Below are 115,343 nucleotides of genomic sequence, written 5' to 3'. Positions count from 1 at the left end.
ATGTCGAGCCGGGCGAATGGCGCCGATGCAGGTGATGCGAAATCGATGGGTCTTAGCAGCCTGTTCAGCCTGCGCCTGGTGACGCGGCGAGAGGGTAAAGAGCAACTCATAATCTTCGCCTCCGGTCAGTGCCAGCGCCACCGGGTCGAGTGTTCGAGCTGCCGCATAGGCGCGGCAGGCGGGCGAGACGGGAAGCGCGCCAAGATCGAGTTCCGCGCCGACATGGCTTTCTTCACAGATATGGCGGAGATCGCCGGACAGGCCGTCTGATATGTCGATGGCTGAGGTGGCGAGGCGATGGGAGCTGAGCCATTGGCCTTCTGCGATGCGGGCCGTCGGACGCAGGTGCCGTCCGATCAGGAACTGTCGGTGCCTGGGCGAGAGTGCTGCGGTACCAGGACGTTGTTTCTTGCGGGGCGGCAGTTCGTTCAGCAGCATGAGGCCGGCCAAAGAATCGCCGATCGTCCCGGTGACGTAGAGCAGATCTCCAATGCCTGCACCGTTCCGGAACAGTGCCTTGCGAGGAGGAACCATGCCGACCAGCGTCACGCTGATAAACCATCCGCCGTCGGAGGCCGAGGTGTCGCCACCGATGAGTTCTACGTGATGTAGGCGGCAGGCGGCCATCATGCCCCGGTAGAGCTGCTGAACCTGGTCGCTGGTGCCGGTGCGGGGAATGGCCAAGGCGACGAGTATATATTGGGGCGTGGCTCCCATCGCGGCGATGTCGCTGAGGTTGGCTGCTGCCGCGCGAAACCCAATATCAGCCATCGTGGCGGTTCGGAGATCGAAGTGGATGCCTTCTGCGAGCAGGTCGGTGGTCAGTACGCTCCACCGTCCGGCTCCTGAGGTCACCACGGCGGCATCGTCGCCGATCCCTCGAATGACCGAGAGACTCTTGCGACCATGCCGTTGTTGGAGCGTTCGAATGAGATCGAATTCGCGGATCGGGGAGCGGGCCTTCGTGCCGACCTTCGAGGCCATACTAGCCTGCATTATTTATGACAGTTCGTTGCGAAATCACGGAGTCGCGTTGCGAGACGGGCATGCGGAGCGGTTTAGCCACGAGGCGTACGTGAATAGTACGTTGAGTGGCTAAGCCGCGAGCCTGCCCGCCGAAGGCTTGTCGGAGCAGCGAATCCGCGATTGCAGCAGAAGTGCTCATGAATAATGCAGGCTAGTGCAATTGTCGTGGTCGCGTGGTCGTGGTGGCTGCATGCACCGGCAGCGAGCGAGCCGTTCGCCCGGTCTTTGCGCGGCCGGCTGATTTTTTCTGTTGTGGCTGCGGTGTCTGGGGTTTGCCCGTTGGGCGCGCGGGTTTCGGGCCCCGCCGGAGCGCGACTTTCATCACATCGTCCATCGTGTCGGCAAAGACGAGTTGGATGCCCTTCAAAATATGCTTGGGAATCTCGTCGAGATCCTTCTTATTGCGTTTTGGAAGAATCACGGTGGTCAGTTTGGCTCGTTTGGCCGCCAACAGCTTTTCCTTCAATCCGCCGATGGGGAGCACTCGCCCGCGGAGTGTGATTTCGCCGGTCATGGCCAGATCACGGCGTACCGGGATTTGCGACAAGGTCGAAGCAATGGCGATGGCCATGGTGATGCCCGCGGACGGTCCGTCCTTGGGGATCGCTCCAGCCGGCACATGGATATGGAGATCCTGCGTGGTGAAGACGTCCGGGTCGATGCCGAGCGTGCGCTCGCGCGATCGGACATAGCTCAAGGCGGCCTGTGCGGACTCTTTCATCACATCGCCCAGCTGGCCGGTAAGGGTCAGTTGCCCCTTGCCCTTCATGGCGGTGGCTTCGATGTAGAGCACATCGCCGCCGGACTCCGTCCAGGCTAACCCGGTGGCCACGCCGATCTCGTCTACCTTCAATTCTTCTTCGGGCACGAACTTGGGGACGCCGAGATACTTATGCAGGTTGGCGGGATTCACGGGGAACCCGACGCCTTTCCCTTCCGCTACTTTCTTGGCCACCTTGCGCATGACGTTGGCGATTTCCCGCTCAAGATTCCGGACGCCGGCTTCACGCGTATAGTTGGCGATGATCTGACGCACCGCCGGCTCGGCGATGCGGACATGTTTTTCGGTGATGCCATGTTCGTTGAGCTGCCGGGGGATCAGGTATTTCTGGGCGATGCCCAACTTTTCTTCTTCGGTATAGCCGGGGATGCCGATGACTTCCATCCGGTCGCGTAAGGCCGGCAAGATCGGATCGATCAGGTTGGCGGTCGCAATGAACAGCACGTCGGTCAGGTCGAAGGGCACACCCAGGTAATGGTCCGTGAACGAGTTGTTCTGTTCGGGGTCGAGCACTTCGAGTAAGGCGGCGGAAGGATCGCCGCGGAAATCCATGCCGACCTTGTCCACTTCGTCCAGCATAAAGACAGGATTATTGGTGCCGGCCTGTTTCATGCCTTGAATGATGCGGCCGGGGAGCGCGCCGACATAGGTGCGTCGATGGCCGCGGATTTCAGCTTCATCGCGGACTCCGCCGAGACTGATGCGGACAAACTCACGGCCGAGCGCGCGGGCGATCGACTTCCCGAGTGAGGTTTTTCCGACGCCTGGTGGCCCGACGAAGCAGAGGATCGGACCCTTCATTTTGTCTTTGAGCTTCCGTACGGCGAGATACTCAAGGATCCGCTCTTTGACTTTTTCCAGATCGTAGTGATCTTCGTTGAGCACTTTGGAGGCAGCTTTGAGGTCGAGGTTGTCTTTCGATCGCTTGGACCAGGGCAGTTCCACGATCCATTCGATGTAGGTCCTGACGGTCGCAGACTCGGCGGTATCCGGATGCATTTTCTCAAGGCGTTTGAGCTGTTTTTCGGTTTCTTTCAGCACCTTTTCAGGCATCTTGAGTTCTGCGATCCGCTTGCGAAACTCGGTGATTTCTTCCGCACGCTCGTCGAGCTCGCCGAGCTCTTTTTGAATGGCTTTGAGTTGCTCGCGCAAGAAGTATTCGCGTTGAGTCTTGTCCATCTCCCCCTTGGCCTGCGCTTGAATCTTTTGCTGCATGGAGAGGACTTCGATTTCCTTGCCGAGGATGTCGCTGACGTGCCGGAGGCGCTTGATCGGGTCGATGACCTCCAGGACGGCCTGAGTGACCTCGACCTTGAGTCCAAGATTCGACGCCACCATATCGGCGAGGCGGCCGGGGTCTTCGAGGTTTTCAATGACGACCATCACATCCGGGATCAGAATCTTCCCGAGGCTCACGATTCGTTCGATCTGCTCTTTCACCGTCCGCATGACGGCTTCGGTTTCAAGGGCCGCACCGGCCGATTTGTGTTCGGTGAGCTTGTCGATACGGACGGAGTAGTAGGGCTCGGTCTGAATATAGCCGGTAATCCTGGCTTTCGAGACCCCCTGCACGAGCACCTTGATGCGCTCATCGGGAAGTTTCAGCATCCGCATGATGATGCCGACCGTGCCGATGGTATGGATATCGTCCGCCGTCGGATTTTCGACGTCCAGGGCCTTTTGCGTGGCGAGGAAGATCATCCGATTGCCGGCTAAGGCGGCTTCAATCGCTTTGATCGACATGTCACGTCCGACGAACAAGGGGAGGACCATGTAGGGGAAGACGACGATGTCCCGGACCGGCAACAGCGGAAGGTGGTCGGGAATTTCGGTGTTTTGGGGTGGCTGCAAGTCTTGTTCGATGGAGTCGTTCATCGGTATGGTCCCAGTGTTATGCGCAGTCGTCAATGACAGGTGATGCGGTGCCTTGGTTGCGTGCCGCGGCTAGGCTTTTCGTGAGCGTGTCGTGCTGCGCCCTCCGGAGGACCGCATACGATTCTGCAGGTATTCCTCGAAGTCCGGTCCCAGGGAGGGGTTCTTGAGCGCGAACTCGACGGTCGCGATGAGAAACCCCAACTTGTCACCGGCGTCGTATCGCTGGCCTTGTATCTCCAGCGCAAACATCGGAGATTTCTTCGCCAGTTCCCGGAGGGCGTCGGTCAATTGGATCTCGCCATTTTTCCCCGGCTGGGTCTTTCGGAGAATGGAGAAAATCTCCGGCGGCAGGACGTAGCGACCGATGACCGCGAGATTGGAGGGCGCTTCGGACGGCGACGGTTTTTCGATCAGGCCTTCGACTCGATGCAAACCTGCTGAGACCCGTCGAGGCGTGACGATTCCATAGCGGTTGACCTCTTGGTGGGGGACTTCCTGCACCCCGAGGATTGCCCCGTGGCGTTTTTTGTAGGCATGAATGAGTTGTGCGAGGCCTGGCATCGGGGCATCGATGATTTCGTCGCCCAAAATGACGGCAAAGGGCTCGTCCCCGATCAGCCGTTGGGCGCAGAGGACGGCATGGCCCAGCCCCAGCGCTTCCGATTGACGGACGTAACAAAAGTTGGCGAGCGTGGAGATGTGCCGCATCTGGCTCAAGAGCTGCGCTTTGCCGCTGCCCTTGAGATTTTCTTCCAGTTCGACGGAGCGGTCGAAGTGATCTTCGATCGCGCGTTTGCCCCGTCCGGTGATGATGATAATGTCTTCGATCCCTGAGGCGACCGCTTCTTCCACCGCATATTGAATCAGCGGCTTGTCGACGAGCGGTAACATTTCTTTGGGAGAGGCTTTCGTCGCAGGCAGGAAGCGAGTGCCAAGGCCTGCGGCTGGAATCACGGCTTTGCGGACTTCGAAGCGTGACATGCGCCGATACTATGTGATGGGGTAGGCGATGTCAAGGAATGGAGCGCAGAGGCCATGCGCACGCGAGACGGGCGAGACCTGTGTGAATGGCTCGATAGGACGTTCAGCGTTCTGGGAACCTAGCAGCGTCATCCCTCTTGCCCGTCTCGTGAGTCGTGTTACTCCTGTGTGCGCTCGCCATTTGCGCGAATAATGTGGGCGGTTAGCTTTACATTCAAATACTTGCTCAATATAATCCGAGAGTTTTGCACGCATGTTGCCGTAGGTGACGCCTGTGCGCTCAGCGCGTCGGTCTCTCACGTCCGCAATCTCCTCTGCGCCCTCAGCATCTGCTCCCGATAGGTCCGGAGTATGGTGGGGTCATAGGTGTACGGTGCGCAGTCACAGCTCAACGTAGGATTGTCCAAGATGAGGTTGTCATTGTCGTTTTCTGCCTGTCGGATTCAGATTCAGTGAGTAGTGCTGGCTGCTCATATGGGCCTCGCTGGCTCCTTGTCATGATACTGATCGCCCTGGTCTGTGGTCTGTTACCGATGCCTGCGGTTGCAGTGGAGCCTGCCGGGGTCAAAGTGACGGCAATTGAGATTCGAGGCAACAAGCGGATCGAGTTGCCGGCGATTGCCGGTCGATTGACGCTGAAGCCCGGCGATCCCTACACCCCTGAGAATGTTCGTGGGCAAATTAAAATTCTGTACGAAACCGGGTTCTTCGAAGATGTGCAGATGGAGACGGAATCGGGGAAGGGCGGGGTAGCCCTGGCCTTTCTGGTTCGTGAGAAGCCCTTTATCACCGAGATCGTGTTCGATGGGAATCAAGAACTGAGCGACGATAAGTTGAAAGAGAAGATCACGATCAAGAGCCAGGCCTTTCTCGATCAGCTCCAGGCCAAAGAGAGTGCGGAGAAGATTCGTCTGACTTATCAAGAGGACGGCTACTTCAATGCTCGGGTGACCCCGATCGTGCAGACCTTGGACGAGGATCGGAAGCGCCTGACGTTTTTCGTGAAAGAAGGGGACAAGGCGCGCATCAAGACGGTGGTATTCGACGGCCTGCATGCTGCGACGAAAGACGAGATGTTCAAGGTGATGGCGACGCGGGAATGGATTCCCTGGCACGGTCTATTCTCGCAGCTGAAGTTGCCGTCGTTTCTCTCGGATGCCGGCGTCTTGAAGCGGGAAGAGATGAATAACGACGTCGAGCGGATCAAAGAGGTCTTGCTCAACAAGGGCTATTTGAACGCCCAGGCCGGGCTGCCGACGGTGGAACTGAGCGACGACAAGAAGTGGTTCGTCGTGACGTATGCGGTGATGGAGGGAGAGCCGTTCACCATTGGCGAAATCGGGTTCCGCGGGAATACGGTATTCGAAGATCCGGAGCTCCGACAGGGGCTCAAGATGAAGGACGGAGAGATCTTTCAGCGACAGAAAATCCGTGACGAGATTACGCGGCTCAACGATCTCTATGGAAGTAAAGGGTATGCTTTTGCCGACATCTCGCCCAGTGTGACGCCGAATGTAGAGGAGCGGACCGCAACCATCATCTTGACCATTAAGGAGGGGGAGATGATGCGGATTCGCCAAATCAACATCAATGGGAACGATAAAACGAAAGACAATGTCATTCGCCGTGAAATTCGCGTCGACGAACAGGACGTGATCGATACTCCCTCCTTGAAGCGGAGCTTTCAGCGGCTCAACAACTTGAACTTTTTCGAGACGGTGGAAATTCTTCCGGCGCAGGTGGCAGCGGATAAGGTCGATCTGAACGTCCGCGTGAAAGAAAAACCGACCGGCCAGTTCAGCGTCGGCGGCGGGTTCAGCACCTTGGACAAGTTGGTCGCAATTGCCGATATTACAGAAGGTAATCTCGGCGGGAATGGCTGGATGGGGCGAATCCGCGGCCAGTTGGGCCAGCAGCGCACCCTTGGGTTGATCACATTTCGGAATCCCTATTTAGAAGATTCCTTGACCTCGATGCAGTTGGACGTCTATCGCAGCATGACCAACTACATCACCTATTTTGAGAAGAAAGCCGGCGCCAGTATCACGTTCGGCCGCTGGCTTTCTGAATATGCGACAGGGAGTATCAGCCTTTTTGCGGAGCAGCTGAATTTCAGCGATCCACAGGAAGGAATTTGTCCAGATCTGTTTCCTCTTGTCTGCGGCCAGCTTGGAAATCAGACGACGACCGGGTTTCGGACCTCGCTGGCTCGTGACACGAGAGACTACTATTTAGATCCCCGTACCGGTTGGCGCGCCTCCGTGGGCTTCGATTTGGGGACGCCCTACCTGGGCGGAAGCAATAACTTCTATAAATATTCGTTGGACCTGATGAAATATACGCCGTTGCCGTTCGATACGCGGGTATCGGTCCATGCCCGCTATGGCGCTGCGGTCGGCATGGAGGGCAAGCCTATTCCGCTGACCGAACGATATTTTGTCGGCGGTATCAATACGATGCGCGGCTTCGTGTTCGGGCAGGCGGGACCGGTGACGCTCAACAATTCGCTGCTTGGCGCCACCAAAGAGTTGATCGTCAATACCGATTTTATCTTTACGATTTCTGCCGATGCCAAACTCAACGGGGTGATCTTCTTTGACTATGGGAAAGGCTTTGACGACAATGAACCGCTCTCGTTTAAGTTGCGGAAGTCCGCCGGTATTGAAGGGCGATGGATCTCACCGTTCGGGCCCCTCCGCGCCGCGTATGGGTTGAATCTTGAAGCCCGTGAGCGTGAACGTAAAGGAGTGTTCGAGTTTACGATCGGTTCGCTGTTCTAATGGGACAAGTCTATGACCATGAGCGAGGTAGCGGTGTGATGCAGGTTGACCATGTATGTCGGACTCTGTTCTCTGCGGTTTGTCTTGCCATGGGCCTTGCTGTCGCCGGCTGCGCTGCCGGCGTGGCGAAGGTTGAGGGGAAGGTGGGTCTCGTCGATCCAGCCCGTGTCCTCAGCGAGACAAATGCGGGAAAGAAGGCCAAGGATTCCTTGAGTGCCTTCTCTAAGAATCGTCAGGCCTTGATCGAGCTGGAAGAAAAAGAGCTTCGCCGTATGGAGGAGGATTTTGGGAGACAGGCCAGCGTATTGAGCCCGACAGCGAAACGGGAGCGTGAAGAGCAGTTTCGGCGCAGGATGGCGGAGTATCAGCAGAAAGCCGGAGACATGAACCGGGAGGTTCAAGAGAAGCAAAAAGACGTGCTCGAAGGGTTTCGTGAAAAGGTGGAGCATGTCGTGGGAAAAGTCTCCAAGCGCCTGGGGCTCCAGGTCGTCATGGACAAGGGAAAGGGAGGCCCCACGTTATATAGCGATGAAGGGCTCGATATTACAGGCCAGGTGATCGACGAATTTAACCGCGAGTATCCGTAGCCGGCGTGAGGAGCGAAACTTGGGAGAATAGCGGGACGGGTGAGTCAGCATTGAGGATAAAGAGGAGGACTCGATGGAACGAATGAGTGTGACTGGTCTAGTCGGTGCCGTGGGATTGTGGTTGATGATGGTGTCGCCGGGGTTGTCGGCTGATGTCCCGAAGGTTGGGGTGATGGATCAGCAAGCGGTCATCGAGCAGTCGAAGGCCGGCAAGCGGGCCTTAGAAGAGCTGAAGTCCTACTCTACGACCAGACAGAAAATCATCAATGCCGACGATCAAGAGTTGAAAGAGTTGGAACAGACGATTCAAGACGGGAAATTGACCGACAGTGCGAAGCAGGAGAAGCAGAATCAGTTCCAGGCCAAACTGGAGGCCTATCAACGTCGGTTGGGCGACTTCAATCGCGAGATTCAACAAAAGCAACGTGACATGGTGGCAGAGTACTCGAAGAAAGTGCAAGCGGCTGCCCAGGCCGTGGCAGAAAAGAATGGCTACGTTGCGATCATCGACAAGGGGAGCGAGATTGCGATCAAAGTCGTACTCTACCATCAGCCTGCCCTGGATGTGACCGATCAGATGGTGAAGGAGTTCGATCGGCAGAATAAGTAGCGGGGGAGAGGGCAGCCTGGTCGTCCTCTTGCTCGCGGAACGCGCACGATAAGAATGTGCTCGTTCGACGCGCGCAATCGAGGATCGACCAGGCCGCCCTTGAAAGTGAAGTGTGGGATGAGGGCTGACGCGCGCAGGGGAAGATCCATCAGCCTCCATCCCTGAAGAGAAGTATGAGCAAGCGTGGAAGGATCATTTGAAGCGTCGCCATTAAAATCTTTCTTGATGGTGTTGATGTCAACATAAGCATCAGAATGCTCAACAAGGCTGTCCAGCAAGGCCGCAGCGAGCGAAGAGGCGGAGGGGTACCCTTGCGGTACGTTGAGCCTCTGAGAGATGCGAGACCGAAGCTGGCAGACTTTTTCAGCATTCTGATAGAGGAGGTTCTGTCGATGTCCGTCATGGAGCAAGCCGAAATACAGGCGCTTTTGCCGCACCGGTACCCCTTTCTTCTGGTCGATCGGATTCAGGAACTGGATCCCGACAAACGAATCGTCGGGATCAAGAACGTGACGATCAACGAACCTTTCTTTCTGGGGCATTTCCCTGGACGCCCGGTCATGCCAGGGGTGTTGATTCTGGAAGCCATGTCTCAAGTTGGCGCTATTCTGGCGTTTAAGTCGCTGGGGAACGCCGCACGTCCGGTCGTCTATTTGACCGGTGTCGATGGCGCGAAGTTCAGAAAACCGGTCGTGCCCGGTGACCAGTTGCGATTCGAGATCGAGGTCGTGAGGAAACGGCCGCCGTTCTGGAAGATGGAAGGGAAGGCCTTCGTCGGAGAGGAACTCGTCTGCGAAGCCGAAGTGACCGCGATGGTCACGGAAGAAAAGGCCGTAAAAGGTGATGCGTGATGCGTGGCGAGTTTTGGTGGAATAGCAGTTATCCGAAGCCCAGCACTGATCACCGATCATTCATCACTGGAGGTTAAGCGTGCAGATTCATGCGAGTGCCATCGTCCACCCTAAGGCGCAGTTGGCCGCCGACGTCGTGGTGGGCCCATTTTGTGTGGTTGGCGAACATGTCACCATCGGGTCTGGGACGCGACTCGTGTCTCATGTCGCCGTCGATGGCTGGACGGAGATCGGTGCGCGGTGCGAGCTGCATCCCTTCGTCTCGATCGGCGCCCCACCCCAACATCTCGCCTATAAGGGCGAACCGACTAAGGTCGTGATCGGCGACGACAACATTTTCCGGGAATATGTCACGGTCAATCGCGCAACCGTACAAGGCGGCGGGACGACGACGATCGGCTCCAAGAATTTCCTCATGGCCTATGTGCACGTCGCCCACGACTGTCATCTCGGCAGCCATCTCATCCTGGCCAATGCCGCCAGTTTGGCCGGCCACATCACCATTGGTGACCATGCGATCATCGGGGGATTGACCGGGATTCATCAACATGTGCGGGTCGGGTCCTACTCCATGGTTGGCGGCTGTTGCGCCCTCGGGCAGGACCTTCCTCCCTTCATGCGGGCGGCGGGCGGCTATCGTGCGCGGATGTACGGCCTCAATTCGGTGGGGTTGCGCCGACAGGGGTTTTCCACCGATCGGATCTCGGTGTTGAAACGAGCCTACGACATGTTGTTCCGATCGGGGCATCGAACGGCTGAAGCGGCTAAATTGGCAAAGGTCGAGTTCGGCGATCAACCGGACGTGATGACGGTGTTGGGGTTTCTCGAAGGAACGAAACGCGGCATCTGTCGGTCGGTCGGTAAAGATCAGGAGAATGAGGAGTAAGCACCGTGGCCGTACTGCCTCATATGACCGATGGCGAGCGAATTGGGCTGATTGCCGGCAACGGCCGGTTTCCGATCATCTTTGCGGATAATGCCAGAAGGCTGGGTTATCACGTGTCGGCGGTGGCACATGAAGGCGAGACGGAACCGGAGTTGGCCGGCCATGTGGATCGGATCCATTGGATCAAGATCGGCCAGCTCAATAAACTGATCAAGGCCTTCAAGGAAGACGGCGTCCATCAGGCTGTGATGCTGGGCGGGATCAAGAAGACCCATATGTTTACCACGGTCCGGCCTGACTTTCGCGCCTTGGCATTGGCGACGAGGTTGGCGCTCTGGAAAGACGACGATCTCTTGCGTGAAATCGCAAAGGAACTCGAGCAAGAAGGGATCGCCATCTGTGAGTCGACCTTCGGGCTTGAGGGGATTCTCGTGGAAGAAGGGCCGTTGACCGAACGGACTCCATCGGAGAAAGAATGGGCGGACATCCGCTACGGCTGGGACGTGGCGCATGACATCGGCCGTCTCGATATCGGGCAATGTGTCGTGATTAAAGATCGCGTGGTTGTGGCCGTCGAAGCGGTCGAAGGCACCGATGGCGCCATCAAACGCGGCGGCGATCTGGCCAAGGAGGGCGCGGTGGTGGTCAAACGATCGAAGCCGCAGCAGGACTTGCGATTCGATCTCCCGGCCGTGGGGCCTCGAACGATTGAAGTGATGGCATCGGTCAAGGCTTCCGTGTTGGCGGTCGAAGCCGGACGGACCATTTTGTTGGATCGTGAGATTATGTTGGAGAAGGCTAAGTTTGCCCGCATTGCCATTGTCGGGATTAAGCAGGATGCGATGGGGGAGCCGTAATGCGTGATGAGCTCCTGACAAAGAAGAGGACAGGTGGGCCCGTTCTCTTCCCATCGCTGTATCACGCTCGGGGTATCCTATGAAGCTGCTAAGGGCAGGTGTGATCGGTGTCGGACATCTCGGGCAGCACCATGCGCGCCTCTATGCCTCCTTGCCCGGGGCGCAGCTCGTTGGCCTGACGGATCAATCGATTGAGCGTGCACAGACGGTCGCAGATCGGCATGGGTCGCCGGTCTTTCGTACGATCGATGAATTGCTCTCGCACGTCGATGTCGTGAGCGTGGCGGTTCCCACGTCTGGCCACTATGCTGTCGCCAAAGCCTGTCTGCAGGCAGGCAAACATGTCCTGGTTGAAAAACCCATTGCTGTCACACCAACAGAAGCAGAGGAGTTGGTCCAGCTCGCCAAACAACGAGGGTGTTGTCTACAAGTCGGCCACAGCGAGCGGTTCAATCCGGTGATGGCGCTGATGCGTCCCCATATTAGCCGGCCGGTATTTATCGAATGTCACCGCCTCAGTAGCTTCAGTGAACGGGGGACGGACGTGGATGTGGTCTTGGACCTGATGATTCACGATTTGGATCTCGTGTTGTCTTTGAATCCAGGTCCTATTGAAGAAGTGCGCGCTGCGGGGGTGGCGGTCTTGTCCTCCTCGATCGATATTGCCAATGCCCGTATTCAGTTCCAGAGCGGCTGCGTGGCCAACTTGACCTCCAGCCGTGTGTCGACGAATAAGATGCGGCGGTTGCGTCTCTTTCAGCGGGACAGTTACCTCTCGATCGATTTTCAGACTCGTCTCGGCATGGTCTCCCGCCGCAGCGCCAAGGCAGGAGAGAAGCCGACCGTCGAGGTTGAACAGTTGCAGGGTGGAGATGAAGAACCTTTGAAGCTCCAACTCGCATCGTTTCTGCACGCAGCCGGCACAGGCACGAGGCCGGTGGTGTCCGGTGAGGATGGCGCGGCGGCAGTGGCGGCCGCACATCAAGTGTTGCAGGCCATTGAGGCCTTTGCGGCTCGTCATGAAGCAGGGGCTCACGGGATAGACGGTGGCGGCGCGTCTTCTTTGTCTCGGCTGTGAAGCTATGCGAATGTTGATCGTGACAGGCGAAGCGTCGGGTGACCTCCATGGGGCTCATTTAGCGAAAGCGATCATGGCGCTCGACCCGACGGCCGAGCTGGTCGGCATTGGTGGGGCGGCGATGCGCGCAGCAGGGGTGAGCCTCGTGCCGGGCGTTCCGCAGCTAGATGTGATGGGATTGATCGGCCTGTCTGCCATTCGGGCCATGGTCCAGCGCGTGTTGGCGATCCGGCGAGTGCTGAAGTCAGAGGCCTGGGATTTGGTCGTGCTGATCGATAATCCAGGGCTGAATTTTCATTTCGCCCGGGTGGCCAAGGCCGCCGGCCGGCGTGTGATGTACTATATCGCGCCCCAGGTTTGGGCCTGGCGTCCCGGTCGTATGAAGTGGATTCAGCGCCGGGTCGATCATGTCGTCGTCATTCTCCCGTTCGAGCCGGAACTCTATCGCCGGGCGGGTGTGCGTTGTACGTTCGTCGGCCATCCGCTGCTTGATGCGGTGGCGCCGCAGTACGATCGTGCGGCGCTTCGCAGGAAGTTCGGCCTGGACGAGTCGGCCCGCGTCGTTGGATTGTTGCCGGGGAGTCGAGTGCGCGAAGTCGAGATGCTGCTGCCGGTGCTTCTCGACGCGGCGGCGCAACTGCATGCCGCAGAACCGGGGATACAATTTATCCTGGCGCAGGCCTCTTCAATTCACGATCATCTGATTCAGTCTCTGTTACAGCGGAGCCCTGTGCCGGTCCGAGTCGCATACGATCAGGCGAGTGAGGTGATGGCCCTATCCGATGTGTTGTTTATCGCATCGGGAACCGCCACGCTGCAGGCGGCGGTGGTGGGGACTCCCATGGTGTTGCTGTACAAGACTACGCCGGTGACCTATCGCCTGGCGCGTTGGCTGATCAATGTGAAGTGGATCGGGCTCGTCAATCTGGTGGCAGGCCGATCGGTCGTTCCGGAACTGATTCAGGATGAGGCGACGGCCGAGCGGTTGTGTCAGGAGGTGCTCCACCTCTTGCGCGATCCGTCGGCCTATCGTGAGATGAAAGAAGGGTTGCGGCAGGTTCGGCAATCATTAGGGGAGCCCGGCGCCTCCCGCCGAGCCGCAGAGGTGGCATTGTCTGAATGTCGACGCTAGATCGCTTGATACGACTGTTTCGTTATCTGAAGCCCTATCGGGTTCGCTTGGGTGCGGCCTTCGCCTGTTCAGGGCTGGTGGCGGCCTTCTCCGGCGCCTATGCCTGGCTCGTCAAGCCGGTCCTCGACGAGATCTTCATCAATAAGAACGAAAGCCTGCTGCTGGTCCTTCCTCTTGCGCTCTTCACCGTGTCGGTGTTGAAGAGCGCCTTCAACTACGGGCAAAACTATCTCATGAACTATGTCGGGAATCAGGTGATCACCGACATCCGGCAGGAGTTGTTCGGGAAGCTCATTCGGCTGCCCATTCCCTACCACGATGTGAATACGTCGGGGCGGCTGGTGTCCCGTGTGGTGAACGACGTGTCGTTGATGGCCAACGCGGTGGCCGGCGTTCTGAAGGATATTTTCCAGCAGGGCCTCACGTTTCTCGCCATGATGGGCGTCATCTTCTATCAGAATTGGCGGCTGGCCGGTCTCTCGGTGATCGTCATCCCCTTGGCCGTCTTCACGATGGTGCGGATGGGGAAACGGCTGCGGGCGCTGGCGGCCAGCGGGCAAGAGCGGATGGGGGATATGGCCTCGACGCTTCAGGAAACGTTGTCCGGTATTCGCATGGTGAAGGCCTATGGGCGGGAAGAGACCGAGGAGACGAGATTCCAACTGAGCAACCGCGCCTTCCTGAGTACGACGATGAAGGCGATCCAAGTCTCGTCCCTCGGGTCGTCGCATATGGAAGTGATCGGTGTGGTGGGGGTCGCGGCGATTATCTGGTATGGCGGCTTTCTCGTGATCAATGGCTCCATGACGCCGGGGGAATTTTTCTCGTTTCTCACGGCGATGTTCATGGCCTATACCCCGCTTCGCCGGTTGTCCGGTTCCAATAATTCCATTCAACAGGCCTTGGCCGCAGCCGAACGAGTATTTAGCGTGCTGGACCTCCAGACCGAGCAGGATGCGGAGCGGGGGCGGTTGGAGTTGCCGCGTGTGGCGCAGGCGGTGACGTTTGAGGACGTGACGTTTCTGTATGAGAGCCAGGCCGTGCCGGCGCTGAATGACATCAACCTGACGATTCGCGCCGGAGAGATGGTGGCGCTTGTCGGCAGCAGTGGGAGTGGAAAGACGACCCTGGTCAATCTGATTCCGCGCTTTTACGAACCGACTGCCGGTCGTGTGCTCATCGACGGAGTCGACATTCAGTCCTACAGCCTGCGCTCGCTGCGTTCGCAGATGGGGATGGTGTCCCAAGATGTGGTCTTGTTCGACGACAGCATTCGGAACAATATTGCGTTTGGGCGGCAGGATGCGACCGATGAAGAGATTGTGCAGGCGGCGCGGTTGGCCTATGCCCACGATTTCGTCGAACGTCTTCCTCAGGGATATCAGACGGTGGTAGGAGAAAAAGGGGTGAAGCTTTCAGGCGGCGAACGGCAGCGTTTGGCCATCGCCCGCGCAATTTTACGCGACCCTCCCTTGCTCATTCTCGATGAGGCCACGTCGGCCTTGGACACCGAGTCCGAGCGGGTCGTCCAGCTGGCGCTGACCAACTTGATGAAAAATCGGACGACCGTCGTGATCGCCCATCGGCTGTCCACGATTCAACGGGCCGATCGGATCATGGTCTTGGCCAAGGGCTCGATCGTCGAAGTCGGCACCCACGACGAACTGCTTCGCCACGGAGGCCAATACCAGCGGCTTCATGCCATGCAGTTCCAGGACGTGCCTGATGCGTAATCCCAGGATGAAGCGAATCGAGACGTGGGTGAAGCTCTCACTCCTCCCTCCCGTCGGAGCGTCAATCATTCGAGGACTGACCGGGTCGATGCGAATGGAGTCGCGGGGCCACGAACAGGTGGATGCCTTGTATCGTGAGGGGCGGCATATCATTCTGGCGTTTTGGCATGCGCAGCAGCTCATGGTCCCGATAGGTTATCGTGGAACAGGCGCCAACGTCTTGATCAGCCAGCATCAGGACGGTGAGATCATCGCACGCATTATCTCTCGATTCGGGCATCGGGCGGTGCGTGGATCGAGCACCAGGGGTGGGGCGCTGGCGTTGCGAGAATTGATTCGCCTCGGGCGATCCGGTGCGGATCTTGTCGTGACTCCCGATGGACCCAAGGGGCCTCGCCAGGTCGCCAAGCTCGGAGTGGTGCAGTTGGCGAAGGCCACCGGGCTTCCGATTGTGCCGTTAGCCTTTAGCTGCTCAAAAAAAAACTCTTCGCGAGCTGGGATCGGTTCATGGTCCCATTCCCATGGTCTCGGGGCCTCTACCTGTGGGGCGCCCCCATCTGGGTGCCGCGAGACTCCGATGAACAGGCGTTGGAAGCGGCACGCCTGGAGCTTGAAACGGTTCTGAATCGATTGACGGATCAGGCGGAAGAGGCGTTGAAGATCTAGCCGTCAGTTGTCAGTCTTCAACCTTCATCTCTGCATGAGACTGTGCTGACTGCTCATCATATGTGGCGTCTCTTCTATAACATTGTGCTCCTGCTCGTATCGCCGGTCATCTTGGCGATACTGCTGGCCAAACAGCGATGTCGGCGTGGATTGCTTCAGCGACTGGGGTTGAAAGATTGTCCGTCTGGTCTATCTCGTCGACCAGATAGACCAGATGAATCAGCCAGACCGGACAGACCAGTGATTTGGGTTCATGCCGTTTCTCTCGGTGAAGTGGTGGCCGTCACACCGCTGGTCAAGGAGTTGCAACACCGTCATCCTGAACATCGTATCGTGGTCTCGACGGTTACCGAGACGGGACGGGAGGCTGTCGAGCAACGGTTAGCCGCAGTAGCAGAGCATTGTTATGCGCCGCTCGATTTTTCCTGTGTGGTTTCCCGCTTCATCGAACGATTGCAACCCTGCCTCTATGTGTTCGTCGAGACCGAACTCTGGCCGAACCTCTTGTGGCACCTGCGTCGGCGCGGGGTGCCGACGGTTCTTGTGAACGGCCGGCTTTCGACCAGGTCTTTTACTCGGCAGCAATGGGCGCCTGTGCGATCGTTCTATCGGACGATGTTGCAGGGGCTCAGCCTCTGTCTGATGCAATCGGACCGTGACGTCGACCGTATCGTCGCGCTGGGAGCAGAGGCTTCTCGGGTCAGGCGAACAGGGAATATCAAGTTCGATCAGCCGATACCTGCCGTGTCAGAGGGTGGGGTGACGAGAGCTCGGCTTGGGCTTCAGGAGGGGGAACAGCTGTTGGTGGCGGGCAGTACCCATTCCGGTGAGGAAGAGATGCTCGCGGAATGTTATCAGGCGCTCGTGACGCGTCATCCCTCGGCCGTCTTGCTCCTGGCCCCTCGACATATCGAACGAGCGGAATCGGTGGAGGCCATGGTGCGGGCGCGCGGGCTCGCCGTGCAGAAAGGCAGTACCATCGGGCAGGCCGGCGGGCTGCGATCTACTGGTCCGCGTGTAGTGGTGCTCGATTCACGTGGGGAATTGGCGGCGATCTACCGGGAAGCTGTCGTCGCGTTTGTCGGAGGCACCCTCGTCCCGATCGGCGGGCATAATTTGCTGGAGCCTGCTCAGTGGGCGAAGCCCGTGTTGTTCGGTCCTTATACCGACCATTGTGCAGAAATTGCAGATTTCTTGATTCAGGCGGGAGGAGGTCGTCGAGTTCTCCAGGCGGCGGACCTCACCAAGCAGGTTCTGGCCCTGTTCTCCGATGACGAGGGACGGAAGCGGATGGGCCAGTCAGCGAGTCAGGTGGTTGAGCAGAATCAGGGAGCCTTGCAACGGACGCTGGAGGCCATCGATCAGCTGCTGATGCCGCAGCGAGGCACGAGCGGGTCTCCTCTCACAGACCGACCGCACACTCTCATGGCTGGGCGTTGAACAATTGTTGAATCCAGGCACAAGGGTCAGATGGTGGCTATTGTGGGCTGCAATTCCATACGGGGCCGTTGCGCGGTTGCGCGCGCTCCTGTACTACTGGGGCTGGTTTGCACAGCGAAGATTACCGGTTCCCGTAGTAAGTGTCGGAAATCTCACGTTGGGTGGGACGGGCAAAACGCCGGTAGTCATTCAGCTGGTCGAATGGCTCCTGGCGCAAGGGACCAGGGTGGCGATTCTCAGCCGGGGCTATCGTCGGACCAGTACGGATCCGTATCTGCTCGTGTCAAACGGCGAGCAGTTACTGGTCGGTCCGAATGAGGCAGGCGATGAACCATTTTTGATGGCGCAACGTTGCCCCAAGGCGATCGTGGCTGTCGGTGCGGATCGCTATGAGCTCGGGTGCTGGGTCTTGGATCGATTTTCGGTCGATTGTCTGATACTCGACGATGGATTTCAGCATCTGGGGCTCTATCGAGAGGTGAATTTCTTATTGGTCGATGCGACGGATGCAGAGGGGCTTGCGGCTCTGGTGCCGGCCGGTCGACTTCGGGAGCCGCTTCAGGCGGCCGGACGGGCGAGCGCGATTGTGGTCACCAGAGCGGATGTGCCGGCGCAGGTGACAGAGGTCTGCCAGCGGTTGCAGGCCGTGATCGGCACGATGCCAGATCCGATCCAGGTGGTATTTCGTCCGGAGAGTCTCTGGTCGGTGGTCAGCGGCGCATCGCAGCCGCTCTCCTGGTCCAAGGGAAAGACCGCGTTGCTCTGTAGCGCGGTGGGACATGCGGGATCCTTTCGTGCTCTCGTCGAGTCGATAGGGATCACGGTTCTCGATGAAGTGGTGTATGTCGATCACCATGCCTATACGAGACAGGATATCGAGCGACTTCGAGCGAGAGCGACAGAGCTTCAGGCTGAACTGGTGGTGACGACGGAGAAAGATGCCTGCAAGCTGGCTGCGCTGCTCCAACCCACCGATCCCTGGTGGGCCGTTCGACTGACCACGGACGTGACCGTCGGGGAAGATCGACTGCGGCAGTTAGTTCTTGGAAGGCTGAAGGCTGAAGGCTGAAGGCTGAAGTTTTTGGAGGCTTGTGGAGAAAGAACTCATTAAAAGAATTCTCGTGCGGGGACCCAATTGGCTTGGCGATGCCGTGATGTGTGAGCCGGCACTGCGCGGATTGCGGAGCCTGTTCCCGGACGCGCAAATCGCGCTGTTGGTCAAGCCGGGGGTGGCCGATTTGTTTGCCGGCCATCCGGCCTTGACGCGTGTGCTGACCTACGATACGAACGGGCGTCATGCGGGGCTCTCCGGTAAGTGGGCGCTGGCCGGGCAATTGAGACGGCAGGATTTCGATATGGCCCTGTTGTTTCAGAATGCGTTTGAGGCGGCACTCCTCGCTTTTCTGGCTGGTGTGCCTCGGCGCTATGGCTATGCGACGGATGCACGAAGCCTGCTGCTGACCGATCCAGTCGCGGCGCCGGATCGCCGTACGCTTCTCCATCAAGTCCGTTATTATTGGGATCTGCTGAAGCCGCTGGGCCTCACAGCCGATCCTTCTGCACCGGAACTCATCGTCTTTCCTGAAGAGGAACAGGCCATGGCGGGCCGATTTTCTCAGGGCGGCGTCGCCCCCTCCGATGCCGTGGTGGGGATCAATCCAGGTTCGACCTATGGCGGGGCCAAGCGCTGGTTGCCTGAACGATTTGCCGAGGTTACGGATCGGCTCTGTCATACGATTCGGATGTCTCGTGGACAAGAGGTCAGCGTGGTCATTTTTGGCGCCAAGGGAGAAGAGCGGTTGGGCCAGGAAATTGCTGCGAATCTGTCGTCGAAATCGTTGGTCTTGTCCGGGGCGACGACCATCCGTGAATTGATGGCGGCGGTGAAACGCTGTGAAGTGCTCGTCACGAACGATACCGGTCCAATGCATATTGCCTCTGCATTTCAAGTGCCGGTCGTGGCGATCTTCGGGCCGACCGATTGGCGGACTACGTCGCCGTTTGGGAGCGCCCATGCGATTGTGCGGCAACCGGTCGATTGCGCGCCTTGTCTGTTGCGTGAATGTCCCATCGACCATCGGTGCATGACCAGGGTGACGGTTGATCAGGTATATGATGAAGCGGTCAAACAGATTGGGGGGCAAGGGGCAAGGGGCGAGGGGCGAGAGAATTTACAGGACGACCTCTTGCCTCGTGCCGCTGGCCTCTTGCCTCCAGCGGGACATGCCCCGCTGGACGGTGTGACCGTCTTTCTGGATCGAGATGGAACGTTGAACTACGATCCTGGCTATCTGAGAGTTGCCGCTGAGTTGAAGTTGTTGGCAGGGGTCGGGCCAGCCCTGGCACGGTTGAAACGGGCTGGTGCGAAATTAGTGGTCGTGACGAACCAATCGGGTGTCGGTCGTGGGATCTTTACCCTCAAGGATTTAGAAGCCATCCATGCCAGATTGGAGGGTCTGTTGGAGCAGGAAGAGGTGGCGCTCGACGCGATCTATTTTTGCCCGCACCATCCTGACGATGGCTGCCGCTGCCGCAAACCGAATATCGGAATGGTGGAGCGGGCCCGGTCGGAGTTGCAACTCGATCTTCGACGCTCCTATTTAATTGGCGATCACGCACGCGACATCCAATTGGCGAAGCGAGTGGGCGCCAAGGGGATTCTTCTGACGACCGATCTCGTGGATGCCCAGGCGCTCGATGCGCTGCAAGCAGCAGAGGCGATGCCGGATGCCGTGGCAACGTCCATGGCTGAGGCAGTGGATTGGATTTTCACCGATGCGGTGAAGAGCGCGAAAGGGCGCGACGAGCGGGAAAGGCGAGAGCGGCAAGAGCCGTGAAACTTGTGGGTCTTGCGCGTCACGCCTGTCTCGCATTTCCCGCCAGTCTCGTGCGGCATATATGATGGAAGACTATCGCCACATTTTGTTGATCAAGCCAAGCTCGTTGGGTGACATCGTGCATGCGATGCCGACCTGTGCGGCCATCCGCAGGGCATACCCCAAGGCTCGTCTGACTTGGCTGGTGAAGCGACAATGGGCCGGTCTCGTCGAGCGGATCGACGGAGTGGATCGGGTCTGGTCTGTGGAATCCACGCTACAAGGGTGGCTCTCTCAGGTGGCCCCTCTTCGTGCCGAGCAGTTTGATCTCGTTGTGGATCTGCAGGGTCTCTTTCGGAGCGCCGCCATTGGGAGGCTCACAGGATCTCCTCTGCTTGTGGGATTTGCCAATGGGCGAGAGGGGAGTCCCTGGTTCTATACGAAGCGCGTGACAGTCCCGCAATCAGAGATGCATGCAGTCGATCGTTATATGCTTGTGGCCAAGGCCCTAGGGGCGGTGGACTCCGGTACGCCTGAGTTCCGGTTCCGTATCCCGCAAACCGATTATGATGAGGTCGATCGCCTGTTGAGCCGATCCGGTGTGATGCCTGGAATGAGCTGGGTGGCGATGAATGTCTCCGCCCGATGGCCGACTAAGCGGTGGCCAGCTTCCTCCTTCGCCGAAGTGGCCGATCAGTTGCAGCAAGAAGGGTGCGGAGCGGTGGTGATGATTGGCGGCCCTGACGAACGGGTGGATGTTGCAGCTGTGAAGGGTGAGATGAAGACCCCCGCCATCGATCTGGCCGGAGCGACAACCGTGGGTTTGCTGCCGGCACTTCTGAGTAAGGCGTCGATGCTGATTACCAACGATTCAGGCCCTATGCATATTGCGGCGGCGGTCGGGACGCCGGTGGTGGCCCTTTTCGGGCCGACGAGTGAAGTCCGGACCGGTCCCTATGGGGCAGGCCATGCTGTGTTGACTGAGCCTGTGCCCTGCAGACCCTGTTTCAGCCGGACCTGTCACAATAGCCTGCCGTTGGAATGTTTGAAAATGGTGTCGCCACAACAAGTATTGGCTGCGGCTCGAGCACAGCGATTCCGTCGGACGGTTCCCCGATGAAGGTCCTCTTGGTCAGGCCTGACGGGATTGGCGATGAAATTCTGTGCCTGCCAGTCGCCTCCGCAGTACGTAGGCTCCTGCCGGAGGCGCAGATCGCTTTCCTCTCCAGCGAATATGCCGCTCCGGTGTTGTCACACCACCCTGATCTCGACGAAGTCTGGACGGTCACAGGCCGGGAATCTCTGGGCGAACTGGTGTCGATCTTTCGCCGGACCGTCGATGCCGTGGTCTTTCTCAAACCCTTCAAGCGGTTGATGTGGGCGGCCTTTCTGGCGCGGGTCCCGATTCGTGTGGCAACAGGCTATCGCTGGTATAGCCTGTTGGCGAATCGTCGGGTCTATGAACATCGGAAAGATTTTTCCAAGCATGAAACCGCATACAACGTCGGCATGTTGACGGGGCTCGGGTTGCAGCCTGGCAGCGTGTTTCCGCCGAGTCTCGTGCTGACTGATGAAGAACGAGCGAAGGGACAGGAGCGGTTACGTGGCCTGGCAATCCCCAGAGTGGTGCTCCATCCTGGGGGATTTGCCGCCAGGCGTTGGCGTATTGAGCATTATCATGCACTCGCGCATGAGTTGCATCGGAAGGGCGTGGGGGTCGTGTTGACCGGAAGCCAGGCGGAAGCAGAGATGTTCAATCAGCAATCGGCCAGTGCCGAGCCGCTTCCCGCCTCGGTCCTCAATCTCATGGGACAGTTATCGGTACGTGAGTTGATGTCCGTGATTGCGGCTGGTCACGCGGTGGTGTCCGGAGCCACAGGGCCAGCCCATATGGCCGCAGCGTTCGGCGTGCCCAACGTCAGTCTGTTCGATCCGCGGCGGAATAATCTTCCGACTCGCTGGCAGCCGCTCGGCAAGGGAGTGGTGCTGCGCCCCGATGTGCCGACTTGCGAAAAATGTATCTATGAAGCCTGTCCCTACTGGGATTGCCTCAATCGGCTGACGGTGGACAGGGTGGCGCGGCAAGTCATGGAGGTCACCCGACAGCCAGCCCCGCTCAAGGTCGTACATGTCTAAATTGTCGGTCTATGTCATCGCCTATAACGACGAACCCAATATGCGGGCCTGCCTTGAGTCTGTAGTGGGCTGGGGTGATGAGTTGATCGTCGTGGATTCTCATAGTACGGATCGGACGGCGGCAATCAGTTGTGAGTTTACGGACAAGGTCTATCAAGTCGATTTCAAAGGGTTCGGCGATTTGCGTAATCAGGCGGTAGCATTCACAACCCATGAGTGGGTCTTCAGCCTGGATAGCGATGAGAGGATGACGCCTGAGCTCAAGGAAGAGATCCGGCTGTTGCTCGACCGCGGGCCGGAGGCAGATGCCTATTTTGTCCCACGAAAGAATTATTTTCTGGGCCGATGGATCAAACATTGCGGCTGGTATCCCGATTATCGGCAACCGCAGCTGTTTCGAAAGGCACGGTTCCGGTATCGTGAAGAGCTGGTCCATGAGAGTTTCGACTGTGAGGGGCTGGTCGGACATCTCAAGCGCCCCGCATTGCAGTATCCCTTCCGCGACATCGATCACTATGTGGCGAAGCAAGATCGCTACTCGGATTTGATGGCCCGTCGCATGGTGGAGCGGGGCAAGCAGTTTTCTTCTCATCAACTGATCACCCATCCGCTCGGAGCATTTCTCAAGATGTATGTGCAGCGCGTGGGCTTCCTCGACGGGATGCCCGGCTTGATTCTTTCCGGACTCTATGCCTATTACACCTTCATGAAGTATGCGAAATTTTGGGAATTGGATCGAGACCGTGATGTGACGGTGAAGCCATAAGGCTAGCGGTTGAGAGGCGGGCGCGATGAAGGTGAGCGGATTTACATTCGTGCGGAACGTGGTCAAGTACGACTATCCGGTCGTGGAGTCCATCCGTTCAATCCTGCCAATCGTCGATGAGTTCATCGTCAACGTTGGTCGCTGCGACGATGGCACGATGGAACTAATTCGCTCGATCGGGGACCCGAAGATCAAGATCGTGGAGTCGGTCTGGGATGAGACGCTGCGAAAAGATGGCCTAATCTATGCGCAACAGACCAATATCGCGTTGTCCCACTGTACCGGGGATTGGGCCTTCTATATTCAGGCCGACGAGGTCGTGCACGAGGACGACTTGCCTGCCATCCAAGAGGCGATGCGCCGCCATCTCGGCAATCCGGATGTGAAAGGGCTCTTGTTCCGGTATCTGCATTTTATCGCGGACTATTGGACGACGAATCCCTGGTTCTATCACAAGGCCGTGCGGATCATTCGGAACAACGGTGAAGTCGAATCTTGTGGCGATGCGGTGGGGTTCCATCTCAAGGCGACACAGCAATATCTCCAGAGCGGACCGAAGGAATGGATTGCCCCATCGGGCGGGCGCGTTTTTCACTATGGGTGGGTGAAGGACCCTCAAACGATGACGGAGAAAAAACGGGAGCAAGTGACCGTCTATCATGGGGGCCAGGTTCCTGCCGCAGAGGCCAAGCAACTGGCGCACGACAGCTTTCAGTTCGAGGACTATGCCATGTTGAAGGAGTTCGGTGAGTCGCATCCGCTCGTCATGCGGGCACGCATTGGGGCAGCCAAGCGATGGGCACCCCGGAGGAACCGGTGGCTCAATTGGACCTTCTACCGGGAAGTGGTTCGCCGAGGCTTTCGTGGATAAGCCCAATCCGCTGCAGGATGTCAGGGGGGTGATCTGTGGCTGAGTCGGTCAATCGGCCAACAGTGGCCTGTGTGGTCATCACGAAGAACGAGGAACGGAATATTGCCGATTGCCTGGCGTCGGTTCGGTGGGCGGATGACATCATCGTGGTCGATGCGGAAAGCCGCGATCGGACCGTCGAGTTAGCCCGTGCCAGTGGAGCGAAGGTCTCTGTACGTCCCTGGCCAGGTTTTGGGCTGCAGAAAAATTTCGGGATGGCGCAGGCGTCGGCCGACTGGATTGTGATTCTCGATGCGGATGAACGAGTGACTGAGGAATTACGAGGAGAGATCACGGCCTGTGTGAGTAAATGGACACCCGGCGCACCCGTGGCCTATCGGATCCCGCGCAAGAACTTTTTCTATGGGGCCTGGGTACGAGGGGGCGGTGTCTATCCCGATTATCAAGTGCGTCTGTTTCGGCGTGGGCTGGCTCAGTATAACGATGTCGCGGTGCATGAGAATCTTCTTGTCGATGGGGAGATTGGGACATTGGTCGAGCACCTCGATCATCATACGGAGCGGCGCATTCAGGATCACTTCAAGAAGTTCGGGCTCTATACCACGCTGGCGGCACAGGAGAAGGCCAAGAGGGTTCGGACGGTTCGCTGGAGCGACCTGGTCTTCCGTCCACTGGTGGTGTTCCTCAAAACCTATGTCTTGAAAAATGGGTTTCGCGATGGGGTGCGCGGACTCATTGTCTGTGTGTTCGCCAGCATGTACACCTTTGTGAAATATGCCAAGCTGTGGGATGTCACCAGGCAGGTGGCCTCTCACCCGGATGCCAGGTAGTGGCCACGCGAATTCTGTATGTGCATGGGGTTGAAGCCATCGGAGGGGCGGAGCGTGATCTGATGGCCTTGCTGAAGACGCTCGATCGACAACAGTGGGAGCCGCATGTGGTCTGTCCAGGGACGGGTCCCTTCCACGATCAGCTCCATGCGATCGCAGTTCCCACTCATGCGTTCAGTCTCCCTCCCTGGAGAAAACTCCGTTCATTCTTTCAGCGCCGATCGGCGGTTCGGCGTCTGGAGGTTCTCGTGCATCAGCTCGATCCCGCCATGATCCATGTGAACGATATCTGGTGGGTGCCCCATACTGTGAGGGCGGTACGCGGTCTATCGAAGCCCCTGCCGATCGTGGCTCATGTGCGGCAGGAGATCGAGCCGGCGAAGGTACGACGGTATCAGCTTGATCGAGTCGAAGCCGTCATTGCCATCTCACGGCAGATTGAACAGTCGCTGATCGCCGGCGGGGTGTCGGCAAGTAAGATGCGGACGATTTACAGCGGCATCGATCTCCTGGAGAAACCACTCGCGCGAGACGATCAGTCGATGCGTCGGATGATCGGGGTTCCGGAGGGAGCGGTTCTGGTCGGCACCGTCGCCAATCTGTTCCCACGAAAAGGCTATGAGGTCATGCTTCGGGCCATTCCGGCTATCATCCGTGCGGTCCCCACGGTGCATTACGTGATCGTGGGCAGTAATGATAGCGGCTATGCCGACCGATTGAAGGGGCTCGCACAGGAGTTGAAGATCGCCGACCGCATACACATCGTTGGCTTTCAAGACCCGGTTCAGCCCATCCTGGCCTGCCTCGATCTGTATGTGCACCCGGCACTCATGGAGGGATTTGGGATTGCGGTGGTCGAAGCGATGGCCATGGGAAAAGCCGTGGTTGCGACTACGACAGGAGGGCTTCCCGAAGTCGTGGCGCAGGGAGAGACGGGTTTACTTGTTCCTCCTGGAGATATCGAATCATTGGCTGCAACCGTGGTGTCTCTCCTGGGAAATCGAGCTCGTCGAGAACAGATGGGTCGAAACGGAATGGCGCGCGCGCAGGAGCGATTTAGTCTCGATGCGTCCGTCCTGCAGATGGAGCAATTCTACGGTGAAGTATTGGGTGTCTAGAAAGCAGTGGGAACGTTCTGGCGTAATCTAGGAATTTTGGGTTCACATGGGTAGGACGGTTGAAAGCGTGACGCACGGGATACTCAAAATGGCCATCCAGCAAGGCCGCAGCAAGCGAAGGGCCGAGGCGTACCCTTGGGGGTACGTTGAGGCTCTGAACGATGCGAGAACGACGCTGGTGGACTTTTTCAGTATCCCGTGAGAAGGGGCGAGGATGAGAATCGGTTTTGATGCGAATCCGATGGTGGGCGATATGGGCGGGGTTGGGTGGCACAGCTACCACTTGCTTCGTACGATGTTGGCACGGCAAGAAGGCCTCGACTTTGTGGCCTATGCCAAACCAGGCGCCGAGCGGCCTGATTCGTTGGCTGCATGGCCTGGCGTTGAGCGGCTTCAGTGGGTGAACTCGAGCCGCTGGGGGATGGGAAAGCGGGGCTCGTCCGATCAATTGGATTTGTACCATGGGACCAATTTTCGGATGCAGGCAGTCGGGCGGTTTGGCGGGGTGGTGACCATTCACGATCTCTGGTTGGATCGCCACCCTGAGTTCTCGAAAAAGATGTTGGGACAATGGCCGTCGTCGTTTAAGACAAGGCAAACGGCGTTGCGAGCCAGGAAAACGATCACGGTGTCCGAGTTTTCCGCGAGAGAACTCGTGGAGCTCTATGGGTTGAAGCGCGAGCATATCAGGGTGATTCCCAACGGCGTGTCGGACGATTTTGTGCCACGTCGTGATGATCAGGCGATGGCGGAGTTGCGGAAACGGATCGGTCTGAAGACTGAACGCTTTGTCTTATTTATCGGAGGGGCTGACCCGCGTAAGAATCACCAGACGTTTCTTGAAGGCGCCGAGATGGTGCGGAAGAAATTGGGATCGCGAATGTTGGTTCTTGTCGGCTCGCCTATCCATCCGTTCGGGAACTATGAAGAGACGGCTCGACGGCGTAGCTTGCAGGAAAAGGCGCTCTGTCCAGGGAGGCTGTCCACGAGCGATCTGCAGTTATTGTATTCCGCTGCCGATCTATTTGTGTTTCCGTCGCTGTACGAAGGGTTTGGGATGCCGGTCTTAGAAGCGATGGCCTGTGGGGCGCCGGTGCTCACGTCTAATTCGACCGCGCTGGCAGAAGTCGCAGGCGATGCGGCGGTGTTGGCAGATCCTCAGGATCCGCGGGCGCTTGGAGAGGCCATGATCCGTGTGCTGGAGGATGGGTCGCTTCGAGCCACGTTGAGGGTCAAAGGATTCGAGCGCGCCAAGCAGTATTCCTGGGAGCAGGCAGCGGCGAAGACCGTCGCGTTGTACCGGGAATTATGTGAAGGGAAAAGCTAGGGGCGATGAACAATCAGTTTCTTTTTCTTTCCATCAACTATACGCCATCAGCTCTTTTCCCATGACAAACGTCCTGATCATCAAGCTGCGCTACATTGGTGACGTCTTATTGGCGACGCCGACTGTGCGTGCGATCAAAGCGGCAAGACCGGATGTCCGGATCACGATGATGGTGAATCGCGGGACCGAAGGCCTGTTGTCCGGCAACCAGGACCTGGACGAGATCATGGTCCTCGACAAAGGATCGCTGACGGCACAATGGCGGCTTATCCTCGGGCTGCGTCGTCGGCGATTCGACACGGTTATCGATTTGACGGATGGAGACCGGTCTGCGTTTTTGAGTTGGATCAGCGGGGCGCCGGTTCGAATTGGATTTAACGACGAGCATCGTTGGCGTGGGCGGTGTTATACGCAGGTGGTCCAGCCTGGACCAGGTGTACAGCATCGGATTGACCGGGACGTGGCCGCATTGAAACCGTTGGGTCTTCACGCAAGCAAGGAGCCTCCCAGGTTATGCCTGACTGGAGAGGATGTCGCGCATGCCGACCAATTGCTCGGACGGCTCGGTGTCAGAGGAGATCAACCCATCGCCATCCTTCAGCCGGCCGCCCGTTATTGGTTCAAGGCCTGGCCGCCAGAACGATTTGCCGAACTCGCCGATCGCCTTGCGAGCGACTATGGCTGTCAGGTCCTCATCGGTGGCAGTCGGGAAGACGAGGCACTGGCACAACGCATTCAGGTGGCGGCGAAAAGCCGTCCGATCAGTTTGGCGGGACAGGCGACGCTCAAGGAATTTGCCGCGATCGCACAACGCGCAGCGCTATTTGTCGGAAACGACAGTGGAGCCATGCATATTGCCGCAGCAGTGGGCACACCGATGGTGGCATTATTCGGTCCCTCAAATCCCGATGAGTGGGGACCGCGTGGCGGACCGGCTGAGGTCATCTACAAGGGGCTTGATTGCCGCGCATGTTTTCATCCAACCTGCATGCGGGAAGAAGAGAATTGCATGAAACAGATCGATCTTGGCGAGGTGCTCGCCAGGATTCAACGGTTGATTCCACTAGGTCGCCGCAGCGGAACATCCGAATCCGCCTGCCGCTGATTGACGAAGGACGCATACACGATGGAAACGGTTGCCTGTATTCTCTGTGGATCCACTGGTGGAACGGCGCGAGTCATTCCGTCCACCGGTGCGTGCAATGCTGACGTCAAGGATGAGACCTTCACTCTGATCACCTGTCCCTGTGGGTTCACGTATCTGAATCCGCGACCGACCCGAGAGGAGATCAAGGCCTATTATCCATCGGAGTATTATCCCCCGGCCGAACTCTCCAGTCGGACGAAGGTGGATCGCTTGTTTAAGCGGTTGTCGAAAGTGATGAAGAAGGGGATTCGGGAAGAGTTTTACGGGTATCCCGGCACGAGCCGCAGCTGGGTGGTCCGGCTGCTCAGGCGTATCGCGCTCTATCCGGAATATTGGCATTTGCGATTTGCTGGACGCGATATTCTTCCGTTCAAAGGCCAGGGGCGATTGTTAGACGTCGGGTGCGGCCCAGGGCGACTGCTCCAAGAGCTTCGCGGGCAGGGCTGGGATGTGTACGGGGTGGATTTCAGCCCGGTCGCCGTCAGCCGGGCACAGAGCGTCGGATTGAACGTGAAGGAGGGCGACCTCTTAACGGCAGGATTTGAGAGCAATTATTTCGACGTCGTGAACTTCAGTCATTCGTTAGAGCATGTGTTTGATCCGGTTGCCACCCTTCAGGAGGCCCGTCGAATCTTGAAGCCGGGAGGCCGGGTACTGCTTTTTCTCCCGAACGCAGGGAGTGCCGAAGCGGCATTGTTCGGCGATTGGTGGGTTGCCTGGGACCCTCCACGGCATTTGTTCCATTTCGATCGGCGCTCAAGTGCGAGACTCCTTGAATTGGCAGGCTTTCAGGCTGTGAAGACAACGACCAGCACAAGTAAGTCGTCTTTCCTGGGGAGCGCAGATTGTTATTTTCAGTACGTCGCAAAGAGTCAACGGAAACATGGCAGCGTGTTGCGCCATGTGGCGGGTGTGGGTTGTCTCGTCCTTGGGCATCTTGGATATGGAGGAGAACTCAAGGCGATGGCTGAAAAACCATCCTAAGACATGAAGATTCTATTTGTCGTTGATCAACTCCAGGACCTGGTTTCCGATCCGTTGTATATTGGTCTTGTTAGGTTATTAGGCCGGGAACAGGTGGTCGATTTTCCCTCCAAGAACATTTTTCACAGACCTGAAGATAAGCGGTGGTTCCTTCCGCAAGTTCCAGACCTCGGGTATTCGGAAACCGATATTTGCGATTTGTTGCGGGACAAGGCGTTCGATCTGGTCTGTGTTGCTTCGCACCGGTCTGACTGTCTTGCCAATCTGGAGCGGCTGAGCCAAGCGGTTCCGCTCCCGCCCATCGTCTACATTGACGGCGCGGACGATTCGCGTATTCGACATGAAGTGGATGCGCGATTCCAGTTCGCGGCGTATTTCAAACGCGAGTACCGCTGGACTTCGACGTCGAAGTTGGGGCGTTTTGTGGACTGTGCCAGGGCCTTCCATTTCAATCGCCGATTATTCGAGCGGACCCATCCGCTCACGATGTGTGTGGTGCCCGATGCTATTCCTCAGCACCATGGCTGCGCGAAGGATATCGACGTGTCGTTCTATGGCATTGCCTCGCACCAAAAACGAGCGCAAGCCATGGCCCTCCTCGAACCGCTGGCGCATGAGGGGCTGACGGTGGCGGCAGGATTGTATGCGGCGGCGACGGATAAGGCGTATAAGCTCGAAGCGACAACCCTGAAGCGATTGATCGCCAAGATCAGGGATCCTTCTACGGTGCCGGAGGAAATCCAGCGACGAAAACTCTCGCCGGAGGACTATTATCGCACCCTGGCGAGATCGAAGGTGGCCGTCTCGATACGGGGAGGAGGGTTCGATACGTTGCGCTATTGGGAGATCGTCGCCAGTGGAACTTTTCTGCTATCCGAGAAACCTGACATTGTGATTCCGCATAACTACGAGCATCGTACACATGCCGTCTTTTGCCAACCCGATTTGAGTGATTTGCAGACGTTGGTCCGATACTATGCCTCCCACGATGCCGAGCGGGAAGCCATTGCAGGTGCAGGGCACGCCCATCTGCTGAAATTTCATGCCTGTGAACCGCGCGCCGCGCAGTTCTTGGAGATATGCCGGAACGCTTTATAGGGAACGCGATGAAAAAAATTAGTCTTGTGATCCCCGTGTATAACCAGTTGGACTATACGAGGCAATGTCTCGAATCCATCGCGCGTTGCACGGAGCAACCCTATGAACTCATCATCGTGGACAATGCCTCGACCGATGGAACGCAGGAGTTTCTGCGCGACGTGAAGGCGACGGTGATCACGAATCAACAGAACCTCGGCTGCGCCAAGGCGTGGAATCAGGGCGTGCGCGCCAGCCACGGCGAGGTTATCGGTATTCTGAACAACGATATCGTTGTGACGAAGGGCTGGATCGAAGGCCTGCTGGAATTTATGGAGCAGGCGGATCACGGGATTGTCAGCCCTGCGGCACGCGAGGGGCACCTGAATTACGATTTGAACGCCTATGCCATCGAATTTACGCGATCATGCAAGGACGCCACGCGGGCAGAGTTATATGGAGCCTGTCTGGTAATCAAACGTGAGGTATTTGATCGTGTCGGTTTGTTCGACGAGGCCTTTGCCTATGGGGGCTGCGAAGACATCGACTTTTTTTGGCGCGCGCAGGCAGCGGGGTTTTCGGTCGGTATGACGGGATCGGTCCTCATTCATCATTTCAGCATGGTGACGCAGGATGCCATCAAGCGATCCGAGACCAAGGTGTACCCCGCCGAAAATCTTGCCCATTTCAAAAAGAAGTGGAATCGAACCGTGCGTGGCAATTGGGCTGCACGGCGCTGGACCAATATCAGGAACAAATGGATCAAGCGGTACGAACGATTTCGCTATGGGCATACGCTGATCGAGAAATGTGATGGATAAGATGACGATCGGGTTGTTGACATATGCCCGCAGCCCGTTCGAGTCGACGGTAGATTGTGCCTGCCCGATGAAGCGCTTTCGGAGGCCTCTCTTCTCCAAAGCTGCAGTCTGGTCTAAATAAGTATCCAGTGTCGCCAGTTTCACCCACGACCCTCCGTGGGCCTCAGTGCGATAATTTCTCTTGACTCACAATGGCTTGTATGTTCATATCGTGAACGCAACGCTCTGTTGGGGTTGTGCTCATGAACGTACAAGGTCAACGGGATCTCCTTTTGCTCTCAGAAGTCGAGCGCGACGCTGGCGTGACGCAGCGATCACTCTCGACGAAACTTGGTGTGGCGCTTGGCCTGACGAATCTGTATCTCAAGCGTCTCGCTCGCAAGGGCTGCATCAAGATCACCACCATCCCTCGCAACCGCATTCAGTATCTGTTGACCCCGCAAGGACTCGCAGAAAAGTCTCGACTGACCTATCTCTATATGCAGCACTCTCTCTCGTACTACCGAGACATGCGTGCTCGGCTTAAAGAGATGATGTCCAGGCTCGACGGCTCGCATGGTCAGCGGGTGGTGATCTACGGAACGACTGAATTAGCCGAATTGGCCTATCTGTCGCTTCGAGAGATGAATATTGATTGTGTAGGATTTATTGACGGAAGCGCGCGTGAGTCGTTTCTGTCTTGCCCCGTTTCTTCACCTGACCAGGTGAGTCGATGGCAATTTGATTGGGTCTTGATTACGGATCTCGAGCATGCGTCAGCCTGTGAAGAGCAGTTAGTCCAGTCGGGCGTGCTTCGAGAAAAGGTGTTGAGCCTCGGCCTACGGGTATAAGCCCAGGCCGCGTTCGTGCGCGGCGGAAATGTGTGCGGTACGTGCGATCTGGATCTGTAAGTGAAAGGGCGGAGCTGTGCTCGGACCTCAGTCGCAGTCACGTTGGTATGCATTGCGGACGCGATCTCGTCATGAAAAGATCGTGCGCGACCAGCTTGCGAATCAGGGGATTGAGCCGTTATTGCCGACGGTCAAGCGACTGAGCCAATGGAAGGATCGGAAAAAAGAGGTCGAGGTTCCTCTCTTTTCTGGATACTGCTTTGTCCGCTTTGCATCTGACCAAAAGCTGCCGGTGTTGAAGACGATCGGTGTGGTTGATATTGTCGGTGCCAGCCATTGTCCGGAACCGATCGAGGACGAGGAGATTGCGGCGCTCAGAATTCTCATGACCAGTGTGCTGCCGTATGATTCGCATCCGTATCTGCACGAGGGCATGCAGGTGGAAGTAATTCGAGGTCCGTTGCAAGGGGTTCGCGGAATTCTCTTGCGTAAAGAAAAGCACCACCGCTTGGTATTGGGTGTTCGCCTCATTCAGCAAGCCGCAGCAGTAGAGATCGATGTGAACGATGTGGTGCCGGCCTAGGCGTCTGTTCCACGATTGTATGCTCCTTTCGCGACATTTAGCCGTTGCATAATGAACTCAGTCGCTGTATCCCCGCAGCTTTCCCCTTCACAGTCTCTCGGCCAGAGAGCGATGCTCAAGAAGCAGGCCATTCGGGATCGATTCGACCGCTTAGCGTCTGAACGAGAATCGTGGCAATGGCGGGCATCCTGCTATTACAACGATCAGCGACGCTACCTCCGGTTTTTGATACCGGAGGGCCTGAGGGTGTTGGAAATTGGATGTGGGTTGGGTGACCAGCTTGCGGCGCTCAAACCACAGCGTGGATTAGGGATTGATCTCAGTGAGGCCATGGTCAGGGAAGCCACCAGGCGCCACCCGGAATTGGAATTTCTGGTCGGAGATGGAGAAGCGCTGGCACTTGATGAGACATTCGACGTCATTCTGCTCGTCGATCTCGTCGGACATGTGCTCGACGTTGAAGCGACATTGAAGCAGCTCCGTCGCTGTTGTACTCCCACGACTCGCATTGTCATTGCGTACTACAATTTCTTGTGGGAGCCCGTCCTCAGATTGCTGGAGCAGGTAGACCTGAAAATGCCGCAAGAGGAGCAAAGCTGGCTTTCGCCAGCGGATATCAGAAATCTTCTCCGGCTGGCCGACTTTGAGGTCGTGAAGGCGGAACGGCGTCTGTTGATGCCTCTGGGCATCCCGATTCTTTCGAGCATCGCGAATCGATTTCTGGCCTATTTCCCAGGACTGACTCATCTGTGTCTCTGTCACTATATGGTGGCCCGGATGCGCACCGTGGCTGCGCATGAACCGCAGACGGTGACGGTCGTGATTCCCTGCCGCAATGAGAAAGGGAACATCGAGGCGGCTGTCGCGCGTCTTCCCTCTTTTGGCCGTCATCAAGAGGTTATCTTCGTCGATGGCCATTCGACGGATGGAACTCCCGATGAGATTCAGCGGGTGATCGCGCAATATCCTGAGAAAGACATCACGTTGCTCGTGCAAGATGGAAAGGGCAAGGGCGACGCCGTGCGCAAGGGCTTTACGCATGCCACGGGGGACATTCTCATGATTCTCGATGCGGATCTCACGATGCCTCCGGAAGACCTCCCTAAATTCTATGAGGCGATTACGAGCGGCAAGGGGGAGTTCATCAATGGAAGCCGACTGGTCTATCCCATGGAACACGAAGCCATGCGCTATCTGAATCTGTTGGGGAATAAGTTTTTCAGCATGGCGTTTTCCTGGTTACTCGGTGAACGGATTAAGGACACGCTCTGTGGAACGAAAGTATTGTTCCGGAGAGACTACGAACGCATTGTCGCGAATCGATCATATTTCGGCGAGTTCGATCCCTTCGGTGATTTCGATCTGCTGTTCGGGGCGTCCAAGCTCAATCTCAAGATTCTCGAAGTGCCCATCCGTTACCAGGAGCGAACCTACGGGACTACTAATATCCATCGCTTCACGCATGGGTGGCTCCTGCTGAAGATGACGGTGTATGGTTTCTTCCGGCTGAAGGCTGTGTAATGTCCGATGAGATTTTACGGCGACACCAGATGGTCTGGCAGGAAAAGCCCCTGCTTCGGATGCTTTACGGGGAATGGTATCGAGAGATCGCCGGATGGCTTCAGCCGGGGCGAACGCTCGAAGTCGGCGGTGGGACAGGGAATCTCAAGGAGTTTGCCCCGTCCGTGGTCTGTACCGATATCGTTAGCTTGCCGTGGTTAGACGCGGTCGTGGATGCGCAGCGGCTCCCATTCACAAGCGGCAGTTTTGCCAATATCGTGCTAGTTGACACCATGCACCATCTTGAAAACATTCGGTACTTCTTCGATGAGGCACTCCGCATACTGCAGCCTGGCGGCCGCATCATCATTATGGACCCATATATCTCGGTCTGCTCTTGGCCCGTCTACCATTTCCTGCATCCAGAGCCGGTGGATTTCAGTCAAGATCCTCTTACATTGAGCCCTATGAAGGCTGGACGAAAACCATTTGACGCGAACCAGGCCATTGCGACGATTCTATTTGAGCGATCGAGCAGGCGTTTTCACGAGTTGTATCCAAGCTTGAGAAAACTCCGCCACCATCGCCTAGCCTTCTTCGCCTATCCGCTTAGCGGCGGTTTTGATCATCCTTCTTTGATGTCGACGTGGATGGCACTTCCCCTTCTAGCTCTTGAACGTCTCCTGGGCGTATTGAGTCGATATCTCGCCTTTCGACTGCTCGTCGTGCTGGAGAAGGGATCTACCCGAGGGGATTTCTAAACAGTTGAGCGCATGAGCCGATGATGGACGCGGAGATTGCGGCACTCAGGACTCTGATGACCAGTGCGCGGCTATACGACTCACACGCATATCTCCAGAAGCATCATAGTGGAGGTTGTGCAAGAGCCGCTTCTGGGAGTGCACGAGATCTTTTCCAAAAAGAAAAGTGTCCAGGCGTATAGTTTGGTGTCGGTTGATTCAGCAGGCGGCGGTGGAGATCGATGTGCGGGATTCGGTGCCAGCGTAGTGGCATACAGAGGCAGTCCCCATGCAACATTGCGAGGGTGGGTGACAGAGGCGCGTTTCGTTATTATCCCGTAGATTGCCTCTCACGACGCGTGCGGTACGGTCAGAAATACATACTTTCTGCTGAATGAAGCAAGCTCAGGGTCGCAATGATTAAGACCTTCAGAAAACTCCTCGATCTCCTGGCGCCCCATGAACGCCGCCGCGCGGTTCTACTGCTGGGCATGATCCTGGTCATGGCGTTCCTCGAAGTGGGCGGCGTGGCGTCGATCGTGCCTTTTATGGCGGTGCTGGCCAACCCGGAAGTGATCGAGACAAACGCGATTCTCGCGCGCATCTACGACATGTTCGGCTTTACGGACCGTCAGGCCTTTCTGCACTTTACGGGTGTGATGGTTTTTATGGCCCTGTTGGTTTCTATCACTTTCAAGGCATTGGTCACCTACGTCCAATTGCGCTTTACCATGATGCGTGAATACAGCATCGGCCGAAGGTTGGTGGCGGGCTACCTGAACCAGCCGTACGCCTGGTTCTTGAATCGTCACAGCGCGGATTTGGGCAAGACGGTGTTGTCGGAGGTAAACAAGGTTATTGGCGGCGCGATGATACCGATGATGCAACTAGTGGCACAGAGTGCAGTGGTGCTCATGCTTCTGATGCTGCTGCTCGCGGCAGACCCGTGGCTGGCTTTGGTTGTAGGGGGGGTGTTGGGTTTGGCCTATGGGGTCATCCTTAAGCTCATGCGCGGCTATCTGTCGCGCATCGGTTCCGAGTGTTTAGAGGCCAATAAGATGCGCTTCACCGTAGTGAGTGAGGCCTTTGGCGGCATCAAGGAAATCAAGGTGGGCGGTCTCGAAGAATCGTATATCCAACGTTTCGCTCGTCCGGCGAAGATTTTCGCCGGGCATCAAGCCTCTAGCCAAATCATCGCCCAACTGCCGCGGTTTGTGCTAGAGGCTCTGGCCTTTGGCAGCATGGTGCTGGTCGTGCTGTATATTATGGCGGGCACAGGCGGTATTGCGAAGGCATTGCCCATCATTGCGTTGTACGCCTTTGCCGGTTACCGGTTGATGCCAGCTCTGCAGCAAATCTATGTGAGCATCACGGCCTTGCGTTTCGCCGGGCCGAGCCTCAACGCCCTGCATGCTGACCTTATAGCCCTCGCGCCGAAACAGCCCTCGTATGTTCAGGTTGCACAGTTCATACTGAACCAGGCCATCACGCTTAAAGAGATCACCTACACCTACCCCAATGCCGCACAGCCTGCTCTGGTGGATCTCAACATCACCATCCCGGCGCGCAGCACCATTGGTCTGGTGGGGACCACCGGCAGCGGCAAGACCACCACTGTGGACCTGATCCTGGGCCTGCTGGATCCCAGCAGTGGCACCCTGGCCGTCGACGGCACGGTGATTGGTCCAGAGAACCGTCGCCAGTGGCAGCGCGTTATTGGCTATGTGCCTCAACATATCTATCTGGCCGATGACACAGTAGCGGCCAATATCGCCTTTGGTGTGGCGCCTGAGCAGATCGATCAAAACGCCGTAGCGAACGCCGCTCGCATCGCCAACCTGCACGACTTCGTAACCAATGAATTGCCCCATGGCTACGCAACCACTGTCGGTGAGCGGGGCGTGCGTCTATCGGGTGGTCAACGTCAACGGATCGGCATTGCCCGTGCTCTGTATAACAACCCGCAGGTGCTGATTCTTGATGAAGCTACCAGCGCGCTGGACAACCTTACGGAACAGGCCGTAATGGATGCGGTTCACAACCTAGGGAAGAAGGTTACTATTATTCTCATCGCCCATCGCCTCACCACCGTACGCGAGTGTGACCAGATTTACTTGCTGCGACATGGTCGAGTGGTGGGGCAAGGCCGCCATGACGAATTGATGGAGGAAAACGAGACCTTTAGGGCGATGAAGGCGCGGTGATGATAAACATAAGACAAGCAACGGCAATCATTCATTCGACGCGAGAGATACCGTTGTCTGGTAGGGATATAGAGTGAAGTCAATGGGGATCATTGACGTAACGAGCTGTCCGGTTTGCGGTAGCGATAGTCGGCAGGAAGCCAGTGATGGGATCGCTTCCGTCCGTAAAGACAGTGGGCGCCACTATCTGAAGTTTGCGGCCTATAAGCTGGGGCTCACCATTGAGCAGGTATTGGAAGCAATCAAGGTCTTCCAATGTGACAAGTGCCACAGTTATTACTGCGACCCTTGGATCAGCGGTGAAACCGCCTCTTATATTTTCACCGAAGGTGCACCGGACCACATGGCCGGATGGGGCAATTTCGAACATTGGGTCAGCAGCCCTTCCCCTAATACCGTCGAGGCCGCAAACCGGAGGCTCTATCAATTACTGGAAGGCAAGATTGGTCAGATTGCCAGATATGCCGAATATGGTTGTCCATTCCAGGGTTTCCTTCTTTTGTTTAGAGGGATGGAAGTTTCCCCGGAAAAAAGGATTGCCCTCTTTTCTGAAGCCATAACACGCTCTCCCGACGTCCGTTGGACAACAAGCCCTCGCATATTCAATGGAATGCAGCGCTTTGCCGGTTGGCTGACTGCAGGCTATCACCGAATTCGCTTAATGAAGGAAACCGGGCGAAATGGTAAGGGCCAGTCTTTTACCTCCCGCCATCCCCTGCCTGCGAAACGGACATTGTTCACTCAGGAAACAACCAAACATTGGGGCAACAACTGCGTTCGGTACGGTGGAAGTTGCAGTTACTATAGCAGTCGGATCCTTGGAGCCGATGTCCTGCCGTTCGATGAAAAGCTCAGGTTGCTTACTGATGGCGCAGAAGCCGAGTTTGATCTGCTAGGCATATTCAACATGCTTGACCATACCAACGCACCCACAGAAGTTTTGCGAGATAGTCTTCGACTCGCCCGCAACGTAGTTGTTGTCAATCATCATGCGTCTATGGCGGGAAAACAGCACCTGTTTGCCTTCCATGACTCGTTCCCCCAGTGGCTGGCTTCTACCCTGGACGGCGCCAAGATTGAGGACCTTTCTGCTCTCCTGCCTCAGGACAGTGCCAAGGGTTACAACCATATTTTGATTTCACGGAGCTAGCCCGTATAGCTATATGCGCTAGCTGATCGACGCATTCTTTCAAAAACCATAGGTTTCCGTCTCTCTACTTACATAAACAGTTCCAGATTATGCCAAGCAAATTTGATGCATGCCCTTACTGCAATAGTCTGCAGTACGAAGTTGTCTTGGAGGTATTGAATCCTGAGCTTGATACCTATTCAACGCTAATCGGGGTCACGTTCCCTCCTCCTGTTTGCTACTATGAGTGTTCAAGCTGCGGACTGACGTATCGGAACCAGACATTTACGGCTGTGGAGGCCTCCGCTCTCTACCAATCCGCTTATCGCAATCACATCTTGAAGAAAAATACTGCGGACGAATATTTCAACAAGGTGATTGGCATTCCTGCTGCAGAAAGTGAGCTGGACGCAAAAATCAGCCATCTGAACAGTCTCATTAGAGGAAAATCTGTAAGGACAGCTGTCGACATCGGTTGCGGGGTTGGTGCATTCATGTATAAGCTACACGCGAGTAATCCTGGAATTAGCGTCTTCGGCATAGAGCCAACAACAGACTTTGCAATAGTCGCGTCCAGCAGAAACGACACTGAGGTGTTGAATAAGCCGTATGATGGTTTTGATCTTTCGGGATATGATCTCGTATCTTGTATCCATGTATTGGAGCATACGGAGCAGCCTTGGACATTCATCTCAGCCTTGAACCGCAATATGCGGCCCAATGCCTATCTATATATTGAGACGCCCTCCACGGAAGATATTGTTGCGCTACCTGCTGATCACGATCGTTTCATGAGCCCCCATAATTATCTGTTCTCGAAGAAGTTTATGCAGGCTCGGTTTGCCGAAACGGATTTCGCCATTCTTGACATCGGCTACGCCGGGACGCATCGCGGAAAAGTTGATTTGCGTATTTTTGCTGTCCGAAAATAGCCGCCACTTATCTGTAACATTGCGGCCAGATATGGACATTAAGTTTTCGGCTCCTGAACAGGTTTCTATTCTCGTTGTCGACAGTGGCGGCCATGATATTTCGGAATTGTTTGCACCATTGTTCCGGAATGCCTCCTATGCCTGTATTGAGCCCAAGAAGCTGGGTGGTCACATCACTATATCGGTAATGCTGAGGACTATTTATTATTCACTGCTAACTCGAAGGGTGTTGGTTGGGTATATCACAGCATTAGTTCGAAGCATTCGTCCAAGCATCGTGATCACTTTCGTTGATAATAGCTTGCTTTTCCAGCGTTTGGCACGCCACCATAAAAATAAGGGGCCTCGGTTTCTTGCCATTCAAAATGGAGTAAGAATGCTGACGCGAGACAACCCCAAGGGCACATCCCAGGTTTATCATTCTGAATTTGCCTGCCTTGGGCAGCATGATGTTGATCAGTACAAGAGGCATGGAGCGCAGGTGGACTATTTCTATCCGATTGGCTCCTTGCGAGATGCTTATTATCGGGAACGGCAACCCAGACCGCCTGCTATCAAGCGTTTTGATCTCTGCCTGATTTCTCAAATTAAGCCCCAGCACTACAAGGTTTATCCCCAGACGATGCGAAGCCTTACCCTCTTAGCCCAGCATCTCAAGCGATTTTGCGCGACCCATGGCACCACATTGTGTATTGCTGCCCGGCGTCATCCTGAAACGAACGCGCGCCTATTTGAATGGGAGAAGAACTGGTTTCACGAACACATCGGTGCCCAGGCAGAAGTCATTCCCAATGCCCCGGGGGAATACACCAGTTACGCGTTGGTGGACCAAAGTCGAGTTTCGTTAGCACAGCACACAACTCTGCTCCACGAAGGTTTTGGCCGCGGGAATCGGGTGATGTCATGCAACTTCACCGGCGATCCTCAGTATGACTTTCCTGTAGAAGGCCCCTGGAAACTAAACACTCCCGACTATGAAGCCTTCGAAGCGCAGCTCTTGCGTCTGTTGAAAATGAGCGATGACGAGTATTCAAGGCAAGCCGGCAGATGGCCCCAATATCTCATTGGATACAACCCGGCTGCCCCAACGCACCATTTCCTGCAACAGTTGATTGCCGACGCGATCCAAGGACTGCCTCTTCACAATCCACGTCTCGCTAGCTGAGAATATTGCTCATATGAACCCTACAACTGGACGTTTAGATGCCATACAAAGTCGTGCGGATGGCGAAGCGCAACGGCTCAAACACATGCTCGACCATATGGATACCAATCGGGCGTACATTCACGCTCGAGCCCTTCGCGGTGGTGATCTAGATGGGCGCCTGTTACAAGAATTCCGGGACCGTTTCCGATGGTATCGCGAGTCCTGGCGAGATCTACCGCGTCGTGCCGTCGAGCAAAAATTGACAGGGAGCAGCTTCATCGATGCGGGCATTCCCCCTTTGTGCGTTGACATCGAAGTCGCCGCCTTATGCGATTTGGCTTGCCCGTTCTGTTACCGCCAATTCATTGCTACCCCTGACAAGATCATGGCTGACGAGCTGGCGTTTCGCCTGATCGATCAAGCTGCCGATCTCGGGGTGCCCTCCATGAAATTCAACTGGCGGGGAGAGCCACTGCTCCACCCGCGCCTGCCCGAGCTGATTGCTCATGCGAAACGGCGTGGCATCCTTGAGACCATCATCAATACCAACGCCACCTGTTTGGACGAGAAAACAGCAGAAGCGCTCATTGATGCAGGCCTGGACCTCATCATCTACTCGTTTGATGGAGGCTCAAAGGCAAGCTATGAGCGAATGCGTCCCGGCCGCTTCAAAGAGAACAGTTTCGACGACGTCTACTGCAACATCCGCCGGTTTGCTAATATTCGTGCTGCTAAGGGAGCGGTATTTCCTCGCACTAAGATCCAGATGATCCTGACCGAGGAAACCTTCACCGAGCGCGACAACTTCTATCTCCTGTTCGAGGACTGTGTCGATGACGTGTCAGTGAAGCAGTATACGGAGCGTGGGGGGAAACTGTCTGGGCTCGACGAACCCACGCGTCAGAGACTCGGGAAGGCCCTCGCTGGCAGGAATCTCTCGTCCGACACGCCATTTTTTCGCGACAAGGACGACAAGCTGTTCGTCGCCACCGGACGACTGCCATGCGAACAACCGTACCAGCGCCTACTCATCACTTACGACGGGCGTGCCGGCATGTGTTGCTACGACTGGGGGGCGCAACATCCGGTCGGCTATGCCGACAAATTGACCATTGAGCTTGGCGAAAGCGAGTACACAGGTATTGTTGAACGGGCGCGAGCAGGCGGCAAGGGTTTTATTCAACTCAAGGCGGTTGATATGCCCAAGCAATACAACCGCCTATCCCCGGTCGTGCAAACACTCTCCGAAATCTGGACCGGCCATGAAATCGACGCCGTCCGCACTGCCCATGTTGAAGGCCGAGTCGGCGATATCGACATCTGCAAAGCCTGCCCCTTCAAAGAGACCTATCGCTGGGAGGCGATCGAGGAGTAAGCCTCGTAACGCAATCCATGCTGTTCAATTCCATCGAATGTATTTTTGTGTTTCTTCCGGGGGTCGCACTCGGTTATTTCGTGCTGGGCAAGCGGTCGCCGAACGCCGCCATCGTTTGGCTCGTAGCGGCCTCTCTGGCTTTTTATGCTTGGTGGGATCCCCGCTATCTCACGTTGCTGGTAGGTTCCGTAGTATTTAACTACCTGATCGGCCGACGCATTGGTGCTGGTCGGTACACGGCATTTTGGTTGGCGTTGGGCATCGTCACCAACCTGTGTCTCCTTGGCTACTATAAGTATGCCAATTTCTTTCTCGACAATCTCGTGCTGGTCTCGGGCCATGCATTCTCGGTGGATCGCATCATTCTTCCCTTGGGTATCTCCTTTTTCACTTTCACCCAAATCGCCTATCTGGTAGATGTCTGGCGGAGCGAAGCGCGCGAATATCACTTCACGAAGTACCTCTTGTTTGCCACTTTTTTCCCGCACCTGATTGCCGGTCCCATCCTGCATCACAAGGAAATCATGCCCCAGTTCGACGATGCGCAAACGTTCCGCGTCAATTGGGAGCGGATAGCCGAAGGACTTTCGTTCTTCGCGTTGGGCCTGGCCAAGAAAATCCTGCTAGCGGACAACATCGCTCCTTACGCAACCGATGTATTTGAAGCCGCCAGAATGGGCAGCGTTTCTTTTTTGGAAGCCTGGCAGGGTTCGCTATCTTATACGCTTCAGCTCTATTTCGATTTTTCAGGCTACTGCGATATGGCGATCGGCGCAGCCCTACTTTTCGGTATACGCATGCCGGTCAATTTCGCATCCCCCTACAAATCGCTCAGCATTATCGAATTTTGGCGTACCTGGCACATGACTCTCGCGCGTTTTCTGCGCGACTATCTGTACATCCCTCTCGGCGGAAACCGCGTGGGGGAACTGCGGCGGTATTTGAATCTGATCATTGTCATGCTGCTTGGAGGACTCTGGCATGGCGCCGGCTGGACGTTCGTGGTGTGGGGCGGCCTCCATGGTATGTATCTACTGATCAATCATGCTTGGCGTTCAGCGTTTCGGGCTAGCGCGCCCAACATCGCATTGAACGCAGCCTATTGGGTACTGACCTTTATCTGTGTCGTTTTCGCGTGGGTGTTCTTTCGGGCGGATAGCCTGCAAACCGCTATAAACATGATGTACGGCATGCTCGGGCTCCAGGGGTTTGTCCTGGAGTTAAATTATCGTGCCTATTTCGGCCCGCTGGCCCATTGGCTGGAAGCTCTCGGTTTCACGTTCGCGCCGGCCACGCAAATGCGTGTTGCCGCCCTCCCATGGATTCTCGGCTTGCTCGCGATTTGCCTGGCGCTGCCGAACTCCCAGCAATGGATATGGGATAAAAAACCGCTCCTTGCCGCCAAACAGTTCGGGCTTCTTTGTTGGCGCCCCACAACAGTCTATGGTCTCACCTTGGGCGCTCTGGCAACTTACGCCATCTCAAAGATCGGGCAGCCCAGTGAATTTCTTTACTTCAACTTCTGAGCTGACATGCGCTTCGCTGTCGTATTTCTCACCGTTCTGCTCCTCACTCAACTTGTTATTCTTGGTATCAATATTTATGAGGACGAGGAAGGTCGAATGTGGCGGGGCTATCCACGAGAACGCTGGATGGCCGCGAAGATGCTTGAGGGCTACGACATCGCCGGGCGTCAAGATTTCCGCATCCGTGCATTGGTCACTGAAACCATCGGCCAACGGCTGGCCGCACCGGAAATCGTCGTGTTGGGCTCCAGTCGGGCGCTGCTGGTTGGTGAGAAGATGTTGCGTGAGTCGAGTGTCAGCAATAACGCCATTTCGTCGGCTCGTTTGGTGCACTACTTCAGCGTCCTCGGGCAGTACGCACAGCGGGGCATGACTCCCAAAGTTGTGCTCATCGGTGCGGACCCCTGGATCTTCAAGGAAGAACGCTTTGTTATCTGGCCTATGGAGGAGGGAGTGCGCACATTGGCGCCCCAACTGCGCATCGACCCGAAACGCATGGGGATGAACGACGCACTGCACTGGACCGGCTATTTTTCCGGACTCAAAGCTTGGAAAGGGCTGACCAGTCCAGATAGCGTCGAGAATGAGTGTGGCCTGGACCAACTTCGTTTCGATGACGCTAGCCCCTGCGCTGTGCGCAGGCATGACGGCAGCCTCAAGTACCCGGAAGATCAAATCACGCTTTCCCCTGAATCAATCGCGGCGGAAGTGCTGCGAAGCGCACGCGGTCGCATGCATTCCTACGACGGGTATCGCGAGTTGGACGCGGAACGCATTCAGGCTTTTCGTCAATTCCTGATATACCTTCAATCCAAGGGTATTCGGATCGCTATTTTTCTGGCGCCCTATCACCCGCTGGTCGAGGAGCATCAGCAGGGGAGACGGGACTGGAAATTGACACAGGACGCAGAAGCGTCAATTCGAGGCATCGCCCAACCACTGAACATACCTGTTTTGGGCGCATATAGTGCCGCTAAAGCTCAATGCGCGGCTTCGGAATTCTATGACGGCATTCACGCTAAAGAATCCTGCATTCAACGCATCCTTTCCCCTTTCATAGATCATGGGGCGAGAGCAGAAACCGGTTCAGTACGCTAGCATGCGAGTCTGTTTGATCAGCAGCACGGTGCAACCACTCGTTGCGTTTAACGAGTGGTTGCCGGCAACGAGATTCGAGGGCCTACATGAGTCGTATTGAAGTCGTCGCCGAAATTGCCAATGCACATCAGGGCAATCCAAAGTTGGCGCTGGAGCTGGCGCTTCGGGTCTTGGACGCAGGGGCTGATGCGGTCAAGTTTCAAATATATTTTGCCCATGAGCTCTTGGTTCGGGCACATCCGCGCTATGCTCACTTTGAACGCCAATCGTTCTCTCGCGACGTCTGGAAAGAACTCATTCTTTCCCTGAAAAACAGGGGCGGGCGTGTTTATTGCGACGTCTTTGGCCTGGATGCACTGGGGGTTGCTTGTGCCTCAGGCGTTGATGGTTTCAAGGTACATTCGTCCGACTTGGGCAATCAACCGCTGCTGCAAACCTTGGCAAACTTGCCTGCAACGCGTGTTTTTCTATCGACCGGCGGTAGCACTGCTCGAGAAATCGCCTATGCGATCAATCTGCTAGGCCGGAAGCACCGGCCTGTGCTGCTGCATGGTTTTCAAAGCTACCCGACGGCGGTGGAGGATTCAACGCTCAAGCGACTATCTTGGCTGCAGGACAATTTTGGCACGGTAGCCGATATTGGATATCAGGACCATGTCGATGGTAGTGATCCGTTTGCGATCACCCTGCCGCTACTAGCTATTGCCATGGGTGCCCAGGTTATCGAGAAACATGTAACCCTGGACCGCGCCGCAAAGGGGGTCGACTACTATTCATCTCTGGAACCTCACGAGTTTGCCAATTTCGTTGCCGAAGTGCGTAAAAGTGAAACCGCACTGGGAGCACGTCCTGACACCTTCAGTGCGGCAGAACGCCAATACAGGAACACGGTAAAGAAACGCTGGGTGGCGGCTGTTGACTTGCCGGCGGGGACAATTCTTGCTCCCTCGGATTTGTTGATGAAGCGCGTTCCCGACGACGGTCGCGATGCAGCCGAATTGGAACAGTTGATTGGCCGGTCATTGACGCATGACCTGGCAGTTGAAGATATTGTCACTCGAGCCGACGTCAACTGCACCACTTGGGCGATGGTTGTTGCGCGCTCGCGCTCCAGCCGGCTTCCTGGCAAGGCCTTGCTCGACATGGCTGGCATGCCAGCGCTTCAGCATCTACTGGAGCGACTCAAGCAGGTAAAATCAATCGACCGTATCGTTTTCTGCACGACGACGCTGGACGAGGACACCCCCTTGGCACAGCTGGCCGAAGCGTGCAATGTCTCTGTAAGCCGGGGTCCCGTGGAAGACGTGCTCGGACGCATGCTGGGAGCACTCGAAGGACACGAGGTTGATGTCGTGCTGCGCGTCACAGGCGACGATATTTTGGTCGATCCCGACTACGTCGATCGCGGCCTCGCACATCATCTTGCCAGCAACGCCGAATATTCCGACCTCAAGGCCTTACCAAGCGGCACCGAAGTCGAATACTTCGACGCCCGCTTGTTGCGGCAGATTCACCGCTTGGCCAAAGCCCCAGAAGGCACCGAGTACCTGACGTTCTACGTCACTCATCACAGCGATCAGTACCGTATTGGCCACATCCCTGTTGATCAAAAGCACGCGCACAACTGGCGGTTGACGCTGGATACCGCGGAGGACTATGAAGTCATTCGCAAACTCCTGGAGGGCATGCGCGCCAAAGGCAAACCCCTCGATTACCGCTTGGACGACATTGTCGAGTTTTTTATCAATCATCCCGAAATACTGGCGATCAATGCCGGTGTTCGGCAACGACAAGCCCCGCCGCAGGTCGACACCGCCATTGTATGGAGTCGATTACTTGGGCAGCCCTAACCGGAACGCAATATGAGCATTGAGCACGATCAAGCCCCGCTGGTGACCGTCTACATCACAAGCTACAACTACGAGCGGTACATTCGTCAGGCGATTGAAAGCGTATTGGCGCAGACGCTACAGGATTTTGAACTGATCGTCATTGACGATGGCTCGACGGACAACTCGCGTGCCATCATAGAAGCCTATGCCGTCCACCCCAAGATTCTGCCGATTTTTCAGCAGAACAAGGGGCTCAACGTCACCAATAACATCGCACTGCGCGTGGCCCGAGGGCGCTATATCATGCGCCTGGACGCCGACGACTGGTTGGACCCACACGCCATCGAGGTATTGAGCAATGTCCTGGAGCGCCATCCCAATGTTGGGCTAGTGTTTCCAGATTACTATCTTGTGGATCAAGAGGGCCATGTCACCGAACAAGTTCGCCGGCACGATTTCGACGACGTGACGCTGCTCGACCAACCGGCGCATGGGGCATGCACGATGATTCGTTGCGACTGCCTGCGCGAAGTCGGCGGCTATGACGAAAGCTTTCGATGCCAGGACGGCTACGATTTGTGGATCCGCTTCATCGAGCACTTCGAAGTGCAAAACGTCAATTTGCCACTGTTTTTCTATCGACAGCACGGCAACAATTTGACCCGCAATGAAGAAAACATTCTCGCCACGCGCTCGGAGATTGTGCGCCGTATGGCCGAACGCAAGGGAAGCCCGCTCAACGTATTGGCCGTAATCGCAGTGCGTGGCCCGAGTATCGACCCTGCCAGTCCGGCACTCAAGCCCTTGGGTGGGAAACCACTGCTAGACTGGACACTGCAAGCTGCCTGTGAGGCTCGTCGCATCCGCCAGGTTATTGTCAGTACACCGGACCATGCGCTCATCGAATATGTCCGTAAGTTTCCGGGCCACACGCCATTGGCGGTTGAACGCCCTGCCGCATTGGCCACCCCCAATACACCACTTATCGCAACCCTGCGTCACGCTCTGGAAGTGGCAGAAGCCTCGGGCGAACATTTCGATGCCGTTTTCCAATTGTCGATCGAATCCCCCTTTCGTGCTGCCCGTCATCTCAATGCGGCCATCGAAGTCATGGAACTCTTCGATACGGACGTTGTAATCGGTGTTCGCCCCGAGACCGACAACTTCTACCGGCACAACGGACACGGACTTGTTGCCGTCAGTGAAGCCAACCGCCTGCGGCTGGAACGCGAAGAAATCTACCGTGAAGTCGGCTCAATGCGACTTCTAAGACGAGAGCAAGTGCTTACTGACCAGGCGCAACCCAAGGCTCGCGTTGGCAATGTTATTTTGGATCAACGAGCCGCTGTCCGATTAGTCAGCTACTTTGACTGGGCGGTTGCAGAGCTTTTGACCGCGGCGCAGAGTGAAAGTGGTGCGGCGCGCCAGCTACTATTCCCTTAATGGAGATCCACATGAACTTCAAAACCCTCAAGCGTGCCTGGATTATCGCCGAGATCGGAGTCAATCATGAAGGAAGCGAAGAAGTTGCAGCCGATCTGATCCGCAAGGCAGCAGCTGCGGGAGCCGATGCCGTGAAATTCCAGACCTTCGTCCCCGAACATTACGTTTCTACCGAACAGCCCGAACGCTTTGAACGGGTTGGACGATTCTGCCTATCGCACGATGCGTTTCGTCGCCTGGCGGCGCTTGCCAGATCACTAGGTCTGACGTTTTTCTCAACACCCCTTGGATTTGCCGACATTGACTTTCTCGACGAAATTCAACCTATCTTCAAAATTTCATCAGGCGATCTGACCTTTCTCGCACTGATCCGCCACGCAACGCGCACGCGAAAGCCCCTGATCATTTCCACTGGACTGGGTACGGAAGCTGAAATTCAGGCGGCAGTAAATGTCGTACTGGAGGAACGTCCCTCGGCGCGTGAAGATGGCTCGGTCATGCTCATGCACTGTGTCTCCGCGTATCCCACGCCCGCCGAAGAAGCGAATCTACGCAATGTCACTTGGCTTGCTCGTCGTTTTGGCATGCCCACCGGTTATTCTGACCATACACTCGGCATCAAGGCTTGCGAGCTGGCCATTGCAGTCGGTGCAGTCGCCTTGGAAAAACATTTCACGTACCGCAAAGAAGATCAAGCGTTCCACGATCACAAGCTTTCAGCTGACCCTGCCGACCTTGCAGCCTTGGTCGCAGCAGTCCGTCAGGCAGAGCGTTACTTGGGCAGCGAAATACGTACCCGCACCGAAGCGGAACTCAAAATGGAATTGCACATGCGTCGCTCAATCGGAACCGTAGTCGACATTCCCGTTGGTCTGCCGGTCAAGAGGGAATGGCTGACCTGGCTGCGTCCAGCCTGGGGCCTTGGTCCACAAGAGATGGAGCGCATTATCGGCAAGCCCTTAAATAAAGCATTAAAAGCAGGCGCACTGGTGCGCGCCGAGGATCTTACCTCTTAACGGAGCGGGCAACATCATGGACCAACAAAATCAGACCCTGAACTATTTTTCGACGCATGCTGATGACTGGCAGACAAAGGCCACGCAAGCTGATTACAGCGTCATCGACAATCGGCATGCCGCCGTACTCACGGTCATAGAGCAGCATAACCAAGTCAAACGATTCCTCGACGTCGGCTGTGGAACCGGTCAACTGGTCATCGCCGTAGCGAAGCTAGGCATTAAGGCCAGTGGCCTCGATTTTTCCCGGGAAATGATCGTCAAATGCGAATCCAATAAACTCCACGCACAGGTCGATGCCGAGTTTCAATGCGGGTCTTTTTTTGACATTTCATTGCCAGACGACACCTTCGACGTAATTAGCGCGCAGGGGTTCATTGAATATATTTCCCTTGAGCAAATGGATATCTTTCTCTCAAATTGCGTTAAGACCCTTGTCCCCGGAGGCTCACTGGCGTTGGGCTCTCGAAATCGGCTATTCAATCTCCACTCCCTCAACTGTTTCACTGAACTCGAGATGGAACTCGGAACGGTCAAGTCGTTGCTGTCCGAATCGATTGTGTTGCAAGGTAGCGCATCGCAGGAGGAAGCGATACGCAGACTGACTCAGCTTGAAAGGACGTATCCTCAGCCAGAGTTGCATCCCATTACCGGAATCAAGGTCGATACCCGGTATCAATTCTCTCCAGCCGATCTCATGGCTCGCATGCGCAAGCATGGGCTGCGTCCCAGAGCAATCTATCCTGTGCATTTTCATGGTCTGCCGTCGGCCGTCATTCGAGACGAAGACATGGCACCATTGCACAAGCAACTCGCCCAGCTGGTCTCCGGACAGAAAATTACTGATTGCCGCTATGTGCCATACAGTTCGTCGTTTGTGCTTGAAGCACAGCGGTAATGGCTACGCGTGTAAGGGTGCGAAACGCCTTATGAAGATCTTGATGTACCACTACGTGCGCCCTTTGGAGACCAGCCGTTACCCGTCCATTAAAGGACGCCGTGTAGAGGAGTTTAGAGGGCAACTCAGGTACCTGCGTAAACACTTTCACCTGTGTTCCCCGGCGGAGATTTTCGATCGTTTGCAAGCAGAAGAGTCTATTCCTGACAACTGGGCGCTACTCACGTTTGATGACGGTTACTCCGACCATTTCCGCTACGTGTTGCCCATTCTGGATGACGAAAGGGTGAGTGCACTGTTCTTTCCTCCGGTCTCAGTCATCACCGACCGTCGTTTGCTGGACGTCAATAAAATCCACTTCACGCTTGCCGCGGCACAGTCGGTAGAACAGGTGTATGCCCGACTCATCATCCGCTTGGGTGAACATGGTTTTGCCGCCGAGGATATTGAAGCGTTGAAGTCGAAGTATTACCGCGCGAATCGATTTGATGGCGCAGAAATGATTTTCATTAAACGTGTGTTGCAAAAAGGGTTGCCTTTTGAGCTACGCAACGAAATCGCATCTCAGTTGTTCGTGGAATTTGTGTCGATCGATGAGCGGGCATTTGCCGAAGAACTCTATTTGAGCCTCGACGAATGCCGCATCATGGCGCGCCACGGCATGTTTTTCGGTTCCCATGGGCGTAATCACTACTGGATGGGTGAATTGAACGACCTCGACCAGAGCGTCGAGATTTCAGAAAGCATTGCTTTTTTGAACGCCATTCACTCTCCGCTGACAACGCCATTGCGGGGATTGGCCATGAGCTATCCCTACGGTTCGTACAATGCGCACACGATCTCCGAGCTGAAAAAATATGGCTTCGCGTTTGCCCTGACGACAAAAGTTGGTGATTCCGATTTCTCGGCAGATGCTCGATACGAAATCAAACGCTACGATACCAACGACTTTCCGGTGAATTAGCGCAGTCTGTTAGGGCGCGGAAGCAAAGGGATCTCATATGCAGTTTAAAAGAATTCTGATAACCGGAGCGGATGGTTTCATTGGCTCTCATCTGACCGAGATGCTGGTTCGCGAGGGGCACGAGGTCCGTGCGTTCGTGCTCTACAACTCGTTCAACTCCTGGGGATGGTTGGATCATGCAGCTCCTGCAATCAAAGCCAATCTCGATGTCTTTGCTGGCGACATTCGCGATCCGCATGGGGTATGCAAAGCCATGACTGGCTGCGACGTCGTCATGCATCTGGCCGCGCTCATTGCAATTCCGTACTCCTATCATTCGCCGGACACCTACATCGAGACCAACATCAAAGGCACACTGAATGTCCTGCAGGCGGCCCGCAACCTCGGTAACGTCCGTGTGGTTCATACTAGTACCAGCGAGGTGTATGGTACAGCTCGCTTCGTTCCCATCACCGAAGACCACCCCCTGCAAGGGCAATCCCCGTATTCTGCATCCAAAATTGGTGCGGACCAATTGGCCTATTCTTTCTTTGCCGCATTCGGCTTGCCTGTCAGTATCATTCGTCCGTTCAACACCTACGGTCCTCGCCAGTCGGCCCGCGCCGTGCTTCCAACCGTGATCACGCAAATTGCCAATGGATCTCGGCTACTCAAACTCGGAGCCTTGCAGCCGACGCGCGACTTCAATTACGTTCAAGATACCATCCGCGGTTTTCTCGCGGTGGCCCAGTCCGATGCAGCACTGGGTGAAGTGATCAATATCGGCAGCAACTTTGAAATTTCCATCGGCGATGCGGTTCGGGTGATTGCTGAACTCATGGGACAGTCCGTCGATGTTCAGGTCGATGCGGAACGGTTGCGTCCCGCTGCAAGCGAGGTTGAACGGCTATGGGCTGACAACGCCAAAGCCCTGAAATTGTGCGGATGGCAACCCGAATACGCGGGACTGGCGGGATTCAAGCGCGGTATGCAAGAAACCATCGAGTGGTTTGTTCAGCCTGCCAATCTCGCCCGCTACAAGGCGGGCAGCTACAACATCTGAGGCCGTTGCCGAATATGAGCCAAGCATCGGGCATCGCGAATCAGATACTGCAAGCAGTTCGAGCGGCTATTCCATCTGCGCGCGGCAATGTCGCCTTGCACGAACCCAGTTTTAAAGGCCGAGAGGAAGAATACGTTTTGGATTGTCTGCGCACGGGCTGGGTTTCCTCGGTCGGAGCCTACGTCGACCGTTTCGAGGTCATGCTTTCGGAATATACCGGCGCCAGGCACGCGATTGCGACCTGCAACGGCACCGCCGCATTGCATGTTGCCCTTCTCCTGGCGGATGTACAACCCAACGATGAAGTCCTAATTCCGACATTAACCTTTGTCGCTACAGCCAATGCCGTTAGTTACTGCAGTGCGGTTCCACACTTTGTGGATAGTGCCGAAGAGACATTGGGAATAGACCCAGTCGCGTTGGAAGGGTATCTGGAAATCATTGCAAAACGCGCTGGAGATGTCTGGATCAACCGATCTACCGGTCGTCGATTACGCGCGGTCGTACCGATGCACACGTTCGGACACCCGGTCAACGTTGAGGGACTGCAAAAAGTGTGTGACCGTTATGGCTTAGCTATGGTCGAAGATGCAGCCGAGTCTCTGGGCTCGACCTACCGAGGTGTTCATACAGGCAACTTTGGCCGCGTGGCCGCACTGAGCTTTAATGGCAACAAGATCATTACAACGGGTGGGGGCGGTGCCATCCTGACGAATGACCCGGAACTTGGCCGTCGGGCGAAACACCTGACTACTACAGCACGCGTGGCGCATCGGTGGGAACTTACGCATGACTCAATCGGGTTCAATTATCGATTGCCAAATATCAACGCAGCGCTCGGCTGTGCACAGATGGAGGTCTTGCCAAGCTTTCTGGCTCGGAAACGCGACCTTGCACACCGCTACAAAGACGCATTTTCTTCCGTTCCCGTGGTCAGATTCGTTTGCGAACCAGCCGAGACAAAAAGTAATTACTGGCTCAATGCCATTCTCTTGCCCGAGTCATGCGCGGGAGCGCGGGACTTTGTGCTGCAGTCACTCAACGAGGCCGGTTTCATGGCCCGTCCTTGTTGGACGTTGATGCACAAACTACCGATGTATGCACAGTGTCCCCGTGCTCCTCTGCCAATCGCTGAGGCCATCGAAAGATGTCTGCTCAATTTGCCCAGCAGTGCCACCTTAAATTAGGCCAAGCTAGCGTGCTATTCGATCGACCCTGGACACGACCATGACCCGAACCATTGCCGTCCTCACTGTCGGACGCTCAGACTTCAGCCGCTATCGCCCGGTACTGCGAGCGCTGCAAACGCGCACGGACGTCGTACTCCGACTGCTGGCAACCGGCGGGCATTTTTCGCCGATCTACGGCGAAACCTGGCGCGAAATCGAAGCAGCCGGGTTCAAGTTCGAGCCGGGCCTGGATGCTACGCTCGCATGTAACACTCCCGTTGGCGTTGGCAAAACTATTGCGCTGGCGACTGCAGCGCTGGCACAGTCATTCGCAAGGGACCGCCCGGATCTGCTGGTCTTGCTCGGGGATCGCTACGAGATGTTGAGTGGTGCAAACGCCGCCCTGGGGTTCAATCTTCCGGTCGTCCACATTCACGGAGGTGCTGTGACGGAAGGAGCCATCGACGAGTTGGTACGACACGCTCTGACCAAAATGAGTCACTATCACCTGGTATCGACCGATGAATACGCCAAACGCGTTCGGCAGATGGGTGAGGAGGATTGGCGCGTGCAGACCGTTGGTGCTCCGGGTCTTGACGAACTGACCAGACTGGCCATTTTCGATCGCGGAGCACTGTGCGCGGAAACCGGGTTGGATCTCACTAAGGGATTCCTGTTGCTGAGTTTCCATCCTGTCACGCTCGAATTGGAGGACGTCGAAACCCAGATTGCCGCCCTCTTGGAAGTTGTGTCCGACTCGCCGCTGCCGTGCGTCATTACCTATCCAAATGCGGACCCCGGAAGCCAAAGCATCATCGCTGCGGTGAACGCCTACGCCCAGGCGGTTCCCGCCAAAACCAAAGTTTTTGCCAATGCAGGTTCTGAGCGTTACACCAGCCTCATGGCGAACGCCACGGCCATGATTGGAAACTCTTCAAGCGGCTTGGTCGAGGCGCCAACCTTCCGCCTGCCCGTAGTCAATATCGGTACACGTCAGGATGGAAAAATTAAGGCCGCCAACATCATCAATTGCGGCTATGGTCGCGCCGATATTGCCGAGGCCTTACAACTCGCAATCTCCAACGATTTCCGTGACGGTCTGCGCGACCTCATCAATCCATACGGCGATGGGCGATCCGGCCAGCGGATCGCGGATATTCTTGCCACTCTGCCACTTAACGCCAAATTGCTCCGCAAACGGTTTATCGACCTATGAAACTATCCCCGGAAATCCAGGACTCTCTTGAATTGCGCTTCAGCGGTGTGGCGCGACAAATGAACGAACGGGGTGAGCGCATTATTTCCCTCGGTCTCGGCGAGCCGGCATTCCCAACGCCGCCGGCAGTCGTCGAGGCGGCGATAGAGGCCATGCGCAATGGAATGACGCGTTATTCCAGCCCATTTGGGTTGCCGGAGTTACGCGAAGCGATTTGCGCCAAGCTGGTCGCTGACAATGGCATCTCCGTTTCACCTGGAGAAATCATGGTGACCCCGGGTGCCAAGATGGCGCTCTCGCTGGCACTGGCGGCCCTGTTGCAACCGGGTGATGAGGTCATCAACATTCTGCCTTGCTACCCCAGCTATCTTCCGCAGATCCGGATCGCCGAGCCGGAAGCGATCATTCACAACATCGATTTGTGCCACGCCGATTTCTCGCTGGATTTTGATGCCTTACGCCATCGACTGTCGCCGCGCACCAAAGCTCTCATCATCAACTTCCCACACAATCCGACCGGGAAGATGCTCACGCAACGCGAACTCGACGTTCTCGTCGAACTCCTGACAGATCACTCATGCTGGCTGATTTCTGACGAAATCTACGAACGTCTAAATTTTTCAGGGCAACGGCATCTTTCGCCTGGTGCCGTGGCTGCACTAGCGGAGCGAACCATCACCATCAACGGTTTCTCCAAGGCGTACAGCATGACGGGTTGGCGTATCGGCTACCTCGCCGCCAAAGGGCCGATCATGAAAACCATCAGCAAACTTCAGCAGCACATGAATACTAATGTGGCGCCCTTTACTCAATGCGCCGCTGTGGCTGCACTGGCCATGCCTATGGATTTTTTAGCCGAATACAATGCGCAACTGGCTCGCAATGCCAATTACCTCCAGGGTGTTGTCGACCAGAGCCCAGCGCTGGAATTGCAAGCCAGCGAAGGTGGCCTTTTCGCTTTTCTGAACATTGGGCGCACCGGCTTGGATTCCGATGCGTTCTGTGCCGGCCTGCTGCAAAACCACGCTGTCGCCGCCAGCCCAGGCATCAGTTTTGGTAGCCACTGGGATGATCATGTGCGCATCTCGCTAGCAACCGATTGCTCATCCTTTGCCGAGGGCATCAACCGGTTGCATGCGTTCACCACAACGGTGGTTGGCAGTTAATCATGCGACGACCGACACTCCTGCTCCTGCGCCATTTCGCACCACGTGACCGCCAGTGGCTGATGGCGCGTCACGGTGCGTAATGCGAGATCATTGAGTTCCCCACCAACGATGAGGCTACGTTCATGAAAGCTGATTGCTAATATGGTAGGGCTACAAAAATTCTTGGCTGTCAGGATGACGCGCATGGACGCTTGTGTCTTCGGCATCGCCGCTTCTTTATAACCTTCAGGCTAGGCATGTATTGATGAAAATACTTCTTGCGGGCGCATACGACGATCAGTTCAGCGCATTTCGGACACTGTTCCCGACCGTCGATTTTGTGCGCACGGACGGTGCCGAGGTCGATATCGCCGAAGCCGATGCGCTCATCGGCATGAGCCGGGCCCCCTTCGACAAGGTGTTTACCGAGCATTTTCTGGCGACCAACAAAAGCGTGCGTTGGGCGCATGCGCCAGGCGCAGGGATTGATTTCTACCTATTTCCCAATCTGGCCACCTCGTCGATCACGCTGACCAACGGGAAGATTATTCAGGGACCGGAAGTGGCGGAACATGCGGTGGCGCTCACGCTTTGCCTAAGTCGGCGCATTGGTCTCATCCTGAAAGGCGTGACGAATGACAGGCTTCCCGCGCCGATTGAGCTGCGAGGCAAAACGGCCGTTGTCATTGGCTTCGGCGGTATCGGCATGTTAGTGGCGGAAAGATTGTCGGCCTTCGGCATGACGGTTGATGTTGTTACTGAAACAGGCATGCCGTTGGTCAGCAGCGTGCGCAAGACATATTTCGGCGATCAACTTATGGTGGCTTTGCCCAATGCCGACGTCGTCATCATGGTGGCGCCGCTTACCCCGCGGTCCCGTAATATGCTAGGACGCGAGCAATTCAATGCCATGAAGCAGGACGCCTATCTGGTGAATGTCTCGCGCGGTGGTACGGTCGATCTCGGTGCGTTGGTGGAAGCGCTGGATGCAGGTAAGTTTGCCGGCGTTGGCCTGGATGTCACCAATCCAGAACCCTTGCCGGCCGATCATCGGATTCGCGGATTTGAACGCGTCATTGTGACCCCGCATCTGGCGGGCCGCTCTGACCGCTTTCGCGAACGCAATTATGAATTAATTACAACGAATATTCGCCGTTTCATCGCTGGCCTGCCATTGATCAATATTGTGGATAAAGTCGCTGGATTTTAAGGAGGGCATTATGACGACATTGGTAGTTCCCGCTAACGTGGACAAATATGAAAATGTTTACCGTGGAGGTTATGACAAGCGTTATCCAACACTGGATCTAGTACGCCTGGAAGGTTGGTATTTCAAGAAACTGCCTGGCAAGGTGCTTGATTTTGCCTGCGGCACCGGTGTGAATATGATCCATCTTCTTGAGTGCGGATATCATGCGGTCGGCGTCGATGCAGCGGAAGAGTCGGTCAAGCTGGTACGCCGTAAACTGGACGCCAGGCCAGAGCTGGCTGCGCGCGCCGATGTGCTGCGGCTGGATCCAAACGATCGCCGCTTACCTTTTGCAGACAACGAATTCGACTATGTGATCTGTATGAGCGTGCTGTCGCTGCTTGAGAGTAAGGAACGGATTGAAATATTGGTGGATGAATTTCACCGCATTCTCAAGCCGGGCGGAAAGATGATTGTTGATATCAACGGTCCGGCCAGTGACTTTGCCACCAAGGGACGATTTGTGGCCGACGACATATTTGAATATGCATTGCACAAAGATCAGGAAAAACTTTTGCGCTGCTATTGTCCAAAGACGGCGGAGAGTTTTGCCGCTTTGTTCAAGCAGTTTGTGGTAGACGATCTTGGGCATGTGTCGTTCAAATATTGCAACCACGACAGTTATGAATTCATCGCCTGCGTCCACAAACCGGTCTAGCAGGGCAATGGTCGAATCTGGAGAGTCGCTCTGATCTATATGCCGAAGCCGCATCTGCTGCTGTTGCACCAGTTCTCCCGGTCCAACCGGGATTGGCTGTTTGAAGGACTGGCGCCGTTTTACGAGATTCTTGAGCCCCGGACATTCGACGAGATGGCGTTGATCTCGCTCGCGAAAGACGCGGACGTAGCGTTGGGCTCCGCGATAACACCTGCGGTCCTTGCGGAGGCCATGCGGTTGCAAATGCTACAAACCCCCGGCGCGGGGCTAGAGAAGCTGGACAAGCTGGCTTTGGCGGCGCACGGTATTACGGTCTGCAATTCCCTGTCACATGCCCCGCAAGTCGCAGAGCACGCGATTGCAATGCTGCTTGCCTTAATGCGCAAGGTGGCGCTTCACGACAGGATGTTGCGCAAGGGTGTTTGGTATCGCCCTCAAGGTAATTCTGAGGACGATGCCTATCAGAGCGACGCGTTGAGCGGTGCGACGATAGGCCTAATCGGGTATGGTGCTATCAATCAGACCGTTGCCCGCTTCCTGACCGGATTTGACGTCAGGCTTCTGGTGTGTGCGCGTCAGCCGCGTTCCGGAGTCAGGATGTCCAATTTGACAGAGATTATGACGCTGGCCGATGCCGTGATCGTTTCGGTGCCGCTGACAGAGAGTACGCGCGGCATGATCGGCGTGACGGAGCTTGGTTTGAGAACCCCCGCGCCGTATATCGTCAATGTCGGCCGTGCCGAAGTGATCGATCGCGTAGCATTGGTCGAGGCGTTGGAGCACCGGCGTATTCGCGGTGCAGCGCTGGACGTACCCTATGACGGCGTGGATGGCATGGCGGGCCTGGTGGAATTCACCCGGTTTGACAATGCACTGGTTTCACCGCATCGCGCCGGTACCGTGCGCGGGAGTTCTCCGAACCTGCTAGACGTGATGGAAAATCTGGTGGCGTTTGCCAAAGGATTGCCGTTGAAGAATATCGTTGATTTGAGCGCCGGATATTAGGGCCTGAGGATGCTAGGGTTTTGCTTTGGTTTGTTGCGTCGTACACCTGAAAACAGAATCTTATTCCTCTGGGGCATCCAGTGGAGTAGTCCCAGGGACGAGCAAGATGCATCGAGATGAATCGATACGTGTGCGTGATGCTCACCGAGCGGTTACGAAGGATTTGCTAGATTGCCTCCAGTCAAGTGCCTAATTCCAAAGCTTAACTGTCAACAGGTTTATTAATGAAAGTGTTGTTTACGAATGCGGGACGGCGTACCTATCTGGTCCAGTTTGGACTGGATCTCGAGCATTCGGGCTATCCGGTGCACATTCATGTGTCTGATTGTAGTTTGCTGAGCGCGGCGATGCAGGTGGTGCCAACTGAGCGCACGCATCTGCTGCCGCCGGTGCTTGAAAATCCGCAGGCGTACCTGGCTGCGTTGCTTGACCTAGTCAGGCGGGAAAGGTTCGAAGTTATTTTCCCGTTGTCCGATCTGGACCCGATGATTTTGGCGCAGCATCGCGAGAAGTTTGACCTGCTCGGATGCACGGCGATTGTATCGGCACCGGCAGTGATAGGTCGTTGTAACGACAAGAATCTGACTTTCAAGTTTTGCCGTAGCATCGGTTTGCCAACGCCGGAATCTTGGTTTGATGCCGCTCCCTATGTTGGACCTTTCCCGGTGATCCAGAAACACATACTGGGTAGCGGGTCGAGCGGCCTGAGGCAGGTTGAACGCAAAGAGGAGCTGGCTGGCTTCCTCTCGGGCCGCGACATGCTGCAGCCGTTTATTGCAGGCGACGAGTTCGGTCTAGACGTCCTGAACGCACTTGACGGCGAGTTCGTTGCCGTCTGCGTCAAACGTAAATTGCTGATGCGGGCTGGGGAGACCGACAAAGCCCAGATTATTCGCGATGAGGCGCTGGAAGACTTGGGGCGACGCATCTCGAAGGCGTTTGGCCACATCGGCAATCTCGATTGCGATGTCTTGCGTGCGAAGGACGGTGCGATCTACTGCATCGATTTCAACCCCAGATTTGGCGGTGGTTACCCCGCCACGCATCTAGCGGGATTTAACTACCTTAAGGCAATTCTTGACATGGTGCGAGGCGAGAAACCCTGTTTGCCTCCTGCTCCACGACTGATTACCGTGATGAAAGGCATTTCTCTCCATTGGTGCGATACGCCATGACTGCATTTGTGATTGCGGAAATCGGCCCCAACCATAATGGTTCGCTCGAGATTGCGCTGGAGATGGTAAAACGCCTTGCGCTCAGCGGCGCAGATGCAATTAAATTTCAGTTGGCGGATCCTGAGGCCGTGTACTCGGCCGACGCCTTCAAGGCCGAGTATCAGAAACAGAACGATGGCGCCGGCTCGGTCATTGAAATGTCCCGCCGGCTCCAACTCCCGCAGGATGCTCACCGGCAGTTGCAGCAGGCCTGTGTAAAGATGGACATCCTTTATCTCTGCACGGCTTTCGATCTGGGCTCGCTTGAGTTTCTCGATCAGGCGCTCAATGTTCCGCGCTTCAAGGTGGGGTCGGGTGAACTACTGACCATCGACATGCTCGAATATATGGCGCATCGCCAAAAGCCGGTCATCCTCTCCACTGGCATGGCGAATTTTGACGAAATTGCCAGCTCCTTGGTGGTCCTTACCAGCGAAGGACTGAAAGACATCACCCTTCTTCACTGTGTTAGCAACTACCCGTCCCCTCACGCTGATATGAATCTGCTGGCCATGCCAGAACTGGCTAAGCAGTTCCGCTGCAAAGTCGGTTTTTCTGATCACAGCCTCGGTGCTGAATCCTGCCTGGCCGCCGTGGCCCTTGGAGCACAGGTCATCGAAAAACACGTCACCCTCGACAAGAACATGCCAGGGCCGGACCATAATGCATCTGCCACCATTGAGGAATTCTACAGCATGGTCGCTTCCATCCGACGCGTCGAAGCTGCCCTGGGTAATGCTCAAAAGACCTTTTCGGCAACAGAAGAAGGAATTCGGCGCATGGCGCGTAAGAGCATTGTTACGGCTCGCGACATTCCTGCCGGAGCACGCATCGAAAAGGCGGATTTGGTCTTCAAGCGTCCAGGAACCGGCCTATCGCCATTGCTGCGCGACCGCGTGATTGGCACCACTGCGCGCAGGGATCTGGCAGCAGATCGCGTCATCCACCTTGGCGACATCGAAGGAATTGTCTTATGAAATGGGAGCAAGCCCTGATCGGCCCACATGCCTCAATCCAGGAAGCGCTGGCTTGTATTAACTCTGCCGCAACACAATTGGCGCTCGTTGTCGACCAGGAGCGGTATCTTCTCGGCACGCTCTCCGACGGTGACGTTCGCCGCGCGTTACTGGCGGGGATGACGCTCACAGACCCCGTTGAGCGGTGCATGTGCCGCACCCCAACTACGACAACCCTCGGCGATTCGCGCGAAGTCATGCTGTCCAAGATGCGACAGCATATGCTTCACCAGCTTCCACTAGTCGATGATGACGGCAAGGTTGTCGGCCTAAAGCGCATTGATGACTTGCTGCAGGCTGAACCCCACGAAAACTGGGTGATCATCATGGCTGGCGGGCTCGGAACTCGGCTCAAGGAGCTCACACGCAACACCCCGAAGCCAATGCTGCCAGTAGGAAATAAACCGTTGCTTGAAACCATCATCGACCGTTTTGCCGAACAGGGTTACCGCAACATCTGGCTGGCGGTCAATTATCACGCCGACCAGATTGAGGCGTATTTCGGCAATGGAGCCAAATTCGGTGCCAACATCCGTTACCTGCGCGAAACAATGCGCATGGGCACCGCTGGCGCGCTAAGCCTGCTGCCTCCTCCCGAAAAACCTATTCTCGTGAGCAATGCCGATTTGCTAACCAAAGTAGATTACTCGCAGTTGCTTGACCGACATATTGAGACAAGTGCCGTGGCCACAATGGCTGTGCGTGAGCACGAATATCGCATTCCTTTCGGTGTGGTGCACGCCAAGGATGATCGCATTGGCTCTCTGGAGGAAAAACCCATCCATCGCGTCATCGTCAACGCCGGCATCTACGTGCTTTCCCCACCTGCAGTAGCACGTATCCCCAAACAGACATTTTTGGATATGCCGGAACATTTTGCGAGCCTAATTGAGGATGGCCAATCCGTACGGTGTCACCATGTTGAAGACTATTGGCTCGACATTGGTCGCCGCGAGGACTTGCAACAGGCCCTGATCGACTACCCGGAGCTTTTCGAGTGATCCAAGGAAAACGTGTTCTGGCCGTTATCCCTGCACGCGGAGGCTCCAAAGGCGTGCCCCGTAAGAACCTTCGGGTCGTCTCTGGAAAGCCTCTCCTCTGGTACACCATTGAGGCGGCAAAGCACAGCAGGTATCTTGACGAAATTGTGGTCAGTAGTGAGGACGACGAAATCCTGAAGGTCGCGGCTAGCTATGGTGTGAGTCTCCTCCAGCGCCCAGCACATCTTGCCAGCGATGAAACCCCAGGCACCGAACCGGTCCTGCACGCCATCGAAAGCTACCAGGGTTTTGACTATGTCGTTTTGCTGCAACCAACCTCTCCGCTGCGTACAGCCGCACATATTGACGGAGCAATGGAATTTTGCTTGAACTGTACGGCGCCGGCTTGCGTTTCAATCTGCGAGGCCGAAACTTCACCGTTCAGTGTTTTTCAGCTCGACGAGCAACACCATCTCAGCCGGTTGATGAATGTCAGTGTTTCTGGTCGTCGCCAGGATTTGCCGGTGCTGTATGCTCTGAACGGCGTCGTCTATGTTGCTGAAATCCCGTGGCTCAAAAAGGAAAGACGATTTGTCGCCAGTCAAACCGTCGGCTATCTCATGTCAAGAGAAGAGTCTTTGGACATCGATACCGAGTTCGATTTCCTGTTCTTGGAGTTCTTGTTAGGGAAACGTTCATATTGATATGGCTGGAAGCATTCGACACATTCTTGTCTTGACTGAGACCCCTTTTCGAAAGCGTGACCATGAGCGTTTTGGCATAGACATTCTTTCCCGTCACTTTCAGGTCCATATTCTCGACTGTACCCCACTCCTCAGGTCTGAATTGTGGGCGACATTCGGACACCATAGATACGAATGCCCTGAGTATGTTCCGGTACATACGATCGATGAAATAAAACGAATTATCGCTCCTTTGTGCAATCAGGCTGTCGCCATTGACTACCTGTTACCTGGTAGGGGACAGCATAGATGTATACGAGAAACCCTTCGCAGTTTTGGCATTCTCCGCTCACGTGTTTTTGCGGGTGTGATGCCTGCACCCATGATGCGCCAATGGAAGCAACGGCCTCGAGCGCTAATTAAGCGCTTGCGCGACATGATATCTGGCAGATATCGAAAACTCAGGTGTGCTCTTTATCCGATGCTGGGGCTGACGAGTGATATGGCTGAAATTACGGTTCTTTCGGGGACTCATACCTTAGGTAGTCCCGACGCGCAAACGCCGTATCAAATTTGGGCGCACAGCTTCGATTACGACAGATTTTTGGCTCTGCGTGACTGCTCGCCTGAGCCGGTGTCTCCTTACGCGGTGTTTCTCGACCAAAACCTCGTTGAGCGCCATGATTTCTTGATTTCTGGAACCCCCGCATATGTCAGTGCACTGAAATATTTCCCTGCTCTCCAGCAGTTCTTTACTGAGTTTGAAGAGCGAACGGGGATTCCGGTTGTGATTGCAGCCCATCCGAAGACTCCCTACACCAACGAAACATCTCCTTTTGGTGGCAGGAAATTTGTCGCCGGTGAAACAGCACGACTAATACAAGGTGCCTCCCTCGTATTTACCCATTATTCCACAGCGCTTTCGTTCTCGGTTCTGTGGGGGAAACCAGTGGTCTTTCTCACCACGGACGAACTTCAGGTATCCAGGTATCAGCCATATATCGAGGGCTTTCAGGCCAGTCTTGCTGCCCCCCTGCTCAACGTGGACAACTATCGTTTGGGCGATATCGACCTGAAGGCATGGACGCAGGTCTCCGTCCACAACTATGCTTCGTTTAAAGATAAGTATATTAAATCTCAAGGCTCTTTGGAGTTGCCGCTTTGGGAAATATTTTCAGACGCGTTGAAACTCGGGGCCGAAGATTTAATGGTTGGGCGAAAGATTGCCCCAACGCCTGACCGCAATGTATGAGGGTGAGATTTAAGGGGGAGCCCATGCCTAAGGCCCTGATCACGACAGTTCCCTTTGCAGACAAAAACCGGTTACCTATCGAGCTATTAGAAAGCGCAGGGATTCACTATGTCATCAATCCCATTGGCCGGAAGCTGAAAGAAGACGAGTTAGCTGATATGGTGGCAGACTTTGATGTGCTCATCGCAGGGACTGAGCCGATTACCGACATGGTCATGAGCCGCGCCAAGAACTTGAGGCTGATTTCCCGGGTGGGCATCGGCCTGGATAATGTTGATCTGTTAGCAGCGGAGCGACGCGGGATACAGGTGAGTTATACTCCTGACGCACCGGCGCCTGCGGTGGCGGAATTTACGATCGGCCTCATGCTGACCTTATTGCGCCACGTTCATGTCGCGAATTCACAAATGCATCGCGGTGAGTGGCATCGCCATTTTGGACGCCGCATTCCAGAAATCACCATTGGCATCCTTGGTGTCGGTCGCATTGGTGGGCGTGTATTGCGGCGTTTGGCAGCTTTCGGGACGCCGAGGGTGCTGGTCAATGACTTACACCCGGTTTTAAATGTTGCTCCGGCCCTCAAGCTTGAGTGGATGGATAAAGAAGCCATTTTCCGAGAGGCCGATGTCATCAGTTTGCATTTACCGCTCACGGGGCAGACAAAAAATATGATTCGCTACGAGCAGCTCAAGAGTATGAAGGCCGATGCGGCGGTGATTAATACCTCACGCGGCGGTATTATCAACGAGCACGATCTAGTGAGAGTTTTGTCAGAAGGGCATTTATCAGGCGCGGCAATCGATGTTTTTGAGCAGGAGCCCTATCTGGGCGAGTTGGGGAGTAGTGAGCGATGCTTGTTGACATCGCATATGGGGTCCATGTCGATAGACTGTAGAATACGTATGGAGATTGAGGCGACGGAGGAGGCTGTGCGATTCCTCACCGGTCAACCCCTGATGGGTTTGGTCCCGCCAGGTGAATATGATGTCCAGCGGCAGGGCTTGTGATATGAGAAAAGTCTGTGTGATCGGTGGTTCAGGATTTCTGGGAAGCCATGTCGCCGATGCGCTGAGTGACGAGGGGCATGGTGTCCGCATTTACGATCGTAATCCGTCCTCGTGGTTGCGGCCAGATCAGGAAATGGTGATCGGTGATCTCATGGACGCCGACGGCGTTGCGGCGGCTGTTGCTGGTTCTGACGTTGTTTATAACTTTGCCGCGTTGGCGGATCTGAACGAAGCCCTCGATAAGCCCGTTGAAACAGTGCGAATAAACGTCCTCGGTAACACGTACGTTATGGAAGCCTGTCGGCGACATGGGGTAAAGCGTTTTGTCTATGCCAGTACGGTGTATGTCTATAGCCGTCAAGGAGGCTTTTATCGTTGCAGTAAACAGGCGGCCGAGCAGTATGTAGACGAATACCAGCGAGCGTACGGACTCGACTACACGATTCTGCGATATGGCTCGCTCTATGGCCCGCGCGCTGATCTGAGCAACGGGTTGTATCGCATTGTGAAGAATGCATTGGAGACCGGCATCGTACGATACGAGGGCAGTGCCGATGCACTGCGCGAGTATATTCATGTGGAGGATGCGGCGCGTGCCAGTGTCGCGGCACTCGGCGAGGAGTTTCGCAACCAAAGTGTCATCCTTACTGGGCAGGAACCCATGCGAGTGCTCGATCTGCTTGAAATGCTGGCTGAGATATTAGGCTTGAACAAGCCCGTTGAGTTTGTTGCCAACGATCAGCCCGGTCACTATGTGCGTACACCCTATGCCTACCAGCCAAAACTTGGGCGGAAATATGTACCACCGATGCATGTGGACCTAGGGCAGGGGTTGATCCAATTGATCGAAGATGTGCGTAGTAGAAAGTCCGCTGATCGCTCGCAGCTGTAGTTCTTCTCCAGGTCCGTCGGATTACTGATAGCTAAAGAAGCCCTCCCAACACCATGTTCAGTACAAGCAAGAAGTTTATTAAAGCATCCCTTAGCACAAGTAGTCGTTGGCTTAGGAAGACACGGCCGGGTGCCTATGCATTTGAAATCATCGTGAATACGGCAATGCAGGCAACGCAGACTTTAACCCATCAGAAGACGACACTTACCTTTGCCGTGCCCAATAATCTGAACCGTTTTCGTGTGGAGAGCTTCTCGACTAAAGAGCCTGAAACGCTCGAATGGATCGATGCGATCCCCCGTGGGGCAGTCGTATGGGATATTGGCGCAAATGTAGGTCTATATTCTTGTTACTCTGCCAAGGCTAGGGACTGTCAGGTGTTTGCGTTCGAACCTTCTGTTTTTAACTTGGAATTGCTTGCCAGGAATATTTGTCTCAATGGACTCACGGGTAAAATTGTCATCGTTCCCTTACCGCTTTTCGATTCGATGGCAATAAACACATTGAATATGACAACGACTGATTGGGGAGGCGCGTTATCGACCTTCGGACAAGACTACGGCTGGGATGGTCAGAGGATGCAACCGGTGTTCAAGTTCCAGACCATAGGCGTTTCCGGTTCGGATGCTGTGCAGCTTCTACGAGTGCCACAACCGAACTTCATCAAAATTGATGTGGACGGGATTGAGCATCTCGTATTGCGAGGAGCGATGGCTGTATTGAAGAAAGTGGATGGTGTATTGATCGAGGTCAATGACAGCTTTCATGAACAAGCGGAGCAGTGTCAGAAATTGCTTCTTGAGGCGGGGCTTGTGTTGAAAGAGAAGCGCCATTCGGCGCTGTTCGACAGTGCAGAATCATTTGGCGGGGGAAAGGTTTGGAATCAGATTTGGGTCAGAGCGCAAACGCCAGGAACCTAATCCGCAGCAAACGGCTGGTGTTTTGGGATTTCGACGGGGTCATCAAGGACTCTGTGATCGCCAAGTCTGTTGCGTTCGAGCAACTATTTTTGTCCTACGGCAGGGATCTTGCCGATCGTGTGCGGGAACATCATGAAGCCCATGCAGGTGTTTCGCGCTTTGAAAAGATTCCCATCTATCTTCGCTGGGCCGGCGAGCCAGGGACAGTAGAGCAGGTCAATGAATTCTGTGACCGATTTGCGCGACAGGTGTGGCAGTCTGTTATCGATGCGGCATGGGTCCCGGGTGTGCGTGAGTATTTGCAAGAGCAGTATTCCCGGCAGTACTTTGTGCTCCTGACTGCAACGCCCCAGGAAGAAATTCTGCAAATATTGAACGTGCTGGAGATCGGCCACTGTTTCCGGGAGGTGCACGGCGCTCCGAGACCAAAAGCTTCGGCAATAGGGGATGTGCTGCGGCGATTTCAGTATGCTCGTGACCAAGTGTTAGTGGTCGGAGATTCAGAGGCGGACTTTAATGCCGCTTCCGCAAATCAGGTGCCCTTTCTGCTTCGGCGGACCCCGTTAACTCATGATTTGCAAAGCCGATACCAAGGGGCGAGTTTTGATGGCCTCGAATATTCTGAGGGATTGGGAGGGGTATGAGTAAATCCGTGGTTTGCGCATTAATGATCGGACGGAAAGGCAGTATTGGGTTTCCCGGGAAGAACGTATATCCGGTTCTCGGGCGGCCTCTTGCAGCGTATCCGCTCCTGGCAGCGAAAGGTTCGCGCTATGTGGAACGGATCTTTGTCTCCACGGATTCTCCTGAGATCATGGACATCGCCAAGGGATATGGCGCAGAGCTCATCGAGCGGCCAGCTGAGTTGGCGACGAAGCAGGCCTTAGGCGAAGACGTGTTCGTGCACGGCTATCGGGAAATACAAAGAAGGTTGGCGTCGCAGGGACTAGAGGTAGAGTTGATGATCCTATTGTTCGCCAACGCCGCAACGATCACGAGTCAATTGATGGACCAAGGGATTGAGACTCTCCGTAGGGATGCACATTTTGATTCAGCCGTGACGACATCGGTGTACAACATGTGGAGTCCCTTGCGGGCTCGGAAACTCCATTCGGACGGTTGCCTAAGGCCTTTTGTGCCGTTCGAAACTTTCGGAGATCCTCGTACGCTCAACTGTGATCGGGATTCGCAGGGGGATGTGCATTTTGCCGATATGTCGGTTTCAGTAGTTCGGCCAAAGTGCTTGGAGCAGATGAGTGAAGGCCTGTTACCGCAGAAGTGGATGGGGCAACGGATTGCACCTATCCCATCATGGGGAGGATGCGATGTGGACTATGAATGGCAAGTGCCGATGGTAGAGTTTTGGCTTCGGAAACACGGCATTCAGGAGGCGTAAATCTAGCCATGGAAACGGGAAGCGGTCCCATCTATAAGAAGCACAACAGTTTTGTCGAGATCCGACATGGCCATGACAATGCGCTTGCGGCGGTCATGATTCGAGTTGCGGCCTTGAGGGGCAGAGATGATCTTGCCAATGGTCTTTCAGACGCGCACAGGAAAATTTTGGCGCAGGTGTATAAGGATTTATTTGATCCGGCCGGGCCAGAACGTGAGCCGAGGTTTTCTCTGGCTCCGAATGTTGTGCAAGAGATCGCAACGTACGACGATATCGTGCTGCCGCGGTATTTGGTGCATCGTTACCGGTATGAAGTCTTTCCTCAGCTGAAAGTGCTCGACGAGTACCCGCCATATTTACAGATTGAGCCCGCGTCGGTTTGCAATTTTCGCTGTGTGTTCTGTTTTGAAACCGATCCGACGTTTACGGCAAAATCTGCGGGATATATGGGACAGATGTCCTTCGAGTTGTTTCGGCAGATTGTTGATCAGGCTCAGGGCAACGTCGAATTTATTTCGCTCGCATCACGTGGTGAGCCGTTGCTCTGCAAGGATATTATTCCAATGTTGAGCTACACGCAGGGGAAGTTTCTTAACCTGAAACTTAATACGAATGCCTCTTTGTTGGATGAGGCCAAATGTCACGCGATACTTTCAGGTGGTGTGAAGACGGTGGTGTTTTCTGCTGATGCCGCAGAGGAACCGCTGTATAGCAAGTTGCGGGTGAACGGCAATCTTGCGACGGTGCTCAGTAATATCGAACGATTCCAGAAGATACGCCAAACCCAGTACTCGAGTCTGCCTGTCATAACTCGAGTATCAGGGGTGCAATTCTCTGACGACCAAAGCCTCGACTCCATGCAGCGTGTATGGGGTAGTCTGGTGGATCAGGTTGCATTTGTTCAATACAATCCTTGGGAGAATGTTTACAGCCGCTCGATTACGGATCTTGGCGAGCCCTGTTCAGACTTGTGGCGCCGGATGTTCGTCTGGTGGGATGGAAAGGTAAACCCCTGCGATGTTGACTATAAGTCAACGTTGTCGGTAGGAACATTCCCAGGGCATACGTTATCGGCGATGTGGCGTTCTTCTGGCTATTCCAGTTTGCGTGATGCGCATCTTACTGGCAGGCGCGACGGGGTTGGTCCTTGTAACCGCTGTGCCGTAGTCTGACCACTGTGACTCAGCAAACTGCAAATCCAGAAACGTATCTCGTCGTCGGTGCGTCGGGGACTATCGGCTCTGCTCTTGTTCGTAGACTGATAAGGCCTGGTGTGGTGATTGGATTGCAGTATTGTAAAAACCGGTTGGCGGTAGAACATCTGCAAGAAAGCCTTGAGCAGGGTGGTGCCCGTGGTGTTTGTCTTCAATCGCCGCTCGATTCCGAAGAGTCGTGTGTTCAGTTGCTGGACCGCGTTCGTTCTGAAATGGGCACCCTTCATGGTATGGCTTTGTGCGGAGGGCGTGTTCCTTGGCAGGCATGGCAAGAAACCTCAGTGTTGGACTGGCAACAGGCAGTATTTGAGCACTGTGTAGTCCCGTTCGTCTTGACCAGATTGGTAATTCCCGAGATGCAGGAACGTGGTGAAGGCCGCATAGTGTATCTCAGCTCGATCGCGGCTAAGTACGGTGGTTCGCCGCGTAGCCTCCATTACGCTGCAGCTAAAGGAGCCTTGGAGACGTCAATGCGTGGTCTTTCGAGGGATGTTGCAAAGTCAGGCCTATGTATTAATGGAGTGCGGTCCGGGTTCGTCCATAGCCCGCAGCAGCAATCTGGTCGCTCAGCTCAGGAAATCGCCGATCGGATTCAAAAGATTCCGATGCATCGACCTGGAAAACCGGAGGAAGTCGCAGCCGCCATGGGTTTCCTCCTCTCAATAGATGCCAGCTACATAACTGGTGAAATTGTTACCGTTGCCGGTGGAGACTAGAGCGTGGTCACTATTACCGGGCAGCACTACAAGCGATGCTGGCCAATTCGGCTATTCAAGTGGTTAATCTGGCAATCGAGATCAAGGATGCTGCTGAAGTTGAAGCCCGCAACTGCACCCAGGTCGTGAGCGGTCTTCACTCTGATGCAATGTATTTCTCACGCGAGCCAATTCCGGTTCGCTGCAAATTGGCAAAATTCAAAATGACTTCAAGAAGGTCGAATGCTTGATGCAGGCCTTGAAGGCCTGAGTACAGCTTGCAGAAGATCGGTGATAGCTTGTCTAGCGTAGTTGTGTGGGATGGTCAAGGGGCACCGCCAGTTGGTGATTGGATGATAGTGCTTTGGCGAAGTTTCGGCGATGCCGCTACGCCACATGCCTCCTCAATCCCAAAGCTGGTCGAAGCCAATGCGGAGGTTCTTCGAAGTAGGTTTCTGGCTTGGATTTATGAGCTAGGAGAAACATCAATCAGTGGCAGGCGACTGCTCGATCATCTGGAGTTACGCCCCGGGTTCAGTTACTGGTGGATGACTTTGCTTTCGGGAAAGTGCAACTACGGAGGGTCTCCAGAGATTGATGATGCCATTCGTATGATGACTTTTGACGATTGGGCGACTGATCGAGCCCTGGGCCGCGTTACACTTGCGAGCGCCAATCAACCTCTGGCCGAGTGTATGCGATTGTGGTGTGCAAAGGCTGGTGTGGCATTCACGTGGCAATATCTGCCGAAGCCAGTCGCGCAGTTGTCGTGGATGCGACGTATATACAATTCTCTGCCGCTTGCTCTGCAGGCTTGGGCTTGGTTGGTTCGTTACGTGGTTATTCGTTGGCCTTTACGGGGTGTCGGTCTTAAGGGATGGCAGCAGACGGAAGGACAGGTGACCTTTTTCTCCTACCTGTTTAATTTGGCGCCGAGTGCCGTAACAGAGGGACGATACGAGAGCCGGTATTGGGCGCATCTCCCAGATACCCTACAGCGTGAAGGCTGCAAAACCAACTGGCTGCATCTGTTTGTGAAGGATAGTGTACTGCCTAGTGCCGGTAAAGCGGCGTCCACTATTCGCGAATTCAACAAAGCGGCATTAGGCGCGCAGGTCCATATCACTCTTGATGCATTTTTGACGGTACGCGTTGTCTTGAAGACGCTCCGGGATTGGTTCAAGATTGCCTGGGCTTGCAGGCAGTTGCCGAAACCGGTTTCTGTAACGACCAGCGGGGGGCTTGCGCTTTGGCCTTTGCTTGCAGATGATTGGCGGCAATCGATGGTTGGCCCAACCGCTATCAGTAATTGCCTGAACCTGAACTTGTTTGAGTCTGCAATGAAGTCTTTGCCCAGGCAGCGGATCGGGGTGTATCTTCAGGAAAATCAAGGTTGGGAATGTGGCTTGAGACAGGCATGGACGGCGTCGGGTCAGGGACAGCTTGTTGGATGCCCCCATTCCACTGTACGTTTCTGGGACTTACGGTATTTTTTCGACCCGAGGAGTTACAAGCGACAGGCCGATCACCCCATGCCGTTGCCAGATCAGGTCGCGCTCAATGGAGCCGCTGCCATGCAGGCTTATCTTGCCGGTGGTTATCCGGCGGATGAATTGAATGAGGTAGAGGCCCTGCGCTATCTGTATCTTGATGGGTTCAGTGCCGCGCCAAGAACCGATTCAACGCCGATGAAGGGAGTACTTCGCCTGCTTGTGCTTGGCGATTACCTGTTGAGCAGTACACAGGTACAAATGTGTTTGCTGAAGCTGGCAGTGCCCTCCTTGCCAGCGGGGACGGTCATTACGGTAAAGCCTCACCCAGCCTGTCCGATCAAGCCAGAGGACTATCCCGGTGTTCGCATGACGGTGACGATGGCCCCTATGGTTACACTGCTATCCGAATGTGATGTGGCGTATACCAGTGAGATGACCTCGGCCGCCGTCGAGGCCTATTGTGCCGGCATACCTGTGATTTCGGTCCGGGACCCGAATACCTTCAACCTGAGTCCCCTGCGTGGACGAGAGGGCGTTTCGTTCGCCAGTACCCCAGAGGATTTGGCTAGTGCTCTTATTTCTGCTGCAGCCACCTCATGTTTGAGGCGAAAGAAGCAAGATTTCTTTACTCTCGACGCCCGCCTGCCCCGTTGGAAGAAACTCATACTCGAGACCGTCGAATGAATATATTTATTCGACGGTGTCAGGCTGCTGGCGTACGTCAAACTTGTTTCGATCAGGATTTGTATTTATGACACCCGCAAGAGTTTTTAACGGTAAAAATGTTGTTGTCACCGGCCACACCGGCTTTAAAGGTTCCTGGCTTGCCGCATGGCTTAAGTCGCTTGGAGCGAAGGTTGTCGGCATAGCCCTCGATCCGCCAAGCGATCCATCGCATTTTTCCGCCGCTCGCCTGGGGGATGGCATGACCGATTTGCGGATCGATATTCGCGAGCGATCCGCGTTACAGAGTGCCATCGTGTCCGCTCAGCCGGATTTTCTGTTCCACCTCGCGGCGCAATCTTTGGTCCGGCGCTCCTATGCTGAGCCGATTGAAACCTGGCAGACCAATGTTCTGGGTACGCTGAATGTGCTTGAAGCCTTACGGGCGTTGGATAAGCCTTGTGCTGCTGTGATCGTCACCAGCGACAAGTGTTACGACAATGTGGAGTGGGTCTGGGGCTATCGCGAAACTGACGCGATGGGCGGGCCGGATCCCTACAGCGCATCCAAAGGGGCTGCCGAGCTGGCGATTCGCTCCTATATTAAGTCGTACTTCTCCAAGGCCACTAGCCAAGTGCGCATTGCCTCAGCCCGAGCGGGGAATGTGATCGGCGGGGGGGATTGGGCTGCAGATCGTATCGTGCCGGATTGCGTGAGGGCATGGTCGGTCAATCAAGAGGTCGAGTTACGGAACCCCAAGGCAACGCGGCCATGGCAGCATGTCCTTGAACCGCTGAGCGGATATTTGAATCTTGCCATGGCGCTAACGCAACGGCAAGACTTGCATGGTGAGCCGTTCAACTTCGGCCCTCCCGCGGAGCAGAATCACAGCGTGTTGGAACTGGTGCAGCGGATGGCGGTGCACTGGGATCAGGTACGCTGGCGGGATGCGTCGCAAGCATCGGCGGGGCCCTATGAGTCCGGGTTGCTGAAGCTCAATTGCGACAAGGCCCTGCACCACTTGCGCTGGCATGCCGTGATGGGTTTTGAGGATACGGTACGGATGACGGCAGAATGGTACCGTGTGTATTACCAAGAGCCGCGGCAGATTGCAGCTACCACGAATGCGCACATCGCGGCCTATAGCGCGATGGCGAAACAAAGAGGATTGGCGTGGGCGCAATGACCCTCGACGACGTGGTGCTGACACCCCTGGCGAGGATTGAGACAGCCGGCGGGGATGTGCTCCACGCCATGAAGCAGAGCGATGCCGGCTATGCGGGGTTCGGGGAAGCCTACTTTTCCTGGGTGGCAGGGGGGGCAGTGAAGGCTTGGAAGCGCCATGCGCGAATGACGATGAATCTGATCGTTCCTTTGGGGAAGGTGCGGTTTGTGTTTCATTTGGATGGCGGGAATGAGTTTCGGGTGGAAGAGATCGGGGTAGATGGCTACGCGAGAATCACTGTTCCTCCTGGCATCTGGTTTGGTTTTCAGGGACTGGCCGCGCCCAAAAGCCTGGTGTTAAACATTGCAAGCATCCCCCATGATCCCAATGAAGTCGAGCGTCGTGCGGTGACAGAGATCCCCTATGGTTGGAATTAATTTATGAAAGTCATCCTTCTCGCTGGCGGCTTTGGCACGCGCCTGGCCGAATACACTGACGTGATTCCCAAGCCTATGGTGCCGATCGGCGGCAAACCGATTCTTTGGCACATCATGCAGACGTATGCTCACTTCGGGCACAAGGATTTCTATGTGGCGCTGGGTTACAAGGCCGAGGTGATCAAGGAGTATTTTCTCAACTATCGGGCGCTGAATGCGGATTTTACGATCGATCTTGTCTCGGGTACCGTCAGGCCGCATCAGACCGACTCTGTCGATTGGCGGGTGACCTTGGTCAACACGGGCGACGCCACCATGACTGGCGGTCGCGTCAAGCGCATGAAATCGTTTATCGGTAATGAGACCTTCATGTTGACCTACGGGGATGGTGTCGCCGACATTGATCTGCAGGCGCTGCTGGCCTTTCATCGAAGCCATGGCAAGATGGTCACGGTGTCTGCCGTACGCCCGGCGGCCCGATTCGGGGAGTTGGAGCTGGATGGCGCGCGGGTGTCGAGTTTCAAGGAGAAGCCGCAGTTGCACGAGGGCTGGATCAACGGAGGATATTTTGTGATCGAGCCGGCATTTTTTGATCTGATCGCCGGGGATAGCACCTTGTTAGAGCGTGAGCCGTTGGAGCAAGCCGCCCAAGCCGGTGAGTTGATGGCGTATCGCCATGACGGCTTCTGGCATTGCATGGATACCAAGCGAGACCACGAGTTGCTGGAATCGCTGTGGGCTAAAGGCGCGCCCTGGGCTGTGTAGATTGAATCCATGCGTATACTTGTTCTAGGAGGATTCGGTTTTGTGGGCGGGCGGGTTGCCAAGCATTTGCATCGAGCTGGCTATTCAATCGTTCTCGGAACTCGACAAGCGTACAGCTCCCCCGAGTGGTTGCCCCAGGCGGAAGTGGTGCAACTGCACTGGCATGATGCTGCCGCATTGGAACGCGGCTGCCGTGGCGTGGATGTGGTGATTCATGCGGCAGGCATGAATGCTCAAGATTGTGCGGCGGATCCGGTGTCGGCACTGGAGTTTAACGGCTTGGCCACCGCCCGGTTGTTGGCCGCAGCAATTCGAACGGGCGTGCAGCGGTTTATTTATCTCTCTACGGCCCATGTGTATGCCAGTTCTCTGGTGGGCACAATCACGGAGAACACCTGTCCTCGGAATCTGCATCCCTATGCGACGTCGCACCTTGCGGGGGAGTATGCCGTGTTGGCTGCCGGTCAGCGCGGGCAAATCCAGGGCATCGTCCTGCGACTCTCGAACGCATTTGGCGCACCGGTGTCAAAAGAGGCCAATTGTTGGATGTTGCTGGTGAATGATCTGTGCCGGCAGGCAGCTGAGACGGGAGAGCTGAAGCTCCACACGGCAGGAACGCAATTGAGAGATTTCATCACCCTGGAAGACGTGGCCCGCGCGGTGCTGCATGTATTGCAAGTCGAACCCACTCGACTCGGCGACGGCCTCTTCAACCTCGGCGGGGATGCTGTTGAATCAGTCTTTTCGATGACGGAGGCGGTGGCGGCTCGCTGGAACGCGTTGACCGGCAAGGATCTGCCGATCATTCGGCCGGACCCCTCCGGTCCGTTGCCAGAGCCGTTGAACTATTCCTCCAAGAAGCTTCAGTCAAGCGGGTTTTCGCTGACTTCACGGGCACATCAGGAGATCGACGCGACCTTGAGTTTCTGTATGGGTGCGTTCGGCAGATGACTGGGGTCATGCAGGCGCCAGTCGTTTCCATCGTCATTCCGACCTACAATCACGCAAAGTTTCTGCGCGGAGCGTTGAATTCCGTCATCGCACAAACCTTCACCAGGTGGGAGGCTATCGTCGTCAACAATTATTCTCAGGACGACACGGTCTCGGTGATTGAGTCTTACCGCGACCCCCGAATTCGCTTTGTCAATTTCGCCAATCAGGGAGTTATCGCGGCGTCACGCAATTATGGCATCTCCCTGACAACCGCCCCCTACATCGCATTCCTCGATTCCGACGACATCTGGTATCGGGAGAAGCTTGACCGATGCCTGCGGCGTCTGGAGGAAGGATTTGATATGGTCTGTCATGCCGAAAAGTGGATCGGCCCCGCCGACCGGACGCGCATCGTCGCGTATGGCCCGGAAGCGCGCGCCACATATAGTGCGCTACTGTACGAGGGGAACTGTATTTCCACATCCGCGGTCGTCGTCAAGCGCGAGTTCGTGGAACGAGTCGGCCGCTTCAGCGAAGACGCCGCCTTCATTACCGCTGAGGATTATGAGTTGTGGCTTAAGCTGGCAGGAGCCGGTGCGAAGATTGGTTTTGTGACCGATATTCTTGGCGAATACCTGATTCATGAGGGCAATCAGAGTCGCGTCGCACTGCGCAACATGGAGGCCGTCATGGCGGTCGTTCAACATCACCTGGCCGGCCAAGCGGGCGGAAGCGGGGCGAGCGTATTGCGTACCCGTCGTCGCTTGGCGCTGATCTATTACAGCGGTGCGCGTGGTCTACAAGATTGTGGTCAGTTCTTTGCTGCCTGGCCGTATTTTCTCAAGGCCGTAGCGACGTATCCGCTTGTGCCGAAATTTTATGTCGCAATGTTGTTGAATGCCTGCGGTCGCCAACCATGACGGGTGGTGATTTGCTGTGAGCATGCGCAGGGCCATCGCGTGTGCCGTTTCCGAGATGGTCGCCTGCGGCCGCTGTTGTCTCGCGTCACGGCTCGGCTTGCGTATCCTTCTCTACCATGCGATCGGGTCTCCCGCGTTGGGCGATGGGCGCGGGCTGTTCTCCATCCGCCCGGATTTGTTTGAGCAGCAGATGAATCATCTGTCAGAGCTGTATGTCGGGCGTGTCGTCGGGCTTGATCCCGATCTGCGCATTGAATCGGAGCTTCAGATCGCCATCACCTTCGATGACGGGTATGCAGACAACCTTGATGTCGCAGCCCCGATACTCGCAGCGAGAGGATTGCCATTTACGGTTTTTGTGACGGCGGACTTTATTAGGAATAGCCGTCCCGGCTTTCTGACGCCATCTGGACTGCGCGAGCTTGCGGCTGTGCCGAGAGTACGGATCGGTGCGCATGGCGCCACCCATGTGGCGCTATCGGAATGCGATGACGCGCAACTTCGGGACGAATTGCATTCAAGTAAACGCTATCTCGAAGATACGATTGGCCGCGAAGTCTGCACGATGGCCTTCCCCTACGGAGCGGCGAATCATTGCGTTCGCGATGCCGTCGCGGCGGCAGGGTACCGGTTGGCGGCGTCCAGCTATGCATACGTCAACGATGCCAAGAGAGATCGCCTCATGCTTGGAAGAACGGAAGTGCTGGGAGGCGATTCCCTGCGGGTGTTTCGTCAAAAATTGCATGGCGACTGGGATTGGCGTCGCTGGCTCACAAAGGATCCCGCCTGTCTATGAGCTGTGACGTGACGGTCGTTGTTCCTATTCTCAACGAAGCGGACTCGCTGCCGCAATTGCTTGCCGCGCTTAAGGCGCAGACGCATCGTCCGAAGGAATTGATTTTTTCCGATGCCGGGTCGACGGACGGAAGCGCGGCCCTCATTGAACAGTGGTGGCGGGAGGAACGGTGGGAGGGCGGGGCTTGTCAGGTGTTGGCAGTTCCTGGCGCCATGCCTGGTGCGGGGCGGAACGCGGGAGTTCGTGCTGCGAGCAGCGAATGGATCGCATTTATCGATGCAGGGATTGAGCCGGAGCCGGCGTGGCTCGAAAGACTATGTTGTCAGGCACAGGATCACCATTCCTTGGCTGTCTTCGGGGTCTGTCACTTCTCAGCCGAAGCAAGATTTGAACGGGCAGTCTGTGCATTGTCGTATGGCCAAGGTTCAGTCCATTCCGTGATTCCGGCATCACTGTTTCATCGCCGGGTGTTCGATGAGATTGGGTTTTTCCCCGAGCATCTAAGGGCGGCCGAAGATCTCGTGTGGGGCAATCGCTTGTTTGACCGCTACGGAGAAAGGGATATTTGCCCGGATGCAATCGTGCATTACACACATTTTACATCGAGCTGGGGACAGGCTCTCCGTAAGTGGAAAATGGCTGAGTATAGTAGCGTCGTGGCAGGAGTTCGGTTACGTCAGCAGATGTTGTGTCTCCTGGGGCTTCCATTGGTGTACAGCGCGCTATTTTCAGGGACTGCAGTCGGGGCCTGGGCATTTCTCGTATATGTGACGTTTCGGGGCGTGATTGATCCTGTGCGCCGCAGTAAGGATCGTCCTTGGTGGGGACAAAACCCTGAGACGCTAGTAATTGCCCCTGGGTTGGCTGTTGCACTCGATCTGGCGAAACTTGCAGGTATTGTGCAGGGGCTCGTTTCTAAGCGTTTCGACACGATAGAAGTAATGAAGCTCAACCAAGGTAGTTGAGCGAATTGCAAACTATGAAACAGCACAAGACGGAACGGTTCCCGATGTTGTGCGTGTGCTGTCGATTCTGGTTCAGGCAGCTTGCGAAGAGGGTGGGGGAATGTTTTTTCTGCGAGAAGCACCTATCTACTTGGACCTCAGTTTGAATGGACTTTGTTAATTGTGACTTTTGCGGTAGTGCTGAATCCGAGGTTGTGACTCGTCAAACGGATCTCTTGCACCGGACAACCGATGAAGTGTTTTTCATTGTCCGCTGCCTATGTTGCGGACTGCAGTATACCAACCCTAGGCCCGGTCAAGATGAGATCGGGCGCTACTACGCTGCAGGCTATGCATTTCATGTTTCCCCTTCTGCGTGGCGCCGGTGGCTGGATAGAGCCTTGGATCTGTTGGCCAACTCCCCGTTGGCGATCGTCGTATCGATACTGCCTCCGGTGGCTCGACGGATCGCCGCCCGTATTAGACCCAGGATCAGCGACCCGGTGTTGGATCATTATCGTGCTGGGAATGGCGGAGCCTTTCTGGATATCGGATGTGGCTCTGGGTGGCACGCACATTACTGGGGAGGACAAAGCTCTTTACTGGCGTGTCGGGGATGGACAGAGGTGGCAGGCATCGAGGTTTCCGATGTGGCGAGAAGGTCATTGGCCGAGGCAGGAGTACGATGTTGGGCACACATTACGGAGGTTCCTGATTCGGAATTTTTCGGGCTGATCAGGATGAACTGGTCCTTAGAGCATGTTCATTCCCCGACCGATTATTTCACTTTTATCGCTGCGCATCTTCAGGCGGGCGGGCGGGCTGTGATAGCTGTGCCAAACTATGACGGCCTGATTTATCGGCTGGCGCCTGACTGTGTGGAGTTGCCGGTTCATCTGTATCACTTCAGACCAAAAGATGTCCTAGCTTATGCTGCGCGCCATGGGTTACTTGTCGTTAGACAAGTGACTTTTTCCTATCCTGAAATGTTTCGTGCTGCAGCTGAGGTCGGCTTGTTGCCATCGGTGTTTTCTTCTCGTCTGGGAGTTTCCGCCGCGAAGGAGATGTTGCGTACATTGGCGCCATTTGATCAGGCTGGTTGGGGTAATGATATGGTGATCGTTCTTGAGAAGTCTTTGCCATCGGGAGGGGTAAGTGCCGGCACATAGCGGCTTTCCCTTTCGCCAAGGCGGGAATGATACAGCTCGCTACTATAGCCTGGCACGATATGCATTGCGGGATGCGCTGACATTGCTCGGTGTTAGCCCAGGCCAGCGCGTACTTTTGCCCGCGTTGATATGCCGAGACTTGCTCGCGCCAATTGCCATGCTGGGTGCAAAGCCTTGTTGGTATGAGGTTGACTCAGGGCTGTTGCCTGTTGGTTCACCGAATAATTGGCCCAAGGCAGAGGCCGTATTGGCGGTTAACTACTTCGGTTTTGCACAGGATTTAGCCCCCTTCATCGCCTACTCACAAAGGACGGGCGCGAGGATTATCGAAGATAATGCACACGGTTATTTGAGTCGAGACCCTAAGGGCTGCTGGCTGGGATCTCGGGCTCAATTGGGGTTGTTTAGTTTTCGAAAAACCATTAGAGTTCCTGATGGTGCGGCTTTATTAGTTAGTGACGCCTCACTGATGCCGAGCCTGCCAGAGCAACTCCTATTTGATGGGGGAGGGATACACACGGCACAAACATTGAAGTCGAGAATGCGTCAAATCCCACTGGTTGGCTCTAGGCTTCTTCGCACCGCTACGGTCGTTGCAAGAACTATCAGGAAGCAAAAGACTGGGAGTGCGATACCATTCTCAAACCCGTTTTCTGAATCTGAAATTCCTGCTGCGCCAAACCCGTGGACTGGTCTACTCGGTGCTGTGGCGCGGTTCGATGGTAACGCAGAAATCGCTCGCCGCCGTAAGGCCTATATTCAGTGTGCTATGGAGGGAGAGCGTGTTGGCGTTATGCCTGTTTTCCCCACGTTGCCGGACTATTGTGCGCCTTATGGGTATCCATTTAGGAGCAATATTGTAGGGCGTGGTGCTATGCAGCGCATGGCCGATAGGCTGGGATTTGATCTTGTCACGTGGCCGGATCTGCCTGGAGCAGTTAGGGAGACGGCCCCCTTGTACTATCAAGATGTTCAGTTGATCAATTTTCTATGGTGAACTGGATTCAATACGAGGGACATGCCGACGGTTGGGACAAGCAACTGGAGACTCTTGGTGGTGGTTTTTATCAAAGTCATGGCTGGGGGAAAGTTCGCTGTGTTGCGGGTTGGCTGCCGGTACGGCTCCTAGCCACTTCGCGCGGACAAGTGGTGGCGGCGGCAAGCGTGTTGACCCAGCGCCGTGCGGGAATTCAGGTTTGCTGGATCCCGGGTGGTCCAGTTGGGCCCGCTGTTCATTTTGAAAGTGGCTTTCGAGATGTTCTAGGGAAATTATTGGGTTGCCGCATTTTCTATTGCCGAATGAGTCTGCTTCGGGAAAGCCTGCAGGAGGAAAAGGAGGGCCTAGTAAGGACTGGCTGGAAGCGCCCTTCCGTGAACATGAGCAGCGGTCTCACGATGCTCTACTCTCTCAAAGAGGAGGAGTTTGAACGCTTGAGTCGGACAAGCCGAAACTGGCGACACAATCTGAAGAGGTCTGATTCTCACGGTCTTCTTATTGAACGGTGGAATCGTCCGAATCTGACAGAAATATCAGCACTTTATCGGGAAATGGAAGAGTTGAAGTCGATTCCTGTCCAGCATTCCGAGGCAGAGCTTGAGGCTATGTTGGTGAACCTTGGCGATCGACTCGTGCTGTACCGATGTCTTGATGCTGAAGGTAGATTGCTTGCGGTACGCGGGGCAGGACTGTTTGGTGATACTGCATGGGATCTCTTGGCGGCAGCAGGCGCAAGCGCGCGAAAAGTGTATGCGTCGCACGCCACCCTCTGGGCGCTGTTTGAGCATTGTCGCCAGCGAGGTTTGTCGCACTATGACCTTAGTGGCGTTGACCCGATTGGCAACAAAGGTGTGTACGATTTCAAGCAGGGGACTGGTGCTCGGCTAGTCGAGTGTCTCGGTGAATGGGAATGGGCATCTCTCCCGGGCATGTGCTGGGCGTTCAATTGGGCACTAAAGCAAAGGGGCGGTGCTAGTTCATAGTCGTATGGACGTGCATATTGTCGTCGAGTGCAAGTGTTGAAATCCATTTGTTTCGTTGTGACTACGCCTTTTGCGGTTAATGCGTTCTTGCTGACGCATTTGAAGGCATTGGCAGATTGTTGCTCGGTCACATTGTGTGTGAATCGTTCTCTCTACCCGCTTTCTGAACAAATCGATTCACGCATTCGAGTGGTTGATTTCAAGATTGCGAGAGAAGTTTCTGTTTTTATGGACCTGCGGGCGTTTCTTTTTCTTGTGTTATTTTTTCGAGCCGAAAAATTTTCAGCAGTGCACAGCATCACTCCCAAGGCCGGGCTGCTGGCGATGCTTGCCGCTCGCCTCGCCGGTGTTCGACTGCGGCATCACACGTTCACCGGCCAGGTCTGGGCCAATAGAAGCGGGATTGCTCGGTACGTACTGAAAACGTTCGATCGAATGATTGTTCATTCTGCCTCGCAAGTGTTTGCAGATAGCCCGTCACAGTGCCGATTTCTCGATAATGAGAGGGTGGTCGGGTCTGGCGGGATCTCTATATTGGGGCCGGGCTCGATTTCAGGTGTCGATTTGAGCCGCTTTCGGCCAGAGACGGAGGTGTGTCATCAGGTGCGTGCTGAGCTAGGCACGGCCGGAGACGTGTGTGTGTTTCTCTCGGTCGGACGCCTGACCAGAGACAAAGGCGTCTTCGATTTGGTCGAGGCATTCACGACTGTAGCGGGTATAAATCCATGCGTGGAACTGTGGCTCGTTGGGCCGGATGAGGAGTGCCTATTTGATCAGATGGAGAAACAGAAAGAGCATGGCCCCGGCCGCATGCGGTGGCTTGGGCAGACGTTTCGCCCTGAGCGCTATATGGCGAGCGCCGATGTTCTCGTGTTACCGAGTTATCGGGAAGGATTCGGTTCCGTGGTCATTGAGGCGGCGGCCTGTGCAATTCCAACCGTTGCCTACCGTATCGATGGTGTCATCGATGCGGTGGTCGAGGATCGTACCGGATTATTGGTAGAGATTGGCAACGTCGAAGCGCTCGCAGCAGCAATGCTCCGTGTTTCCTTGGATTGTGCTGGGCGGCAAAGATTGGGCAGTCAGGCATTGGATCGCGTATCGAAGGAATTTTCCAGTGCGGTTGTGACGGCGGAATGGCGGGCCTTTTACGAGCGGGTTTTGTGAAACAGTCTGATCAGATAAAACGCGTGGTTGGCCTGACCGATCTCAATATAGGGATGCGTGATCTTTCCTATCGCTATCCTTCAGTGCGGTTGTTCTGGTGCTTGGGATTTGTTTATGCCTCGTTCATGGCGTTGCTGCTGCAGAAAGTGGTGTTGCCATTGATCCCGGAAATGCATGCCGGACATGGTTTATTGCCAAACGATGCCATCATTTTTCACAACATTGCTGCCGAGGTTGCGGAACGAATTCGTGCAAACGGTTGGTCTGAGTGGAGGCTATTTCCTGGAGCTGCTGGGAATGTTGGGGTGCTTGCGGCGATATACGCATTGGTGGGGCCGGACCCGGCATGGTTCATTCCGGTCAATGCGGCGGCTCATGCTACCGGTGCCGTGCTCATTTATAGAATGGGCGGACGCTTGTGCCCCGGCAATGCCGGTATGCTCGGTGGCCTCATTGCAGGGATCGCATTCTTGGCGTTTCCTTCCGCACTGCAGTGGTATGGGCAGAATCATAAGGATGCCTTTGCTATTGCGGGGACGTTGCTTGTGCTGGACGCGTGGCTTGATCTGCATTCAAGGCAGGACATTGCATTTAGAGGCATGATGCCGCTGGTCGTACGGGCTGCTTTGGGTGCGTTGTTAGTAGGGCTAGTTCGTCCGTACTTCCCTGTTATCCTGGTTTGTGCCTTGGTGGTTTCGTCCGCGATCGCCACAGCTCCTGGCGTGATTGGACGGCTGCGGGTGACTGCGCATTCGCTGGCGAAGCAATTGATGCTAATAGTTTCTGTGTCAATAATCGCTCTTGTGTTCACTTCTCTGCTCACTGATAAAGATTTGGACGTAGGCGTTGGTTCTTACGTTGTAGGCGACTCGGGGAAAGTGGCGCTACGCACCTTTTTAGACCCAGAAACTGGCGAAAAGTGGCAATGGAAAACGACGGACATTGTGCCGTCTGAGATCGATAAGGCCTTTAGACGAGCTTCCGAGCTACGGGTCCACTTCGTGGTATTTGGTCGCTCAGTCGGCGTCGGGTCGGAGGTTGATGGTGAGCGCCTACCAAACGATGCAGGGGGCACTCTGGCCTATATGCCGCGAGCGTTAGTGGTAGGGTTGTTTGCGCCGTTCCCAGAAACTTGGGTCGTGCGTGTGTCTGCGCCGAGGTTGATAGGAGCCGTGGAGACCGCGATTTGGTATGTGTTTGCCCTCGGTATCATGATTACCGTGCTGCGCATGCCAAGTCGGCAACTACTCGCGGGGATAATATTTTGCACGACCTTGCTTCTGATGCTCACTTACATTCATCCCAACGTGGGGACGCTCTACAGACAGCGTTTTGGGGTTTGGCAGTTCTTTTTACTCTGTGGCTCCGTCGGCTGGGCCAGTCTGATTCTCGGAACCCTTGATCGGCGAACAACGGCCAGGGAGGGAGAGGACCGGGTGGAGGTGTTCGCTGATAAGGCTGCTCAAGGCGGAGGGCTATCTTTCGGAGTTGATCGGCTCGCTGCGTCCGGCGCGGTGGTCATCATGGTTACATTGCTGTGCTACCTCGGGTTCCTTGCCAGGGATTTGCTGCTGGTGAAGCAGTTAGGGATGAGCGAGGGGCTCGACGCATTCTTTACTGCTGTGATGATCCCGATGTTTTTCGTGACGTTTCTGGCGATGCCAATGGCGGATGCCCTGACGTTGCCCTTCCTCTCGGCTAAGGGGGCCGAGTCTGCGGGACAGCGTGATTTGCTGATTCGCCACATGCTGGGTTTCGCCATCATGCTTTTGGGGACGGTGGCAGCGCTGGTGGTTGTCGCTGCGCCACAGATTGTTTGGCTTGTTCTTGGCGCCAACGGATCGGAACAGGCGGACATGGCTACGGCAATACTGCGTTGGTTTGCCCCAATCATCCTGCTGTCCGCTTGGACGGTCGTCGGGAACGCGGCTCTGAATGCGCTGGGCCGATCACGAGAGGCGGCGCTTGGGCAGCTAGTTGTGCCGGTAGTAACCATTGCCGCCTTGATCTTCGCTTCCTCTGGTAACGCCGCGGTTATGGCGATCGCGGGCATGTTGTTTGGAACAATTCTGAATATAGCGTGGGTACTGCTCTGTCTTCGCGCCTGTGGTATCCAGTTGGTTCCTACCATACCTGCCTTGCCGGTTCTTCGATCGGTAACTTTGTCATACCGGCGTCTGGTAGGCGCAGCTGTGCTGACTGCGGTGCTGATTCCGATGAACTACACGTTTGCAGCTTCGGTCGCTTCAGGGGCGGTTTCGGCATGGGCACTAGCAAGCAAGATTGTGGCGTTGCTCTCAGGGCTGGCTAGCGTGGGGGCGTCTGCTGTTGTATTGCCGCATCTCGCGCATCTTCTGTCGCATGGGGCGAAGAAGGGTATGCGGGACGACGCGTACTTCCTGCTTGTAATGGGTGGCTGGATAGGCGGATCGTTGGCCGTTGGGGCGGTGCTGTTTGCCGAGCCGTTAGTCGGTGCGGCTCTGTCCGGGAGCTTGTCTCAGGCGCAGGTCACCAACTTAGCTAATATCGTCAAGATAGGTGTGTTACAGCTGCCCCTCGCTATTTCCGGAGCGCTTATGGTGAAGATGGCCATTGTTTCAGGCGCGTCGTCACGTGTGTTGTTTGCTGCAACGCTGGGCTTTCTCTGCAACCTGTTGGTGAACATGCTGCTCGTCGCGCGTTTGGGTGTCATGGGGGTGGCGATCGGAACATTGACGGCGACAGCGGTTTCGACTCTAAGTCTGGCCGTGGCTGCGCATCGACAAGTCGGGCTCTCAACACGAGAGTTGCTGACTTTGTTTGTAAGTTGGTTAGTTTGGGCAAGTGTATGTGTTGCTGTTGACTCGCACAGCACAGCGGCAATTGTATACGCCGCCCTCGCCATTCTGGGGATGGCTTGGGCACAGCTCACCATTTGTCGGGATGGCCAGGAACTTGCGATTAATGAAGCGGTTGTTTGATTTTTGCGCTGCTCTGGTCCTAAGTATGCTGTTGTTGATTCCGGTGGGCGTTGTCGGGCTTGCCGTTCTCGTCACGTCACCTGGTCCGGTGTTGTACTGGAGCGACCGGGTTGGTCGCCAGAATCGTCTATTCAAAATGCCCAAGTTCCGGAGCATGCGGGTAGATGCGCCGGCCGTTGCGACGCATCTGCTCATAGATCCGTCCATGTATGTGACGCCGATCGGCTCCTTTTTACGCAAGGCGAGTTTGGATGAACTGCCGCAGCTCTGGAGTATCCTGAAGGGAGACATGAGTTTTGTTGGGCCTCGTCCTGCTTTGTTCAATCAGCATGACCTCATTGCCTTGCGTACTAATCAAGGTGTGCACGAGTTGGTGCCTGGACTAACCGGCTGGGCTCAGGTTAACGGTCGTGATGAGTTGCCCATCCCTGAGAAAGTCAACCTGGATGCGGAATACCTGCGCCGACAGTCGTTCAGGTTCGATCTCTGGATTCTGTGGCTGACTTTCGTGAAAGTTCTTCGTCGGGATGGCGTAACGCATTGAATCCTAATGGTGGCTCATGTTACGTATCGCAAAGTGCCTAACTAGGATTAGGGGTATTAAGAAACTGTAGTGATATGAATTCAACGGGTTCTCACCCAGCATATTGCAACGGCACGTGTTGAACTCAAACAGGGGACTTGCAGTTGCTTGATGAGACTCTTGTCATCAATTCGAGGGATTTCATTGATCGGCAACTTTAGCCGCTTGGCCTCGTTCATGAATTGATTCGTTTGAGGCGTCCGATTTGGGCACCGTCCATCCGAGCCGGTATCTTAAGATCTCACTTCTGAGCCCCTGTAAATAGTTGTGTGCGTTGAAGCATCTTCGGTCAAGAGGGGCTTGGAGCAACGGATACGACCTGCCAGTTCTTGAGAGGATCGTGGTGCCAATGACTTACTCCATCGCTAGGCAGCCATCCGAGCAAGTGGCCTACTTCGACACCATCATCCGCGTGGTGCTGGCTGTGTATATCGCAGCTCTTCCTTTCAAATCGCTGCTTATTGTGGAACGAAACGGGTTTTTGGTGTTATTGGGATTGCTGGTTATATGGTCTGTTCGCAACCGGTGTTTTTTCTATTCTCGGACACCGTACGATCTGCCCTTGCTGGCCTTTGTCGTCTGGGTGGGACTCACGATCCCATTCTCTGTGGCTCCGTCCTATAGTGCGAAGGAATATGGCAAGTTACTTCAGCACATGGTGGTTTTCTACGCGGTACTCCATTTTTTCAAAGGACTGCTCTATCGGCAGGTTCTTTTGGGGTTGATGGGGATTACAGCCATCATTGTCACTGCTTATGGGCTCACACAGTTCAATCTCGAAAATCCTCAGGCTGTGGTCTCGTTTCTGCCTGCTGAGGTATGGCTGACAACATTTCTAGTCATGGTCATCCCCTTTGGGTTGGCTGTGGCATTAGGGGAGGGGCCTCTAGAAGTAAGAAGTGGTGGTGCGCTTGTCGTAGGGATGATGATGGTCTGCCTGCTTGCGACTCAGTCGCGCGCAGGGCTCCTTGCCCTTGTTGCGGAGAGTTGGGTGATTGCTTGGTTCATCCGTTCGGCCTCCTCAAGAATTGTCGCTGGGGTCACAACAGTATGTGTGGTCGCTGCTGTTCTGCTGGTTTTTAATGAAAATGTCATCTTTGGAGCGGGAGCGGGAACCGGAGCCGGAGCCGACATCACGAATTCGATTCCTCTCAAAAAAGGATTTTCCTCTGTGGTTCACAGGTTTGAAATTTGGCTGTTTACCCTGTCTGAGATCGGCAAACATTGGTTAGTTGGAATCGGATATGGAAGCCAAAGCTATTTGCTTCTGTATGGCCAGGAACCAGAATTCGTTAGGCCTGGACATGGTTCCATTACGCATGCAGGGACACATAATATTTTTCTCTATATGGCGCTCCATGTTGGGATCCCGGGGATGTTGCTGTTTGGGTGGCTTTTTATTTTGATTGTGTGGCGAACTGCTGAAGAATACCGACAGGCTCACGATTGGCTGTCAAGAATTGTGCTTGTGGGGACAATAGGAAGTGTTGCGGGATTAATTCTACGTCTGCAATTCGACCAAATGCTGGTCGGATCGTTGGCGATGCTTTTCTGGGTGTTTTTGGCAATGGCGGTTTTGAGCTACTCGTCATACAATCAAGCAGTTAAGGAAGTTCGAGCTGGAAGGTTTGGAGCGTTAACGAAAGCGTAAGTGGCATTTATGCAAAAAGTTCTAATCTCCCTGTTCCATTGTCTCGTCGGTCGCTATGGTCAATTCATGCAGCAGTATCGATCAGTTCTTGTGGTCTGCACACAGCTCGGGCTTATTGCGGTGGCGAATATGGCAGCCTTTGCTCTTCGATTCGAAGGGGATATTCCCCACGACCAATTTGGATTGTTCTTAAGAGGCCTTCCCATCGTATTGGCCATATATTCGGTTTGTCTTGCTGTGTTTGGCATTCAGCAAGGGCTGTGGCGCTATGTCGGCCTCCATGATTTAGGTCGTATCCTCTGGGCTACCGTTATTAGTTCTGCCGTGTTCTTCGGAGTAGTGCATGGTTTACTCGGGTGGGACGCCTATCCCCGCTCAGTCATTATTCTCACGGGTGTGCTCAGCGGACTGTTTCTTGCTGGTATTAGGCTGGCTGTTCGCTGGTTCCGTGAATGGCTTCGGGTCTTAAGCCCCTCAGCTAGAAGAGTCTTGATTGTTGGAGCGGGCCATGCCGGCGAGTTATTGGTGCGGGATATGTTGAGCGATGGGAACTCGCACTACCGGCCGGTCGGTTTAGTGGACGATGATCCGATTAAGCGGAAGATGAAGATTCATGGTGTATCGGTGGTGGGGTCGATTGAGGACATTGCCGCGCTGACGCGTGGCCTCGCGGCCCACGAGATCATTGTGGCGATTCCCTCGGCGTCGACCGCGTTGAAGCAGCGAATCCTTGCCGCGTCTGAGGGATGCAAGGTTCCTATCAAGCTCTTGCCGAGCGTGAAGCAACTGCTAGCGAATCCTGAGGCGCTGAGACAGGTCAGGCCGATGAGCTTGGAGGATCTTCTGCAGCGTGAACCTATTCAGATGGATCGGCAGGAGTTGCATCCCTTGCTCGAAGGGAAGCGAGTGCTTGTGACCGGCGCTGGGGGGTCGATCGGGTCTGAGCTCTGCAGGCAGATCGCTCGATATCATCCATCCACATTGATCCTCTTTGAGCGCTATGAGAATGGACTGTACGCATTAGATCTTGAGTTGCGGAGGCAGTTTCCTGACGTGACGATCGTTCCGGCGGTGGGAGATGTCACCGTACCTGACCGGGTAATCGAGGTGTTGCGGCAGACGGACCCGGAGCTTGTCTTTCATGCTGCCGCGCACAAGCATGTGCCCTTGATGGAGCTGAATCCGAAGGAGGCTGTTCGCAATAACGTGTTTGGAACAAAAGTCGTAGCTGAGGCGGCTTTGGCTTGTGGCGTGGATCGATTCGTGCTGATTTCCACCGACAAGGCGGTGAATCCGACAAGTGTCATGGGCGCCACAAAACGGGTAGCCGAAGACCTGCTGCAGAGACTGAGTTATAGCGGACAGACAAAATTTACGGTGGTCAGATTTGGGAATGTGCTGGGCAGCAATGGCAGTGTCGTCCCCCTGTTTACGGATCAAATCCGAAGGGGTGGGCCGGTTACGGTGACCCATCCTGAGATCAAACGGTTTTTCATGACGATTCCTGAGGCGGTGCAATTGGTGCTACAGGCTAGCCTGTTGGGACGGGGCGGCGAAGTGTTTGTGTTGGATATGGGGGAGCAGGTCAAAGTGGTTGATTTAGCCAGGAACATGATTGTGTTGTCCGGTCTTGTGCCAGACCAGGATATTCAGATTGAGTTTAGCGGGTTACGTCCAGGGGAAAAATTGTACGAAGAGCTCTTTGAAGCAGCTGAGCAAGTCGAACCCACCGCGCACGCAAAAATCCGGCGCGCAATCAGTCCTCCGTCGATTCAATCTGATCGTCTAGATCGAGCGATTGCTCATCTCGAGACTGCCCTGAGTCATGGCGATGATGACGAATTGATTCGCCGACTCAATGAGGCGGTCCCAACCTATACTCCAATGTCGGCTCGCAACGCTGTACATATTCATTGATCTGCGCTGCCCTGTCTCTCGAGTTTTTTCGGTTTGGGGGCGGATGTATGAGGTGCGGTTCACCCTTACGTTACTCCAGGATGAGGGCGGCGGTCATATTTGCTGACTCATTTGCTTTTTCTCATCTCGGTTTTTGGTGTGCAGCGTTAGGTAAGGTTAGTAAGATGGCACAGGCCAATAGATAGGACTCATACGATGGTGCAACGGACATCAACGAAAAAAACAACTCGGCCTAGGAAAGTCTCACGCACGTTGCTCAGTCAGATCCGTCTCTTTGCCACCGATGTCGATGGCGTGTTGACGGATGCAGGCATGTACTATGCTGAGTCTGGTGACGAGTGGAAGAAGTTCAATACGCGTGACGGCATGGGGATCAAGCTGTTGCAGAAGGCAGGGATAATCACCGCTATTGTCACGCAGGAGCGGACGAAGCTGGTGGCACGGCGTGCTGAGAAGCTCACGATCCCCGAGCTGCACCAAGGGGTGCTGGATAAGTTGTCGCTCGTCCGTGAGATGGCGTCCCGCTATGGGCTCCCGCTCAGCCAGGTTGCCTACATCGGGGACGATATCAACGATCTTGAGACGCTCAAGGCTGTGGGATTTTCTGCCACACCGGCCGATGGAATGCCTCAGGTTGCTGCAGCGGTCGACTACATATGTCAGAAGAAGGGTGGGGAGGGGGCGGTTCGTGAAATCATTGAGATGATTTTGGAAGCTCAAGGCTCAACGTCCAAAGCTATAGGATTAGGAAAGCGCACATAGGGCAGGAGATTCAGGGTATGGCTTCTCTTAAACGGCGAACATCGAACTTCCAACAGGATAACCATCTCTATCCCGTGATCATGGCTGGTGGAAGCGGCACCAGGTTTTGGCCGCTCAGCCGACAATTATTTCCCAAGCAGCTGCTGCGAATTATGGGAGATGAAACGCTGATTCAGCAGACCATGCGCCGGGTGGTCTGTGCGTCGGCACCTGACCGGGTGATGATCTCCACGAATCCGGCTCAAGCAGAGTCCATTCGCGGCCAGTTGGGTGAATGGAAAGATGCGCTTGCAGATAATTTCGTGCTTGAGCCGGAAGGGCGCAATACCGCTCCGGCGATCGCCTTAGTTGCGTTAGAGCTGGTTCGTCGGGATCCAGACGCGATTATGTTAGTGGTTCCGGCCGATCACATCGTCAAAGGCCAGCGAGCATTCGATGCGGCGGTATCGTTGGCGGCGACGCTGGCGAAGCAGGACTATTTGGTGACATTCGGTATCAAGCCGATTCGTCCCGAGACTGGTTACGGCTATATCAAGCCCAACCGGAACGTAATATTGGAAAAACAGGGCACGCTTAAGGGGCACCCGGTCAGCCGATTCGTCGAAAAGCCGAATGTCACCAAGGCGGCACAATATCTCAACGCGGGGGACTATTATTGGAATAGCGGCATGTTCATTTGGCGTGCCGCGGTGATTCTTGACGAGATTAAGCGCCACCAACCGGCCCTCTATCGTGGGATCGAGCGGATTGGCCAATTGATCCAGACAGGGGCATCGAGGCAGGCGATCGACGATGCCTACCGGGTGCTCAAGCCGGTCTCAATCGATAACGGTGTGATGGAGCAGTCGAAGAAAGCTGCGATCGTGCCAGTGGCTTTTCAATGGTCTGACGTCGGGAGTTGGGGAAGTTTGGATGAAGTGGCGTCGAAGGATAAGGCCGGCAATGTCCTGGTCGGTCGTGTCGTCGACATCGATAGCCATCGGTCGATTGTGTATGGGGATCGCCGTCTTGTGGCAACGATCGGGCTCACCGACATGGTGGTGGTGGATACGCCGGACGCCACATTAGTCTGTCCAAAATCCCGCGCGCAAGATGTGAAGCAGTTGGTCGAGATTCTCAAGAAGCAGAAAGCGCCGGAGCATCTGGAGCATCTCACCGTGCATCGGCCCTGGGGATCCTATACGATCCTGGAAGAGGGACCGGGGTACAAAGTGAAGCGGGTGACGGTGAAGCCGGGAGGACGGCTGTCATTACAGATGCACCATCAACGGAGCGAACATTGGGTGGTGATTACCGGGACGGCGCGTGTGACGAGGGGTGACGAGGTGTTCGATCTCAAAGTTGGACATAGTACAGAAATCCCTGTCGAAACCCGTCATCGCTTGGAAAATCCCGGTCAAGAGACCCTGCATATCATTGAAGTGCAGAACGGGCCCTACCTTGGAGAAGACGACATTGTCCGGTTTCAGGATGATTATGGGCGGACGCCAAAACAGTGATGCGTGGAGAGCCAGTGTCGGGGATCTCTTCATGCTCATCACCCATCACTGATCACACATCACAGGGGTATCTATGGGACTCTTTCGCGAATATGATTTGCGCGGCATCGTGGGGCAGGAGCTCACCGATTCGATTGCGGAACAAGTGGGGCGCGCCTACTGCACCTATGTCAAAGACCGTGGGGTCAAGACGATTTCAGTCGGGCGCGATGGTCGACTCAGTTCGCCGGGTCTCTTCGCGTCCCTTGTGCGTGGGCTCCTCGCCGGTGGCCTGAACGTCATAGATATTGGTATTTGCCCCTCGCCTCTGGTGTATTTCTCGCTGTTTCAGCTGCCGGTCGACGGCGGTATCATGATCACCGGGAGCCACAATGCGGCTGAATATAACGGATTTAAGATCTGCGTCGGGAAAGAAGCGATTCATGGAGAAGAGATCCAGGCGCTGCGAGCAGTGATGGAGGCCGGCGCGTTTGTCTCAGGCGCTGGAACGTTGTCAGAACATGCCATCATTCCTGACTATCTGGCCTATCTCAAGAAGAGTTTCGCTCACGTCAATGCCAAGCGCCTGCATGTCGTCATCGACTGCGGAAATGGTGTTGCCGCGTTAGTGGCCAAGGAGGCGCTGGAGCTCTTGGGCTGCCGCGTCACCGGGCTCTATTGCGATCTTGATGGGAGATTCCCGAATCATCATCCCGATCCCACAGTCTTAGAGAATCTTGACGATCTGATTCAGGCGGTCAAACAACACCAGGCCGATGTCGGGATCGGTTACGACGGGGATGCCGATCGTATTGGGACCATCGATGAGCAGGGGAATGTGTTATGGGGCGATCGCCTGATGGTGGTCTACTCGCGCGATATTCTGGCTGAAAAACCCGGGAGTACTATCATCTCCGAGGTTAAATCATCGCAGAGCCTCTATGACGATATCGCGAAACGGGGGGGACGCCCGATCATGTGGAAAACCGGTCACTCCCTGATCAAAGCGAAGATGAAAAGCGAACAGGCGGTATTGGCCGGTGAAATGTCCGGGCACATGTTTTTTGCCGATCGATATTTTGGCTATGACGACGCGATATACGCCTCCTGCCGACTGGTGGAGATTCTGGCCAAGACGACTCAGCCACTCTCTGCCTTGGTTGCGGATCTTCCGAAGACGTCGGTCACGCCAGAGATTCGAGATGATGTGTCCGACTCCATCAAGTTCCAGTTGGTCAAACATGTGCAAGATCGCTTGGCAGCCTGTATGAAGAGCCGTGAGCCGCTTGGACCTGCCAAGTTGGTGATGCGCGATGTGGTCACCATCGATGGGGTTCGCGCCATATTCGACGATGGATGGGGGCTGATCAGAGCGTCGAATACCCAGCCGGCCCTCGTGTTACGTTTCGAGGCTACCTCGCCGGAGCGGTTGGCCACGATCCGCGCCGTCATCGAAGGCGAACTCAAGGCGGCCAAGCAAGCTCTTGGCTGTTAACAGGATGCTGAAAAAGCCCGCCAGCTTCGTTCTCGGCTCATCGAAATCCTCAACGTACCCCTGAGGGTACGCTTCCGGTTTCAATTCGCCTGTGGCCTTGCTGAACGGACTTTTTGAGCATCCTGGAGGGCGTTTCCTTCCTGCAGCGTATCTACCCCGAGACGTAATGACTTCGTATCAACCTCCACGGGCTCATCAGCGGGGTGATTTGCTGCTCCAAGCTACTTTCTTGCGTATCTGGATTTTTCTTGCCTGCCTGATCCTGGGTGCTTTGAGCAGTTCAGTCTCATGGGCTGGGGCTGGCGATCTGCCCACAGCACGACCCTTCCAAGTCGGAGAACAGCTCACCTTCGATATTTCTTGGCTGAATATTACAGCAGGCACAGCCGTGATGGCAGTCAGTGGTGCCGGCACGGAAGGGGATCAATCGCTGGTGAAACTGGTCACCACGGCGCAGTCGAGGCCGGCGATCACCAAGTTCTTTCCGGTAGACAATCGGGTGGAGTCATTACTGGACCCTGCCACGCTACTGCCGGAGCATCTGACGTTTAAACGACGCGAAGGGAAAAAGAAAGAAGATATCGAGTACACCTTTCACCAGAAAGAGGGAGCGGTCACCGTCGTCAAGGGCGGGGCGACCGAACGGTTGGAGATGCCTCCGGGCACTCAAGACGTCATCTCTTGCCTCTACTATGCGCGTAGCGCATTGTCGCTCCAGCCTGGTGCATCGCTGACGATGAATGTCTATCACGATAAGAAGAACCGGAAGTTGGACGTGCGGGTTGAGGAGATCGAAACAATCAGCGGACCCTGGGGTACGGTTGAAACGGCCCGCTTGTTGGTCGTCATGCCGTTCCAAGGCCTCTTTCTCAACCAGGGCAACATACGGGTTTGGTTGACCAACGATGAACGGCGCATTCCGGTTCGAATGAAGGCCAAAGTCGTCATCGGGTCGATTGTGGCCGATCTCGTCAGTGGATGGCAGTCCTCAACAGCGACCCCATAAGAGAACCAGCCTTTCGTTGCCCGCCCTCTTCAAAACGGTTATACTCGCCTCTACTATGGGACAGTTTCCTCTTACTTTAAGCAGCTTTATCAGTCAGCAACCGGGCGGGCCTTCTGGGGAAACCGGAGATTTCGCCTGTCTCCTGGGCCAGATCGGCCTGGTCGGTAAACTGATAGCCCGAGATCTTCGACGTGCAGGGCTGATCAATATCTTGGGAACGACCGGCGAAGTGAATGTGCAAGGGGAGACGGTCAAAAAACTGGATGAAATTGCGAACGAGACATTTCTGCAGGCCTTTCGCCAGAGCGATCTTGTCTGTGCGTTGGCGTCTGAGGAGATGGAAAAACCAGTCCTGCTCCCTCAAAATTGGCCGCAGGCCCAGTACATGGTGCTGTTCGATCCGCTTGATGGCTCATCCAACACAGACTGCAATATGCCGATGGGTGCGATTTTTTCCATCGTGAAATGTGCAGACAAAGATCGGATGCCGGCGGAGGATGACCTCGTCCGTAAGGGTACAGAACAGGTGGCGGCCGGTTATCTCATGTTCGGCTCAAGCACCATGTTGGTCTATACGGTTGGACAAGGGGTTCACGGGTTTACATTAGAGCCCGGCATCGGCGAATATCTCTTGTCTCACGAACAGATTCGTATCCCTGCTCGAGGCAAGGTCTATGGCGCAAACGAAGGCAATTATCATAAGTGGACGACGGGGACGAAGAAGTATCTGGACCATGTGAAGGTTCAGGATAAAGCCACGGGGCGGCCCTACAGCGTCCGGTATTCCGCCTGTCTGGTGGCCGACGTACACAGGATTCTCCTCGGGGGAGGTGTCTATCTTTACCCAGGTGAGCTGGACAAGCCGGAGGGGAAGCTCCGATTATTGTACGAAGCCAATCCGTTGGCATGGGTCGTGGAACAGGCAGGGGGGAAGGCCAGCACCGGCACCATGCGCATCCTCGATGTCGAGGCCAAGCAACTGCATCAGCGGGTGCCATTGATCATCGGAAGTCCGAGCGATGTGGGCGACGCAGAGGCATTCATCCAAGGTAGACGGTAACCGTGCCGACTGTAACTATTCAGGTAGATTAGGCTGAAGGTCGGAGTTCGAAGTTCCGAACATGTCAGCCGTCAGCCTGAACACCTGAGTAGGCACGAACGTATCACGTTTCATGAATCCACCGGAGGACAGACATGGCTGATCGCGTACAAGAGATTTTGAGCTGGTACAGCAGCGACAACGCGGGAACGCAAACCAATATCGCCCGGCTGCTGCGTCATGGCAAATTGGCGGGGACAGGAAAGCTGGTGATTTTGCCCGTGGATCAAGGGTTCGAGCATGGCCCGGCCCGGAGCTTCGCGGTCAATCCTGGGGGGTATAATCCCCTCTATCACTTTCAGCTGGCGATCGATGCGGGCTGTAATGCCTACGCTGCGCCGTTGGGGTTTCTTGAGGCCGGGGCGAGCCAGTACGCGGGGCAAATCCCGCTCATTCTGAAACTCAATAGCCATGATTCGTTGCATGACGACAAGGATCCGATGCCGTCAGTCACCGGAAGCGTCTCGGATGCCTTGCGTCTGGGTTGCGTGGCGGTGGGGTTCACGATCTACCCCGGGTCTTCGCACTGCAACGCTATGTATGAACAGTTGCGCGAGATTGCCGCGGATGCCAAGGACTGTGGGTTAGCCGTCGTTGTGTGGTCGTACCCCCGGGGGTCAGGCCTGAGCAAGGACGGGGAGACCGCCATCGATGTGGTGGCCTATGCGGCGCAGATTGCGGCCCAACTCGGCGCCCATATCATTAAGGTCAAGCTTCCCTCGGCGCAGCTTGAACAGGCTGCGGCCAAGAAGGTGTACGAGTCGGTGAAGATTCCGATCACCACGCTGGCTGAGCGAGTGAAGCATGTGGTGCAGAGTGCGTTCGATGGCCGCCGGATCGTGATTTTCTCCGGAGGGGCCAAGAGCGAGGACAAGAATGTGTTTGATGAAGCGCGCGCGATTCGCGATGGCGGTGGGTTCGGTTCCATTATCGGGCGGAACTCGTTTCAGCGTCCCAAGCCGGAGGCGATCAAGTTTCTTCATACCATCATGGGGATTTATTCCGGCGAGGGTAAGTGAAGAGTCGGCTTGGTTTCACGTGCCGCGTCAGTCTGTCGCTTGAGGTGAAGGATACATGGTACCTATGAAGTCACGTCGGCCCTGGCTCGTTCCGTTCATCTTGATTGCCGTTGGGATCATCATTGGAGTGGTGGTGGCGTCCGATATGGGATGGCTTCCGAGCAGCACCGCCGGGCCCGACCAGATTCCCTCCCCTCTCGTTCGTCCGGTGGCCACGGCTCCACAGTTGCCGTTGTCTGGGGGGAGCGGGAAAAACTTCGTCGAGATCGCAAAATCGGTCAAGCCGGCGGTCGTCAACATTGCGGCAACGAGAACGGGAAAAGCCGGAGAGAGCCCTCAAGCCTCACCATTTGACGATCCATTCTTTCGGCGGTTCTTCGGCGACGAACTCAAACGCGATATCCCGAAGGAACGGAAGGAACGGGGACAGGGCTCCGGGGTTATTGTGGATCCCAGCGGCGTGATCATTACCAACAATCACGTGGTGAACAAGGCCGACGACATTCGCGTGGTGCTGTCCGATAAACGCGAGTTTAAAGCCAAGTTAATCGGGACGGACTCGAAGACGGACATTGCGGTGATCAAGATCGAGGCCACGGGGCTGTCGCCGATCGCTTGGGCTGATTCCGATCAATTGGAAGTTGGCGAGTTTGTACTGGCGGTGGGCAGTCCCTTTGGCCTGACGCAAACGGTGACGATGGGCATTGTCAGTGCGGTTGGGCGAGCCAGTATGGGGATTGCCGAATATGAAGACTTCATCCAGACCGATGCCGCGATCAATCCCGGCAATTCAGGCGGGGCGTTGGTGAACATCCGTGGCGAGTTGGTCGGTATCAACACCGCCATCTTCAGCCAGAGCGGCGGGAATATGGGGATCGGGTTTGCCGTGCCCAGCAATTTGGCGCGCTCGATCATGGATCAACTGGTCGGAACCGGAAAAGTCGTGCGCGGATGGCTGGGTGTATCCATTCAAGACCTGTCGCCTGAGTTGGCGGCACAATTCGGCATCACGGAAACAAAGGGTGTGCTCGTCAGCGATGTGATGGACGACAGTCCTGCGAAGAAGGCGGGATTTGAACGGGCCGATGTGATTGTCGAGTTTGACGGGAAGCCGATGGACTCGCCGACGCATTTGCGCAATGCCGTGGCGCAAACCCCTCTTGGGAAAAAGGTGCCGATCAAGCTGATTCGAGACAAGAAGCCCAAGGTGCTCGAGGTCACTATCGTCGAGCAACCGAAGTCGATGTCACAGGCTGGTGCAGAGGAGAATGCGGAGTCGATTGCGCCGACAGGGGTGCTGTCGGATCTTGAGGTGCATGAACTGACAGAGGAGTTGACCAGTCGGTACGGGATCAAGTCGACCGAGCGAGGCGTCGTGGTGACGCGCGTGAAGCCCGGCAGTACGGCAGAAGAAATGGGCGTGCGGGAAGGCGACATGATTCTGGAGGTGAATCGAAAGGCTGTGACCTCGGTGAAGGTGTATGAACGGGTCATGTCAGGCCTTTCCAAAGATCAAGCGGTCCTCTTATTAGTGAAACGACAGGGCCGATCCCTTTATCTCACGCTTCGGCCTTAAGGACCGTTCCACCCTGCCTCGTGAGAGGCAGGACATGTGCCGGGAGGTGAAGGTATGGTATCGCGAGCCATATTCGTCCTTCTCAGTGCCTTGGCCGGGATGGTGCTGTTTCTGAGAGCCGAGCCGGCCAATGCGTCCTATTGGTTGTACGGAGTCGGCATCGGAGCTCTCACGGGAGGGCTCATCGTCGCCGGAGAGTACGCGTTACGCAACTTATCATTCGGCATTATTGTGGGAGGAACAGGCGGCTTAGCCGTCGGGCTGTTGCTCACCGGATTAGTCGAATGGGTCGGCGGTGAGATCTTCGATGTTCAAACCTTCCTGTTTCATATCGGCGGGCTGGTGTTTCTTCTCGGGCTGCCCTACTTAGGGCTCGTGCTCGGCGCGCGGTTCGGGAAGGAGAAGTTTCCGAGCTCAGAGCAGAAGTTCTTCGAATTATCGGGTTCGACCGTCTGTCCCAAAGTGCTGGATACCAGCGTAATTATCGATGGGCGGGCGGCGGACCTCTGTGAAACCGGATTTCTTGAAGGTACCTTTCTCGTGCCGCATTTCATCCTGGACGAACTCCAGCACATTGCCGACTCGTCCGATTCACTGAAGCGCGCTCGAGGCCGGCGCGGACTCGACATCCTCAACAAGATTCAAAAGATGGTCGGCGTCGATGTCCGGATCATCGACGAGGATTTTCCTCATATTAAAGAAGTCGATGCAAAGTTGGTCGTGCTGGCAAAAAAGATGAATGCGAAAATCATCACCAATGATTTGAATCTGAATAAAGTGGCCGAGCTGCAAGGGGTGCGTGTCCTGAACATCAACGAACTCTGCAACGCACTCCGTCCTGCCGTCTTGCCCGGAGAGACCATCCGGGTGTTTGTGTTGAAGGAAGGGAAGGAAGCCGGCCAGGGAGTGGCCTATCTGGACGACGGCACGATGATCGTCGTCGATAATGCCCGACGCTCGATTGGACGGAATGTGGATGTCGTCGTAACCAGCGTGCTGCAAACGACCGCAGGACGCATGATCTTTACCCGCCTGAAGGAAGACACCGAGCGAGAGGAGTTACAAGTCGCTCGTGGATAAACGCGTTGTGGCGGTCGTTCCTGCAGCCGGCAAAGGGCTGCGGATGGGTGGCGCCGTTCCCAAGCAATTTCTTTCCTTGGGCGGTGAGCCCATTGTGGTGCATTCCCTTCGGGCGCTCCAATCTGCTGCCTGTATCCACGACATTATTCTTGCCGTGCCGTCAGCCGATCTCGACTATTGCCGCAACGATCTCGTGGTTCGGTACGGATTCTCTAAGGTCACCAAGGTTGTGCCGGGTGGCAAGGAGCGCCAGGACTCGGTTCGGCTTGGGTTGGAGCATGTGCCTGAGGAGACCGAGATCGTGCTCGTGCACGATGCGGTTCGGCCATTTGTCACGGTGGCAATGATCGAGGCCGTCGTGGCGGCAGCCCGTCAACATGGGGGGGCCATCATTGCGCTCCCCATGCGGGATACCGTCAAACAGGTCGGGTCAGACCATCTCATCCAGCGAACGGTTGATCGGCAACCTCTCTGGCTGGCTCAGACGCCGCAGGCCTTTCGAATGGATTGGCTGCGAGAGGCGCATCGAAAGGCCAAGGTGGAAGGGGTGCCAGCCACCGACGACGCATTTCTGTTCGAGTGGATGGGCCACTCAGTGGTGGTCGTCGAGGGAAGTGGAGAAAATATCAAAGTGACGCGGCCGGAAGACATGGTGATTGGCGAAGCCATTCTCTTGTCCCGAGCTGCCGTGTGATCTGGAGGGCTGGCATGACGAAGATTCGTGTGGGGTGCGGGTACGATGTGCACCCGCTTGGCGCAGGGCGAAAATTAATCTTGGGCGGGGTCGAAGTCCCACATTCGAAAGGCCTATTGGGACATTCCGATTCCGACGTGCTCGTGCATGCGGTCTGCGATGCCCTGCTCGGCGCGATGGGGGAAGGCGATCTGGGCCGACATTACCCGAGTTCCGATCAGAAGTACAAGGGGATTTCCAGCCTGAAGCTGCTTGAAGATGTGATGGGGAAGCTGGCGAAGAAGGGCTATCGGGTGGTGAATGTCGATACGATCATTGTGGCACAGGCTCCCCGGTTGAGCGCGTTTCTGGCTGCCATGCAACAGCAGATGGCGCAGGTGATGGGAATTGAGCCCGATCTGGTGAACGTCAAAGTGAAGAGCGGCGAGGGTCTCGATGCCGTGGGGCGCGAGGAGGGCATGCAGGCCCATGCGGTCTGTTTGATTGAGGCCTTGTGATCGTCGTAGGATAGACGCGCCATGCTGAAAGACATTCGACAGGACCTGCAAGCCGTATTCGATCGGGACCCTGCGGCCACGAGCCGCCTTGAGGTCATTTTTACCTATGCCGGATTTCATGCGCTCCTCATCTACCGCATCGCTCATTGGCTGAAGGTTCATAATGTTCCATTTGTTCCACGAGCCTTGTCCCAGTTGGCACGTTGGCTCACCGGCATTGAAATTCACCCCTCGGCCAAGATCGGTACTGGCTTTTTCATCGATCATGGGATGGGTGTCGTCATCGGCGAGACGGCTGAGGTCGGAGACTACGTGACCCTGTTTCAAGGCGTGACACTCGGTGGAACGGGCAAGGAGCGTGGGAAGCGACATCCGACGGTGGGGAATCATGTCGTCGTCGGAGCCGGGGCCAAGATTCTCGGTGGGATTACGATCGGCGACAATGTGAAGATCGGCGCCAATTCGGTTGTGCTGAAAAACGTCGCGGCGAACTCTACTGTTATTGGTGTGCCGGCCCGTGTGATTAAAACGCAAGGCGAGCGGCTACCAGACGCCACCATGGACCACATCAACCTCCCTGACCCCATTAGCGACCGACTATTAGCACTCGAACAAGAGCTGATCGACCTTCGTGCGAAGCTGGAGAATCAAGAGTCCCCCCGCCTGTTTTAGCAGAATGCTGAAGCAGGCCGCCACTAGGGAAACGCTGAACGGTGAGTGATGAGCGATGAATAACATCCGATTCGCACTTCAGCATTCTGCGTTCATCGTTCAGTTGTGCACTCGCTGCGGCCTTGCTGGACGAACTGTTTGAGGATCCCGCAAACCAAAACCCCACCAAAATGAAATGTAGTACGCTTCGGTCAATCACTGCGGCGAGGCGTGCTTTTATGTGAGATGGTGCTTGCTGAGGAACGATGGCGCGGTCCAGGTGGACCGCGCCGGATAGTGAGATGCCGAGTTAGTTTGAGAGACAGGTGCTCATAAACTTCTTTCGCTCTTCGCCCTTGAGGTTCTGCTCGCCCGCTTCTTTGTTGCAGGTCTTCATCTTATTCTGCTGAGTCCCACCTGCCTTCTCCGCTTTTGCCGGTTTTGCCGAGAGGCATTCTTTCATAAACGCCTTTCGCTCATCGCCTTTCCCTTCTCCCAATCCCTTGGCCGTCGCTTCTGCATTACACGTTTTCATTTTGTTTTGCTGAGCCGGCGCCGCGAAGGCAAACGGCGCGATGCACAGTCCTGACACAAAGAGGGATACCACCATGAGGCTGGCTGTCTTCGTCATATGCATCTCCTTTGGTGAAAGTGGGGGGCGAAAAGAACTGAGGTAGCATAGCAAATGCGTAGAGGTCTGTCTTCGGGAATATGAGGCATACTCCCTAGGTCAGGCGAAAGGGATGGGCTGGAGGATGGGGAGGAGACAGACAGAAGAAATGTCTTCCCTCTCGCCCCTTGCCAGGTGTCCAGGCTAATCATAATCCACGTGCATGAGACAGAGACCATGGGGCGGAGCAGTTCGGCCTGCAGCAGACCGGTCTCTGGCCCTCAGGACCTCCGGGAGACTGTCGGGGGTCCGTTTACCCAGCCCCACGTCGACGACCGTTCCAACCATCGCGCGAACCATGTGCTTCAGAAACCGGTCGGCATAGGCTTCAATCAGAATCTGGTCGCCTTGGCGAATGACTGAGAGTCGCTGCAGATGACAGATGGGGTTGGTGTTGTCCGTCAGGCTACCCTCGAAAGAAGAAAAGTCCTGTGTCCCGATCAGAGTGGTGGCAGCCTGTCGCATGGCTGCCTCATCCAGCGGTCGGTAGATGTGCCAGACAAACGCACGGTCGATGGTGGGTTTGGCTGAACGGTGGAGGATACGATAGGTATAGAGCTTACCGCGTGCGCTATGTTGCGCATGAAAGTGGTCGTCCATGATGGCGGATGAGCGAACGGCAATGTCTTTCGGCAACACGGCATTGAGCGCTCGCATCCAGTTGGTTGCCGTCCATTCCAGTCCCGTACGAAAACTGGCGACCTGTCCAATCGCATGGACGCCGGAGTCGGTGCGGCCTGCGCCGATCACGGAGACCGTGGCTTGACTAACTTGTTGTATGGCCTGTTCGATGGCCGCTTGGATCGTGGGTTGGTCTGGCTGGCGCTGCCAACCGGCGTAGCTGGTTCCGTCGTATTCAAGGACTAACTTTACGGTAGGCATGGAGGTCGCAGCGAAGGCGGCGCGGAGATCATCGTTCGGACAGCTTTGCAGAGGTGAGGAACGATTTCACGCCTACTTCCAGCGCTTCCGCCACACGTGTGGTGAAGAGGTTGGATCGGAGCAGCTCCTCTTCAGACGCATTCGAGATAAAGGCGATTTCTGCCAGGATGCTGGGCATGCTGGTGTAGCGGAGCACGTAGAATGGTGCCGTCTTCACGCCGTGGTCGACGAGGGGATAGTGACCGTTCAGGTTCGTCACCATGGCCTCCTTGGCCGTCCAGGCGAGTTCGAGTGATTCTTCGATCTTCTTTGCCGTCAAGAGATCGGCCACGAGATATTCCCATCCCACTCCGGTGCTGTTCAGCGGGGTGCCATTTTCACGGGCCGCGACTTCGAGCGCCCGTTGATCCTTGGCCTGCCCGAAGTGGTAGATCTCAATCCCTTTCACGGAGCGTTGGGGGTGCGAATTGACATGTATCGAGAGGAAGAGATCGGCATCCTGACCATTGGCAAACTTTGCCCGGTCTTCCAATTCAATGAACTGGTCTCGTTCACGGGTCATGAGCACGTGGATTCCTGCATGCTTGCTCAAGAGATCGCGCAGTTTCAACCCGACTTTGAGGGTAATGTCTTTTTCTTCCGTTCCACGCTGCCCATGGGCGCCAGGGTCTTTTCCCCCATGTCCGGGATCGATCACGATGGTCTTGAAAGACTTGGTTCGTGGCTGAACCGGTTGAATGGGAGCGGGAAGCGGAGGGGCCTGCTCTATCGGTGGCTCGATCGCTTGAGTCGGCAGAGTTTCTCTGGGCGGCACGACATCGATGACGAGCCGTGGAGGATTGGCGAGCGTGGTGACGGTATAGCTATGGAATAAGCCTGCCGGGAGAGAGACTTCAACCGATCGTTGAGATGATTGCGTGATGATAAATAGCTTTGCCAGCCTGCCGGTTGCAATCTTCGTCTTCGCTGAAGGACTCAAGGTAGAGTTTGGAATCGTGATGGTCACTCCTTCAGCCTGGAGGAGGGGATGCTTGCTGGGACGAGCCTTCGCGTCGAGATCGAGGACAAGTCTCGTCAATCCCGGTGAGCTGGCCGTTCGGAGGTTGCGAATCGTCGTCAGACTGGGGAGGCGTGGCGCCAGTCGTACTTGAGAGGACTGCGCCCGTTTGGCCTTCGACGGAGATTCATGCTGGGCCTCACTCGATGCCGCAATGGCATGATCTGGCTGGCACAGAGTGAGGGCAAGACTTGGGAGGGCGGAGAGTCCAACCAGGAGGGAGAGAGAGAGGCTGCGCCACAGGGCTGATCGCATGGGTATTTACTGCTTGTGAAGGGATATAGAGTTTTTTCTCAGATGCGTGGGTCGTTGTCAAGGGGATTGGCTATCCAGGCGGGTGTTGGAGCCGATTGACAGCCGGCTATACCAGCAGTAGGGTCACAGATCATGGCACTTCACTTGATCGTGGACGGCTACAATCTTCTGGCTCAGACTGGCCGGATCAGTGGCGGAGCAAGCTTGCATTCTGAAATGGCTCGCGAGGCCTTTTTGCGCGACTTGGCGGCCTATCGCCAACGGAAGTCTCATGCGATTACCGTGGTCTTCGATGGGTGGCAGCAGGGCTGGGGGACGGAACGGCGTGAGCATCGGCTGGGGCTTGAAGTTATTTTCTCTCGGCGCGGAGAGAAAGCTGATCAGGTGATCCAGCGTCTGGCAGCTGAATTCGGGTCCGATTGCGCGGTGGTGAGTTCTGATCGTGAGATCGTCGAATTTGCGAGGGCCCAGGGGGCCTTTGTGATGAAGGCTCAGGAGTTTGTCGTGAAACTGCAGAGTTCGTCGAGTGTATCCGGTGCATCCTTGCACAAAGAATTGGATACGGGGGAGGATCTACGACCGAAGCGAGGTCCGGAAAAGCGAGGGAATCCCCGAAAGTTGCCCAAGGCTCAGCGGCAGCGCAGCCGGCAGCTCAAGCGATTTTGAACAGGCGTTTCGCGTTGTCGGTCGTGATGCGCCCGATGGTGTCGACCGACATGCCCGGCACATCGGCATGCAGCTCCGCCAGCTTGTGCGCAATGAAGGACACATAGGCCGGTTCGTTTCGTTTCCCTCGGTGCGGGATCGGTGTCAGGTAAGGGCAGTCGGTTTCAATGAGCAGCCGGTCCAATGGGGCCGTCTTTGCGATGTCTCGGAGCATTGTCGCGCTCTGAAATGTGAGAATGCCGGAGAACGAGAGGTAGAATCCTAAATCCAGCGCATCCTTCGCCAGCCAGGCATCCCCTGAGAAACAGTGAAATACCCCGCCGATCTCTGACGCTTTCTCTTCTTTCAAAATTGTAACCGTATCGTCCTGGGCCTCTCTGGTGTGAATGATCACCGGGAGTTTCAGCTCGCGTGCGAGCTGGATCTGTTCGCGGAATCGCGTGCGCTGTTCTTCAGGTGAGGAGTGATTGTAGTGGTAGTCGAGGCCGATCTCGCCATAGGCAACCACTTTGTTGCTCTGAGCCAGTCGACGAAACTCGTCATACCAACCATCGAGAATATGCTTCACTTCATGCGGATGGACGCCGATGGAGGCATAGACGGAGAGGTGTTGTTCGGCCAGCGTCACGGCAGCCTGGCTGGTCGCCAGATCGCAGCCGATGGTGACGAAGGCCTCGACGCCGGCTTCCCTGGCGCGGGCGATCATCGCCTCACGATCATCATTGTAGCGGGCATCGTCCAGATGGGTATGGGTATCGAAGAGCATGTGGGTCTTTATCAGGATGCTGAAAAAGACCGCCAGCTTCGTTCTCGGCTCATCGAAATCCCCAACGTACCCCTGAGGGTACGCCTCCGGTTTTGACTCGCCTGGGGCCTTGCTGGACAGCCTTTTTGAGCATCCTGTGGTTACTGTGGCATCAATACTGTACGAAATATTCTCGCATATGTTTCGTGCGCACCGAGTTTACTCGCAACCTGCTAGTGGGGGATTAGGCTGAAGACTGAAGTCGCGTTACGCGGATTTGGTCACGATCATGTCAGCCAGTTCGTTCAGCAGGGACTCTGTTTCGTCCCAGCCGAGGCAGGCATCGGTAATGGAAACTCCGTGGGTCAGGGCAATGCCCTGCTTCCAGGTTTGTTTGCCTGGATTCAGATTGCTTTCCAGCATCAGCCCCATGATGGATTGGCGGCCTTCCCGGAATTGCTTGATCACATCTCGGGCGACGAGGGCTTGGCGCTGATGATCTTTGCTGGAGTTGTCGTGCGAGCAGTCAATCATAACGGGGCGGGCGATGCCTTCCCCTGCCACGGCCGCTTCGGCTTTGGCCACATGCTCGGCGTCGTAATTGGTTTTTCCTCCACCGCCGCGGAGGACGATGTGCCGGTCTGGGTTGCCCGCCGTCTTGATAATCGACGTTTGTCCCTCGGCATTAATGCCGAGGAAGTGGTGTGGCGCGCGCGCTGATGTCATGGCATTGACCGCGACTTGCAAGCTGCCTTCCGTACCATTTTTAAAACCGACCGGCATCGATACGCCACTGGCGATTTCCCGATGGGTTTGACTTTCCGTGGTGCGGGCCCCGATGGCGGTCCAGCTGATCAGATCGGCGATGTATTGGGGGCTGATGGGGTCGAGCAATTCGGTCGCGCAGGGCATGCCGGCTTGATTGATCTTCAGCAAAATCGTTCTGGCGAGTTCCATGCCGGTCGCAATATCGCAGGTGCCGTCCAGGTGAGGGTCGTTGATGAGACCTTTCCAGCCGACCGTCGTTCGAGGTTTCTCGAAGTAGGTGCGCATCACGATCAGGAGTTGATCGCGCAGAGCGTTGGCGACAGGTTTCAGCTTGGCGGCATATTCATAGGCGGCTTCCGGGTCATGGATCGAGCAGGGACCGACAATGACGAGCAGGCGCTCACGGTCTTGTCCATGCAAGATATTCCGGATGGCCTTTCTGGTCTCCACCACGAGTGCAGCGGCCTGATCGGTAATCGGGAGCTTGGCTTTGATCTCGCGCGGGGAAGGCAGCGGTTTGATTTCAATGATATGTTGGTTATCGAGAGGTCTCTGCATGGTTCCGCCTTTTCACCTGGGAGGCATCTCTATGGCCCGGAGTCCAAGGGGTAGAAGTATGAGCGTTGGAAGAGGTAAATATAGCGAATATTCAACAAAATATCCACAGGATGAGGCATTTGACGCAGTCGAACCTGGAAAGGTGCCTGAAGTCCGTCGTTTGACAAGCTGCGAATGCCTATGATACTTAGCTCGCCCCGATGACTATCCCTACGTCCATACTACGTTTGCCTAGCATCCTACGGGGTACTGTGGCGATCGGCCTTGTCCTGCTTTTGCTGGCGATTGCTCCCTTTGCCGTGGCGCAGGACGTTCATCACGAGTTGGCGGCGGCCGACCACGATGGGCACGAGCACTCCGATACCGACCTCTGTCAGTGGGTGCAGCATCACACATCAGGCTCTCTCGATGTCGGCGCCCCGCTCCTCACAGCCTGTGAACTCGTTAAGACATTCGAGTTTCCGGCTGACTCAGTTCTTCTTTCTTTCGAACTATCCACTCCCGGTCCTTCTCGCGCTCCTCCCTGCAGCTAATCACAGTCGATTCACTCTGCACCATCCTTCGACGGCTGTCGTCTATTAGCCCGTTCAGGGGGTGGGGCGTCTTATTTTCATGTGATTGCTGGAGGACTTCATGCGACCTATCGGTTGGCATTTCATTACTCGTGCGGTCTGTCTCTGTGCTTGTCTCACGTTTGTTCATCAGGGTCATGTCGTCGCGGCTGAGCCCAATGTGATCACCGGATCTGTCCAGAATCAGGATCTTCGGCGAGTGGGGCAGGTGCTCGTCGAGGTGAAGGATCAAGAAGGATCGTTGGTGACGACCGGCCTGTCGAACGATGCCGGTGAGTTCAGCATTCCCGTTCCTGCCGATGGCACCTATTCGCTTAGCGCCGTGCAAGATACCTATCGCAGCGAATATATCGTCCTGAAGATCGGGACCGAGGTTCCCAGCCCCATTACCTTAACCCTGTCCAAGACGAGGGAGATCGCACTTGAAGTGCGGTCATCTCTGGCTCCGATTCAATATAAGGCGTCGAGCGAGACCTATTCGATCAGCCGAAAGGACATCGAAGAATTGCCGCGCGGCAACAATGTCGAGTTGCACGATGTGCTGGCCACGATCCCGAGTGCCGCCTATGGCGCGCTTAAGCAGGTCCATATCAGGCAGGAGCATGCCAATATTCAGCTCCGAATCGATGGCGTGCCGATTCCTGATACCGTGTCCAGCGCCTTCTCCGATGTGATTTCGCCGCGGGCCTGGGAACGGGCCGACATCATTCTCGGCGGCATGGAGGCGCAGTATGGGAACAGGACGGCTGCGGTCCTGGACATTACCACGAAGAGCGGCACCAAGCCCGGGTTCGGATCCGCGCAAATGTTCGGCGGGTCGAACAACACGGTCAATCCGTCGTTCGAATATGGAGGCACGATCGGTGAGAAGTTCCGGTTCTATGTGTTGAATAGTTATACGTCGACGAATCGCGGGATCGAGCCGCCGACGCTGGGCCATTCCATTTTTCACGGGCAAAGCGAGCGGAATCAGACATTCATTCGCGGTGATTATCAGCAGAGCAACTCGAACAACTTCTCGTGGGTATTTTTGAACTCCGTCGCGAAATATCAAATTCCCACGTCCCCGAACGGAGCACTCGATCCCAGCGGGACGATCGTGCCGCTCCTCCAAGCGAGCCGGCCAGGATTCACCCCGGTGGCCTCTCAGGCCATCGACGAAAATCAGACCGAACATAATCAATATGGCCACATGGTGTGGCGGCACGATGTGAATAGCAGCAACTTCTTCAGCCTCTCCGGATATGTTCGCCATACGAGAGCGACCTTTCGGACGGATCCCTACAACGTACTCTCCTATACAGCCGATCCAACTGCATCGTTTTCTGCCGGGAGCCAGGATCGGAATGCCTATTCGAGCGGAGTTCGGCTGGATCACACCTACATTTCAAGCAAGGAGCATGTGGTCAAAGCCGGATTTCAGGTCGATCGGACGCAGGCTGTGAATAAGACGAGACTCTTCACCTTTGCGGATGACGGGGCGGGCAATCCGACTGGAGATGTGCTGAGTCTGAACGCGGACAATCGGCTTATTGGCTGGCGCCAGGAATTCTGGATTCAAGATCAGTGGAGCCCGAACGATCGCTGGACGTTCAATCTCGGCGTACGAGGAGATGCCGTGCAATATCTTCGAAACGAAGGGCAGGTCAGTCCGCGGGTCGGAGTCACCTACAAGGCCGATCGGGCCAACGTGTTCCATGCCTTTTACGGACGTCAGTTTACGCCTCCGAACCTCGAAGCCATTTCCTTTGCGAAACTCAATACGACCGGCACGAAGGCGGCGCCGGAAGATACGACGAATAATACGGTTCGAGCAGAACGGGCCCATTACTTCGAGGTCGGCAGCTACCACGGTCTCTCTCGTTGGGCGACGCTGGAATTGACCGGGTACTACAAGCTTGCCAATTTTCTGGCGGATGCGGGCCAGTTCGGCACTACGCCCTTGTTGAATTACTTCGCCTTCGAACGGGGCTGGACCAGAGGCATCGATGGAGCCTTGAAGCTTCAACTCATGGACAATGTGACGGCCCGAGGCAATGTGGCTTGGGGGCAATGTAAAGGGTATGGACTGCAATCAGGACATTTCCTGCTCGAAGCGGCCGAGATTCACGACATCAATTCAAAGGGCGGGATAAATTGCGATCACCAACAGACCCTGACGAGTTCGGCCGTGGTCGCCTATCGCTTCTTGGAGCGGACGACTCTTACGGGCCAGATGTTGTTTTCGTCGGGGTTGCGGACATCGGAAGAAGGCGGCAAGACCAATTCGACCCATAGCCCCTCGTACACGACCTATAACATGTCCCTGACGCACGTGATTCCGCTTCCCTGGGATGGGCAGAAGTTTCTCGTCGGGTTCGATGTGGTGAATTTGTTGGATCAGAAGTATTTCATCAATCAGGGGGAGGGGAATATCGGACTGGGTGTCTCGCATGCTGGGATGCCGAGGTCGTTCTTTTTCCGCGGCCAGTGGTTCTTCTAGCCGGATGCTGAAACGGGCCATCAACTGCGTTCTCGTCTCGCACGAATCCTCAACGTACCCCAAAGGGTACGTTGAGGATTCGTGCGTCGCCTGCGGCCTTGTTGCCTGGCCCGTTTGAGCATCCGGCATTCAATAGGGTAGGATGCGCACATGATGAAACTATTTCTTGCGATATCCTTCGCGGTAATTTTGGCCTGGCCTGTCGCTGCGTTTGCGGTGGCCGGTGACGAGGCGACGCATGCGGACGACCATCATGAAGATGTGCTGGAGCTGCCTGAGGTCCATGTGCATGGTCTTCCGCTCAACAAGGACCAGCAGCTTGGACCGGTTCCGAAAGCCACCCCATGGCCGGCTATTCCGCCGGCCTTGGACGGAAAAGAACTCGACGATTGGATGAAGGCCCGCATGTTGGTCTCCAAAGATGCGACGGTGACAGTCGTAGTGTTGGAGCCGGCCAAACATCGGGAACTGACCATCGCCGGGATGGCTGCGCTGAAGAAGTGGACTTTCGATCCCCAGATGAAAGGTGATGAGCCGGTTGATGGGGAACTGACCGTGCGTATTCACTTTCGAACGAGATAAGTGCTGGAAGGCTAGGGGCATGAGGCATGTGGCGAAAGGAAATCAAGTGAAGCAGGCAATCCCTCTCGCCTCTCGCCTCATGCCTCTGGCCGCCGGTACCCTATGAGCTGGGACGAATCTTTCTTCCGCGCCATCAATGGCCTCGCCGGTCAGTCTGCCTGGGTCGACCAAGTCGCACTCTCTCTTTCCAACTCAAGTCTGTTGTGGGCTCCCTGCATCCTGTTGGTCTGTTATTGGTTGTGGCTGTCCTGGCGCGAGGTGGTCCTGGGTGCGCCGGTCCTGGCTGCGACGATTGGGATCGCCGATTTTCTCGGTGCCCGCCTGAAGCATCTGGTGGCGCGGCCTCGCCCCTGTATGTCGCTGCTGGACATTCAGCATGTGGAAGCCGCTTGCGGAAAAGTGTTCAGCTTCCCCTCGAACCACGCGATCAATACCGCGGTCGCCGCGGCGTTCTTGCAGGTCCTCTATCCTCGTTCAGGCTGGGTCAGTTGGCCGTTGGTCGGGCTGATCGGTCTGTCGCGTGTGTATATCGGCGCCCACTACGTGACGGATGTGCTGGGAGGCTGGGTAATCGGGGGATCGCTCGGGGCCGGTGTCGCCTGGCTGCTTCTTCTCTACTCCCCTCTTCGTTCTTCACGGGAAAAACCTGCCGTCTAATCTCCTGTGTTCTTCTGGTTTTCCAGACAGCGCAAGAGTTCTGCTTGGCAGCGTTCCTGATCGTACCCTCGTCCAATCAACACAATCGCATGGTTCGGTTCGTCGAGTAGGGTGATCGGCGCAATGGTAGCGTTGCCTGGCGGAGCATATTGAAACTCTTGGAGCTCAGGCCCCTTGGCAAAGCGGAAGAAGCCTTTCGCCCGTTCAAGTTCAGGGGGGAGGGTCTTCATCCAGCTCAGGAATCGTACAAGGTTCAACGGGCCTGGCAGTCGAACAGTCGTGGCGATGGGATGATACGAGGCCCGCTTGTTCGTCGCGGATGATCGCGGTACGCCAAACTCCACATTCACTGTCGGGGCTGGGGATATCCGCGTGATCGGTTCGAGCAGCGCTGAGGGATCGACTCGGGCATGGCTGGTTTCCCAGACCCGCGCGTAGGGGTTCTGGTTGACGATTGCGGCCTTGAAATTCTCCCAATGGCCGGCGACGTAGAGATCTTTTTTGTTGAGGATCAGTTCGTCTGCGCAGCGGATTGCCTGGGAGGTGACGAAGGCTCCCATACTTTCCCGATCGGTGGGGATGGGATGCAGGAGGGCGATGACTCTTTCCAAATGTGCGAGCCTCGCGGTGTAGAGATCGGTGACGCCATCGATGACTTCGGCTGGGTCGGCCATGCCGGAGCATTCGAGGATGATCACATCCGATTCATATTCCCGCACCAGTTGGGCGATCCCCCAGGACAAGTCTTCTTTCGTGTCGCAGCAGACGCAGCCGCCGGCGAGGTTCATGACTTGTTCGGCGATGGTGCCTGCGCGAGGGCCGTCGATGCTCACCTCGCCGGCTTCGTTCATCAAGACGCCGGCTCGCTTGCCTTGGCTTTTCCAATGTTCAAGGAGCCTCATCAAGAGCGTGGTTTTTCCCGCGCCGAGAGAGCCGCAGAGGATATAGAAGGGGATGGACATATTCATTCCTGGTTATCGAACGGCCCCACGGACATCGTGGTTTGCATTCTACCGGTCACAAGGATTCTGAACAACTCAATGCTGGTGGGTGAGGGCTTCGAGCTCAGGATGCTGCGCGGCGAGTTTGGTTAGGTCGCAATGGACGTCGTCGGGATCGCAGCAATGCGTTTCCAATTGAATCGTCATGTGTTTGATCCCGAAATCGGAGGTAATCCGGTCGTGGATCGATCGCAGGAGCGCGTTCGTCAGGGTGGAATCATCGCCGTCGGTCAGCACATGGCAGGTGAGCATGATGAGGCGGGGCTCTACGGCCCAGATATGGAGATCATGCACATTCTTCACGCCGGGCAGGGACTCGATCGTCGTGGCGACGTGGGACGCACTGATCGTGGGCGGCGTGGATTCCAGGAGCACATCGAGGGATTCTTTGAACAGCGGCCAGGCTCCATGGAGAATGGCGCCGACCACGAGGAGACTGATGAGCGGATCGAGCACCGTCCAGCCCGTCAGCATGATTGCGCCGCCGCTCAGTACGACACCGAGCGAGACCCAGGCATCGCCCAGCATGTGCCAAAAGGCGCTGCGGATGTTTAGGTCGTCTTTCGCGCCATGCTGGAGCAGCAAGGCGATGCTGAGATTGGCCACAAAGCTCATGGCAGCAATGCTCATGATCCACCCGCCATCGACGGGGACCGGATGCAGTAACCGCTTGAGTCCTACGAGGGTAATGCCGATCGCCGTCAGCAGCAGGATAAACGAGTTGAGAAATGCGGCAATCACGCCGGCGCGGTGATAGCCGAACGTGCGCGTTTCGCTGGCCGGCTGCCTGGTGAGGATGTGGGCATACAGCGCCAGAAAGAGCGAGCCCTGATCGACGAGATTGTGTCCCGCGTCGCTCATGAGACCGACGCTGTCGAGCAGGAAGCCGCCGATGAACTCGGCGGTGATGACCAGGGCATTCAGCCCGAGCGAGAGATACAGACGCGAGCGCAGATGTTCGAAGGAGACGAGAGAACTCATGGACTAGTGTCGCATGGCCCATGAGACAGGGCAAGCATCCGGGCGAGTTGGAAATGGTGGTGCACTACTTTGTCGATTGAGCTGCGGTGAACTCCAGGAAATATTGGCGTGGCAGGAAATTATGCTCCCGGTCGAGCCGATATCCTGCGTCGGTCAGTTCTTTGACGATGGTCTCACGAGAGACGAGGTGATGTTTGGGGAATCCAAGCTCGCCTGATCGGTCATCGGGGTAGAAATCGATAATGCTGATGCGGGCTCCTGGCTTGAGCGACGATGCGAGGTTGTGGAAATATTTGGAGCGGTCCTCAAGATGATGGATGGTGTTGCAGACGAAGAGGAGATCGACGGATTCGAACGGCAGCTTGGGATTATCCGGCTGCGCGAGGATGAACTCCGCGGTGTAGGCGGTGTGCATGTGGATGACGTTCTCTTTGGCATAGGCCAGCATCTCCGGCTCGACATCGACGGCATAGACCATTCCGGTTTCGGTGACCGCTTCGATGAAGCGTCGTGTGAAGTAACCTGACCCTGAGCCAAGATCGGCGACTGCCATGCCGGGTTTCAGCCTGAGCGCCTCGATCACCTGGGCCGGTTTCTGGTCGCGATCGCGCTCGGTACTATCGAGGTGCTCCAGGTATTGTTTGATATCGTCGGGGCGACGGTGCTGGTCTTGGGCCAGCGCTGGCCCGGCAAGGAGCACGTAGAGGCCGACCAGGAGGATGACGTTCTTGTTCATGGTTGCCGGCTCCTCGGTGGCACACGTTCGCTGAGCACGGGAAATTTTGCTTGGCCGATACCGAAATTTCCGTTCGCGGGATCAGCCGCTACGACGCGCAGGGTGATCCCGTCCGGGGCGTCGTTCGGGAGGGGGACGAAAAACGGGGCTTCGAAGCGCGCCCGATCGCTGTTGTAGAACAACTGGAGCCGTTCGAGGACCCGCTCTCCGATCATCAGCTCGCCGTAGATGTGGACCTTTCGCGAGTCCCAGTCTCCATGCGGACGAACGAGCGCTCCGGACAGGGTCCGGACTGAGGCGCGCAGGATCACATCGTTTCTCGCGATCAACGACTCACCTGGTTGAGGATGTTCGATTTGGACGATGTAGCCGTAGAGGTGGAGGACGATCCCGTCGTTGGTCATGTCTTGCCCGGGCACGAGCCATACGGTCGTCGACGCGCGCTGGGACGATGCGGGGTAGGCGAGGGGGCCTTCCGCGGTCACCTCAACCAGCGTGGGACGGAGCAGGTCGAAGGTCGCGGTGAAGGCTGCGGCCGGCCTAGAGCTATAGTGGGGCTCCTCCATGAGGCGTGGCGTTCGCATGATTTGATTCTGGTCGCCGGCATCGCCCTGCTGAATGCCGGTGGCCAGGATCTGTTTGGTGGCCACGTCGGTGATCGTAACCCGGGCGTTTCCAACTTCGCGGCCGAGAACCATCGATCCACGGCTCACCACGCGGACCAGGATGGTCGTCGATTGTGGTTCGTTCAGACGGAGGTCGGGGGGCGGGTCGCTTTTAGCCGAAATCGCCGTGCAGGGGAGGGGCATCAGCACAGCACTGCAGAGAAACAGCAATCTGATTGTGGCAACTGCCGGGGTCATTTCACCTTGGTGCCGGGATCAACTTCCTCAAGGATGGTGGCCAAGCCACGGACTTCGCTGTCGCCTGCGGCCAGGACCATGCCTTGCGATTCGATGCCCATGAGCTTCGCCGGCTTGAGGTTGGCGACGATGATGATCATTTTCCCGATCAGGGCTTCGGGCTCGTATTTCTTTCCGATGCCAGCGACGATCTGCCGCTGTTCGCTGCCGACAGACACTTGAAGCTTCAGCAGCTTTTCCGACTTCGGGACACGCTCTGCACTGATGACCTTCGCGGTCTTGAGCTGAATCTTCATGAAGTCATCGATGGTGATCTGAGCCGGTGCAGCCGGGGCTGAAGCGGCGGCTGCTAGGGGCGCGACTTGTGCTGCTGCAGTGGCCGAGGCAGGCGCCGCTACTGTTGGCTGCGGGGGAATCGCTGTGTCGCTCACGGTTTTGGCTCCTTGTGGTTTTGATTCGATACGGGGGAAGAGGCCGGGGCCTTTGTAGATGTTGACCTCCGCAAGAGGCGTGTCCCATTCATAGGCTGTAGGTAGTATCGGTTTTGAGAAATCGAATGACAGGCCGAGTTGTTGGGCAAGTTGTCCCGCCGTGTGGGGCATGTAGGGATACATGAGTACAGAGAGCAAGCGTAGCGCTTTCGATGTCGTATTCAGCACGGTGTTGATGCGTGGTTGGTCCTCAGGATTCTTTGCGAGTTTCCAGGGTGCAGCCTTATCGATGTATTCGTCGCAGAGGCCGATGAGCTCCCAGATGGCCTGGAGGTTTTCGCGAAAGGCGAGCGTGCGATACCCCTGATCGATTCGTTCGGGAAGGCCCGTCGCTGTGGCGGCGATTCTGGCTTCAAGCTCTGGAAGGGCCGGCGTCCCAATCGCGGGAATGGTTCCGTGGGCGAACCGTTCAATCATCGTCAATGTCCGGCTCAACAGATTGCCGATTCCATTAGCCAGGTCACTGTTGATGTTGGTCACCATCGCAGATTGCGAAAAATCGCCATCCTGTCCGAACGGTACCTCTTTAAATAAGAAGTAACGGAACGCGTCGGCGCCGAACTCATCGATCATCTTGTTGGGATCGACGACGTTGCCGCGGCTCTTCGACATCTTTTCGCCATCGACCGTCCACCAGCCATGCGCAAAGATCGTCTCCGGTAGGGGGAGGTTTAGCGCCATGAGCATCGTGGACCAATAGACGGCGTGGGTGGTGAGAATGTCTTTCCCGACGAGATGAACCGAGGCAGGCCAATATCGACTCTGCGACGGAGCCGGAGGAAGATATTCTAATCCGGAGACATAATTGACCAAGGCGTCGAACCAGACATAGGTGACGAAGTTTTCATCGAACGGTAATGGAATTCCCCATGAAAGCCTGTTTTTGGGCCTTGAGATGCAGAGGTCTCCGAGAGTGTTGTTCCTCAGAAATCCGAGAACCTCATTTCTCCTTGTGTCCGGGAGTATGTAGGAGGGGGTCTCTTCGATATATTTGATGAGCCTTTCCTGATATTTCGACATGAGGAAAAAATAGTTCTCTTCATGTATCCGGTCAACAGGCCTGCCGCAGTCGGGACAGTTGCCTTCCACTATGTCCTTTTCAGTCCAGAAACGCTCATCAGGAGTGCAGTACCAGCCGGAGTATTCCCTTTTTTCAATCTCTCCCCTGTCCCAGAGCATCTGAAGAAGTCCCTGCACACTCTTGATGTGTGCGTCGTCGGTTGTCCGGATAAATGCGTCATTGGATATGTTCAGCCTTTTCCAGAGATTTCTGAAATTGTCCACCATGATGTCTGCATGTTCCTTCGGGGTGCGTTTCTTTTCCGCGG

General features: G+C 55.7%; 105 protein-coding genes (1 of these 105 running past the window's edge). 90 read left to right on the top strand and 15 right to left on the bottom strand.

Features of this window, described 5'->3' with window-relative positions; genetic code table 11:
* The 3 genes from thiL to galU all read right to left on the bottom strand — a co-directional run.
* Positions 1–984: the 5' portion of a thiamine-phosphate kinase gene (gene thiL, locus Q7U76_18295; GenBank protein ID MDO8358333.1), read on the bottom strand. Its footprint begins 72 nt before the window's first position; the window shows 984 of its 1,056 coding nt (coding positions 1–984); the start codon lies at positions 982–984; its stop codon lies off the left edge, out of view.
* Between the two features lie 193 nt (positions 985–1,177).
* Positions 1,178–3,682: an endopeptidase La gene (lon, locus tag Q7U76_18290; protein ID MDO8358332.1), complete on the bottom strand. Its 2,505-nt coding sequence runs from the start codon at positions 3,680–3,682 to the stop codon at positions 1,178–1,180.
* Positions 3,683–3,751: 69 nt separating this feature from the next.
* A complete protein-coding gene (gene galU / locus Q7U76_18285) occupies positions 3,752–4,663 on the bottom strand; it encodes a UTP--glucose-1-phosphate uridylyltransferase GalU (GenBank protein MDO8358331.1) in 912 nt (303 codons plus the stop codon).
* A 497-nt stretch (positions 4,664–5,160) separates the two neighbouring features.
* Between galU and bamA the strand changes: the two genes are divergently transcribed.
* From bamA to Q7U76_18065, 44 genes are all read left to right on the top strand, one after another.
* Positions 5,161–7,443 (top strand): outer membrane protein assembly factor BamA, encoded by a 2,283-nt coding sequence (gene bamA, locus Q7U76_18280; GenBank protein MDO8358330.1) that lies wholly within the window; start codon positions 5,161–5,163, stop codon positions 7,441–7,443.
* Complete coding sequence (locus Q7U76_18275; protein MDO8358329.1) at positions 7,443–8,030, top strand: OmpH family outer membrane protein; 588 nt, start codon at positions 7,443–7,445, stop codon at positions 8,028–8,030. Before bamA ends, Q7U76_18275 begins: the two co-directional genes overlap by 1 nt.
* A 73-nt stretch (positions 8,031–8,103) precedes the next feature.
* The gene (locus Q7U76_18270) at positions 8,104–8,640 is read left to right on the top strand and encodes an OmpH family outer membrane protein (protein ID MDO8358328.1); all 537 of its coding nucleotides are present in this window, start codon (positions 8,104–8,106) and stop codon (positions 8,638–8,640) included.
* Between the two features lie 392 nt (positions 8,641–9,032).
* Positions 9,033–9,491, top strand: coding sequence for a 3-hydroxyacyl-ACP dehydratase FabZ (gene fabZ, locus Q7U76_18265; protein MDO8358327.1), 459 nt, complete (start codon positions 9,033–9,035; stop codon positions 9,489–9,491).
* A gap of 79 nt (positions 9,492–9,570) precedes the next feature.
* A complete protein-coding gene (gene lpxA / locus Q7U76_18260) occupies positions 9,571–10,377 on the top strand; it encodes an acyl-ACP--UDP-N-acetylglucosamine O-acyltransferase (protein ID MDO8358326.1) in 807 nt (268 codons plus the stop codon).
* A 23-nt stretch (positions 10,378–10,400) separates the two neighbouring features.
* Positions 10,401–11,234 carry a UDP-2,3-diacylglucosamine diphosphatase LpxI gene (lpxI, locus tag Q7U76_18255; protein ID MDO8358325.1) on the top strand — a complete coding sequence of 278 codons (834 nt, stop codon included), beginning with the start codon at positions 10,401–10,403 and terminating at the stop codon, positions 11,232–11,234.
* Positions 11,235–11,313: 79 nt separating this feature from the next.
* Entirely contained in the window at positions 11,314–12,312 is a 999-nt protein-coding gene (locus Q7U76_18250) for a Gfo/Idh/MocA family oxidoreductase (GenBank protein MDO8358324.1), read from the top strand.
* 10 nt (positions 12,313–12,322) lie between these two features.
* Entirely contained in the window at positions 12,323–13,444 is a 1,122-nt protein-coding gene (gene lpxB / locus Q7U76_18245; GenBank protein ID MDO8358323.1) for a lipid-A-disaccharide synthase, read from the top strand.
* Positions 13,432–15,177, top strand: coding sequence for a lipid A export permease/ATP-binding protein MsbA (gene msbA, locus Q7U76_18240; GenBank protein ID MDO8358322.1), 1,746 nt, complete (start codon positions 13,432–13,434; stop codon positions 15,175–15,177). Before lpxB ends, msbA begins: the two co-directional genes overlap by 13 nt.
* Entirely contained in the window at positions 15,170–15,802 is a 633-nt protein-coding gene (locus Q7U76_18235; GenBank protein ID MDO8358321.1) for a DUF374 domain-containing protein, read from the top strand. Before msbA ends, Q7U76_18235 begins: the two co-directional genes overlap by 8 nt.
* Before the next feature lie 101 nt (positions 15,803–15,903).
* Positions 15,904–17,283, top strand: coding sequence for a 3-deoxy-D-manno-octulosonic acid transferase (locus tag Q7U76_18230; protein MDO8358320.1), 1,380 nt, complete (start codon positions 15,904–15,906; stop codon positions 17,281–17,283).
* A gap of 40 nt (positions 17,284–17,323) precedes the next feature.
* Positions 17,324–18,352: a tetraacyldisaccharide 4'-kinase gene (lpxK, locus tag Q7U76_18225; GenBank protein ID MDO8358319.1), complete on the top strand. Its 1,029-nt coding sequence runs from the start codon at positions 17,324–17,326 to the stop codon at positions 18,350–18,352.
* A 22-nt stretch (positions 18,353–18,374) separates the two neighbouring features.
* A complete protein-coding gene (gene waaF / locus Q7U76_18220; GenBank protein ID MDO8358318.1) occupies positions 18,375–20,120 on the top strand; it encodes a lipopolysaccharide heptosyltransferase II in 1,746 nt (581 codons plus the stop codon).
* Between the two features lie 61 nt (positions 20,121–20,181).
* A complete protein-coding gene (locus Q7U76_18215) occupies positions 20,182–21,219 on the top strand; it encodes a glycosyltransferase family 9 protein (protein ID MDO8358317.1) in 1,038 nt (345 codons plus the stop codon).
* Positions 21,216–22,235 carry a glycosyltransferase family 9 protein gene (locus Q7U76_18210; GenBank protein ID MDO8358316.1) on the top strand — a complete coding sequence of 340 codons (1,020 nt, stop codon included), beginning with the start codon at positions 21,216–21,218 and terminating at the stop codon, positions 22,233–22,235. Before Q7U76_18215 ends, Q7U76_18210 begins: the two co-directional genes overlap by 4 nt.
* Positions 22,228–23,001, top strand: a complete 774-nt coding sequence (locus tag Q7U76_18205) for a glycosyltransferase family 2 protein (GenBank protein ID MDO8358315.1) — start codon at positions 22,228–22,230, stop codon at positions 22,999–23,001. Before Q7U76_18210 ends, Q7U76_18205 begins: the two co-directional genes overlap by 8 nt.
* Before the next feature lie 25 nt (positions 23,002–23,026).
* Positions 23,027–23,872 (top strand): glycosyltransferase, encoded by an 846-nt coding sequence (locus tag Q7U76_18200; GenBank protein MDO8358314.1) that lies wholly within the window; start codon positions 23,027–23,029, stop codon positions 23,870–23,872.
* A 35-nt stretch (positions 23,873–23,907) separates the two neighbouring features.
* Entirely contained in the window at positions 23,908–24,702 is a 795-nt protein-coding gene (locus Q7U76_18195; protein ID MDO8358313.1) for a glycosyltransferase family 2 protein, read from the top strand.
* A complete protein-coding gene (locus Q7U76_18190) occupies positions 24,702–25,820 on the top strand; it encodes a glycosyltransferase family 4 protein (protein MDO8358312.1) in 1,119 nt (372 codons plus the stop codon). The genes Q7U76_18195 and Q7U76_18190 overlap by 1 nt, the downstream gene beginning before the upstream one ends.
* A gap of 214 nt (positions 25,821–26,034) precedes the next feature.
* Complete coding sequence (locus Q7U76_18185) at positions 26,035–27,147, top strand: glycosyltransferase family 1 protein (GenBank protein ID MDO8358311.1); 1,113 nt, start codon at positions 26,035–26,037, stop codon at positions 27,145–27,147.
* 61 nt (positions 27,148–27,208) lie between these two features.
* Entirely contained in the window at positions 27,209–28,252 is a 1,044-nt protein-coding gene (gene rfaQ, locus Q7U76_18180; protein MDO8358310.1) for a putative lipopolysaccharide heptosyltransferase III, read from the top strand.
* Between the two features lie 21 nt (positions 28,253–28,273).
* A complete protein-coding gene (locus tag Q7U76_18175; protein ID MDO8358309.1) occupies positions 28,274–29,278 on the top strand; it encodes a class I SAM-dependent methyltransferase in 1,005 nt (334 codons plus the stop codon).
* Positions 29,279–29,281: 3 nt separating this feature from the next.
* Positions 29,282–30,376, top strand: coding sequence for a glycosyltransferase (locus Q7U76_18170; GenBank protein ID MDO8358308.1), 1,095 nt, complete (start codon positions 29,282–29,284; stop codon positions 30,374–30,376).
* Between the two features lie 8 nt (positions 30,377–30,384).
* Complete coding sequence (locus Q7U76_18165; GenBank protein MDO8358307.1) at positions 30,385–31,176, top strand: glycosyltransferase family 2 protein; 792 nt, start codon at positions 30,385–30,387, stop codon at positions 31,174–31,176.
* Between the two features lie 242 nt (positions 31,177–31,418).
* Positions 31,419–32,006, top strand: a complete 588-nt coding sequence (locus tag Q7U76_18160; protein MDO8358306.1) for a winged helix-turn-helix transcriptional regulator — start codon at positions 31,419–31,421, stop codon at positions 32,004–32,006.
* Between the two features lie 76 nt (positions 32,007–32,082).
* Positions 32,083–32,589, top strand: coding sequence for a UpxY family transcription antiterminator (locus Q7U76_18155; GenBank protein ID MDO8358305.1), 507 nt, complete (start codon positions 32,083–32,085; stop codon positions 32,587–32,589).
* Between the two features lie 111 nt (positions 32,590–32,700).
* A complete protein-coding gene (locus Q7U76_18150; GenBank protein MDO8358304.1) occupies positions 32,701–34,110 on the top strand; it encodes a glycosyltransferase in 1,410 nt (469 codons plus the stop codon).
* A complete protein-coding gene (locus tag Q7U76_18145; GenBank protein ID MDO8358303.1) occupies positions 34,110–34,850 on the top strand; it encodes a class I SAM-dependent methyltransferase in 741 nt (246 codons plus the stop codon). Before Q7U76_18150 ends, Q7U76_18145 begins: the two co-directional genes overlap by 1 nt.
* Before the next feature lie 395 nt (positions 34,851–35,245).
* Entirely contained in the window at positions 35,246–37,033 is a 1,788-nt protein-coding gene (locus tag Q7U76_18140; GenBank protein ID MDO8358302.1) for an ABC transporter ATP-binding protein, read from the top strand.
* Between the two features lie 82 nt (positions 37,034–37,115).
* Positions 37,116–38,183, top strand: coding sequence for a hypothetical protein (locus Q7U76_18135; protein ID MDO8358301.1), 1,068 nt, complete (start codon positions 37,116–37,118; stop codon positions 38,181–38,183).
* Between the two features lie 89 nt (positions 38,184–38,272).
* The gene (locus Q7U76_18130) at positions 38,273–39,094 is read left to right on the top strand and encodes a class I SAM-dependent methyltransferase (GenBank protein ID MDO8358300.1); all 822 of its coding nucleotides are present in this window, start codon (positions 38,273–38,275) and stop codon (positions 39,092–39,094) included.
* Positions 39,095–39,125: 31 nt separating this feature from the next.
* On the top strand, positions 39,126–40,259 hold the full coding sequence (locus tag Q7U76_18125) for a hypothetical protein (GenBank protein ID MDO8358299.1): 1,134 nt from the start codon (positions 39,126–39,128) through the stop codon (positions 40,257–40,259).
* Positions 40,260–40,272: 13 nt separating this feature from the next.
* Positions 40,273–41,616 (top strand): radical SAM/SPASM domain-containing protein, encoded by a 1,344-nt coding sequence (locus Q7U76_18120; GenBank protein MDO8358298.1) that lies wholly within the window; start codon positions 40,273–40,275, stop codon positions 41,614–41,616.
* Positions 41,617–41,633: 17 nt separating this feature from the next.
* On the top strand, positions 41,634–43,142 hold the full coding sequence (locus Q7U76_18115; GenBank protein MDO8358297.1) for an MBOAT family protein: 1,509 nt from the start codon (positions 41,634–41,636) through the stop codon (positions 43,140–43,142).
* Between the two features lie 6 nt (positions 43,143–43,148).
* Entirely contained in the window at positions 43,149–44,240 is a 1,092-nt protein-coding gene (locus tag Q7U76_18110) for a hypothetical protein (GenBank protein MDO8358296.1), read from the top strand.
* 86 nt (positions 44,241–44,326) lie between these two features.
* A complete protein-coding gene (locus tag Q7U76_18105) occupies positions 44,327–46,090 on the top strand; it encodes an N-acetylneuraminate synthase family protein (protein MDO8358295.1) in 1,764 nt (587 codons plus the stop codon).
* Positions 46,091–46,102: 12 nt separating this feature from the next.
* On the top strand, positions 46,103–47,515 hold the full coding sequence (locus tag Q7U76_18100; GenBank protein ID MDO8358294.1) for a glycosyltransferase: 1,413 nt from the start codon (positions 46,103–46,105) through the stop codon (positions 47,513–47,515).
* Between the two features lie 11 nt (positions 47,516–47,526).
* Complete coding sequence (locus Q7U76_18095; protein ID MDO8358293.1) at positions 47,527–48,531, top strand: N-acetylneuraminate synthase family protein; 1,005 nt, start codon at positions 47,527–47,529, stop codon at positions 48,529–48,531.
* A gap of 16 nt (positions 48,532–48,547) precedes the next feature.
* Positions 48,548–49,429: a class I SAM-dependent methyltransferase gene (locus Q7U76_18090; GenBank protein MDO8358292.1), complete on the top strand. Its 882-nt coding sequence runs from the start codon at positions 48,548–48,550 to the stop codon at positions 49,427–49,429.
* Positions 49,430–49,472: 43 nt separating this feature from the next.
* On the top strand, positions 49,473–50,393 hold the full coding sequence (locus Q7U76_18085) for a polysaccharide deacetylase family protein (GenBank protein ID MDO8358291.1): 921 nt from the start codon (positions 49,473–49,475) through the stop codon (positions 50,391–50,393).
* A gap of 37 nt (positions 50,394–50,430) precedes the next feature.
* Positions 50,431–51,435: an NAD-dependent 4,6-dehydratase LegB gene (locus Q7U76_18080; protein ID MDO8358290.1), complete on the top strand. Its 1,005-nt coding sequence runs from the start codon at positions 50,431–50,433 to the stop codon at positions 51,433–51,435.
* A 14-nt stretch (positions 51,436–51,449) separates the two neighbouring features.
* Positions 51,450–52,622: a LegC family aminotransferase gene (locus Q7U76_18075; protein MDO8358289.1), complete on the top strand. Its 1,173-nt coding sequence runs from the start codon at positions 51,450–51,452 to the stop codon at positions 52,620–52,622.
* 40 nt (positions 52,623–52,662) lie between these two features.
* Positions 52,663–53,820 carry a UDP-N-acetylglucosamine 2-epimerase gene (gene neuC, locus Q7U76_18070; protein MDO8358288.1) on the top strand — a complete coding sequence of 386 codons (1,158 nt, stop codon included), beginning with the start codon at positions 52,663–52,665 and terminating at the stop codon, positions 53,818–53,820.
* Positions 53,817–54,986, top strand: coding sequence for an aminotransferase class I/II-fold pyridoxal phosphate-dependent enzyme (locus Q7U76_18065; protein ID MDO8358287.1), 1,170 nt, complete (start codon positions 53,817–53,819; stop codon positions 54,984–54,986). Before neuC ends, Q7U76_18065 begins: the two co-directional genes overlap by 4 nt.
* Here Q7U76_18065 and Q7U76_18060 read toward each other — a convergent pair.
* On the bottom strand, positions 54,983–55,195 hold the full coding sequence (locus tag Q7U76_18060; GenBank protein MDO8358286.1) for a hypothetical protein: 213 nt from the start codon (positions 55,193–55,195) through the stop codon (positions 54,983–54,985). The genes Q7U76_18065 and Q7U76_18060 overlap by 4 nt on opposite strands.
* Before the next feature lie 38 nt (positions 55,196–55,233).
* On the opposite strand from Q7U76_18060, the gene Q7U76_18055 reads away from it, so the two are divergent.
* The 42 genes from Q7U76_18055 to cysE all read left to right on the top strand — a co-directional run bounded on the left by Q7U76_18055 (position 55,234) and on the right by cysE (position 100,070).
* Positions 55,234–56,178: a D-2-hydroxyacid dehydrogenase gene (locus Q7U76_18055; GenBank protein ID MDO8358285.1), complete on the top strand. Its 945-nt coding sequence runs from the start codon at positions 55,234–55,236 to the stop codon at positions 56,176–56,178.
* A 10-nt stretch (positions 56,179–56,188) separates the two neighbouring features.
* Positions 56,189–56,875, top strand: coding sequence for a class I SAM-dependent methyltransferase (locus tag Q7U76_18050; GenBank protein MDO8358284.1), 687 nt, complete (start codon positions 56,189–56,191; stop codon positions 56,873–56,875).
* A gap of 39 nt (positions 56,876–56,914) precedes the next feature.
* The gene (locus Q7U76_18045) at positions 56,915–57,880 is read left to right on the top strand and encodes an NAD(P)-dependent oxidoreductase (protein MDO8358283.1); all 966 of its coding nucleotides are present in this window, start codon (positions 56,915–56,917) and stop codon (positions 57,878–57,880) included.
* Positions 57,881–58,104: 224 nt separating this feature from the next.
* Positions 58,105–59,055, top strand: coding sequence for an ATP-grasp domain-containing protein (locus tag Q7U76_18040; GenBank protein ID MDO8358282.1), 951 nt, complete (start codon positions 58,105–58,107; stop codon positions 59,053–59,055).
* Complete coding sequence (locus tag Q7U76_18035; GenBank protein MDO8358281.1) at positions 59,052–60,071, top strand: N-acetylneuraminate synthase family protein; 1,020 nt, start codon at positions 59,052–59,054, stop codon at positions 60,069–60,071. Before Q7U76_18040 ends, Q7U76_18035 begins: the two co-directional genes overlap by 4 nt.
* Positions 60,068–61,111 (top strand): nucleotidyltransferase family protein, encoded by a 1,044-nt coding sequence (locus tag Q7U76_18030; GenBank protein ID MDO8358280.1) that lies wholly within the window; start codon positions 60,068–60,070, stop codon positions 61,109–61,111. The genes Q7U76_18035 and Q7U76_18030 overlap by 4 nt, the downstream gene beginning before the upstream one ends.
* Positions 61,108–61,794 carry an acylneuraminate cytidylyltransferase family protein gene (locus tag Q7U76_18025; protein ID MDO8358279.1) on the top strand — a complete coding sequence of 229 codons (687 nt, stop codon included), beginning with the start codon at positions 61,108–61,110 and terminating at the stop codon, positions 61,792–61,794. Before Q7U76_18030 ends, Q7U76_18025 begins: the two co-directional genes overlap by 4 nt.
* A gap of 481 nt (positions 61,795–62,275) precedes the next feature.
* Positions 62,276–63,025, top strand: coding sequence for a hypothetical protein (locus Q7U76_18020; GenBank protein ID MDO8358278.1), 750 nt, complete (start codon positions 62,276–62,278; stop codon positions 63,023–63,025).
* A 23-nt stretch (positions 63,026–63,048) separates the two neighbouring features.
* Positions 63,049–64,032: a phosphoglycerate dehydrogenase gene (locus Q7U76_18015; protein MDO8358277.1), complete on the top strand. Its 984-nt coding sequence runs from the start codon at positions 63,049–63,051 to the stop codon at positions 64,030–64,032.
* 1 nt (position 64,033) lies between these two features.
* Positions 64,034–64,924 (top strand): NAD(P)-dependent oxidoreductase, encoded by an 891-nt coding sequence (locus Q7U76_18010; GenBank protein ID MDO8358276.1) that lies wholly within the window; start codon positions 64,034–64,036, stop codon positions 64,922–64,924.
* A 53-nt stretch (positions 64,925–64,977) separates the two neighbouring features.
* Positions 64,978–65,844, top strand: a complete 867-nt coding sequence (locus Q7U76_18005; GenBank protein MDO8358275.1) for an FkbM family methyltransferase — start codon at positions 64,978–64,980, stop codon at positions 65,842–65,844.
* A gap of 17 nt (positions 65,845–65,861) precedes the next feature.
* Complete coding sequence (locus Q7U76_18000) at positions 65,862–66,488, top strand: HAD hydrolase-like protein (protein MDO8358274.1); 627 nt, start codon at positions 65,862–65,864, stop codon at positions 66,486–66,488.
* Positions 66,485–67,240, top strand: a complete 756-nt coding sequence (locus Q7U76_17995; GenBank protein MDO8358273.1) for a cytidylyltransferase — start codon at positions 66,485–66,487, stop codon at positions 67,238–67,240. The genes Q7U76_18000 and Q7U76_17995 overlap by 4 nt, the downstream gene beginning before the upstream one ends.
* A gap of 8 nt (positions 67,241–67,248) precedes the next feature.
* Positions 67,249–68,412 carry an SPASM domain-containing protein gene (locus Q7U76_17990; GenBank protein MDO8358272.1) on the top strand — a complete coding sequence of 388 codons (1,164 nt, stop codon included), beginning with the start codon at positions 67,249–67,251 and terminating at the stop codon, positions 68,410–68,412.
* A gap of 5 nt (positions 68,413–68,417) precedes the next feature.
* Positions 68,418–69,170 (top strand): SDR family oxidoreductase, encoded by a 753-nt coding sequence (locus Q7U76_17985; protein ID MDO8358271.1) that lies wholly within the window; start codon positions 68,418–68,420, stop codon positions 69,168–69,170.
* Positions 69,171–69,427: 257 nt separating this feature from the next.
* Positions 69,428–71,326 carry a hypothetical protein gene (locus Q7U76_17980; GenBank protein MDO8358270.1) on the top strand — a complete coding sequence of 633 codons (1,899 nt, stop codon included), beginning with the start codon at positions 69,428–69,430 and terminating at the stop codon, positions 71,324–71,326.
* Positions 71,327–71,393: 67 nt separating this feature from the next.
* A complete protein-coding gene (gene rfbG / locus Q7U76_17975) occupies positions 71,394–72,491 on the top strand; it encodes a CDP-glucose 4,6-dehydratase (GenBank protein MDO8358269.1) in 1,098 nt (365 codons plus the stop codon).
* Entirely contained in the window at positions 72,488–72,907 is a 420-nt protein-coding gene (locus tag Q7U76_17970) for a dTDP-4-dehydrorhamnose 3,5-epimerase (protein ID MDO8358268.1), read from the top strand. Before rfbG ends, Q7U76_17970 begins: the two co-directional genes overlap by 4 nt.
* Before the next feature lie 3 nt (positions 72,908–72,910).
* Entirely contained in the window at positions 72,911–73,672 is a 762-nt protein-coding gene (gene rfbF, locus Q7U76_17965) for a glucose-1-phosphate cytidylyltransferase (protein ID MDO8358267.1), read from the top strand.
* Positions 73,673–73,681: 9 nt separating this feature from the next.
* Entirely contained in the window at positions 73,682–74,623 is a 942-nt protein-coding gene (locus tag Q7U76_17960; GenBank protein ID MDO8358266.1) for an SDR family oxidoreductase, read from the top strand.
* 8 nt (positions 74,624–74,631) lie between these two features.
* Positions 74,632–75,525, top strand: coding sequence for a glycosyltransferase (locus tag Q7U76_17955; protein MDO8358265.1), 894 nt, complete (start codon positions 74,632–74,634; stop codon positions 75,523–75,525).
* Between the two features lie 22 nt (positions 75,526–75,547).
* Positions 75,548–76,321 (top strand): polysaccharide deacetylase family protein, encoded by a 774-nt coding sequence (locus Q7U76_17950; protein MDO8358264.1) that lies wholly within the window; start codon positions 75,548–75,550, stop codon positions 76,319–76,321.
* A gap of 8 nt (positions 76,322–76,329) precedes the next feature.
* Positions 76,330–77,286: a glycosyltransferase family A protein gene (locus Q7U76_17945; GenBank protein MDO8358263.1), complete on the top strand. Its 957-nt coding sequence runs from the start codon at positions 76,330–76,332 to the stop codon at positions 77,284–77,286.
* A gap of 146 nt (positions 77,287–77,432) precedes the next feature.
* The gene (locus Q7U76_17940) at positions 77,433–78,434 is read left to right on the top strand and encodes a methyltransferase domain-containing protein (GenBank protein MDO8358262.1); all 1,002 of its coding nucleotides are present in this window, start codon (positions 77,433–77,435) and stop codon (positions 78,432–78,434) included.
* Positions 78,421–79,431: a DegT/DnrJ/EryC1/StrS family aminotransferase gene (locus Q7U76_17935; GenBank protein ID MDO8358261.1), complete on the top strand. Its 1,011-nt coding sequence runs from the start codon at positions 78,421–78,423 to the stop codon at positions 79,429–79,431. The genes Q7U76_17940 and Q7U76_17935 overlap by 14 nt, the downstream gene beginning before the upstream one ends.
* Positions 79,425–80,414, top strand: a complete 990-nt coding sequence (locus tag Q7U76_17930; protein ID MDO8358260.1) for a peptidoglycan bridge formation glycyltransferase FemA/FemB family protein — start codon at positions 79,425–79,427, stop codon at positions 80,412–80,414. Before Q7U76_17935 ends, Q7U76_17930 begins: the two co-directional genes overlap by 7 nt.
* A 57-nt stretch (positions 80,415–80,471) precedes the next feature.
* On the top strand, positions 80,472–81,581 hold the full coding sequence (locus Q7U76_17925) for a glycosyltransferase (protein MDO8358259.1): 1,110 nt from the start codon (positions 80,472–80,474) through the stop codon (positions 81,579–81,581).
* Entirely contained in the window at positions 81,578–84,541 is a 2,964-nt protein-coding gene (locus Q7U76_17920; GenBank protein MDO8358258.1) for a lipid II flippase MurJ, read from the top strand. Before Q7U76_17925 ends, Q7U76_17920 begins: the two co-directional genes overlap by 4 nt.
* Positions 84,525–85,085: a sugar transferase gene (locus tag Q7U76_17915; GenBank protein MDO8358257.1), complete on the top strand. Its 561-nt coding sequence runs from the start codon at positions 84,525–84,527 to the stop codon at positions 85,083–85,085. Before Q7U76_17920 ends, Q7U76_17915 begins: the two co-directional genes overlap by 17 nt.
* 388 nt (positions 85,086–85,473) lie before the next feature.
* Positions 85,474–86,775, top strand: coding sequence for an O-antigen ligase family protein (locus Q7U76_17910; protein ID MDO8358256.1), 1,302 nt, complete (start codon positions 85,474–85,476; stop codon positions 86,773–86,775).
* A gap of 9 nt (positions 86,776–86,784) precedes the next feature.
* Positions 86,785–88,692, top strand: coding sequence for a nucleoside-diphosphate sugar epimerase/dehydratase (locus Q7U76_17905; GenBank protein ID MDO8358255.1), 1,908 nt, complete (start codon positions 86,785–86,787; stop codon positions 88,690–88,692).
* A 252-nt stretch (positions 88,693–88,944) separates the two neighbouring features.
* Entirely contained in the window at positions 88,945–89,454 is a 510-nt protein-coding gene (locus Q7U76_17900) for an HAD hydrolase family protein (protein ID MDO8358254.1), read from the top strand.
* Between the two features lie 17 nt (positions 89,455–89,471).
* On the top strand, positions 89,472–90,953 hold the full coding sequence (locus Q7U76_17895; GenBank protein MDO8358253.1) for a mannose-1-phosphate guanylyltransferase/mannose-6-phosphate isomerase: 1,482 nt from the start codon (positions 89,472–89,474) through the stop codon (positions 90,951–90,953).
* 73 nt (positions 90,954–91,026) lie between these two features.
* A complete protein-coding gene (locus Q7U76_17890; protein ID MDO8358252.1) occupies positions 91,027–92,427 on the top strand; it encodes a phosphomannomutase/phosphoglucomutase in 1,401 nt (466 codons plus the stop codon).
* Between the two features lie 229 nt (positions 92,428–92,656).
* A complete protein-coding gene (locus tag Q7U76_17885) occupies positions 92,657–93,433 on the top strand; it encodes a DUF3108 domain-containing protein (protein ID MDO8358251.1) in 777 nt (258 codons plus the stop codon).
* A 55-nt stretch (positions 93,434–93,488) separates the two neighbouring features.
* Complete coding sequence (gene fbp, locus Q7U76_17880; protein MDO8358250.1) at positions 93,489–94,493, top strand: class 1 fructose-bisphosphatase; 1,005 nt, start codon at positions 93,489–93,491, stop codon at positions 94,491–94,493.
* 134 nt (positions 94,494–94,627) lie between these two features.
* A complete protein-coding gene (locus Q7U76_17875; protein MDO8358249.1) occupies positions 94,628–95,551 on the top strand; it encodes a class I fructose-bisphosphate aldolase in 924 nt (307 codons plus the stop codon).
* Between the two features lie 64 nt (positions 95,552–95,615).
* On the top strand, positions 95,616–97,127 hold the full coding sequence (locus Q7U76_17870; GenBank protein ID MDO8358248.1) for a DegQ family serine endoprotease: 1,512 nt from the start codon (positions 95,616–95,618) through the stop codon (positions 97,125–97,127).
* Between the two features lie 54 nt (positions 97,128–97,181).
* Complete coding sequence (locus Q7U76_17865; protein MDO8358247.1) at positions 97,182–98,207, top strand: TRAM domain-containing protein; 1,026 nt, start codon at positions 97,182–97,184, stop codon at positions 98,205–98,207.
* Positions 98,200–98,901, top strand: a complete 702-nt coding sequence (gene ispD, locus Q7U76_17860) for a 2-C-methyl-D-erythritol 4-phosphate cytidylyltransferase (GenBank protein MDO8358246.1) — start codon at positions 98,200–98,202, stop codon at positions 98,899–98,901. The genes Q7U76_17865 and ispD overlap by 8 nt, the downstream gene beginning before the upstream one ends.
* Before the next feature lie 14 nt (positions 98,902–98,915).
* Positions 98,916–99,398: a 2-C-methyl-D-erythritol 2,4-cyclodiphosphate synthase gene (ispF, locus tag Q7U76_17855; GenBank protein ID MDO8358245.1), complete on the top strand. Its 483-nt coding sequence runs from the start codon at positions 98,916–98,918 to the stop codon at positions 99,396–99,398.
* Positions 99,399–99,419: 21 nt separating this feature from the next.
* Positions 99,420–100,070: a serine O-acetyltransferase gene (cysE, locus tag Q7U76_17850; GenBank protein ID MDO8358244.1), complete on the top strand. Its 651-nt coding sequence runs from the start codon at positions 99,420–99,422 to the stop codon at positions 100,068–100,070.
* Positions 100,071–100,359: 289 nt separating this feature from the next.
* Here the strand turns inward: cysE and Q7U76_17845 are convergent, their stop codons facing one another.
* From Q7U76_17845 to Q7U76_17835, 3 genes are all read right to left on the bottom strand, one after another.
* Positions 100,360–100,659 (bottom strand): PsiF family protein, encoded by a 300-nt coding sequence (locus tag Q7U76_17845; protein MDO8358243.1) that lies wholly within the window; start codon positions 100,657–100,659, stop codon positions 100,360–100,362.
* A 204-nt stretch (positions 100,660–100,863) separates the two neighbouring features.
* Entirely contained in the window at positions 100,864–101,601 is a 738-nt protein-coding gene (truA, locus tag Q7U76_17840; GenBank protein MDO8358242.1) for a tRNA pseudouridine(38-40) synthase TruA, read from the bottom strand.
* Between the two features lie 28 nt (positions 101,602–101,629).
* Positions 101,630–102,913, bottom strand: a complete 1,284-nt coding sequence (locus Q7U76_17835; GenBank protein ID MDO8358241.1) for an N-acetylmuramoyl-L-alanine amidase — start codon at positions 102,911–102,913, stop codon at positions 101,630–101,632.
* A gap of 132 nt (positions 102,914–103,045) precedes the next feature.
* On the opposite strand from Q7U76_17835, the gene Q7U76_17830 reads away from it, so the two are divergent.
* Entirely contained in the window at positions 103,046–103,579 is a 534-nt protein-coding gene (locus Q7U76_17830; GenBank protein MDO8358240.1) for an NYN domain-containing protein, read from the top strand.
* Here the strand turns inward: Q7U76_17830 and Q7U76_17825 are convergent.
* The 3 genes from Q7U76_17825 to Q7U76_17815 all read right to left on the bottom strand — a co-directional run bounded on the left by Q7U76_17825 (position 103,566) and on the right by Q7U76_17815 (position 106,042).
* The gene (locus Q7U76_17825) at positions 103,566–104,345 is read right to left on the bottom strand and encodes a TatD family hydrolase (protein ID MDO8358239.1); all 780 of its coding nucleotides are present in this window, start codon (positions 104,343–104,345) and stop codon (positions 103,566–103,568) included. The two genes, Q7U76_17830 and Q7U76_17825, sit on opposite strands and share 14 nt — an antisense overlap.
* A 246-nt stretch (positions 104,346–104,591) precedes the next feature.
* Entirely contained in the window at positions 104,592–105,650 is a 1,059-nt protein-coding gene (locus tag Q7U76_17820) for a 3-deoxy-7-phosphoheptulonate synthase (GenBank protein MDO8358238.1), read from the bottom strand.
* 239 nt (positions 105,651–105,889) lie between these two features.
* On the bottom strand, positions 105,890–106,042 hold the full coding sequence (locus Q7U76_17815) for a hypothetical protein (GenBank protein MDO8358237.1): 153 nt from the start codon (positions 106,040–106,042) through the stop codon (positions 105,890–105,892).
* Positions 106,043–106,283: 241 nt separating this feature from the next.
* On the opposite strand from Q7U76_17815, the gene Q7U76_17810 reads away from it, so the two are divergent.
* The 3 genes from Q7U76_17810 (at position 106,284) to Q7U76_17800 (ending at position 109,943) form a co-directional block, all read left to right on the top strand.
* Positions 106,284–108,704, top strand: coding sequence for a TonB-dependent receptor (locus Q7U76_17810; protein MDO8358236.1), 2,421 nt, complete (start codon positions 106,284–106,286; stop codon positions 108,702–108,704).
* A gap of 150 nt (positions 108,705–108,854) precedes the next feature.
* A complete protein-coding gene (locus tag Q7U76_17805) occupies positions 108,855–109,286 on the top strand; it encodes an energy transducer TonB (protein ID MDO8358235.1) in 432 nt (143 codons plus the stop codon).
* 102 nt (positions 109,287–109,388) lie between these two features.
* The gene (locus tag Q7U76_17800; protein MDO8358234.1) at positions 109,389–109,943 is read left to right on the top strand and encodes a phosphatase PAP2 family protein; all 555 of its coding nucleotides are present in this window, start codon (positions 109,389–109,391) and stop codon (positions 109,941–109,943) included.
* Here Q7U76_17800 and Q7U76_17795 read toward each other — a convergent pair.
* From Q7U76_17795 to metG, 5 genes are all read right to left on the bottom strand, one after another.
* On the bottom strand, positions 109,940–110,911 hold the full coding sequence (locus Q7U76_17795) for a GTP-binding protein (GenBank protein ID MDO8358233.1): 972 nt from the start codon (positions 110,909–110,911) through the stop codon (positions 109,940–109,942). The genes Q7U76_17800 and Q7U76_17795 overlap by 4 nt on opposite strands.
* Positions 110,912–110,980: 69 nt before the next feature.
* Positions 110,981–111,925: a cation diffusion facilitator family transporter gene (locus Q7U76_17790; protein ID MDO8358232.1), complete on the bottom strand. Its 945-nt coding sequence runs from the start codon at positions 111,923–111,925 to the stop codon at positions 110,981–110,983.
* Positions 111,926–111,989: 64 nt separating this feature from the next.
* Positions 111,990–112,661: a class I SAM-dependent methyltransferase gene (locus Q7U76_17785; GenBank protein MDO8358231.1), complete on the bottom strand. Its 672-nt coding sequence runs from the start codon at positions 112,659–112,661 to the stop codon at positions 111,990–111,992.
* On the bottom strand, positions 112,658–113,524 hold the full coding sequence (locus Q7U76_17780) for a hypothetical protein (GenBank protein ID MDO8358230.1): 867 nt from the start codon (positions 113,522–113,524) through the stop codon (positions 112,658–112,660). The genes Q7U76_17785 and Q7U76_17780 overlap by 4 nt, the downstream gene beginning before the upstream one ends.
* On the bottom strand, positions 113,521–115,343 hold a 1,823-nt coding region (metG, locus tag Q7U76_17775), incomplete at its 5' end, for a methionine--tRNA ligase (protein ID MDO8358229.1). The genes metG and Q7U76_17780, both read right to left, overlap by 4 nt.

This window comes from Nitrospirota bacterium (assembly GCA_030645475.1).
GTDB lineage: Bacteria > Nitrospirota > Nitrospiria > Nitrospirales > Nitrospiraceae > Palsa-1315.
Note: the sequence above shows the minus strand (reverse complement) of the source record. Positions and strands in the feature narration are given on the sequence as shown.

Coding starts and splice junctions, on each gene's coding strand:
- neuC (MDO8358288.1), top strand. CDS start 52,663: ATGACCCGAACCATTGCCGTCCTCACTGTCGGACGCTCAGACTTCAGC.
- Q7U76_18005 (MDO8358275.1), top strand. CDS start 64,978: ATGTTCAGTACAAGCAAGAAGTTTATTAAAGCATCCCTTAGCACAAGT.
- Q7U76_17845 (MDO8358243.1), bottom strand. CDS start 100,659: ATGGTGGTATCCCTCTTTGTGTCAGGACTGTGCATCGCGCCGTTTGCC.
- Q7U76_17895 (MDO8358253.1), top strand. CDS start 89,472: ATGGCTTCTCTTAAACGGCGAACATCGAACTTCCAACAGGATAACCAT.
- rfbG (MDO8358269.1), top strand. CDS start 71,394: ATGACACCCGCAAGAGTTTTTAACGGTAAAAATGTTGTTGTCACCGGC.
- Q7U76_18055 (MDO8358285.1), top strand. CDS start 55,234: ATGAAAATACTTCTTGCGGGCGCATACGACGATCAGTTCAGCGCATTT.
- lon (MDO8358332.1), bottom strand. CDS start 3,682: ATGAACGACTCCATCGAACAAGACTTGCAGCCACCCCAAAACACCGAA.
- Q7U76_17830 (MDO8358240.1), top strand. CDS start 103,046: ATGGCACTTCACTTGATCGTGGACGGCTACAATCTTCTGGCTCAGACT.
- Q7U76_17800 (MDO8358234.1), top strand. CDS start 109,389: ATGAGCTGGGACGAATCTTTCTTCCGCGCCATCAATGGCCTCGCCGGT.
- lpxI (MDO8358325.1), top strand. CDS start 10,401: ATGACCGATGGCGAGCGAATTGGGCTGATTGCCGGCAACGGCCGGTTT.
- Q7U76_18185 (MDO8358311.1), top strand. CDS start 26,035: ATGAGAATCGGTTTTGATGCGAATCCGATGGTGGGCGATATGGGCGGG.
- Q7U76_18015 (MDO8358277.1), top strand. CDS start 63,049: ATGCCTAAGGCCCTGATCACGACAGTTCCCTTTGCAGACAAAAACCGG.
- Q7U76_18115 (MDO8358297.1), top strand. CDS start 41,634: ATGCTGTTCAATTCCATCGAATGTATTTTTGTGTTTCTTCCGGGGGTC.
- Q7U76_18045 (MDO8358283.1), top strand. CDS start 56,915: ATGCCGAAGCCGCATCTGCTGCTGTTGCACCAGTTCTCCCGGTCCAAC.
- truA (MDO8358242.1), bottom strand. CDS start 101,601: ATGCCTACCGTAAAGTTAGTCCTTGAATACGACGGAACCAGCTACGCC.
- Q7U76_17910 (MDO8358256.1), top strand. CDS start 85,474: ATGACTTACTCCATCGCTAGGCAGCCATCCGAGCAAGTGGCCTACTTC.
- Q7U76_18060 (MDO8358286.1), bottom strand. CDS start 55,195: ATGCCGAAGACACAAGCGTCCATGCGCGTCATCCTGACAGCCAAGAAT.
- Q7U76_18100 (MDO8358294.1), top strand. CDS start 46,103: ATGAGCATTGAGCACGATCAAGCCCCGCTGGTGACCGTCTACATCACA.
- Q7U76_18200 (MDO8358314.1), top strand. CDS start 23,027: ATGAAGGTGAGCGGATTTACATTCGTGCGGAACGTGGTCAAGTACGAC.
- Q7U76_17785 (MDO8358231.1), bottom strand. CDS start 112,661: ATGAACAAGAACGTCATCCTCCTGGTCGGCCTCTACGTGCTCCTTGCC.
- Q7U76_18275 (MDO8358329.1), top strand. CDS start 7,443: ATGGGACAAGTCTATGACCATGAGCGAGGTAGCGGTGTGATGCAGGTT.
- Q7U76_17825 (MDO8358239.1), bottom strand. CDS start 104,345: ATGCTCTTCGATACCCATACCCATCTGGACGATGCCCGCTACAATGAT.
- ispF (MDO8358245.1), top strand. CDS start 98,916: ATGACGAAGATTCGTGTGGGGTGCGGGTACGATGTGCACCCGCTTGGC.
- Q7U76_17795 (MDO8358233.1), bottom strand. CDS start 110,911: ATGAATATGTCCATCCCCTTCTATATCCTCTGCGGCTCTCTCGGCGCG.
- Q7U76_17990 (MDO8358272.1), top strand. CDS start 67,249: ATGGAAACGGGAAGCGGTCCCATCTATAAGAAGCACAACAGTTTTGTC.
- Q7U76_18080 (MDO8358290.1), top strand. CDS start 50,431: ATGCAGTTTAAAAGAATTCTGATAACCGGAGCGGATGGTTTCATTGGC.
- Q7U76_18235 (MDO8358321.1), top strand. CDS start 15,170: ATGCGTAATCCCAGGATGAAGCGAATCGAGACGTGGGTGAAGCTCTCA.
- Q7U76_17995 (MDO8358273.1), top strand. CDS start 66,485: ATGAGTAAATCCGTGGTTTGCGCATTAATGATCGGACGGAAAGGCAGT.
- bamA (MDO8358330.1), top strand. CDS start 5,161: ATGATACTGATCGCCCTGGTCTGTGGTCTGTTACCGATGCCTGCGGTT.
- Q7U76_18030 (MDO8358280.1), top strand. CDS start 60,068: ATGAAATGGGAGCAAGCCCTGATCGGCCCACATGCCTCAATCCAGGAA.
- Q7U76_17805 (MDO8358235.1), top strand. CDS start 108,855: ATGATGAAACTATTTCTTGCGATATCCTTCGCGGTAATTTTGGCCTGG.
- Q7U76_18250 (MDO8358324.1), top strand. CDS start 11,314: ATGAAGCTGCTAAGGGCAGGTGTGATCGGTGTCGGACATCTCGGGCAG.
- Q7U76_18145 (MDO8358303.1), top strand. CDS start 34,110: ATGTCCGATGAGATTTTACGGCGACACCAGATGGTCTGGCAGGAAAAG.
- Q7U76_18205 (MDO8358315.1), top strand. CDS start 22,228: ATGTCTAAATTGTCGGTCTATGTCATCGCCTATAACGACGAACCCAAT.
- Q7U76_18215 (MDO8358317.1), top strand. CDS start 20,182: ATGATGGAAGACTATCGCCACATTTTGTTGATCAAGCCAAGCTCGTTG.
- Q7U76_18040 (MDO8358282.1), top strand. CDS start 58,105: ATGAAAGTGTTGTTTACGAATGCGGGACGGCGTACCTATCTGGTCCAG.
- Q7U76_18130 (MDO8358300.1), top strand. CDS start 38,273: ATGCCAAGCAAATTTGATGCATGCCCTTACTGCAATAGTCTGCAGTAC.
- Q7U76_17835 (MDO8358241.1), bottom strand. CDS start 102,913: ATGCGATCAGCCCTGTGGCGCAGCCTCTCTCTCTCCCTCCTGGTTGGA.
- Q7U76_17890 (MDO8358252.1), top strand. CDS start 91,027: ATGGGACTCTTTCGCGAATATGATTTGCGCGGCATCGTGGGGCAGGAG.
- Q7U76_18085 (MDO8358291.1), top strand. CDS start 49,473: ATGTACCACTACGTGCGCCCTTTGGAGACCAGCCGTTACCCGTCCATT.
- Q7U76_18090 (MDO8358292.1), top strand. CDS start 48,548: ATGGACCAACAAAATCAGACCCTGAACTATTTTTCGACGCATGCTGAT.
- Q7U76_17790 (MDO8358232.1), bottom strand. CDS start 111,925: ATGAGTTCTCTCGTCTCCTTCGAACATCTGCGCTCGCGTCTGTATCTC.
- Q7U76_17870 (MDO8358248.1), top strand. CDS start 95,616: ATGAAGTCACGTCGGCCCTGGCTCGTTCCGTTCATCTTGATTGCCGTT.
- Q7U76_17915 (MDO8358257.1), top strand. CDS start 84,525: ATGAAGCGGTTGTTTGATTTTTGCGCTGCTCTGGTCCTAAGTATGCTG.
- Q7U76_18150 (MDO8358304.1), top strand. CDS start 32,701: ATGCTCAAGAAGCAGGCCATTCGGGATCGATTCGACCGCTTAGCGTCT.
- Q7U76_18165 (MDO8358307.1), top strand. CDS start 30,385: ATGAAAAAAATTAGTCTTGTGATCCCCGTGTATAACCAGTTGGACTAT.
- Q7U76_17780 (MDO8358230.1), bottom strand. CDS start 113,524: ATGACCCCGGCAGTTGCCACAATCAGATTGCTGTTTCTCTGCAGTGCT.
- Q7U76_18105 (MDO8358295.1), top strand. CDS start 44,327: ATGAGTCGTATTGAAGTCGTCGCCGAAATTGCCAATGCACATCAGGGC.
- Q7U76_17865 (MDO8358247.1), top strand. CDS start 97,182: ATGGTATCGCGAGCCATATTCGTCCTTCTCAGTGCCTTGGCCGGGATG.
- rfbF (MDO8358267.1), top strand. CDS start 72,911: ATGAAAGTCATCCTTCTCGCTGGCGGCTTTGGCACGCGCCTGGCCGAA.
- cysE (MDO8358244.1), top strand. CDS start 99,420: ATGCTGAAAGACATTCGACAGGACCTGCAAGCCGTATTCGATCGGGAC.
- Q7U76_17955 (MDO8358265.1), top strand. CDS start 74,632: ATGCAGGCGCCAGTCGTTTCCATCGTCATTCCGACCTACAATCACGCA.
- lpxB (MDO8358323.1), top strand. CDS start 12,323: ATGTTGATCGTGACAGGCGAAGCGTCGGGTGACCTCCATGGGGCTCAT.
- Q7U76_18160 (MDO8358306.1), top strand. CDS start 31,419: ATGAACGTACAAGGTCAACGGGATCTCCTTTTGCTCTCAGAAGTCGAG.
- fbp (MDO8358250.1), top strand. CDS start 93,489: ATGGGACAGTTTCCTCTTACTTTAAGCAGCTTTATCAGTCAGCAACCG.
- Q7U76_18125 (MDO8358299.1), top strand. CDS start 39,126: ATGGACATTAAGTTTTCGGCTCCTGAACAGGTTTCTATTCTCGTTGTC.
- rfaQ (MDO8358310.1), top strand. CDS start 27,209: ATGACAAACGTCCTGATCATCAAGCTGCGCTACATTGGTGACGTCTTA.
- Q7U76_18095 (MDO8358293.1), top strand. CDS start 47,527: ATGAACTTCAAAACCCTCAAGCGTGCCTGGATTATCGCCGAGATCGGA.
- Q7U76_18020 (MDO8358278.1), top strand. CDS start 62,276: ATGGCTGAAATTACGGTTCTTTCGGGGACTCATACCTTAGGTAGTCCC.
- Q7U76_17970 (MDO8358268.1), top strand. CDS start 72,488: ATGACCCTCGACGACGTGGTGCTGACACCCCTGGCGAGGATTGAGACA.
- Q7U76_18135 (MDO8358301.1), top strand. CDS start 37,116: ATGGGGATCATTGACGTAACGAGCTGTCCGGTTTGCGGTAGCGATAGT.
- galU (MDO8358331.1), bottom strand. CDS start 4,663: ATGTCACGCTTCGAAGTCCGCAAAGCCGTGATTCCAGCCGCAGGCCTT.
- Q7U76_18035 (MDO8358281.1), top strand. CDS start 59,052: ATGACTGCATTTGTGATTGCGGAAATCGGCCCCAACCATAATGGTTCG.
- Q7U76_17930 (MDO8358260.1), top strand. CDS start 79,425: ATGGTGAACTGGATTCAATACGAGGGACATGCCGACGGTTGGGACAAG.
- Q7U76_18065 (MDO8358287.1), top strand. CDS start 53,817: ATGAAACTATCCCCGGAAATCCAGGACTCTCTTGAATTGCGCTTCAGC.
- Q7U76_18210 (MDO8358316.1), top strand. CDS start 21,216: ATGAAGGTCCTCTTGGTCAGGCCTGACGGGATTGGCGATGAAATTCTG.
- Q7U76_17940 (MDO8358262.1), top strand. CDS start 77,433: ATGGACTTTGTTAATTGTGACTTTTGCGGTAGTGCTGAATCCGAGGTT.
- Q7U76_17905 (MDO8358255.1), top strand. CDS start 86,785: ATGCAAAAAGTTCTAATCTCCCTGTTCCATTGTCTCGTCGGTCGCTAT.
- Q7U76_18270 (MDO8358328.1), top strand. CDS start 8,104: ATGGAACGAATGAGTGTGACTGGTCTAGTCGGTGCCGTGGGATTGTGG.
- Q7U76_18120 (MDO8358298.1), top strand. CDS start 40,273: ATGAACCCTACAACTGGACGTTTAGATGCCATACAAAGTCGTGCGGAT.
- Q7U76_18170 (MDO8358308.1), top strand. CDS start 29,282: ATGAAGATTCTATTTGTCGTTGATCAACTCCAGGACCTGGTTTCCGAT.
- Q7U76_18230 (MDO8358320.1), top strand. CDS start 15,904: ATGTGGCGTCTCTTCTATAACATTGTGCTCCTGCTCGTATCGCCGGTC.
- Q7U76_17960 (MDO8358266.1), top strand. CDS start 73,682: ATGCGTATACTTGTTCTAGGAGGATTCGGTTTTGTGGGCGGGCGGGTT.
- fabZ (MDO8358327.1), top strand. CDS start 9,033: ATGTCCGTCATGGAGCAAGCCGAAATACAGGCGCTTTTGCCGCACCGG.
- Q7U76_17875 (MDO8358249.1), top strand. CDS start 94,628: ATGGCTGATCGCGTACAAGAGATTTTGAGCTGGTACAGCAGCGACAAC.
- Q7U76_18140 (MDO8358302.1), top strand. CDS start 35,246: ATGATTAAGACCTTCAGAAAACTCCTCGATCTCCTGGCGCCCCATGAA.
- Q7U76_17950 (MDO8358264.1), top strand. CDS start 75,548: ATGCGCAGGGCCATCGCGTGTGCCGTTTCCGAGATGGTCGCCTGCGGC.
- Q7U76_18075 (MDO8358289.1), top strand. CDS start 51,450: ATGAGCCAAGCATCGGGCATCGCGAATCAGATACTGCAAGCAGTTCGA.
- msbA (MDO8358322.1), top strand. CDS start 13,432: ATGTCGACGCTAGATCGCTTGATACGACTGTTTCGTTATCTGAAGCCC.
- Q7U76_17820 (MDO8358238.1), bottom strand. CDS start 105,650: ATGCAGAGACCTCTCGATAACCAACATATCATTGAAATCAAACCGCTG.
- Q7U76_17810 (MDO8358236.1), top strand. CDS start 106,284: ATGCGACCTATCGGTTGGCATTTCATTACTCGTGCGGTCTGTCTCTGT.
- Q7U76_18010 (MDO8358276.1), top strand. CDS start 64,034: ATGAGAAAAGTCTGTGTGATCGGTGGTTCAGGATTTCTGGGAAGCCAT.
- Q7U76_18050 (MDO8358284.1), top strand. CDS start 56,189: ATGACGACATTGGTAGTTCCCGCTAACGTGGACAAATATGAAAATGTT.
- Q7U76_18110 (MDO8358296.1), top strand. CDS start 43,149: ATGCGCTTCGCTGTCGTATTTCTCACCGTTCTGCTCCTCACTCAACTT.
- Q7U76_18175 (MDO8358309.1), top strand. CDS start 28,274: ATGGAAACGGTTGCCTGTATTCTCTGTGGATCCACTGGTGGAACGGCG.